At 62.0% G+C, this 97,200-nt stretch carries 79 protein-coding genes, 1 tRNA gene and 2 pseudogenes (1 of these 82 running past the window's edge); 31 read left to right on the forward strand and 51 right to left on the reverse strand.

Annotated features, from left to right (window positions below):
• From J7E24_RS05085 to J7E24_RS05110, 6 genes are all read right to left on the reverse strand, one after another.
• Positions 1 to 153 carry the 5' end (the start) of an alpha/beta fold hydrolase gene (locus tag J7E24_RS05085; protein ID WP_215135799.1) on the reverse strand. It extends 786 nt beyond the left edge of the window, so only the first 153 of its 939 coding nucleotides appear in the window; it begins with the start codon at positions 151 to 153; the stop codon falls past the left edge of the window.
• 135 nt (positions 154 to 288) lie between these two features.
• Positions 289 to 618, reverse strand: a complete 330-nt coding sequence (locus J7E24_RS05090; protein WP_215135801.1) for a hypothetical protein — start codon at positions 616 to 618, stop codon at positions 289 to 291.
• Positions 619 to 704: 86 nt separating this feature from the next.
• Entirely contained in the window at positions 705 to 1,256 is a 552-nt protein-coding gene (locus J7E24_RS05095; RefSeq protein ID WP_215135803.1) for a hypothetical protein, read from the reverse strand.
• A 373-nt stretch (positions 1,257 to 1,629) separates the two neighbouring features.
• Positions 1,630 to 2,454 carry an IS3 family transposase gene (locus tag J7E24_RS05100; RefSeq protein ID WP_215135805.1) on the reverse strand — a complete coding sequence of 275 codons (825 nt, stop codon included), beginning with the start codon at positions 2,452 to 2,454 and terminating at the stop codon, positions 1,630 to 1,632.
• A gap of 41 nt (positions 2,455 to 2,495) precedes the next feature.
• Positions 2,496 to 2,798, reverse strand: coding sequence for a transposase (locus tag J7E24_RS05105; RefSeq protein ID WP_215135807.1), 303 nt, complete (start codon positions 2,796 to 2,798; stop codon positions 2,496 to 2,498).
• A 399-nt stretch (positions 2,799 to 3,197) separates the two neighbouring features.
• Entirely contained in the window at positions 3,198 to 6,806 is a 3,609-nt protein-coding gene (locus tag J7E24_RS05110) for a beta strand repeat-containing protein (protein ID WP_215135809.1), read from the reverse strand.
• Positions 6,807 to 7,158: 352 nt separating this feature from the next.
• Between J7E24_RS05110 and J7E24_RS05115 the strand changes: the two genes are divergently transcribed.
• Positions 7,159 to 9,276 carry a TonB-dependent receptor family protein gene (locus tag J7E24_RS05115; protein ID WP_215135811.1) on the forward strand — a complete coding sequence of 706 codons (2,118 nt, stop codon included), beginning with the start codon at positions 7,159 to 7,161 and terminating at the stop codon, positions 9,274 to 9,276.
• A 36-nt stretch (positions 9,277 to 9,312) separates the two neighbouring features.
• Here J7E24_RS05115 and J7E24_RS05120 read toward each other — a convergent pair whose 3' ends face one another.
• From J7E24_RS05120 to J7E24_RS05140, 4 genes and pseudogenes are all read right to left on the reverse strand, one after another.
• A complete protein-coding gene (locus J7E24_RS05120) occupies positions 9,313 to 10,128 on the reverse strand; it encodes a universal stress protein (RefSeq protein WP_215135813.1) in 816 nt (271 codons plus the stop codon).
• 103 nt (positions 10,129 to 10,231) lie between these two features.
• Positions 10,232 to 11,506, reverse strand: a pseudogene (locus J7E24_RS05130) (Gfo/Idh/MocA family protein).
• A 96-nt stretch (positions 11,507 to 11,602) separates the two neighbouring features.
• Complete coding sequence (locus J7E24_RS05135) at positions 11,603 to 11,896, reverse strand: hypothetical protein (RefSeq protein ID WP_215135818.1); 294 nt, start codon at positions 11,894 to 11,896, stop codon at positions 11,603 to 11,605.
• A gap of 41 nt (positions 11,897 to 11,937) precedes the next feature.
• Positions 11,938 to 12,414: a hypothetical protein gene (locus J7E24_RS05140; RefSeq protein ID WP_215135820.1), complete on the reverse strand. Its 477-nt coding sequence runs from the start codon at positions 12,412 to 12,414 to the stop codon at positions 11,938 to 11,940.
• A gap of 150 nt (positions 12,415 to 12,564) precedes the next feature.
• Between J7E24_RS05140 and J7E24_RS05145 the strand changes: the two genes are divergently transcribed.
• Positions 12,565 to 12,849 (forward strand): GNAT family N-acetyltransferase, encoded by a 285-nt coding sequence (locus tag J7E24_RS05145; RefSeq protein ID WP_215135822.1) that lies wholly within the window; start codon positions 12,565 to 12,567, stop codon positions 12,847 to 12,849.
• Between the two features lie 93 nt (positions 12,850 to 12,942).
• On the opposite strand, the gene J7E24_RS05150 is transcribed toward J7E24_RS05145, so the two are convergent.
• From J7E24_RS05150 to J7E24_RS05160, 3 genes are all read right to left on the reverse strand, one after another.
• A complete protein-coding gene (locus J7E24_RS05150; RefSeq protein WP_215135824.1) occupies positions 12,943 to 15,273 on the reverse strand; it encodes an endonuclease in 2,331 nt (776 codons plus the stop codon).
• Positions 15,274 to 15,450: 177 nt separating this feature from the next.
• A complete protein-coding gene (locus J7E24_RS05155) occupies positions 15,451 to 15,942 on the reverse strand; it encodes a fasciclin domain-containing protein (protein ID WP_251047037.1) in 492 nt (163 codons plus the stop codon).
• A gap of 378 nt (positions 15,943 to 16,320) precedes the next feature.
• Positions 16,321 to 16,392 (reverse strand) — tRNA-Arg (locus J7E24_RS05160).
• A 151-nt stretch (positions 16,393 to 16,543) separates the two neighbouring features.
• Here J7E24_RS05160 and J7E24_RS05165 point away from each other — a divergent pair.
• Positions 16,544 to 17,026 carry an Ohr family peroxiredoxin gene (locus J7E24_RS05165; protein ID WP_215135826.1) on the forward strand — a complete coding sequence of 161 codons (483 nt, stop codon included), beginning with the start codon at positions 16,544 to 16,546 and terminating at the stop codon, positions 17,024 to 17,026.
• Between the two features lie 106 nt (positions 17,027 to 17,132).
• Here J7E24_RS05165 and sucC read toward each other — a convergent pair whose 3' ends face one another.
• Complete coding sequence (sucC, locus tag J7E24_RS05170; protein ID WP_215135828.1) at positions 17,133 to 18,326, reverse strand: ADP-forming succinate--CoA ligase subunit beta; 1,194 nt, start codon at positions 18,324 to 18,326, stop codon at positions 17,133 to 17,135.
• Positions 18,327 to 18,609: 283 nt separating this feature from the next.
• A complete protein-coding gene (locus tag J7E24_RS05175) occupies positions 18,610 to 19,746 on the reverse strand; it encodes a glycoside hydrolase family 113 (RefSeq protein ID WP_215135830.1) in 1,137 nt (378 codons plus the stop codon).
• Positions 19,747 to 19,860: 114 nt separating this feature from the next.
• Here J7E24_RS05175 and J7E24_RS05180 point away from each other — a divergent pair, with 114 nt between their 5' ends.
• Positions 19,861 to 20,523 carry an ABC transporter ATP-binding protein gene (locus J7E24_RS05180; RefSeq protein ID WP_092740471.1) on the forward strand — a complete coding sequence of 221 codons (663 nt, stop codon included), beginning with the start codon at positions 19,861 to 19,863 and terminating at the stop codon, positions 20,521 to 20,523.
• Positions 20,524 to 20,828: 305 nt separating this feature from the next.
• Positions 20,829 to 21,620: a hypothetical protein gene (locus tag J7E24_RS05185; RefSeq protein ID WP_215135832.1), complete on the forward strand. Its 792-nt coding sequence runs from the start codon at positions 20,829 to 20,831 to the stop codon at positions 21,618 to 21,620.
• Between the two features lie 69 nt (positions 21,621 to 21,689).
• Here the strand turns inward: J7E24_RS05185 and J7E24_RS05190 are convergent, their stop codons facing one another.
• The 7 genes from J7E24_RS05190 to J7E24_RS05220 form a co-directional block, all read right to left on the reverse strand.
• A complete protein-coding gene (locus J7E24_RS05190; RefSeq protein WP_215135834.1) occupies positions 21,690 to 22,841 on the reverse strand; it encodes an FAD-dependent monooxygenase in 1,152 nt (383 codons plus the stop codon).
• Positions 22,842 to 23,003: 162 nt separating this feature from the next.
• On the reverse strand, positions 23,004 to 24,959 hold the full coding sequence (gene dnaK, locus J7E24_RS05195; protein ID WP_215135836.1) for a molecular chaperone DnaK: 1,956 nt from the start codon (positions 24,957 to 24,959) through the stop codon (positions 23,004 to 23,006).
• A 319-nt stretch (positions 24,960 to 25,278) separates the two neighbouring features.
• A complete protein-coding gene (locus J7E24_RS05200; protein WP_215135838.1) occupies positions 25,279 to 26,190 on the reverse strand; it encodes an alpha/beta hydrolase in 912 nt (303 codons plus the stop codon).
• A 32-nt stretch (positions 26,191 to 26,222) separates the two neighbouring features.
• On the reverse strand, positions 26,223 to 27,176 hold the full coding sequence (locus J7E24_RS05205; protein WP_215135840.1) for a pseudouridine synthase: 954 nt from the start codon (positions 27,174 to 27,176) through the stop codon (positions 26,223 to 26,225).
• A 69-nt stretch (positions 27,177 to 27,245) separates the two neighbouring features.
• On the reverse strand, positions 27,246 to 27,641 hold the full coding sequence (locus tag J7E24_RS05210; protein ID WP_215135842.1) for a hypothetical protein: 396 nt from the start codon (positions 27,639 to 27,641) through the stop codon (positions 27,246 to 27,248).
• A 149-nt stretch (positions 27,642 to 27,790) separates the two neighbouring features.
• The gene (locus J7E24_RS05215) at positions 27,791 to 29,839 is read right to left on the reverse strand and encodes a VWA domain-containing protein (protein ID WP_251047026.1); all 2,049 of its coding nucleotides are present in this window, start codon (positions 29,837 to 29,839) and stop codon (positions 27,791 to 27,793) included.
• Between the two features lie 227 nt (positions 29,840 to 30,066).
• Complete coding sequence (locus J7E24_RS05220) at positions 30,067 to 31,269, reverse strand: acetate/propionate family kinase (RefSeq protein WP_215135844.1); 1,203 nt, start codon at positions 31,267 to 31,269, stop codon at positions 30,067 to 30,069.
• Between the two features lie 211 nt (positions 31,270 to 31,480).
• On the opposite strand from J7E24_RS05220, the gene J7E24_RS05225 reads away from it, so the two are divergent.
• Together J7E24_RS05225 and J7E24_RS05230 are read left to right on the forward strand one after the other, a co-directional pair.
• Entirely contained in the window at positions 31,481 to 31,960 is a 480-nt protein-coding gene (locus J7E24_RS05225) for a GlcG/HbpS family heme-binding protein (RefSeq protein WP_215135846.1), read from the forward strand.
• An 89-nt stretch (positions 31,961 to 32,049) separates the two neighbouring features.
• On the forward strand, positions 32,050 to 32,502 hold the full coding sequence (locus J7E24_RS05230; protein WP_215135848.1) for a DUF4265 domain-containing protein: 453 nt from the start codon (positions 32,050 to 32,052) through the stop codon (positions 32,500 to 32,502).
• Between the two features lie 171 nt (positions 32,503 to 32,673).
• Here the strand turns inward: J7E24_RS05230 and J7E24_RS05235 are convergent, their stop codons facing one another.
• Positions 32,674 to 34,395, reverse strand: a complete 1,722-nt coding sequence (locus tag J7E24_RS05235) for a DEAD/DEAH box helicase (protein WP_215135850.1) — start codon at positions 34,393 to 34,395, stop codon at positions 32,674 to 32,676.
• Positions 34,396 to 34,572: 177 nt separating this feature from the next.
• A complete protein-coding gene (locus tag J7E24_RS05240) occupies positions 34,573 to 35,592 on the reverse strand; it encodes a Gfo/Idh/MocA family oxidoreductase (protein ID WP_215135852.1) in 1,020 nt (339 codons plus the stop codon).
• Between the two features lie 194 nt (positions 35,593 to 35,786).
• Between J7E24_RS05240 and J7E24_RS05245 the strand changes: the two genes are divergently transcribed.
• The 5 genes from J7E24_RS05245 to J7E24_RS05265 all read left to right on the forward strand — a co-directional run bounded on the left by J7E24_RS05245 (position 35,787) and on the right by J7E24_RS05265 (position 39,915).
• A complete protein-coding gene (locus tag J7E24_RS05245; RefSeq protein ID WP_215135854.1) occupies positions 35,787 to 36,527 on the forward strand; it encodes a class I SAM-dependent methyltransferase in 741 nt (246 codons plus the stop codon).
• A gap of 47 nt (positions 36,528 to 36,574) precedes the next feature.
• Positions 36,575 to 36,910: a hypothetical protein gene (locus J7E24_RS05250; protein ID WP_215135856.1), complete on the forward strand. Its 336-nt coding sequence runs from the start codon at positions 36,575 to 36,577 to the stop codon at positions 36,908 to 36,910.
• Positions 36,910 to 37,599, forward strand: a complete 690-nt coding sequence (locus tag J7E24_RS05255) for an ATP-binding cassette domain-containing protein (RefSeq protein WP_215135857.1) — start codon at positions 36,910 to 36,912, stop codon at positions 37,597 to 37,599. The genes J7E24_RS05250 and J7E24_RS05255 overlap by 1 nt, the downstream gene beginning before the upstream one ends.
• A 208-nt stretch (positions 37,600 to 37,807) precedes the next feature.
• Complete coding sequence (locus tag J7E24_RS05260) at positions 37,808 to 38,926, forward strand: CaiB/BaiF CoA transferase family protein (protein ID WP_251047027.1); 1,119 nt, start codon at positions 37,808 to 37,810, stop codon at positions 38,924 to 38,926.
• Positions 38,927 to 39,057: 131 nt separating this feature from the next.
• Complete coding sequence (locus J7E24_RS05265; protein WP_215135859.1) at positions 39,058 to 39,915, forward strand: hypothetical protein; 858 nt, start codon at positions 39,058 to 39,060, stop codon at positions 39,913 to 39,915.
• 40 nt (positions 39,916 to 39,955) lie between these two features.
• On the opposite strand, the gene trpS is transcribed toward J7E24_RS05265, so the two are convergent.
• The 8 genes from trpS to J7E24_RS05305 form a co-directional block, all read right to left on the reverse strand.
• Positions 39,956 to 40,933, reverse strand: coding sequence for a tryptophan--tRNA ligase (gene trpS, locus J7E24_RS05270; RefSeq protein ID WP_215135861.1), 978 nt, complete (start codon positions 40,931 to 40,933; stop codon positions 39,956 to 39,958).
• Positions 40,934 to 41,088: 155 nt separating this feature from the next.
• Positions 41,089 to 41,736: a hypothetical protein gene (locus tag J7E24_RS05275; RefSeq protein WP_215135863.1), complete on the reverse strand. Its 648-nt coding sequence runs from the start codon at positions 41,734 to 41,736 to the stop codon at positions 41,089 to 41,091.
• An 11-nt stretch (positions 41,737 to 41,747) separates the two neighbouring features.
• Positions 41,748 to 42,500 (reverse strand): queuosine precursor transporter, encoded by a 753-nt coding sequence (locus tag J7E24_RS05280; RefSeq protein WP_215135865.1) that lies wholly within the window; start codon positions 42,498 to 42,500, stop codon positions 41,748 to 41,750.
• 155 nt (positions 42,501 to 42,655) lie between these two features.
• Positions 42,656 to 43,573: a ribonuclease Z gene (locus tag J7E24_RS05285; protein ID WP_215135867.1), complete on the reverse strand. Its 918-nt coding sequence runs from the start codon at positions 43,571 to 43,573 to the stop codon at positions 42,656 to 42,658.
• A gap of 111 nt (positions 43,574 to 43,684) precedes the next feature.
• Positions 43,685 to 44,059, reverse strand: a complete 375-nt coding sequence (locus tag J7E24_RS05290) for an STAS domain-containing protein (RefSeq protein ID WP_019947928.1) — start codon at positions 44,057 to 44,059, stop codon at positions 43,685 to 43,687.
• Between the two features lie 104 nt (positions 44,060 to 44,163).
• Complete coding sequence (locus tag J7E24_RS05295) at positions 44,164 to 45,000, reverse strand: DUF4198 domain-containing protein (RefSeq protein ID WP_215135869.1); 837 nt, start codon at positions 44,998 to 45,000, stop codon at positions 44,164 to 44,166.
• 106 nt (positions 45,001 to 45,106) lie between these two features.
• Positions 45,107 to 46,966, reverse strand: coding sequence for a glycosyltransferase (locus J7E24_RS05300; protein ID WP_215135871.1), 1,860 nt, complete (start codon positions 46,964 to 46,966; stop codon positions 45,107 to 45,109).
• A 190-nt stretch (positions 46,967 to 47,156) separates the two neighbouring features.
• Positions 47,157 to 49,007 carry an alpha-amylase family glycosyl hydrolase gene (locus J7E24_RS05305; RefSeq protein ID WP_251047028.1) on the reverse strand — a complete coding sequence of 617 codons (1,851 nt, stop codon included), beginning with the start codon at positions 49,005 to 49,007 and terminating at the stop codon, positions 47,157 to 47,159.
• 173 nt (positions 49,008 to 49,180) lie between these two features.
• Between J7E24_RS05305 and J7E24_RS05310 the strand changes: the two genes are divergently transcribed.
• The gene (locus tag J7E24_RS05310) at positions 49,181 to 49,570 is read left to right on the forward strand and encodes a DUF6960 family protein (RefSeq protein WP_215135873.1); all 390 of its coding nucleotides are present in this window, start codon (positions 49,181 to 49,183) and stop codon (positions 49,568 to 49,570) included.
• A gap of 158 nt (positions 49,571 to 49,728) precedes the next feature.
• Here the strand turns inward: J7E24_RS05310 and J7E24_RS05315 are convergent, their stop codons facing one another.
• Positions 49,729 to 51,078, reverse strand: a complete 1,350-nt coding sequence (locus J7E24_RS05315; protein ID WP_215135874.1) for a YfcC family protein — start codon at positions 51,076 to 51,078, stop codon at positions 49,729 to 49,731.
• Positions 51,079 to 51,273: 195 nt separating this feature from the next.
• Between J7E24_RS05315 and J7E24_RS05320 the strand changes: the two genes are divergently transcribed.
• The 3 genes from J7E24_RS05320 (at position 51,274) to J7E24_RS05330 (ending at position 55,826) form a co-directional block, all read left to right on the forward strand.
• Positions 51,274 to 51,519 carry a hypothetical protein gene (locus tag J7E24_RS05320; protein WP_215135876.1) on the forward strand — a complete coding sequence of 82 codons (246 nt, stop codon included), beginning with the start codon at positions 51,274 to 51,276 and terminating at the stop codon, positions 51,517 to 51,519.
• Between the two features lie 177 nt (positions 51,520 to 51,696).
• Positions 51,697 to 53,235 (forward strand): glycosyltransferase family 39 protein, encoded by a 1,539-nt coding sequence (locus J7E24_RS05325; protein ID WP_215135878.1) that lies wholly within the window; start codon positions 51,697 to 51,699, stop codon positions 53,233 to 53,235.
• 137 nt (positions 53,236 to 53,372) lie between these two features.
• Positions 53,373 to 55,826, forward strand: a complete 2,454-nt coding sequence (locus tag J7E24_RS05330; protein ID WP_215135880.1) for a S9 family peptidase — start codon at positions 53,373 to 53,375, stop codon at positions 55,824 to 55,826.
• Positions 55,827 to 56,027: 201 nt separating this feature from the next.
• Here J7E24_RS05330 and J7E24_RS05335 read toward each other — a convergent pair whose 3' ends face one another.
• The 4 genes from J7E24_RS05335 to J7E24_RS05350 form a co-directional block, all read right to left on the reverse strand.
• On the reverse strand, positions 56,028 to 58,481 hold the full coding sequence (locus J7E24_RS05335; protein ID WP_215135882.1) for a TonB-dependent receptor: 2,454 nt from the start codon (positions 58,479 to 58,481) through the stop codon (positions 56,028 to 56,030).
• Position 58,482: 1 nt separating this feature from the next.
• Entirely contained in the window at positions 58,483 to 59,448 is a 966-nt protein-coding gene (locus J7E24_RS05340; protein WP_262898859.1) for a DUF4249 domain-containing protein, read from the reverse strand.
• A gap of 234 nt (positions 59,449 to 59,682) precedes the next feature.
• The gene (locus J7E24_RS05345) at positions 59,683 to 61,350 is read right to left on the reverse strand and encodes a M28 family peptidase (protein ID WP_215135886.1); all 1,668 of its coding nucleotides are present in this window, start codon (positions 61,348 to 61,350) and stop codon (positions 59,683 to 59,685) included.
• Between the two features lie 54 nt (positions 61,351 to 61,404).
• Positions 61,405 to 61,854 (reverse strand): GNAT family N-acetyltransferase, encoded by a 450-nt coding sequence (locus J7E24_RS05350; RefSeq protein WP_215135888.1) that lies wholly within the window; start codon positions 61,852 to 61,854, stop codon positions 61,405 to 61,407.
• Positions 61,855 to 62,071: 217 nt separating this feature from the next.
• Between J7E24_RS05350 and J7E24_RS05355 the strand changes: the two genes are divergently transcribed.
• The 4 genes from J7E24_RS05355 to J7E24_RS05370 all read left to right on the forward strand — a co-directional run bounded on the left by J7E24_RS05355 (position 62,072) and on the right by J7E24_RS05370 (position 67,383).
• Positions 62,072 to 64,267, forward strand: coding sequence for a TonB-dependent receptor (locus tag J7E24_RS05355; RefSeq protein WP_215135890.1), 2,196 nt, complete (start codon positions 62,072 to 62,074; stop codon positions 64,265 to 64,267).
• Between the two features lie 309 nt (positions 64,268 to 64,576).
• Positions 64,577 to 65,275: a hypothetical protein gene (locus J7E24_RS05360; protein ID WP_215135892.1), complete on the forward strand. Its 699-nt coding sequence runs from the start codon at positions 64,577 to 64,579 to the stop codon at positions 65,273 to 65,275.
• A 110-nt stretch (positions 65,276 to 65,385) separates the two neighbouring features.
• Positions 65,386 to 66,507 (forward strand): sensor histidine kinase, encoded by a 1,122-nt coding sequence (locus J7E24_RS17855; RefSeq protein WP_215135894.1) that lies wholly within the window; start codon positions 65,386 to 65,388, stop codon positions 66,505 to 66,507.
• Positions 66,508 to 66,594: 87 nt separating this feature from the next.
• On the forward strand, positions 66,595 to 67,383 hold the full coding sequence (locus tag J7E24_RS05370; protein WP_251047030.1) for a LytR/AlgR family response regulator transcription factor: 789 nt from the start codon (positions 66,595 to 66,597) through the stop codon (positions 67,381 to 67,383).
• An 81-nt stretch (positions 67,384 to 67,464) separates the two neighbouring features.
• Here J7E24_RS05370 and J7E24_RS05375 read toward each other — a convergent pair whose 3' ends face one another.
• A complete protein-coding gene (locus J7E24_RS05375; RefSeq protein WP_215135896.1) occupies positions 67,465 to 71,775 on the reverse strand; it encodes an IPT/TIG domain-containing protein in 4,311 nt (1,436 codons plus the stop codon).
• Between the two features lie 564 nt (positions 71,776 to 72,339).
• On the opposite strand from J7E24_RS05375, the gene J7E24_RS05380 reads away from it, so the two are divergent.
• Positions 72,340 to 73,041: a hypothetical protein gene (locus J7E24_RS05380; RefSeq protein WP_215135898.1), complete on the forward strand. Its 702-nt coding sequence runs from the start codon at positions 72,340 to 72,342 to the stop codon at positions 73,039 to 73,041.
• Positions 73,042 to 73,123: 82 nt separating this feature from the next.
• Here the strand turns inward: J7E24_RS05380 and J7E24_RS05385 are convergent, their stop codons facing one another.
• Positions 73,124 to 74,266 (reverse strand): AMP-binding protein, encoded by a 1,143-nt coding sequence (locus J7E24_RS05385; RefSeq protein WP_215135899.1) that lies wholly within the window; start codon positions 74,264 to 74,266, stop codon positions 73,124 to 73,126.
• A gap of 217 nt (positions 74,267 to 74,483) precedes the next feature.
• Here J7E24_RS05385 and J7E24_RS05390 point away from each other — a divergent pair, with 217 nt between their 5' ends.
• Positions 74,484 to 74,699: a hypothetical protein gene (locus J7E24_RS05390; protein ID WP_215135901.1), complete on the forward strand. Its 216-nt coding sequence runs from the start codon at positions 74,484 to 74,486 to the stop codon at positions 74,697 to 74,699.
• 12 nt (positions 74,700 to 74,711) lie between these two features.
• On the opposite strand, the gene J7E24_RS05395 is transcribed toward J7E24_RS05390, so the two are convergent.
• From J7E24_RS05395 to J7E24_RS05420, 6 genes are all read right to left on the reverse strand, one after another.
• A complete protein-coding gene (locus J7E24_RS05395) occupies positions 74,712 to 75,161 on the reverse strand; it encodes a DUF305 domain-containing protein (RefSeq protein ID WP_215135903.1) in 450 nt (149 codons plus the stop codon).
• Between the two features lie 184 nt (positions 75,162 to 75,345).
• Positions 75,346 to 75,720 carry a DUF6370 family protein gene (locus J7E24_RS05400; protein WP_215135905.1) on the reverse strand — a complete coding sequence of 125 codons (375 nt, stop codon included), beginning with the start codon at positions 75,718 to 75,720 and terminating at the stop codon, positions 75,346 to 75,348.
• 81 nt (positions 75,721 to 75,801) lie between these two features.
• Positions 75,802 to 76,626 carry a 1,4-dihydroxy-2-naphthoyl-CoA synthase gene (gene menB / locus J7E24_RS05405; protein ID WP_215135907.1) on the reverse strand — a complete coding sequence of 275 codons (825 nt, stop codon included), beginning with the start codon at positions 76,624 to 76,626 and terminating at the stop codon, positions 75,802 to 75,804.
• 42 nt (positions 76,627 to 76,668) lie between these two features.
• Positions 76,669 to 78,537 carry a 2-succinyl-5-enolpyruvyl-6-hydroxy-3-cyclohexene-1-carboxylic-acid synthase gene (gene menD, locus J7E24_RS05410; RefSeq protein WP_215135909.1) on the reverse strand — a complete coding sequence of 623 codons (1,869 nt, stop codon included), beginning with the start codon at positions 78,535 to 78,537 and terminating at the stop codon, positions 76,669 to 76,671.
• A 156-nt stretch (positions 78,538 to 78,693) separates the two neighbouring features.
• Positions 78,694 to 79,908 (reverse strand): chorismate-binding protein, encoded by a 1,215-nt coding sequence (locus J7E24_RS05415; protein ID WP_215135911.1) that lies wholly within the window; start codon positions 79,906 to 79,908, stop codon positions 78,694 to 78,696.
• 112 nt (positions 79,909 to 80,020) lie between these two features.
• On the reverse strand, positions 80,021 to 80,434 hold the full coding sequence (locus J7E24_RS05420; protein ID WP_215135913.1) for a hotdog fold thioesterase: 414 nt from the start codon (positions 80,432 to 80,434) through the stop codon (positions 80,021 to 80,023).
• 149 nt (positions 80,435 to 80,583) lie between these two features.
• Between J7E24_RS05420 and J7E24_RS05425 the strand changes: the two genes are divergently transcribed.
• The 4 genes from J7E24_RS05425 to J7E24_RS05440 all read left to right on the forward strand — a co-directional run bounded on the left by J7E24_RS05425 (position 80,584) and on the right by J7E24_RS05440 (position 85,358).
• Positions 80,584 to 81,207: a histidine phosphatase family protein gene (locus J7E24_RS05425; protein ID WP_215135915.1), complete on the forward strand. Its 624-nt coding sequence runs from the start codon at positions 80,584 to 80,586 to the stop codon at positions 81,205 to 81,207.
• Between the two features lie 627 nt (positions 81,208 to 81,834).
• Positions 81,835 to 83,619, forward strand: a complete 1,785-nt coding sequence (locus J7E24_RS05430; RefSeq protein ID WP_215135917.1) for a pyruvate dehydrogenase complex dihydrolipoamide acetyltransferase — start codon at positions 81,835 to 81,837, stop codon at positions 83,617 to 83,619.
• A gap of 120 nt (positions 83,620 to 83,739) precedes the next feature.
• The gene (gene hslV / locus J7E24_RS05435; protein ID WP_215135919.1) at positions 83,740 to 84,276 is read left to right on the forward strand and encodes an ATP-dependent protease subunit HslV; all 537 of its coding nucleotides are present in this window, start codon (positions 83,740 to 83,742) and stop codon (positions 84,274 to 84,276) included.
• Between the two features lie 110 nt (positions 84,277 to 84,386).
• Entirely contained in the window at positions 84,387 to 85,358 is a 972-nt protein-coding gene (locus J7E24_RS05440; protein ID WP_215135920.1) for a deoxyhypusine synthase family protein, read from the forward strand.
• Between the two features lie 200 nt (positions 85,359 to 85,558).
• Here the strand turns inward: J7E24_RS05440 and J7E24_RS05445 are convergent, their stop codons facing one another.
• From J7E24_RS05445 to J7E24_RS05455, 3 genes are all read right to left on the reverse strand, one after another.
• Positions 85,559 to 86,110 (reverse strand): helix-turn-helix domain-containing protein, encoded by a 552-nt coding sequence (locus tag J7E24_RS05445; RefSeq protein WP_215135922.1) that lies wholly within the window; start codon positions 86,108 to 86,110, stop codon positions 85,559 to 85,561.
• A 250-nt stretch (positions 86,111 to 86,360) separates the two neighbouring features.
• Positions 86,361 to 86,762, reverse strand: a complete 402-nt coding sequence (locus J7E24_RS05450; RefSeq protein ID WP_215135925.1) for a hypothetical protein — start codon at positions 86,760 to 86,762, stop codon at positions 86,361 to 86,363.
• Positions 86,763 to 86,790: 28 nt separating this feature from the next.
• Positions 86,791 to 88,101, reverse strand: a complete 1,311-nt coding sequence (locus tag J7E24_RS05455; protein WP_215135927.1) for a cystathionine gamma-synthase family protein — start codon at positions 88,099 to 88,101, stop codon at positions 86,791 to 86,793.
• A gap of 136 nt (positions 88,102 to 88,237) precedes the next feature.
• Here J7E24_RS05455 and J7E24_RS05460 point away from each other — a divergent pair, with 136 nt between their 5' ends.
• On the forward strand, positions 88,238 to 88,579 hold the full coding sequence (locus tag J7E24_RS05460; RefSeq protein WP_215135929.1) for a hypothetical protein: 342 nt from the start codon (positions 88,238 to 88,240) through the stop codon (positions 88,577 to 88,579).
• 235 nt (positions 88,580 to 88,814) lie between these two features.
• On the opposite strand, the gene J7E24_RS05465 is transcribed toward J7E24_RS05460, so the two are convergent.
• From J7E24_RS05465 to J7E24_RS05475, 3 genes are all read right to left on the reverse strand, one after another.
• Positions 88,815 to 89,840, reverse strand: coding sequence for an N-acetylmuramoyl-L-alanine amidase family protein (locus J7E24_RS05465; protein ID WP_410779718.1), 1,026 nt, complete (start codon positions 89,838 to 89,840; stop codon positions 88,815 to 88,817).
• A gap of 89 nt (positions 89,841 to 89,929) precedes the next feature.
• Positions 89,930 to 90,391, reverse strand: coding sequence for a hypothetical protein (locus J7E24_RS05470; protein WP_215135933.1), 462 nt, complete (start codon positions 90,389 to 90,391; stop codon positions 89,930 to 89,932).
• 102 nt (positions 90,392 to 90,493) lie between these two features.
• Positions 90,494 to 91,093 carry a 2'-5' RNA ligase family protein gene (locus J7E24_RS05475; RefSeq protein WP_215135935.1) on the reverse strand — a complete coding sequence of 200 codons (600 nt, stop codon included), beginning with the start codon at positions 91,091 to 91,093 and terminating at the stop codon, positions 90,494 to 90,496.
• A gap of 323 nt (positions 91,094 to 91,416) precedes the next feature.
• Between J7E24_RS05475 and J7E24_RS05480 the strand changes: the two genes are divergently transcribed.
• From J7E24_RS05480 to J7E24_RS05500, 4 genes and pseudogenes are all read left to right on the forward strand, one after another.
• On the forward strand, positions 91,417 to 93,072 hold the full coding sequence (locus tag J7E24_RS05480; protein WP_215135937.1) for an amidase: 1,656 nt from the start codon (positions 91,417 to 91,419) through the stop codon (positions 93,070 to 93,072).
• A 74-nt stretch (positions 93,073 to 93,146) separates the two neighbouring features.
• The gene (locus J7E24_RS05485) at positions 93,147 to 93,545 is read left to right on the forward strand and encodes a Uma2 family endonuclease (protein ID WP_215135939.1); all 399 of its coding nucleotides are present in this window, start codon (positions 93,147 to 93,149) and stop codon (positions 93,543 to 93,545) included.
• A 417-nt stretch (positions 93,546 to 93,962) separates the two neighbouring features.
• Positions 93,963 to 95,873: an ABC-F family ATP-binding cassette domain-containing protein gene (locus tag J7E24_RS05490; RefSeq protein ID WP_215135941.1), complete on the forward strand. Its 1,911-nt coding sequence runs from the start codon at positions 93,963 to 93,965 to the stop codon at positions 95,871 to 95,873.
• A gap of 440 nt (positions 95,874 to 96,313) precedes the next feature.
• Positions 96,314 to 97,162 (forward strand): annotated as a pseudogene (locus J7E24_RS05500) (Brp/Blh family beta-carotene 15,15'-dioxygenase).
• Positions 97,163 to 97,200 lie beyond the last annotated feature (38 nt).

A 97,200-nucleotide genomic window follows, 5' to 3' on the forward strand; every position in this document is an offset into this window, starting at 1 on the left:
CACTGTAAAGTTGGGGTGCGCGGCCGGGTCATCGGCTATGGTGGCGCTAGTAAGAATGGGAGCCGAACCTGGGGCGGCGGCGGCAGGCAGGGCAGTGGCGGCCAGCAGCAGGACGGCAGCAGCAAAGGGGCGCAGGGTGGTAGGGAATTTCATAAGGCGAAGGGGTAGAGAGTTGGAGTAGATGCTGTAAACCTACTGCGCCCCAAGCGCCTATGAAACCACTTTTCCGCGAACGGTCAATCGGACCGCCGAACGGCTAGACGGGCCAGCCGAATGGCACCGGCGCTTTTACAGCAGCTCGCGCAAATCCTGCCGCAGGTTCTCCACGCCGCGCCGAATTTCCTCCCACACGCCCTTTTCGGAATCAGCCGGAGCCGCCGCTGCATCGGTGGGCGAGGCGGCTGTAGCCTGGCCGAGCTTCTCGAGCAGGCGGGCGCGCTTGGCCTCCAGAGCCTCGGCGTGCTGCTGGTAGGTGGCCGTGGAGCCGGCCACGGTGGCGTGGGCGCGCCGGTGCAGAGTCTGGATTTTGGTGTCGAGCTCATCGAGGGCCCGCTGCAGGTCGGCGGCACTCAGGTGGGCCGGAACGCGGATATGGTCGGGGTCGGGAACGGTAGCCATGGTCAGAGAATAAGGGGTGAAATCGGGACACGACCAGAAGGGCCGGCCTCTACTAAAGAAACGATGGTTCTTCGCCGAAGTTACTTTCAGGCATCACCCCACAACAGCGGTACCCCCAGCTCGCGGGCCAGCGGAGCAGCGGCCGAGGCGTAAAGCAGCCCCAGCAGCTCGGTTGCCGCGGGCGCGTACTCGATGCGGTAGTCCTCGTGCAGCTTGCCAATGGATTTGAGCACCTCGTGGGTGCGGCGCACCAGGTGCTGGAGCAGCGGCTGAGTGGGGCCATGCAGGCGGGCCGTGGCCCCGGGCTGTTCGCGCAGCACGTTGGTCAGCAGCCGCAGCGTTAGCTCGATTTCGCCGTGGGTGTCGCCCGTTATTTTGGCGTGGTAGGCCAGCCGCTGCTGCAGCTGCCGCACAATATGCAGCAGGTCGTTGGGCGTTTGGTGGAAGCCGCGCACCGGGTCATCTACCTGCTGCTGCAGCGCCTCGCGGCGGCTCTCCAGCGCATCGTCGCCCTCCAACAGCCGAAACGCCAGCTGCTCCAGAAGCACAGCATCTTTGGCTACCAGCTTCGCGAGCAGCTGGTCTTTTTCTTTGGCAGGCAGGGCCAGCAGGGCTTTGCGCAGGTCGGGGGAGAGCATATTTATTTGAGCTGTTAGCTTAAAGCTATTAGCCTATTGTTCTTGATAAGACACCGGCCAACTCAACCAGCCCACCAGCCCCGCCCGAGCCGGTAAACAGATACGGCACCTAGTAGCAGCAGGAGCAGCGTGGAATTGCGCCAGCCGGGGGTGAGGAGTGGGGCAAGTTGGTCGTACCAGGGAGAAGGGGGAGCACCCACATAGCCACACATTAGAATAGGGGGAACTTGACTCAATTCGCCATTTACCAGTGTAGGCTTGGGCTTAGACGTAACTGTGTATATCGTAGTTGGCTCGTGGAGAACGTCTACCCAATATACATTAGCATTGATACCATCGAACCTGGGGTGGTCCAGTAAGAACGGACAGTGAGCTAAGATAGGTTGATTTTTAGGTCGTGTTCGAATTGGTGGGGCGAGCGGTAGCCCAGGGCGGAGTGGCGGCGGTCGAGGTTAAAGTAGGTGTCGAGGTAGTGGGCCACTTCGAGACGGGCTTCTTCGAGCGAGGCAAAGGCGGTACCGGGGGGCAGCAGTTCGGTTTTGAGCGTGCTCCAGCCGGCTTCAGCTTGGGCGTTGTCGTAGGGATTGCCCGGCCGGCTGAAGCTGGCAAGGGCTCCGGCTTGGGCGATGCGGGCGCGACAGGCCGCGCTGGTGTACTGGCTGCCGCGGTCGGCGTGGATGATGAGCCCCGGCGCGGGCTGGCGTAGCGTCAGGGCTTGTTCCAGCGCGTGGAGTACCAGTTCGGTCGGCATGTGGGCGCCCAGGTGCCAGCCGACGACCCGCCGGGAGCAGGCATCACGCCACGTGGCCAGGTAGCACCAGCGCCCGCCCACCAAGGGCAGATACGTAATGTCGCCGACCCAGACCTGGTCCGGGGCGGTGGGGGCCGGCTGGCCCAGCAGCCGGTTCTCGGCCACCACGGCCGCCGGGTCAGCCACCGTCGTGCGCGGCCGGTGCGGGCGGGTGCTCAAGGCCCGCAGCCCGTGCCGGCGCAGCCAAGTGCGCAACGCGTAGCGGCCCACGGCATGGCCTTCGGCGTGTAACTCGGCCCGCAGCCGCCGGGTACCGTAGCGTCGGGCGTGGCGCGTAAAGGCCGCTTGCGCCGCCACTTGCCAGGGCGCTGGCGCGGCGGCCGGCCGGTGCCGCCACTGATAATACCCGGCCGGGCTCACGGCCAGCACCTGGCAGAGCAGTTGCACGGGTCACGGCTCGGTGCAGACGGCGATAAAGGCGTAGCGGCTCATGACTGAGGCGGTTGGGAAAAGATGGTCACGACTTTTTTTAAAATATCGCGCTCCATTTCTACGCGTTTTAGCGCCGCACGCAGCTGCTTGATTTCGTCGCGCTCGGCGCTACTAGGCACGGCGGCTTCCAAGGCTTGGCGTTGCCAGCGCCCCAGCAGCGCCGGCGAAATGCCCTGCGCACGCGCCACGTCGCTTTGCCGGGCACCGGCCGCTACTTGGCGCACGCACTCAACCTTGAAGGTCGGCGTGTATTTCTTACGGGTGGCAGGCAAGCCGCCAGGATTCGATTTTTCAGTCATGGGCAGCGAAAGTTAAGACTTCGCGCTGTCCGTTTTAGCTAGACCACCTCAGCTTGTAATCTTCTCGAAGCGGAATTTCCTGAAAAAGTTGACCTAGCCAATTGGGATGAGGTCCGGGAAAATTTACCTCCAGCACAGTCGACCTGTGCATCTCCCGCAACTGCGGCACGGCCACGCAGCCCAGCCACAGCAACCACGCCAGTGCCAGCAGGCCTGGGGGCAGCAGCAGGGGGCGGCGTTGGCGACGGGGTAGGGGCAGCAGGAGCATAGGGCTGGGAGGCAGGAATAGAGGTAAGATACTTATCCGGGTACAAACTCAAACTTGAAGCAACCAAAACGCCCGCCCTTTCCGAGCCGGAAAAGGCGGGCGTTTGAAAGGCGAACCAGTCGCTCTTGCTTTTATTGCTTCACCAGACGCTTGCTGAACTGGCGGCCACCTTCGCCGCGCACGAGCACGATGTAGGTGCCGCTAGGCGCTGTGCGCAGGTCGAGCGTGGGCTGGCTGCCGCCGCGCGCCGTGGTGGCCAGTACCACCCGGCCTACAGCGTCGAGTACCTGCACCTGGTAGCTGCCCTCGGGCAACTGGCGCAGGTCGAGCTCGGTGGTAGCCGTAGTAGGGTTGGGGGCCAGTGCAATGCTGGCGGTGCGGCTGAAGCGGACCGTTTTCACTGCCGAGTAGCTGCTGGTACCATCCAAGTCAACCTGCCGCAAACGGTAGTATACCAGGCCGGTGGCTTTGGCGGCCACGCCCGCATCGGTGCGGGTGTAGCTGGTGGCGCTACTGCTCGTGCCCTGGCCGGCTACCCGCGCAACCGTAGTAAAGCTGCGGCCATCGAAGCTGCGCTCGACCTCGAAGTGGTCGTTGTTGAGTTCGGTAGCGGTGCGCCAGGTCAGGCGGGCGTCGGTGTCGCGCACGGCCTGGGCCTCGAAGGCTACCAGCGTCACGGGCAGCGGCCGGTTATCTACCGGAATCGAGAAGGTAGCCGTGTTGCTGCTGCCGGCCCCGCTCTGGTCGGTGGCGGTGTAGGTGAAAGTAACCGTGCCTACGAAGCCGGCGCTGGGGTCGAAGGTGAGCTTATCGGCATTTGCAAGCAGAATAACCTGGCCGGGAATAACAGCCGTGCCATCAAAGAAAAGCGTACCCGAGTTGCTGCCGGGCAGCGTCCGGATGGTAAACGAAGCCACCGGGGAGGTGCCGCTGGCCGCCGTGGCGCTCATGGGCAAGATGCTGGTGGCCGGCGCCTCGTTGCTGAGGCCGCGGTTCGATACGTTATTGGCCGTCAGGCCCACCGCGCAGGTGCCAAAGTACAGGTCATCGAGGCCGAAGTCGTTGCCGCCGGTGTCCTTGTTCACGTCGCGCACCTCAAACACGGCTGTCGTGCTGCTGCCCGAAAACCATAGGTCGGCAATCTGCTGATAGGCCGTCGTAGTACCCAGCGTCGTGACGTTGGAGGTGGACTTGCCGTTGATAACGAAGCCGAGCTGGGCCGGGCTTTGGGGATTTACGCTGTTGGCCCACGCCGAGAAGCTGTAGTAGGTATTGGGCTGCACGTTGATAGTCTGCTGATAAACTACCGACAGGTTCTGCGAGCCGTTCACAATCATGAAGTTGTCGCCGGCCCCCGTGCGGCCCGTGCCCGCGAAACTGCCGTGGTAGTTCGCAGCATTCGCTCCCACGGCATACAGCGCCTCCGGGTTCAGCTCGGTTGTGATGCCGGAGTTGTCGGCCACGTAACCGTAGGCTGATGTGAAGCCGACGTTGCCCTGCGTGAAGCTCGGATTTACCAGCAGGTTGGTGCCCGTACCGATGCCGCACACCTGGCTGCTGTTGTACACGTTCAGGCGCACAGTCGAGTTGTTCGAGAACTCGGGCGTCTTGCCCGGCGTCCGCACCCGGTACGTAAACTCATCGGGGCCGATATAGCCGGCAGTGGGCGTGTAGGTGTAGCTGCCGTTGGCGTTGAGCGTGAGGGTGCCGTGCGCTACGTCGCTAACCACCTGCACCGTAAAGCCAGTGTTGGCCAGGTTATCGGGGTTGTCATCGTTGAGAATGACGTTACCCGTTTTCGTGCCGTTGGCTGGTACTTCGTTGCTGTCGTCGCTGGTAACGAACAGCTTGACCGCCTGCACCTGTACGTTAAGCGTGAACGTATCGGGGGCGCTGTTGCCACCCTGGGTGGTGCTCGTGCCTACGGTGCTTTTCAGCGAACTGCTGCCCGTAGCAGCGGGAGACGTAAAGCTGAAGGTGTAGGTATTGGTCGCACCGCTGGCCAGCGCCGCTACCGTTCCGAAGTTGATGGTTCGGGTACCGGCGTCATAGGAAGCGCCGGCCGGCAGGGCCGACTGCTGGGTGGCCGTCAGGCTCGCCCCGGCAGGCAGAAGCACCGTTTGCGTTACCTGGCTGGCCGGTTGCGGGCCATTGTTGGTGAACTCAGCCGTAAAGGTGCCCGAGGGCTGGTTTGCGCCCAGCGTGGCCGGCCCGCTAAGCTTGGTCGTCACGTCGGCCACTGGCACCGCCACCGGAATGGTGTAGGTGGCGGGCAGGTTGGAGCGCAGCCCGGCGTTGTTGACGGCATAAAACGTAAACGTGGCGTTACCCGCAAAGCCCGGCTCGGGGTCGAAGCTCAGGTTGGCCGCCTCGGCCGCCGTCAGGCTCTGGCCCACCGCGACGGGCGAAGCCCCGATGCCGGTGTACAGAATGCCGCTGGCCCCGGTGGGCAGGCTGGCAATAAGGTAAGTTGTAATCGTCCCCCCGGCGTTGGGGTCGGTGCCGGCCAGGGCCGCAATTTTTGTGGCCCCACTGGTGCTGGGCATAGCCGGCAGATTGGTCACGTTGGTAGCCGAAGGCGGCAGCGGGCTCTGACCGGCGCACAAGGCGCTGCTTGGAATAACCTGGCGCGCAATGCCTGCGCCGGCCGTACTGCTGTATTCCAGCGTCAGTACGTTGCCCCCATCCCGCTCGCCAAAATACACGAGAATGTTGTGCAGGCCGGCCGAAAGCGTAACTGTTGCCGTTACGGTTACAGAGCCGTGGGCTCCCCCATTGTTGATAAGTACGTTGGGAAATGTCGGGTCCAGTGCTGCCCCGTCAATCCACATGTAGGATGCATCGTCGGAGGTCAAATAGAACGTATAATCACCTGCCACCGGAATAAATACGCTGCCGCGGTGGCGGGTTGAGAAGTTATTAGGGTCGGCGTTGGTGTTTGTAGCCGGTGGTACAATGTTGCCCCACGAGTAAGTCGGAAAATTCAGTTGCGCATCAATGCGGCTGAGACTGGGTGTATTAGTTGAGAAAAAGGACAGATTGCCATTGTTGGCAGTAGTGCCATCGAAATAGCCCGCATAGTAGTTAGCTGCAAGGCCGCTCGAAGCCGGGCCACCACCGTAAGCTGGGCCACAGTTCTGGGGAGGAGCAATGGCAGTCAGCGAGATGTCATCGAGCCCGAAATCGTTGCCCATGTTGCTTGTTACTAGGTCGCGTAAACCCAGGGTGAGTTGGGTGCTGTTACCTGGGTTTACCGTTACCGTATTCAGTTGCCAGTTGCCCCCATCATTGGGATTAGTGAAGCCTGTCCCTATATCAACCCCATTGGCAACCACCTGAATTCGCGCCTTATTGGCTGAAGATGCATTCAGCAGCCAGAAAGAGAACTGGTAGTTCAGGTTAGGTGTCAGGCCGGTTACGGTCTGCTCCCATATTCTGATGGCCGCACCACCCGCCCCATTAGCTCCATTAGCTACCAGATACAAGCCAGTGGTACCGGTCGTATGGTCGGGAAAGTCTCCAAAGTTGTCATTGAGAGTATTGGCCCGAGCCACTATTGTATACCTGCCGGTACCCGAATTGCCGTTCGGATTAGAAACGTAAGTGTAACCTGAGGTAAAGCCAGTGTTACCCGACTGAAAATCAGGATTTGTAATCAGGTTTTGGGCACCAGCCGGGATGCCCGGAAGTACTACCAGCAGCAATAGCAGCCAGTAAAGCGGGGATAAGCGTGTAGTCATGTAGAAAGGTGTAAGCAGGTAAGCAGAAAGATCAGATGGTGCGGTTGATGAAGAAAAAGTCAGTGTATGTAGAGTGCAAAAAATTATTATCTTATTGTTAATCAGTAATTAAGGACTTCAAGCAATGCCGCAAATAAAATATAAAATGACCGATATAGCGAGAAGACACCGCTGTTAATTTATTGTGACGCCCCGACAAGGAGGGTTGCAGGCCTGTAAGCTTGCGTAGCTAAACCACAGCTTGTTATCAGTCAGTCTATTAGCCTGCGGTGAGTTTTTAGCCTTCGATAAGGCCAACTTTCGGCTGGCGGCAGCCGTTGTTGCGTCTGTTGCTGGTCCCGCTACACACCTTATGTCCTACCGTCTCGCCGCGCCACTGTGGCTGCTACCAATTGCTGCTTTCGCCCAAACCACGGCCCCGCCCGATACCGCCCGCACCGTAGCCTTGCCCGAAGCCACTGTAGCCGGCTACGGCCAGCAGCTGCCGCTGCGCCGCACAGCCGCCGCCGTGGCCACCCTCGACCGCGCCGATTTCGAACGTTTCCCTAATAATGCCCTGACGCAGGCTGTGAACACGCTGCCGGGGGTGCGGCTGGAGGAGCGGGCCACCGCCAGCTACCGCCTGAGCGTGCGCGGCAGCACGCTCCGCTCGCCTTTCGGCGTGCGCAATACCAAAGTCTACTACCAGGGGCTGCCCTTCACGGAGGCCAGCGGCAGCACCCCCCTCAACCTGCTCGACCCCGGTTTGCTGGGCGGACTGGAGGTGATTAAAGGCCCGGCCGCCAGCGTATATGGGGCCGGCACCGGCGGGGCCATCCTCCTGACCGGGCGTCGGCCCGCCGCGCCTGGTACGCACGTTTCGGCGGGTTTTACAGCGGGCAGCTACGGGCTGCGGCGCACCACAGCAGCCGTCGAAGCGGCTACGGCTACCGGCTATGTGCGCGCCGCCTACGCCCGCCAGACCCTCGACGGCTACCGCCAGCAAAGTGCTCTGCGCCGCGACGTGCTCACACTCGACGGCGAGTGGCAGCCCACCGAGCGCCAGACCCTGAGCCTGCACGCGCTCTACACCGACATCGACTACCAGCTGCCCGGCGGCCTCACGCGGGCGCAGTTCGAGGCCGACCCGCGCCAGGCCCGGCCCAGCACGGCCACTGCACCCGGCACCGTGGCCCAACGCGCCTCTTACGCCTCCCAAACTGGTTTGCTAGGAGCCAACCACGCGGTTCGCTTTACGGAGCGGCTGCAGCTACGCTCGACCCTGTACCTGAACGGCAGCCGCATCAACACGCCTTTTCTTATTGATTTCGAGCGAAATACGCTGCTGGGCGGGGGCGGGCGTACGGTGCTCAGCTACCGCACCGCCCTGGCCGGCCGTACCTTGCGCCTGCAGGCCGGCACCGAAGTCCAGACGGGTTTTAAGAGCGCCCGCAACTACCAGAACCGCGCCGGCCAGCCCGGCCCGCTACGCTACGACGACGAAATCCGCACGCTTACCGGTTTTGTATTTGCCCAGGCCGATTACGAGTTGCCCGCCGAGCTGCTGCTGACGGTAGGGGCCAGCTACAACCGCCTGCGCTACCGCATCAGCCGCCTTTCCGATGCCGCTACCAACCCCACCGGCTACGCGCTGAGCCGCGACTTCCGGCCCCAGGTGTCGCCCCGGGTGGCGCTGCTGCGCGAATTCGGGCCGGGCCTGTCGGTGTACGGCAGCGTGAGTACGGGCTTCTCGCCACCCACTGAGGAGGAAATCCGGCCCTCCGACGGCTCCATTAACCGGGCCCTGCAGGCCGAGCGCGCCACCAGTTTCGAGCTGGGCGCGCGGGGCCAGCTCTGGCAACAGCGCCTGCGCTACGATGTGGCCTTCTACGACCAGCGCCAGCGCCAGAGCATCACTACCCGCACCACCGACCTGGGCACCCAGCTGTTCCTCAATGCCGGTACCACCCGCCAGCGCGGCGCCGAAGCGGCATTAAGCGGTTTGATTTGGCAGGAAGTTCAAACCGTAAGCGCCGACTTCCGGGATGGCTCGTACAAGCAGGTTCATTTCGAAAACAGCGTGCGGGCCTTCGTGAGCTACGCCTACAACCACTACCGTTTCGGTAGCTACCTACGCGCCGACCAGGATTTCAGCGGCAACCGCCTCACCGGCACTGCACCCCACACACTCACGGCCGGTCTCGATGTGCGTCAACGCTGCGGCTTCTACCTGAGTCCCACCGTCAACCACCAGGCCCGGCTGCCCCTCAACGACGCCAACACTGCCTACGCGGCCGGCTACTGGACCTTTGGCTCGCGGGGCGGCTGGCGCGGCACGCTGGGGCCGCTTACGCTGGATGTGTTTGGCGGCGGCGAAAACCTGAGCAACCGCCGCTACTCGCTGGGCAACGACCTCAACGGGTTTGGCGGCCGCTACTTCCAGCCCGCTGCTGCCCGCAACTGGTACGCCGGCATCCGGGCCAGCTTTTGATAGCGTGTCTTCGGCTGACAGTTCAGAAAGAGAAAATCAGGAAGTAGGCAGTAACAGTATGGGCAGGCGGCTGTGAAGCACTACCTGCGCCGTTACGCTCTGGTTGAACAACTGGCCCCAGAAGCTACGCCGCCGTGCTGGCAGCACCAGCCAATCGGCCTGGGTGTCGGTGGCAGCTCGCAAAATGCCGGCCGGTACATTGGATTCGAGCACCGTGTGCGTTTCGATGGGCAGTTCGAGACCCGCCACCAACTGGCTCCCAGCCAGGATATCGTGCGCGGCTACCGACCTGGTTTCCGCTTCGGATGCCACGTGGCATAGCGTGAGGTGGGGCTGCAGTTCGCGCAGTAGCTCCTGTACCCCGATTGGGGGAGTGGCAAACCCAAACGGCTCCCCATCGAGGGCCACCAACAGCTGCCGGGGCAGAACCGGGTCGTTGGCCGGCAGCGGAATTACCAGCAGTGGCGTATTGGTAGAGCGTAGCAGATGTAGGGCCGTGGTACTCACCAGTTGATCGGGCGTTTGCTGCGTGTCGGGTTTGCCCAGCACCACCAGGGCCGGTGCATGCCTATGCACAGCCGCCGCCAAAGCTTTTGGCAGGCTCTCATCCACCGATTCGGTGATGACGGGCACCGACAGGCCCGCCGTACGCACGGCAAAAGCAGCGGCAATATGCTTCTCGCTTAGATGACGGATGCTGCCAGTGAAAGCTTCCGGATCGAGCAGACTCTCGCGGCGCACATACAGTAGCACCAATGGCGCTTTCAGGAGGGCTGCCAGGGCGGCAGCGTGCCGCAGCGCCAAGTCGGCATCGGGGCTGAAATCAGTCAAAACAAGCAGGGGAGCAGTCATAGAAGCAAGCTGAAAGCAATGAAAAAAATCGGCCACTGCACCTTAGCGAGGCATAGGAGCCACAGCCGCTTGGGGTTGTTGCCCCATAGCTACCACAATTTCGCTACACTTTCACTTTTTTGCCGGTGCGGGCAGCCTCGTAGATGGCATGGACGAGGCGAATGTCGCGCAGTCCCTCTTCGCCGGGCGTTTTGGGCGTTTTGTTTTCGAGCACGCACTCAGCCATATGGTCGAGCTCGGCGGCAAACTGGTTCCCTTCCTTGAGCTGAGGCTTGCGCTGACCGTCTTTGTCGCCGATAAGCATGTTGTGCTCGTAGTAATCGGTGGCGGGGTCGAGCTCCAGCTAGGCCTTGGTGCCATAAACCCGGAAGCGCTTAACCTGCTCGGTGCTATAGGAGCTGGTGCAGGTGGCCAGCGTGCCGCCGGGGAAGCGCAGCGTGAAGTGAATCCGGTCTTCCACTTCCTTGAAGCGCAGGTCCGAGCGGTCGGTCATTTCCATGGCCGTTACCTCGGTGGGCTCCTCGCCGGTGAGGTAGCGGGCAGCATTGAGCGAGTAAATCCCGATGTCCATGAGCGAGCCGCCACCGGCCAGTTTCTGCACCACACGCCAGGTATCGGCCACGTCGCCCGCAGGGTCCACGATGCGGCCGTGGTCGGCCGTAATCTGCATTACTTTGCCCAGCTCGCCGCGGCGGATGCGGGCAATGGCGTCGAGGTTGAAGGGCTCATACTGTGCGCGGTAAGCCACCATGAGCTTCTTGCCGGCTTTTTGGCAGGCGTCAATCATGCGCTGGCACTCGGCCACGGTGGGGGCCATGGGCTTCTCGCTGAGTACGTGCTTGCCGGCCTGAGCGGCCCGCACCGTAAATTCGGCGTGCATAGATGGGGGCAGCACCACGTACACCACGTCCACCTCGGGGTTGTCGCGGATGGTGTCGAAGTTCTCGTAGGTGTAAACGCTCCTCGGGTTCACGCCGTACTCGCGGGCCAGGCGGGCCGCTTTATCGGGCGAGCCACTCACCAGGGCCACAATACGGGCGTGCTTGGTTTCCTTGAAAGCGGGCATCATCAGGTCGACGGCAAATTTGCCCAGACCTACGACGGCAAAACCAATTTTCTTCTTATCGGCATGTTGCATAGCGGTTGATTCGGAGGCTATATGTGGAAACGCAACGGCTGAGCCAGCTACGGCCGCCAGGGCCGTACCGAGTCCGGCCCGGCGTAAGAACTGTCGTCGCGAAGCCGGCAAAGCGGAATGGTTCATAGATGTACGAAAGCGAAGGAAGGGAGCTGGTCTAACGGTCAGGAAAAGCGAGGTGTTACGTTCGCGTACCTGCCTTGTAGTATGCACGCAACATGAACAGAAGGGCGGGAGCATCAAAAAGCCCCCTTACCGTAGGGGTAAGGGGGCTTTTTGGTGCTCGGGATGCCATTGCTGTGTCGAAAGACTCAGGCTAGGGAATAGCCAGTTAGCTTAGCGGTTGTTGTCGTTTATCGGGTTGTTGAAGCCGGTGATACGAAGCTCATCGGTCGTCGATTCGGTATCCGGATCGGGGCCGGTGGTAGCGCCGCTGGGCGTGCCCGACATGGCATCTTCGAGTTGGCTGCTTGTGTCGAGCGTGCCTTCCTCGTCGCGCTTGTAGCCGTATAGCTCCTCGCGGTGCTTGCGCTGTTCCTCCGTCAGGCTGCTGTTGCTGGCGTCGAGGGCGGCGGCCGGGTCCTGGTTTAGCTGCTCATCAGCAGGCGGGTTCTTTTTGTCGTTGCTCATCAGAAAGGTCGGTCAGAAGTGAAGAAAGAGGCACGGCGTACCTAATCGTTGTTAGGCATTTCGTTCTCTTTGCCCGAGCCGGGAATACCACGGCCATTGTCGGCGCGTAAGGCGCTGAACTCATCGGGGTTATCATTGGAGCCCACATTGGGGTTGTTCTTTTCGGCGGCATCAGAGGCCGGCGCCTGGGTGCGGTTGGCGGGCTCGGCGGTAGGCCAGTTGCGGGTGCCGCCACCGTAGCGCGGGTCGTCTTTGGCCCACCCTTCACGCTGCTCATCATACTCAGCATCTTCGGCCCGGTGTACGGCAGCCGGGTCGAGGTTCTGCGGGGCGCTGCCGCGCTGCTCGGCAAATGCTACTGAAGGGGCCGACTCGCCGCCTTTGGTTATGCTTTGCTCCTCGTTAACCGGCTGGCTGGGGCTGTCGGGGTGGCCAAATTCGCCATAGTTAGGGGTATCAGGCTTGGCTTTGGCCGGGTCGCGCGAAGGATCGGTAGGGTTGGTTGGGGTGGTCGACATAAAAAAGGGAAAGAGTAGGGGAGAATAAATGGAAAACGGAAGCGCAGATGGCCGCCGTTGCTATTCATACGTAAACTTTCAGGAAATGGCGGTGCCTTGTTGTGCTTGCGCCGGGGCCGCCTCCTATTCTTTCCTCTTTCTGATTTCTCTATGTCTCTCTCAATTCAGCACCAACCCGAAAACCAGGAATTCACTGTATCTCAGGATGGGCACTCGGCCGAGCTGTCCTACAGTCTGCCCACCGAAGGCGTTATCGATTTCACCCACACGTTTGTGGAGGAAGGGCTACGCGGCCAGGGCATCGGCGACGAGCTGGCCAAAGCCGGCCTGGCCTATGCCCGCGAAAAAAAGCTGAAAGTGCGCACTACCTGTTCCTTCATGGCCGGCTATGTTGCCCAGCATCCCGACTACCAGGACCTAGCCGAGGCAGGTTAGAACCAAGCTGCATCGGCTATTTCGGCCAGCAAAAAGCCCCTGACATCGGCAACGACATCAGGGGCTTTTTGCTGGCCGAAACAGCCGATGCTTTTACCGGCGCACTTCCACGCGGCTGGTGTAGGTTACGCCGTTGGCAGTCACGCGCAACAGATACAGGCCTTCGGCCAGCGGCTGTACATCGAGCGTGGCTACCTCGGCAGCCGACAGCGGCTGGCGGTGGCTGAGTACCTGCTGGCCCAGCATATTGTAGAGGCTGATAGCAGCGGCCTGCCGGCCTTTCAGCTGTGGCAGGCGTAGCTGCAGGCGGCCGGTGGCCGGGTTCGGAAACACCTCCAGGCCCTCACCCAAACGAGCGGCACCCATGTTGGCCGTAATGGTTACGCAGTTGCTGGTGTGGCGCCCAATGTTCTCGTACACATCGGTGCCCACCGACGTCCATTCCGCCCTGGCATCAGCCCAGCGCTGCTGGCCCCGGTTTACGGTAGCCTTGCGCACCAGCGTGGCATCGGTGGTAGAGCCACCGCCAGGCAACAGCCAGCCGCCGGCCGGCTGCTGGCCGATAACGCCGATGATGTCGAGCGTATCGGTGCCATCCATGAGCAACAGCGCATCATCGCCATTGAAGAAGCCAATGTTCGATTCCAGGTCGGTCTGGGCTTTTACAAGGGGCGAGGCGACGCCGGAATTGGCAATAACGTACACGTCGCCGGGCGCAATGCTTCCGGTTAGTTCGGCGGTAGAGGTAGGGGTGGTTTTGCCGTTGGCGAACAGGCTGACCGTAATGCCATCCAGGTCAACGGTCGCATTCGACGGGTTATAGATTTCTATGGCCTTGGTATTGCCAACCTTCGCCTCAATATATTCTGAGAAGAACAGCGTGGTGCAGGGCGCTGCCGGCAGGGCTGCATCGTCGTTCAGGATAGTCAGCTCGTGCGTGCGGATGGTGCCCAGTACCGCACCGCCCGTAGTAGGCGCACCCAGGGCCAGCAGTACAGTTTCGTTGGACTCGGGCAACAGGTCGCCTGCTACGGTGAGGGTTATGGTCTGGGTCTGGTTTGCCTGGCCGGCCGCGAAAGTGAGGCTGGTCGTGTTCAGGGTATAGTCGGCGGGTGTGGCGGCGGTGGTGCCGGCCGCCTGTACCGTTACCGGAATGGTAACGGCGGCCGTGGGGGCCGTGCCGGTCAGCGCTACGTTCACGGTGTAAGTGGTGGTGTTGTCGTTGCCTTCCGTCAGGCTGCCTCTGGCGGCAACAAACTGAATGGTTGGGGCCACACCGTCATCATTGAGAATGGTTAGCTCGTGCTGGGCCGGGCCGCCCACGGCCGCGCCGGTAGCGGGGTTGGTCAGGGCCAGCACCACCGTCTCATCGGCTTCAGGCGTCAGGTCGCCAGTAACAGTTACGGTTACCGGCTGGGTGGTCTGGCCGGCTGTAAAGGTCAGTGTCTGGGGCGAAGTGAAGACAAAATCCTGGCCGCTGGTGGCCGTGGAAGTGGTGGCTGCCAGGCTCAGCTGCACCGTGAGCGGGGCAGTAGGAGCGGGGCTGATGGTAACGTTGGTGGTGTAGGTGCTGGTGCCGCTGTTGCCCTCGGCAATGCTGCCGGTAGCGGTTGCAAACGCAAAGGTTGGCAGCACCTGGAAGCCCCAGGCGCGGGCCACGAGGTCGGGGTAGGCAATGTAGGGGTTGAAGTTGCCCTGGCTTTTGGCGGTACGGCGGTTCCGCTCCCGCTCGCGGGCATCTACCGGGTCGGCCATATGCCACTGGTACAGCGTGTTCAGGTCGGCGGCGGCCGTAATTACGTCCTTGCCCGGGTCGAACTGCTGGCCCTGGTGCATGGTGTAGAAGTAGAAGATAGCCCGCGCCAGGTTGCCCTTATGGTCTTCGCGCGGCTCAAACTGCGAGTTGGTATCCTCGCTGAACTCGTCGATGTTGGCGGTCGGCACGGTTGTCTGGCTGCTGGCACCGCGCATCCACTTGGTGGTCTGGTTGTCCGGAATTTCCGCAAACGGATCAGAGCCGCGGTCGGAGTTCCACTGGATGAACGTCGGGAATAGGTGGTGAATGTCGGAACGCATGCGTACGCGCTCATTAAACCACGACTGCGGAACAGTATGCTCGCAGTTTATTTGTTGCACCACGCCGGTGCTGGTGGCGGTTGAGTCGAGCCGTACACTCTCGGTGTAGCCCGAGTACACGCATACTACGCGGCCATCCTGGTTGTCGATGTAGTTGTACATCTTGCCGCGGGCCGTGCTGTAGTCGAGCTCCACGCGCTTGCCGTCGTACCAGTTCTGGCGCAGCCAGTCCTTCAGGCTTTGGCCCTGCAGGCTGGTCGGCGGGGCTGCCGGCAGCGTCTGGGCCGAGGCTGTTCCGAAGCCTACGCATAGCGAGGCCGTTAACATCCAGGCGAAAAAGTGTTTCATCAAGCAATAGAAAGGGTGAAAGCTAAGTGGTAAAGATCGGCAAAGATTTCTAGCCTGCAAACGGACGGTAGCGCTGGCACTTTCTAAATGGTCTACACCTTTTTTCGGAGCCCAAAAAAAGCGCCCAACCCTGTATAGGGCTGGGCGCTTTAGCAAATTTCAGGGGTCTATGAGGCCTTATTTAGCAGGCATCAGAACCGTATCGATAACGTGCGTAACGCCGTTTTTCGATACCGCGTCGGCTACCGTTACAGTGGCTTTGCCGCCTTTGGCATCGTGCAGCATCACCATGTTACCGGTGCGGTGTACCATCAGGGTTTCGCCCTGCACGGTGGTCAAGGTCTGGCCATCCTTCAGGTCGGCGGCCAATAGGCGGCCGGGTACTACGTGGTAGGTAAGGATGGTGGTGAGGGTAGCCTTGTTTTCGGGCATTACCAGCGTGTTCACGGTGCCAGCCGGCAGCTTATCGAAAGCGGCGTTGGTGGGTGCAAATACAGTGAATGGGCCGTCGCTCTTCAGCGTATTCACCAGGTCGGCGGCTTTCACTGCCGCTACCAACGTGGTGTGGTCGGAAGAGTTGACGGCGTTGTCTACGATGTCCTTATCGGCCGTCATCATGGCTCCACCCACCATCACTCCGGCCGATTTGCTCATGTTCATGTCGGCCATATCGGCTCCTTCGCGGGGCTTGGTGGTGGCTTTCATCTTGCCGCCACGAGGCGTTTTGCCCTTTACTTTGGTTTTACCGTCGTCGGCTACTTTGGTTTTGGTCATCATGCCGTCTTCGGTCGTGACCTTGGTTTTTTCGTCGTCCGATTTCTTGGTCATCTTACCCTGGGCCAAGGCCGAGCCGGCGCTGAGGGTAAAAGAGAGGGCCAGCGCGGAAAGCATGTACTTGTTCATGGGGTAGTAGTTTAGTAAACAACGAAGCTAGGCGTACCGTTGAGGCAAACGCCCGCCTTGTACGCCGCAGGTGGGGTAAAGGATGCGCCGGGTACCAAACCAACACAAAAAAAGCCCTCTGCAGCTAAGCAAAGGGCTTTGGTGTGGTCGCGCTAGGAATCGAACCTAGATCTAGAGCTTCGGAGGCTCCCATACTATCCGTTGTACTACGCAACCTGCGTTGGGAGCCGCAAAACTAGAGAGAAAAAGCGCCTTTGCCAAACCTGTTTCCGCTTTTTCTGCGAAATCCTGTACCCCTGCTAGGTAACCTTCCGGCCGGCTAGGCAGTTAATTAGCCAAACCTCTTTCTCACCAGCTATTCCTTTTTATGGCAAGCACCGAAAAAAAGACTCTCTATACCGCCGACGCTACGGCTGTGGGCGGCCGTAGCGGCCATGTCCGTTCCGCTACCGGCATCATCGACCTCGAAATGTCGGTTCCTGAAGGCTTAGGCGGCAAAAAAAATGCGACTAACCCCGAAGAACTGTTCGCTGCCGGCTACTCCTCCTGCTTCCAGCAGGCACTGCTCGTTATTGCCCAGCGCGCCGGCGACAAACTCGACCCCAGCACCGAAGTGAAATGCTCCGTCTCGCTTTTCCAGGAAGGCGAAGCCTATGGTCTTTCGGCCGTGCTCGACGTAGACCTGAAAGCATTTGATGAGCAGAAAAGCATTGATATGGTGCGGCAGGCCCATACTATCTGTCCCTACTCGGTGGGCACCCGCGGCAATATGGAAGTGGAGTTGCGTGTAAAAGGCAAAGCCATTTCTCTGAAGGCCGAAGACAACGCCGGTGTGGCAAAGGATAATTAGGAATTTTTAATTCTGAATTTTGAATTGAAAAAGGCCGTTGAACGACTCTCAATAGGGGCGTTCAACGGCCTTTTTCAATTCAAAATTCAGAATTAAAAATTCCTAATTACTTAGCCAGTACTTCCTTTACACGCTCGGCGGCGTCTTTCAGCAGTACGGCCGAGTACACCTTCAGGCCGCTTTCGTCGATGATGCGGGCGCCCTCTTCGGCGTTGGTGCCCTGCAGGCGCACGATGATAGGCACCCGGATGTCGCCGATGTTCTTGTAGGCTTCCACCACACCGTTGGCAACCCGGTCGCAACGCACAATGCCACCGAAAATGTTGATCAGGATGGCCTGTACATTCGGGTCTTTCAGGATGATGCGGAAACCGGCTTCTACGGTTTCGGCCGAGGCCCCTCCGCCTACATCGAGGAAGTTGGCCGGCTCACCGCCGCTCAGCTTGATAATGTCCATGGTGGCCATAGCCAAACCGGCACCGTTCACCATGCAGCCCACGTTGCCGTCGAGTTTTACATAGTTCAGGTTCGAAGCCGAGGCTTCTACTTCCAAGGGGTCTTCCTCGTTGGTGTCGCGCAGGCCCACAAAGTCCTTATGGCGGTAGAGGGCGTTTTCGTCGAGGGTTACCTTGGCGTCAACGGCCAGAATCTTGTTGTCCGACGTCTTCAACACGGGGTTGATTTCGAACATAGCCGAGTCGGTTTCGTCGTAGGCCTTGTAGAGGGCCGTCACGAACTTGGTCATCTCCTTGAACGCCTCGCCCGACAGGCCGAGGTTGAAGGCAATTTTGCGGGCCTGGAAGCCCTGCAGACCTACGCGCGGGTCAACATGCTCGCGGTGGATTTTCTCGGGATGCGCCTCGGCTACTTCCTCGATGTCTACGCCGCCTTCAGTGGTATAGATGATAACGTTCTGGCCGGTGGCGCGGTCGAGCAGTACGCTCATGTAGAACTCCTGGGTTTCCGACTCGCCGGGGTAGTACACGTCCTGGGCGACCAGCACCTTGTGCACCTTACGACCTTCGGCGCCGGTTTGCTTGGTTACCAGCTGCATGCCGATGATCTGGCCGGCAATTTCTTTTACCTGCTCCAGGTTTTTGGCGAGTTTCACCCCACCACCTTTGCCGCGGCCGCCGGCATGGATCTGGGCCTTGATAACGTACCAGCTGGTGCCGGTGTCGGCAGTGAGCTTTTCGGCAGCAGCAACGGCCTCTTCAGCCGTGTCGGCCACGATGCCTTCCTGCACGCGCACGCCGTAGCGCTTCAAAATGTCTTTGCCCTGATACTCGTGAATGTTCATAGAGGTCAGTTATGGGGGTGGTTTCTAACCGCGAAAGTAGGCAGAATTGAGTTGGGAGTTGGTGGGGCAGGACGAATAGTTGGGTAATAAACTGCTGGCGTGAGCAGGTTACAGGGTTAAGAAGTGATGAGGTGACGAGGTAAAAAGAACGTCATTCAGAGCGCAGCGAAGAATCTCGCTCGCAACGTAGTTGAACGACACACATAGAACATCAACATGCAAGATTCTTCGCTGCGCTCTGAATGACGTTCTTTTTACCTCGTCACTTCGTCGCCTGATTTCCTCACACGCCCTTCAAAAACCACTGGCTCATCACTCGCTCGGCAGACTTGTGCTGGGGCGTAAAGTCGGCGTGGCGGCGGGCAGGGCCGTCGGGCTGCAGGCCGGGGTACCACTTCCAGATAAAAATGCCCTTAAACCAGGTCTTGGTCCAGAATGTCTCGAACAGGGCAGCATAGCAGGCCGCCTGGGTGGCCTCGTCGGTGGGTGCGAGTACGTCCAGCTTCTGGGGCCATTCCCAGGGCTTTGCAGCCGCGTCGGCGGTGGTTTTGTAGCCGGCTTCCGTAAACACAACGGGCTTGTTGTACTGCTTTTGCACGGCGGCAATGCGGCGCAGCGGCTCCTTCCAGCCGGCCAGCAGGCGGGCTTTCTTGGGGCTGGGTTCGGTGCTGAGCGGGAAGTAGGCCTGCACACCGATAAAGTCCAGCGCATCCCAGAACTTCACCTGCTCGAACTCGCCGCTCCAGTTGGCGGCGTACGTGAGCGGGCCACGGTACACCTGCCGGATTTGCCCGATAAGTGCCCGCCACTCAGCCTCGTGGCCCACGGTACGCTCCAGCTCGGTGCCAATGCACAGCGCGTCCAAGTGGCCCGCTTCGGCCAGCCGGGCATAGTGCAGGATAAAGGCCGAGTAGCTGCTGAACCAGGCCTGCCAATCGGCTTCGGAGGTCATGTTGATGTCGCCGGGCCAGCTGCCGCTGGGGCCGCGCAGCCACAGGTGGGGCTTGAGCAGCGTACGGATGCCACGCTGCCGTGCCCGTTGGGCCGTGAGCAAGATGCCCGCGTCGCTTTCGCCCCAGTAGCGGCGGCTGCCCGCGCCGGTGCGCAGCTGCACGGTCGGTTCGGCCGCGCCTGCCATCCAGCCAAAAGGCATCTGGGCAATCCAGGTCACGCCCGCCTTGCTTAGGGGTTCCAGGTCGAGGGTAGAAACCGAGTCGGTGCCCACCCAGCTTACGCCCCGCATCCGGCCATCGGGCGGCGGCGGGCCAGGGGGCCGGGTGGTTGCCGATGCGCGGAGCTCAAGCTGGGCCGGCACGGCGCGGGGCCAACTCCACCAGCCAGCCGCCAGCACCAGCAGCCCGGCGGCTACCAATAGCAGCGCGCTCAGCCAGCGCCGAAAAGAAAAAGAGGGGAGGGGCATAAGCAGCATAGCAACCGGGAAGATACGCCGGCCCCGCCCCCGATGCCACCGCTACGCCCGACATTGCGTAGATTTGTTTCGTACTCCTATCTGGCCCCGTTCTCCCGATTCATTTTGCTGCAAGCCATCAACGTCCGCAAGAGCTACAATACGCTCGAAGTGCTCAAGGGCATCGACCTGACGATCGAGAAATCGGAAATCGTGTCCATTGTGGGCTCATCGGGAGCCGGCAAAAGCACGCTGCTGCACATTTTGGGCACGCTCGACAACCCCGATTCGGGCGAAGTGCTGTTTGATGGCGAGTCGGTCAGCTCGCTGGGTCGCTCCGATCTGGCCCGGTTTCGCAACCGCCACATCGGCTTCATCTTCCAGTTTCATAACCTGCTGCCCGAGTTCACGGCCCTCGAAAACGTGTGCCTGCCGGCCTACCTGGCGGGCCGCTCCGAAAAAGAAACCCGGGTGCGGGCCCGCGAATTGCTCGGCATGCTGAACCTGGAGCGCCGCGCCGACCACAAGCCCTCCGAGATGAGCGGCGGCGAGCAGCAGCGCACGGCCGTGGCCCGCGCCCTCATCAACTCGCCCGAAATCATCTTCGCCGATGAGCCCTCGGGCAACCTCGACTCGCAGAACGCCCAAGAGCTGCACCAGATTTTCTTCCTGCTGCGCAAAGAACTGGGCCAGACCTTCGTTATCGTCACGCACAACGACCAGCTGGCCGAAATGGCCGACCGCACCATCACGATGAAGGACGGATACATCTGGGAAGGAGACAACTAAGCGGCCCATAGCCAGCCCAAGAATAGTATGAAGACGCCGGCCAGCCGCTGGCGTTTTTTTGTGCCCTGGCGCCAGTATTCGGGTAGGTTATGCAAGTGCTGTCGGCCGCCTATCGTAGTTTACAGTGCGGTGACTAAGCTAAAAAGGGTAGTGACTAATGATATTGGAAAAATTGTTTATAAGTGTCTGTTAATCAGTAATAAAAATTGTATAAAATTTAACGAATTTTTGCACTAATTGCGTGGGGTGTCGGTTATATACCCGAACCCAAGTATGTCACTACAGGAACCTAACGGAAAAGCACCATGAGCCAAGCAGTTAAAGCCCCCAAAGAGTCTGTTCGCAAGCCCAAAGTTGAAAGCTACGACCTGTCGCACTCCGACGAGACGCTGCACCTGGCGACCGATCTGGCTAAGTTTATCAAGGAAAATAAGCTCACGACCAACGTGCAGGGCAAAGAGTTCGTGAACGTGGAAGGCTGGCAGTACGCCGGCTCGCGCCTGGGTATTGTGCCCGTGGTCGAGCACGTCATCAACGTCAGCAATGAGCAGGAAATAAAGTACCAGGCCAAGGTTATTCTCTTCGACCTGAAGAGTGGCCAAACGGTGGGCGCAGGCTTCGCCGTGTGTTCCAGCAAGGAGCAGGGCAAGAAGTTCTACCAGGAGTTTGCCATCATGAGCATGGCCCAAACGCGCGCCATTGGTAAGGCCTACCGTAATATTCTGGCCTGGATTATCCGCGCTGCCGGCTACGAGCCTACCCCGGCCGAGGAGATGGACTACGCCGGCAACACGCCTACCGTGGCCGAGACGCCCGCTCCGGCTCCGCAGGCTGCCCCGGCTGCGCCCGTGGCCATGAAGGCGGTACCCGCTGAGTCGGTTGCTGCTGCTGCGCCATCGGCTCCTGCTTATGCCTCGGCCTCGCAGAAGGAGGAAATTATCCGTCTGCTCAACCATCCGGTAGTTACCCGCGCCGAGAAGACCAAGATGTTGCTCAACATCAACCGTCTCGACGAGGAGCGCGCTACCCAGGCTATTGCCAAGCTCAAGAAAGCCATTGACGACCGTGAAAACGGTCAGACGGCCGCCGCCGCTTAATCCTCAGGCTGCAACCCAAAGCCCGGTTCCTGCAAAGGAGCCGGGCTTTTTTGTGTGGCGGCTAGGCCATTACAATTCCTCGTACAGCCACGCCATCTGGCTACGGCTCACGGCGGCCGGCAGCAGGCGCATTAGGGTATTACGCAAGCCAGCCAGAAGCGGGTTTTCCAGCTGCCCCACACGGCCCAGCTGCCACGAGGTGCGCACGATGCGGGCGGTGCGGGCTTGGCGCTGCTGCTCGAAGGCCCGGAAGGCGATGGGCAGGTTGTTGGGGGAGGCGCTCAGGCAGCGAGCCAGCACGGCGGCGTCCTCGATGGCCATGCCCGCACCCTGGCCCAGGTTGGGCGTGGTAGCGTGGGCCGCGTCGCCGAGCAGCAGCACCCGGCCACGGGCGAAGTGCGCCAGCGGTGGCAGGTCGAGAATGTCGTTCCAGAGCAGTTCGTTATCGTGGGTGAGGGCCAGCAGCGCGGGCACCGGCGCATGGAAACCGGCGAATTCGCGCTGCAGGTCGGCCACCCGGTAATCTTGGAACCTGGGGTTGCGCGGCTCGGCGCTGTTGAGGCAGGCAAACCAGTACACCCGGCCGCCGCCCACCGGCACGTAGCCAAACCGCCGCCCCGCCCGGCCCCAGGTCTCGCCCGATTCGCCGACTGGCAGCTTCAGCACGCTTGCCTCAACCACGCCGCGCCAGCAGGTGTAGCCGGCGTAGCGCGGGTGCGCCGCCGGCCACAGCTGCCGGCGCACTCGCGAGTTCAGCCCGTCGGCCCCCAGCAGAGCATCGGCGTGGGCCACGGTGCCGGTAGATAAATGCGCCGTTACGCCTGCTTGGGTCTGCTCGAACCGTTCGAAGGGGTTACCCAGCTGCACGGTGTCCGGCGGAAGGCCCGTTAGCAGCGCCCGTTGCAGGTCGGCCCGATGGATGCCTACGTTTTCGAAGCCCAGCTTTTGCGTGAATTCGGTGGTGTCGGCGGCTTGCAGCACGCGGCCCTGCTGGTCGAGCAGACGCAGCTGACGCACCGGTGCGCCAACTGCGGCCACGGCATCGTGCAGGCCCAGCTCGTGGAGGGCGCGCATAGCATTAGCGCCCAGCACTACGCCCGCGCCCACTGCCCGCAGCTCGGGGGCGGCCTCGTGCACCCGTACGGTGTGGCCCAGGTTCAGCAGGGCGTGTGCCGTAGCTAAGCCCCCGATACCGGCCCCGATAATGATGAAATGAGCCATACGCTACCATAAAACAGTGAAACGCTACGCCGCTCTGCGCTACTTTCCTATGTAGCGGCGAAGCGTGTAACCCGCGCAAAAAAAGGCCCGGAACAAGCTGCTCCGGGCCTTTCAAAAATACCAATTAGCAGCGCAATCAATTCAGAAAGCGCGAATCTACGCTTACTTTTTGCCTTCTACTTCTTCGTAATCCACGTCGGTTACGTTGTCGGAGTTGGCACCCTGCTGGCCGTTGCCACCGGGCTGGCCGTCGGCACCCCCGAAGGGGTTACCACCGTCGCCGCCGCCGGGCTGGCCGCCTTCGGGGCCGCCCTGGGCGTACATCTCCTGCGAGGCAGCCTGCCAGGCCGTGTTGATGGCGGCCATGGCCGTATCAATGGCGCCGAGGTCTTTGCTCTCGTGGGCCTTCTTGAGGTCGGCGAGGGCATCTTCGACGGCCGTTTTGTTGCCGGCGCTCAGCTTGTCGCCGTACTCGGTCATCTGCTTTTCCGTCTGGAAAATCATGGAGTCGGCCTGGTTGACCTTCTCGATTTTCTCGCGCTCGGCCTTGTCGGCTTCGGCGTTCGACTGCGCTTCCTGGCGCATCCGCTCGATGTCGGCGTCGGAAAGGCCCGACGAGGCTTCGATACGGATTTTCTGCTCCTTGCCCGTGCCTTTGTCCTTGGCCGTTACGTGCAAAATGCCGTTTGCATCAATGTCGAAGGTTACTTCGATCTGCGGAACGCCGCGCGGCGAAGGCGGAATAGAATCGAGGTGAAACTTGCCAATGGTGCGGTTCTGCGAAGCCAGCGGCCGCTCGCCCTGCAATACGTGGATTTCCACGCTTGGCTGGTTGTCGGAAGCCGTCGAGAACGTCTCCGATTTCTTGGTCGGGATGGTGGTGTTGCTCTCGATGAGCTTGGTCATTACGCCGCCCATGGTCTCGATGCCGAGGCTGAGTGGGGTTACGTCGAGCAGCAATACATCCTTCACTTCGCCGGTGAGTACGCCGCCCTGAATGGCCGCGCCAATGGCTACCACTTCGTCGGGGTTTACACCTTTGCTGGGCTTTTTGCCGAAGAACTTCTCCACTTCCTCCTGGATGCGGGGCATGCGGGTCGAACCACCTACCAGTATCACATCATCGATGTCGGAAGTGCTCAGGCCAGCATCCTGCAGGGCCTTTTTCACAGGCTCCATGCTGCGCTTGAACAGGCTGTCGGCCAACTGCTCGAACTTAGAGCGGCTCAGCTTTACTACCAAGTGCTTGGGGCCCGAAGCCGTAGCCGTGATGTAGGGCAGGTTGATTTCGGTTTCCGAAGACGAAGACAGCTCCACTTTGGCCTTCTCGGCAGCTTCCTTGAGGCGCTGCAGGGCCATAGCATCTTTGCGCAGGTCGAGACCCTCGTTTTCCGAGGCGAACTGGTCGGCCAGGAAGTTGATGATTACCTGGTCGAAGTCGTCGCCGCCGAGGTGGGTGTCGCCGTTGGTGCTGAGCACCTCAAACACGCCATTGTCAAGCTCCAGAATCGAGATATCAAACGTACCACCGCCGAGGTCGTACACGGCTACTTTGTGGTTCGAGTGGTCTTTGTCGAGGCCGTAAGCCAAAGCAGCGGCGGTGGGCTCGTTGATGATGCGCTTCACATCGAGACCGGCAATGGCACCGGCTTCCTTAGTGGCCTGGCGCTGGGCGTCGTTGAAGTAGGCAGGAACCGTAATAACGGCTTCGGTTACGGTGGTGCCCAGGTACTCCTCAGCGGTCTGCTTCATCTTCTGAAGCACCATAGCCGAGATTTCCTGGGGCGTGTAGTTCCGGTCGCCAATTTTCACGGTGGCCGTGTTGTTGGTGCCGCTGGTTACATCGTAAGGCACGTTCTTGGCCTCTTCGGAAACCTCCGAAAAGTTGCGGCCCATGAAGCGCTTGATGCTCTGGATAGTGTTGTTGGGGTTGGTAATGGCCTGGCGCTTGGCGGGGTCGCCCACCTTACGCTCGCCCTTACCGTTGTCGAGAAACGCGACAATCGAAGGGGTAGTACGGCGGCCTTCGCTGTTCGGAATTACCACCGGCTCGTTGCCTTCCATTACGGCTACGCACGAGTTGGTGGTGCCGAGGTCAATACCGATTATTTTGCCCATGATGTTAGTTGTATGTAGAAAGTAGGTTGTCAGTTGAAAAAGGGCCGAAACCCTCGTACAGCCCTATTTACAAGAGACGTACCAGCCCACGAAATGCGTGTTTCGAATGACAGATTGTCATTTTCTAGGGCTGCATGGCTGCTTTTCGTGTCGGACTGACTTTCTACGGGAATACGCAGGGCAGAACTTCTGCCAGCCGGGCAGGTGAGCTAGGCCTGATGAGTTGCTGAACGGGCAGTAGCGCGAAGCTCCAGCTTCGCGTAGTGTTGAACAGAAACACTCTCGAGTCAGCAACGACCCGTGAAGCTGGAGCTTGGCGCTATTGCCCGCTCAGAAACCCCGCCACCGTGCGCTGCCACAGCGCTTCGTGCCGCCACCAATACGGCTCGTGGCCGGAGCCAACAAAATCCTGGCGTTGCTTAGGACCGGCAAGGTTGGTGAAAATGGCGTCGGTTTCGGGGGGGGTAACGCGCGGGTCAGCAGTGCCCCACATGAGTAGGGTAGGAGTTGCTACGCGGGCGGCATAGGCGGTGGCGTTGAGGCCGAATGCGTTGAAACCGTTAGCCGCGCCGCCCCAGAACACCAGCAGATTGGCCATCGGAAACGCGGGGATGCGCATGGAGCGGAAACGGCTCTGGGCAGTGGCCAGCATCGAGCCGTAAGGGCATTCGAGCAGGTTGGCCGTGGGCCTCACGTCCAACTCCGCCTCCGCCCGCAGCGTGGCTACCGCGCCCATCGAGTTGGCATAGATAAACACCGGTCCTGGCCGCCGCTGCAGCCAGCGTACCACAGCCGCCACATCGGCCGCCTCGCGGTAGCCCACTGTGCAGCGGTAGCCCGCCGAGTTGCCGTTGCCCGCAAAATCGGTGAGCAGCACGTTGTAGCCGAGTCGGCGAAAGTAGCCGGCTTCGTGCAGCAACTGGCTTTTGGAGCTGGTATAGCCATGAAACAGCGCCACCGTGCCCCGCGCCCGTGGCACCGCGCCGTACCAGCTTTCCAGCCGCCCATTGGGGCCGGGTAGCCGCACGGTGGCGTACGGGAACGTGGGCACGGTGTGGTTGCGCGGTTTGGGCGTGCGTACGCCGGTGGCTAGCACCCACAGCTTGCCGGCCAGCGTCAGCTGCTCGGGGCTACCGGCTTTTTGGCCGTCTGCGGCAACAAAGTGGGTGAAGCGCCAGGCGTGAAAAAAGGCCACCGCGTTCAGCAGCGCAAAGCCCAGCGCTACGGCCAACAGCCCCCGTCGCACCAGCCGCCGCCACGGCATTAGCCGCGCCGCTTGGGCCCGCCGCCCGCTGTACCGGGCTTGCTGCCGGGTTTGCCGCCGGTTGGTTTCGTGCCGAAGGTTTTGCCGTTGCCCCCTCCGCCGCCAGGTCTGGCGCCGGCCGGCCGGCTACCAGCCGATTTCCCCCCGGCGGGTTTACTGCCCGCTGATTTTCCTGGCGCATCGGCCCTGTTGCCGGCGGGTTTCGGGCGGACTGACTTGGGCCCGCCGACGGGCCGGTTTGGTTTGCTGCCGGCTGCCTTAGTGCCGGGAGCCATGAAGCCGCCGCGGTTTCCGCCGGTTTTTTTGCCGCCGGGCGGAATGCCGCCAGGCCAGTATTCCGAGCTTTTAGGCGTTTTAAAGGTGCCGGCCGCGGCTGTCTGGGCCGCCATGTCTTCGGTGAGCAGGCGCACTTCGGTATTGGTCAGCTCGCGCCACTGGCCGGGCTGCAGCTCGCCCAGGTCCATATCGGCAATGGCGGCGCGCACGAGGCGGAGGGTGGGGTAGCCCACGGCGGCCGTCATTTTGCGCACCTGCCGGTTCATGCCCTGCGAAATGCGGATTTGCAGCCAGCTGGTCGGAATGTTGGCCCGGAAACGGACCGGCTTGCTCCGTTCCCACAGCTCGGGCGCCTGGGGCAGCAGCTCCACTTCGGCGGCCGAGGTATAGCCGGTTTTCAGGTCCACGCCGCGGCGCAGGTTTTCGAGGGCTTCGGGCGTGGGTTCGCCTTCTACCTGCACCCAATAGGTTTTGGGCACCTTGAAGCGCGGCTCCGACAGCCGGTGCTGCAGCTGCTTGTCGTCGGTGAGCAATACCAGCCCCTCCGAGTCGTAATCGAGCCGCCCGACGGGGTAGATGCCGGGTATCTCCACAAAATCCTTGAGCGTCTGCCGGCCGGTTTCGTCGGTGAACTGGGTCAGGACTTCGTAGGGCTTGTTGAGCAGGATGTAGCGCATGGGGGAGGTGAAGTAGGAGCTTTTCTGTCATCCTTCGCAAGCGCAGGATGAGGTTGTGCAAAGGTACGGCTACTGGGCCAGTCGCCGCTTCCGTACGCTTTCGGCAATCAGCAGGCGCACCTCGCCGTTGGGGCGCACCACGTACTCGCCACTGTCGCGAATCAGGATGCCATCGGGCGTCTGGTCGCGGTAGTCGTGGTACACCAGAATGCCAATGCGGGCTGTGTCGGTGGGCGTGGGAGCGGGCGGCGCAGGCAGGCCGTTAATCCGGGCCATCTGGGCCAGGTACAGCAGCGAGTCGCGGCGGGTGTAGGGTTGCAGCCGGAACTTGCCCGGCGCGTAGTTGCGGGCCGTCGAAACCCGGTTGCGCAGGAAATCCTGCACGGCCAGCTCGGCCTTTTTATCGGTTGATTTCGCGCAGCCAGTGAGCAGCAGAACGGTAGCGAACAGGGGCAGGTATTTCATAGAATGATTTTGTAGGGGCGGGGCTTGTACCCGCCCGCCGTTAAAGCGTTGTTGTGGCATGATGTAGGAGCGGGGCCGTTGAAATAATTCAGGTGGGGGCGTTCAACGGCGGGCGGGGACAAGCCCCGCCCCTACATTGTGCAACTGCCTCACACGCCGCCGGAGTATTTACGGGTGGCCCATTCGGCCGTAACCAGGGCCAGCAGCAGGAAAAACAGCCATTTCAGGTTGATGAGGTCTTTCAGGTCTTCCTGCTCGTAGATGACGGGCTTGTAACCGGCCTTCTCGATGTCCTGGGCTAGCTGGTCGATTTGAGCGGGGAAATAGAGGCGCTGGCCACTGCGGCGGGCCAGCTGGGCCAGCAGGTTGTGGTCGGCGCGGCTTTGCAGGGCTTCGAGCTGCTGCTCCTGCACCAGCACTTCGCCGGCATCCTGCTGGGCCTGGCCGCCGAGGGTGGCGCGGGCCTGGTAGCGGTAGAGGCCCGCCGGCAACTCGCCCAGATGCACGGGCGCACCGTCCGGGGTGGGGGCAAAGCTGAAGGTGCGGACCTGCTGCTGCTCGTCGGTGAGCGTAAGCGTGACGGGCTCACCGTAGGTTCGCTCGAAGATAGCGTTGTAGGTTTCTACCCCGAAGGTTACGTCATCGGAGGTGTTGAACGCATCCTGGGTCGGGTACACGTCGAGGCGCTTGCGGTTGGCGTTCTGGGTGAGCAGCTGCAGGGTTCGTAGCACCAGCCGGTCGTAGGCTTCGGGCTTGTCGTCGTGCTCCACGGCTTCCTGCAGGCGCCATTGCCAGCTTCCTTCGGTGAGCAGCGTGGCCTGCCGCCGGGCAGGCGTACCGCCAAAAACCAGCAGCGGTTTCTGAGTAGCCACGCGGCCCACCCGCTGCCACAGTGCGGCCTCGGCCCCGCCGCTGAGCCGGGCCTCGCCGAAGGGCACCGGTGCGGGCGGGTAGTCGGCAAACCGCTTCAGCGCGTCCTCCTCGAAAGAAAACCGGTTGAAAGCCGGGTTGGGTACGGGCGTTACGTCGTCGGTTTGGGCGCCGCGGGGCTGCACCGTCAGGCCGGTGCCCAGGCGGTTGTAGGCCCCAAAATCAGACTGCGCCCCCAGCACGTACAGGGCCGGGGCGCGCCGGGCGGCCACCTGGGCCAGTACCTCGGCGCCCACGCCCGAGCGGGCCGGCAGCTGGTGCAGAATGGCCACGTCGAAATCCTGGTTTTTGAGCGGACTGATACCGGGCAGGTAGGTAATCAGGTCGAAGTTGTCGTTTTGCTGGATGGCGGCGCGCAGGGCCTTGAGGTCGGGGTGGGGGGCGGCGCCGGCCAGCAGCACCCGCAATTTGCCCTTCACCACATCGAGGTAAGCAAATTTGGTGTTGTTGAGCAGCGTGAACTCGCCCGGCAGCGGCACGGCCCGCACCTCGTAGCGCCGCTTTCCGGTGCCGGTGGCCGTGAGCGTAAATATGGTTTTAACTCGTCGCTGTCCGGCCGGCAGAGCCACGCGCCTGGTTTGCAGCACCCGGCCTTTTTCCAGCAGCTGCACGGTGGCCGTAGTGCCGGCCGGGTAGCCGTCGTAGGCCAGCTCGGCTTCAATCGGAAACTGGTTTCCGCTGAAAGCCAATCGGTTGTAGGTCAGAGCGGGCAGGCTTACATCTTTTTTCGGGATGGTGTCGCCTACGCCTAGGGTATAGAGCGGGAAGCGGTAATCGGCGAATTCGGGGGCCTGGCCCTGGTTTACGAGGCCATCGGAAAGCAGCACTACGCCCGCCAAATTACGGCCCTGAAATGTTTCGCCGATACCGGCCAGCAGCCCGTCGAGGTTGGTGGCCGGGGCCCCAAACTGCACCGAGTCGGGCCGGGTGGCGCCAGTGGCCGCGAGCGTGCGCGTTTCTACCGTAAAGCCCTTCTGGCGCAGTGTTTCGGCCAGCCGCGTAAGGCCCGTGGTGGCCTGCTGCAGCACGGCCGGCGGCGTAAACAGCGCCACCGACTTCGAGTCGTCGAGGGCCAGCACCAGGGTCGGCTTCTCGGTGGTAGTGGTGGTGGATTTGAGGAAGGGGGAGAGCAGCAGAAAGCACAGGAAGCTCACCACCACGAAGCGTACGGCCGCCAGCGCGTAGTTGACGGGCCGGCTCCAGGGTGCTTTGGCCGAGTAAAGCAGGGCCGCGTAGCCCACGCCCACCAGCAGGCACAATCCAATCAACCAGGGAGAAGCAGATAACAGCAAGAGCCGACGTAATCAGTGGAAAGCCAATAACCCCCGGTGCGGGCGCAGAGTTGCGCGAAGGTACGATTGAGTGGTTAGTGAGTGGCAGTTGGTAATGAAAGGTCATTCAGAGCGCAGCGAAGAATCTCGCCTGTAGTTGATGCAACAGTATTCCAGCGTTAGCACGCGAGATTCTTCGCTGCGCTCTGAATGACCTTTCTCCACTAACCACTAACCAACGCCGCGCACTGCCGGGCAATTTCCAGTTCCTCGTTGGTGGGGATAACCAGCACCGGTACGCGGGCGCCGGGGGCCGAGAGGTCGCGCAGGCCGGGGGAGCGGCGCTGGTTCTGCTCCTCATCGAGCTGAATGCCCAGGAAATCCAGGTTCTGGCAGGCCAGGCCCCGCACGCGGGCGTCGTTTTCGCCCACTCCGCCCGTAAATACCACCGCTTCGGCCCCGTTGAGGGCGGCCAGGAAGGAGCCGAGGTACTTTTTGATGCGGTAAGCATACAGGTCGTAGGCCAGCCGGGCGCGGTCGTCGCCGGCTTCGAGCTGCCGGGTAACGTCGCGCATATCGGTGTGGCCGGTGAGGCCGAGCATGCCGCTTTCTTTGTTGAGCAGGGTCTTCACGGCGTCGAGCGAGTAGCCCAGTTGCTCAACCAGATAAAAAATAACGGCCTGGTCGGTGTCGCCGGCGCGGGTGCCCATCACCAGCCCGTTCATCGGCCCGAAACCCATGCTGGTATCCACCGAGCGGCCGGCTACGGTGGCCGTCATGCTACAGCCGTTGCCCAGGTGCACCGTAATAATGCGGGCTTCGGGCTTGTTCAAGTAGCGGCGGGCCTCGTCGCACACAAACTTGTGGCTGGTGCCGTGGAAGCCGTAGGCCCGCAGGCCGTGCTCGGTGTACAGGCGCTCGGGCAGGGCGAAGCGGTAGGCCTGGGGCGGCAGCGTGCTGTGGAAAGCCGTGTCGAACACCGCCACCTGGCGGGCCTGCGGGAACAGCTGTTCGGCCACCTCCATGCCCAGCAAATTGGCCGGGTTGTGCAGCGGAGCCAGTGCAAATAGCTCCCGGATTTTGGCCTTCACGGCCGTCGTCACCAGCGTAGGGGCCATGAACTGCTCGCCCCCATGCACCGCCCGGTGCCCCACCACGGCCACCTCCTCGGGACTTTGGATGACGCCCAGTTCCGGGTCCGTCAGCAACGCTAGCGCCAGTTGCAGGCCGGCGCGGTGGTCGGCAATGGGCTCGGTGCGGGTTAGGGTACGTTCCTGGCCGTCGGGGCCGATGGCGGTATGGGTAAGCTGGCCCTCGGTCTGACCGATGCGCTCGATGAGGCCCCGGCACCGCGGCTGCTCCTGGGGCCAGGCAAAAAGCTGGTACTTAAGTGAGCTGCTGCCGGAGTTGATAACGAAGATGTACATTATTTGAGCTGTTAGCCTTCAGCTGATAGCTGTTAGCTTTCTGGGTGGTGAGTGAGGTATAAGCCTTGCGTGGCGCACGTGACGTGAGGCGCACGCAAGGCGCAAAGTAAGCCAATAGCGCCCGTCTGCAACCCGGCTGCTGCTGCAACTACTGCCCGGCCACCGCGTACCCCGTAGCCTGCCCCGGCCCCGCACCGGCCGCCGCCCGCACATGAAACGCCTGCTGCTCCTGCTCCCCCTGCTACTTTCCGCCACCATGACCTCTGCCCAGCTCCGACTCCCCACCGAACCCGTCCTCACGGCCGAGGCAGCCCTGGCCATGGTGCAGGCCGCCCGCGCCGAAGCCCAGAAGGCCGGCCACGCCGTTTCCATCACCGTAGTCGACCGCTCGGGCCAGACGCTGGCCGTGCTGCGTGACCACCAGGCCGGCGTACACACGCTCCGGGCCAGCTACAAAAAGGCCTACACCGCCGCCTCCCAAAAGCGGGAAACGGCCGTCATTGCCCGCGGCATCAAAGACGGCAGCATCCCCGAAGACATCCGCTACCTCGACGAAAACGTGCTGATGATGGATGGCGGCGTGCCCATCGTCGTGAGCGGCATCGTCGTGGGCGGCATCGGCGTCGGCGGGGCCCACGGCAACGAGGACGCCCGGATTGCCAAGGCGGGGTTAAGGGTGCTGGGGGAGTAGGGATGGTTGTGAGGATGCTGAACTTCGATAACTTGAAAGGTCCGTTGAAACATAAATCTATTTTTTTACGCTAAAGTGCAGCTTTGTAGATGAATTGTCCTGAAAGAATAGAATTGATTTTAACATACAAACATGATTCAGGGGGTGCAGAAATATTTACAGAAAAAGTAGATGCTGTAAAAATAGGAGATTATTATAAGTTAGTGCATATTCCAGCTTTCGCTCCCAATATTGCTTATGGGGACATTGTAAAAGTTGAGCTTGAAGATGGAGAGTTTCACTTCGATGAGCTGATTGAAGAGTCAGGTTACAGTGTAACCCGGGTTGTCGTTTGGAAGCCAGAATGCAAAAGCAGGGTGACAGCCACGTTAGATGAATTTGGGTGTGGTGTGAATACACATATAAGAGACAACTACGTGGTTGTAAGTATCCCGCCGGAAGTGCTTTACTCACCCATACGAGCTTTCTTACTCGCAGAAGAATTGTTAGGCAATATAGATTTTGGAGATTGTTTGAGCGGAATACATGCAACTCAGATATAAGTCAGCTCTTTTACTAGTTGTGATTTTTATGAGCTTTTTAGTGGTGAAAAAAATATTTTAGTTGATATTTTGAAAGATTGTAAAATCCTGATAAATTAATCACCCCTAAACCAAAGCCGCCGCCACTTCTCACGAAGCAGCGGCGGCTTTTCTAATGGCCTCACTTAAACCCTACTCCCCGCTGGTACCAGCTGGTCCTTCAGCGGCGGCCGGGGTGTCGCCTTCGGGACGGGGGCCGCGGTTGTTGCGGTTGCGGCCGCCGCGCTTGCGGCGGCGCTTTTCGGCTTCACCAGCTCCGCCTTCAGCTCCTTCGATGTGGGCGCCGGGGGCGTCGGCGGGTAGGGGCAGGCGCGGGGCCTGGCGCTGGCGGGTGGGGGCGGCGTTCTGGGGTTCGCCTTCGCCGGTAGGCGTCACCTCGCCTTCGGGGCGGGGCAGGCGCGGGGCGCGGCGGGGGCGGTCGTCGCGCTCCGGGCGGTCGTCGCGGGGCGGGCGCTGGTAGGGCTGGGCGGGTGCCTGGCCGGCATCGAGGGCCGCTAACGCCGCCTGGGCGCGGGCGATACGGGCCTGCTGGTCGGCGTCGGGCTTGTCGCCGCGCCGGTCGGGGCGGTTGCCGCCCGAACGGCCGCCACCGTCGCGGCCGCCGCCACCTGACTGAGCGCCGCCGCCGGAGCGACTACCGCCGCTGCGGGCGCCGCGCTCGGGACGGCCGCCGATTTTGCCGCGCAGGCCGCTGAAACGTTTGGGGTCGAACTCGGGCGCTTCGCCCAGGCCCAGGCCCTCGGTGATGCTTTGCTTCTCGACTTCGCGCTCAATGAGCTGCTCAATTTTGAGCACCCGGTCCTGGTCCTGGTCGGCAATGAAGGTAATGGCCGTGCCTTTGGTGGCGGCGCGGGCCGTGCGCCCGATGCGGTGTACGTAGTCCTCGGCGGCGCGCGGAATATCGTAGTTCACCACGTGGCTCAACGAGTCGATGTCGATGCCGCGGCTGAGCACGTCGGTGGCCACCAGAATCGGGAACTGCTTGTTCTTGAACTCGCGCATAATCTGCTCGCGCTCTTCCTGGGTGCGGTCGGAGCTGATGCCCTGGGCCACGTAGCCCAGCTTGTTGATGGCCCGCACGATGCCACTGACGGCCGCTTTCTGGCTCGTGAACAGCACCATGCTATGCACCTCCTGGGTTTTGAGCAGGTGTTCGAGCAGGTAGATTTTCTGGCGGTCGAAGGCCATATAGAACTGCTGGTCGATGCCGGCGGCGGGCTTGCTTACGGCCAGCCGGATTTCCTCGGGCTCCTGCAGCAGCTGCTTCGAGAAGTCGCGGATTTTAGTGGGCATGGTGGCCGAGAACAGCAGCGTCTGGCGCACCTTGGGCAGCTGCCGCACGATGTTGAGGATGTCATCGGAAAAGCCCATGTCCATCATCTTGTCGGCCTCGTCGAGCACCAGGTATTTCAGGTCCTCAAACTTCACATAGCCCATTTGCATGTGGGCAATCAGGCGGCCGGGCGTGGCCACAATAATGTCGGCCCCCGAGGTGAGGGCGCGCTTCTGCTGCTCCCAGCCCTCGCTTTTGCCGCCGCCGTAAATGGCAATCGAGCTGGCTTCCACGAAGTAGCCGAAGCCCGTTACCTGCTCGTCAATCTGGGTGGCCAGCTCGCGGGTAGGCACCAGCACCAGCGTGGATGTGGTGCCGTGTTTGGCGTGCGAAATCTTGTCGAGCAGCGGCAGCAGGTAGGCGGCGGTTTTGCCGGTGCCTGTCTGGGCGCAGGCAATCAGGTCTTTGCCGTCGAGGATTTTGGGGATGGCCTGCTCCTGGATGGGGGTGGCCTGCTGGTAGTTCATGGCGTCGATGCCGGCCAGCAAATCGTCGTGGAGGTTGAATTCGGAAAACGTCAAGGTTCAGCTTGAAATAGAGGATGAATAAAGGCTGACCTGTCGTTTCCCGGCCAGCAAACCGCTTGTGTACTCTGCCAACAAAGATACGGCAGGAAAGATGGACTGAAATATTCCCCCTTCCAGCTTCCGGCCCGCTAAAAGCTGCGGCCGCTGCCGTAGTAGCCCGGCGCTTCGGCCCTACAGGGAGTCGTGCGTCAGAACCTCCAGCTGCCAGCGGAGCTGCTCGGGGCCTACCGGGAAGGGTTGGCCATGGCGGATGGTCTGGTACACGGCCTCGAACAAGCCAAGGTAGTTGCCAGTCGGGGCCGCTAGCCGTTCGGTACTGAACTGGCCCGGCTCGGTGGCCAGCGTGAGTATGCCTTCGGCCCCGGCGGGCTCGTGGCCATAGCTGGCGGCAATAAGGGGGAGGCCGGCTACCAACTGGCTTTCCTGCACGTCGGCACGGTTTTTTTGGAACGAGCCGGCGGTGCCGTGCAACACGTAAGCCGGGCCTGGCGCGGCCGTCAGCAGTGAGCCGGCCACGAATACGTGCAGGCCCCTGGGGTACTCCAGGTGGGCGTGGAAGTAGTCATCGACCTGCGAGCCGGGACGGTGGCTGGCGCGGCTGAGGCGGTGGCGCAGGGGCCGGCCGAACAGGCACAGGGCCTGATCGAGTACGTGGGGACCGAGGTCGAAGCTGAGGCCGCTGCCGGGGGCGGTGGAGTCTTCTTTGAACTGCTTGGGGTTGAGGGCCAGCTTGTACCTGTCGAAGCGGAAATGCACCTCTGTGAGCCGGCCCAGCCGGCCGCTTTCCACTACTTGGCGCACCAGCTGAAAGTCGGAATCCCAGCGGCGGTTCTGGTAGGCCAGCAGGTGTCGTTGCTGCTGCCGGGCCAGCGTCAGCAGTTCGTCCAGTTCGGCCACGGTGGTGGCCACCGGCTTTTCGATGAGCACGTGCTTACCTGCCAACAAGGCCTGCCGGGCCAGCGCGAAGTGCGTGTCGTTGGGCGTGTTCACCACCACCAACTCCAGCGCCTCATCGGCCAGCAGTTCGGCCACCGTATCGTAGCTGATAATATCCGGGTACGTTTCGGCGGCGGTTTTGCGGCTGCGCTCCACCACGGCTTGCAGCGTAAAGTGGGGGCTGGCCTGCAGAAAGGGCGCGTGGAATACGCGGCCCGACATACCGTAGGCCAGCAAGCCGGTTGAAATGGGCATATTCTAGTTGTTCGTTGTCAGTTGTCAGTAAAGAACGTCATTCAGCGCAAAGCGAAGAATCTCGCCTGCTGACGTATTAACGGTTCGTTCAACAATTCCGAGTGAGATTCTTCGCTTCGCCCTGAATGACGTTCTTTACTGACAACTGACAACTGACAACTGACAACTGACAACCAGCAACAAACAACCAGCCCATGCTCGACCGTTTTTCCACTCAGGCTAAACTCTATGCCCGTTTCCGGATCAGCTACCCGCCGGAGCTGTATGCATGGCTGCTGCCGCAGGTGCCGGGCCGCGCCCATGCCTGGGACTGCGCCACCGGCAACGGGCAGGTGGCGGCCGTGCTGGCCGGGCACTTCGGGCAGATAGCGGCCACCGACATCAGCGCCGCCCAGCTGGCCGAGGCCCCGGCGCTGCCCAACGTGGCGTATCAGATCAGTCCGGCCGAAAACACGCCCTTTGCAGCCACGAGCTTCGATTTGGTAACCGTGGCCCAGGCACTGCACTGGCTGGAGCCCGCCGCTTTCCACCAGGAGGCGCGGCGGGTGCTACGGCCCGGTGGCGTGCTGGCCGAATGGGGCTACAAATTCTGCCATTCCGACAGCCCGGCGCTCAACGAGGCCCTCAATAGGTTTCACAACGAAACCGCGGGCCCCTACTGGGACACCAACCGCCAGCACATCAAGGAGGAATACGCCCGCATTCCGTTTCCGTTTGCCGACGTGCAGCACGCACGTTTCGAGGTGCGGCGGCAGTGGCGGGTGGCCGATATGCTGGGCTACCTGCGCTCCTGGTCGGCCACGGCCAACTACGCCCGCCAGCACCACGGCGCCGATTTAGTAGCTTCGGTAGCCGACGAACTGACGGCCCTGTGGGGGCCGGACGAGCAGACCATTACGTTTCCGGTATTCGGGCGGCTGGGCCACAAAGACTAAACCGCACCGGAGCGCGTTACGCCCTCGTTTCCGGTAGTGTTTGCCCTATGCTGTTTTCTGTTTATCCGCGTGTGCTGGCCCTATTTTACCGCAGCGTTCTGCCGCTCACGGGGCTGCTGTCGGCTATTATTGCGGGGGCCGATGGGGTTAGCGCCGGCCTGCTGGGCACGCCGTGGCCACCGCCGCTGAGCGCGGGGCTGGTGCTGCTGAAGCTGAGTACGTTTCCGCTGGCGGCCTACCTGCTTGGGCGGATGCGGCCCTATCAATACGGCTTCTACCGCAACCTGCATTTGGCCCCGTGGCAGCTCTGGGCCTTCGTGGCGGTGCTGGATACCGGGCTGTTTGGCGGCCTGATAGTGCTGCTCCACTTACTGTTCGCCTGATGCCAACGCCTGATTTTGCGCCTTCTGCCGGCCCGCCCCATGTGCTCGAAGCCGACGGCATCCAGCTTCGGTTTGGTAACCGCGTGCTGCTGTCGGATGTGTATTTGCGGGTGGATACGGGCCAGATCGTGGGCCTGCTGGGGCGCAACGGCTGCGGCAAGTCCACGCTGCTGCAAACCGTGTTCGGGGCCCGGTCGGTGGCCGATGCCTCGGTGCGCCTGAACGGGCGGCGGGTGGTGCCGGCCTACCGCCGGCCGGGCCTGCTCAACTACCTGCCCCAGGCGCCGCTGTTGCCGCCCGGGCTCACGGTGGCCGCCGCCGCCCGGCTGCTCGGGGTAGATGCCACCGCCGCCCTGCACGACTTCCCGGAGCTCCTGACGCAGCTAAACCAGCCGGCCGGAAGCCTGTCGGGCGGCACCGCGCGGCTCGTGGAGGTGCTGCTGTTACTGCACGCCGACACTCACTTCACGCTCCTCGACGAACCCTTTACCGGCGTAATGCCCGTGCACACCGAAGCTCTGGCCGACACAATGCGCCGCGTAAAGTCGCGTAAGGGGCTGCTGCTCACCGACCACCGCTACGAGGAAGTGCTGGCCCTCTGCGACGCCGTATACCTGCTGCACGACGGCCGCCTGGAACTGCTGGGCGACACGGAAACCGGCTTGCGCGACCGGGGATATTTGCGGTAGGAAGTGAACGAGAGGTGGAAAGTGAAGAGGCCTGATAAAAATGAACGTCATTCTGAGCAAAGCGAAGAATCTCGCGTGCTGGCATTAGGATGCTAAAAGGGCAGTTACTTTGGCACGCGAGATTCTTCGCGCTGCTCAGAATGACAGTGCTTTCTCATTCAGAATCCCGTACCGTTTCTCACTTCTCACTTCTCACTTCTCACTTCTGATGACAGAACTTCCCCTCTATGGATTGCGCGTGCTGGAACTGGCTTCCGTGCTGGCCGGGCCGCAGGTGGGCCAGTTTCTGGCCGAGCTGGGGGCCGAGGTACTGAAAATCGAAGCCCCGGCCGGCGACGTAACCCGCTCCTGGCGCACGGCCGCCGAAAGACCCGACGCGCCGGTTTCGGCCTATTTCAGCGCCGCCAACTGGGGTAAAACCAGCCGCGTGCTCGACCTGACTACCGCTGCCGGCCAGGCCGAACTGCACGCCCTGGCCGCCACCGCCGACATCGTGCTGGCCTCCTACAAGCCCGGCGACGCCGATAAGCTCGGCGCCGATTACGCCACGCTTTCGGTCCTGAATCCGCGGCTGCTGTACGGCGCCATCACCGGCTACGGCCCCGCCCACTCCCGGGCCGGCTACGACGCCGTGCTTCAGGCCGAAACGGGCTTTATGCACTTGAATGCTGCCGGCCCCGGCCAGCCACCCCAGAAAATGCCGGTGGCCCTTATCGACCTGCTCACGGCCCATCAGCTCAAGGAAGCCCTGCTGCTGGCGCTGTACCGGCGCGAGCGAACCGGCCGCGGCGCCCTGCTCGAAGTGTCGCTGCACGACAGCGCCCTGGCCTCGCTGGCCAACCAGGCCGCCACCTGGCTGGTAACTGGCCACGAGCCGCAGCCGCTGGGCTCGGGCCACCCCAGCATCGTGCCCTATGGCACCGTGTACCGGGCCGCCGACGGCACGCAGTTGCTGCTGGCCGTGGGCTCCGACGGGCAGTTCCGCCAGCTTTGCGCCGTGCTGGCCCGGCCGGCCTGGGCCGCCGACAGCCGCTTCAGCCGAAACCCCAACCGCGTGGCCCACCGTCACGATTTGGAGCAGCTGCTGGCCCAACGCATAGCCGAGGTAAGCGGCACGGAGCTGCTCACGGAGCTGGAAAAGCGCGCCGTGCCAGCCGGGGCCGTGCGTACGGTGGGGGAGGCGCTTAACCAATCTGCGGCCCGCTCTATGCTGCTGCCGCCCACAGCCGGTTTCCCGCACCCAGGCCTGCGTACAGTGGCTTTTCGGAGCAGCGCCTGGCCCGTAACGGATGCGCTGCCAAGGCCACCCATTTTAGGCAGCAGGTAAATCATAGGCCACCGTTTTGTGAACGGAATGGCCGGTTGGCTGTACCAAGAAGCGTGGATTTCCCGTAAGTAGAGCATCTCTACCTGATTTTCATCCGCGCTTTCAGTCGCGCCTCCACTTTTCTCTGTTGCATGGACGACGAAATTTCCCGCCCCGCCAAGCTCACCCGTTCCCCGGGCCCCCCACCCACCAGCGCCCGCAAGCCCATCCGTACAACGGCCGATGCCAGCTTGGCCGGCGCACCCAACACCAACGGCAATGAGCCCCAGGCCCCCGGCGACCCGGCTGCCGCCCCCGCCGACCGTCTCAACCAGATTTTTGAGGGGCTGCGGCAAAAATCCTCGGCCAAGCAGGCCATCTACCGTCAGACGCAATCAACCTTTGAGCTGCTGCGGCATGCCTCGCAGCTGCTGGTAGAGGAGCTCAGCAGCAAGGTGGCGGCCGTCGATGCGTCGGTGATGATCGAGTACCGGCCGGTTAATGAGATGGAGTTTCATATCCGCTTCAGCGGCGATTTGCTGGTGTTTGTGCTGCACTCCAACATCGTTACTTTTCCCGACGACTACGGCCCCATGCCCACTAAATACGTGGAGGAGGACTTCCGGCGACGGTTTTTTGGCCATATCATGGCCTACAACTTTATGGCCGACAGCATCAAGTACCAGCGCCTCAACGACCCCGGTTACCTGGTAGGCCGCCTGCTCATCAACATCGACCAGCATTATTACCTCGAAGGGGTGCAGCAGCTCGAACTACCCGACAACGACATGTCGGACAATAGGGTGACCGAAGACGCACTGCGCCTGTTCGTGGAAAGCGCCATGATTGCGGCCGTCAACAACGACCTCATTGCTCCGCCCATGACCGATATCCAGAAAATCACCGTCAAGCAGAAGCTGGAAAACCAGCAGGTGAGCCGGGGCAGCAAAGTCGGCTTCAGCTTCAGCAACCAGCAAAAACCCCATAACATCGACGGGCTGCAGTACTGATTCCGCTGGCAGGCGACCAGGGCAACAGGCCGCTTGTTGGCTACCGCGCCGAATAGCCCACTTTCTCGCGCACTTTGTTTAGCACGACCGAGCCGTAAGCCTGGGCTTTACGCGCCCCTTCAGCCAGTTTTTTATCTACTTCGGGCAGGTTCTGGCTGTAGAAGGTAAACTGCTCGCGCTCCTGAGCGAAGCGGGTGCGGATGGCCTCAAATAGCGCCTGTTTGGCATGGCCGTAGCCGTAACCGCCGTTGAGGTAGTTCTGGCGCATTTCGGCTACTTGGTCGGCGCTGGCTACCAACGAGAACAGCTTGAAGGTGGTGTCGGTGTCGGGGTTTTTGGGTGCTTCGAGCGGGGTGCTGTCCGAAACAATGGTTTTGATGGTTTTGAGCAGCGTTTTGTCATCCACGAAAATGTCAATGGTGTTGCCATAGCTCTTGCTCATCTTCTGGCCATCTACGCCGGGCACCAGCATCACCTGCTCATCTACGCGCGGGCGGGGCAGCACCAGGGTTTCGCCGTAGCGGTTGTTGAAGGCCTGGGCCATGTCGCGGGCAATTTCGAGGTGCTGCACCTGGTCTTTGCCCACCGGCACGATGTCGGCATCGTAGAGCAGGATGTCGGCGGCCATGAGCACGGGGTAGGTGAATAGGCCCGCATTCACGTCGCTCAGCCGGTCGCTTTTGTCCTTGAAGCTGTGCGCGTTGGCCAGCATCGGGTAAGGCGTGAAGCAGCTTAGGTACCAGGTCAGCTCCGTTACCTGCGGCACATCCGACTGCCGGTAGAACAGGTTTTTATCGGTATCAAAACCGCAGGCCAGCCAGGCGGCGGCCACGGCGTAGGTGTTCTGGCGCAACAATGCCGCGTCGCGCACCGTAGTCAGCGAGTGCAGGTCGGCAATGAAGTACAGCGAGTCGTTGGCCGGGTTTTTCGACAGCTCAACGGCAGGCAGAATGGCGCCGAGCAGGTTGCCTAGGTGCGGGCGGCCGGTGCTCTGGATGCCGGTAAGGATGCGGGACATAGGGTTTTAAGCTAGTAGCCAGCAGCTGTTAGCTGTTAGCTTGATGTTGTACGTAAGTATGGTTGCAGAATATGGTGCCTGCACCGTCCATTATTCGAGTTGCCCAGCAGTTGGTTCGGGCGTCAATGGGCGGTGGCGGCCGGGTAGGTCTACCTTTAGTCCAAATCTATTGGCTTTGCGAGAGGGCCATCGAAGGGTTGCCCAGTGTTGATAGCCTTAACAAAGAAAGCGAGGTTGTCGATGGATACTTTCTTATCAGCCAATAGTTGTTGCAAGTCCGGGCGGGTGGTAACATAGGGAGCCAGCGCTTCGCGAAACTTTTTACCCGCGCCCAAGTGCTTGCCTATGCCCGAAGAAGCATCGTAAGGAATGGTCAGCGGCCGCTCCTCTACTCCGGTTCGGGCAAGCAATAGAGTAGGAATGTAGCCCCCGTCATAGCGCATCAGGCAAAAGGTACCGCTGTCGAGGAGCTGCACGAAAACGGGTCTTTTTATTTCCAGGTAGCCAAACGTGTTTTTGATGCTAAAATCCTGGAGAGCAATGAACCGCTGTTTGGCCGTGCGTACGTAGTACACCTCTTCGGGCTTCCATTTACTGACCTCACCCCGCTCGTCTTTGGCAACCAACTGACTTGCGAAAACCTTAAGCCTGGCCGGGTACTGCTTGATTCGGTTGTCCGTGAGAATGTAATATCCTAGGTCACCAGGGCCAATAACAACCGTATTATCATCTATTTGTGCCCGCGCTTCTGTTATCAATCCACTGATTAGAAGAATGGAAGCCAGTAAAAAAATACGCATCATACTAAAGGAATTTACACACTCACATCGGCCTCCGCCTGCTCCTGAAGTACCTCAGCTTCCTGCTTTCCCAAATACCTATCAATAAGGTAGCGGGCGAGATAAAGCAGAGGAGTGAGCAGGATGGCCGCCGCGAATTTATACCAGTAATTGGTGTTGGCCACTTCCAGCACTTGGTTTAGGCTCCAGTTGCCGAACACATAGAAGGCCACGAACAGCACGACCACCGAATCGACGAGCTGCGAAATGAGCGTAGAGCCGGTGGCCCGCAGCCAGATGTAGCGCCCACCGGCCACGCGCCGGAACCACTGGAACACGCTGGCATCGAGCACCTGCCCGATAATAAAGGCCACCAGCGAGCCGATGATAATGCCCAGGCCCTGCCGGAAAATGCTGTGGTAGGCGAAGTCGATGTTGAACGGCCGGCCCTGCGCGTCGGTGCTGTTTACATCGAGCCAGAACTGGGCCGGCGGCAGTTCGGTAGTAGCCAGAATAACGAGGAAGGCGTACAGAATCAGCCCCACGGTGAGGAAGCTCACGCGCAGCACGCCTTCGCGCCCGAAGTACTCGTTGATGATGTCGGTGGTGATGAACACGACGGGCCAGATGATGACGCCCGCCGTGAGGTTGCCGGGCAGCCCTATCAGCTTATCCACCGAAAAAATCTTCACCCCGATAATCTCAGCCAGCAGCGCATTCACGATAAAAATACCGCTGAGCACTAGGTAAAGCTGCTGTTTTTTGTGGGCGAAAGTTTTGGCGGGCATAAGGAGAGTATGGGAGAGAGGAAGACCAGGAAACGGAGAAAACACCTGTCATGCTGAGCGGAGCGAAGGACCTTCCTACGTTTACACGTATCGTTGTTACGTGGTAAAGTCCTTCGCTCCGCTCAGCATGACAGGTGTTTTCCGCCTCGTCATCTTCACTCCGCCACCGAAAACATGCTGCCCTCTGTGGCCAGGCTGGTCCAGGGAAACTGGGTGCGGGCCTCGGCCAGCAGTGGCTCCAGGTCGCGGTAGCGGCTGCTGAAATGGCCGATAAGCAGCCGCTGGACGTCGGCGCGGCGGGCCAGCAGCCCGGCCTGGCGGGCGGTGCTGTGGTGGGTAACGGCCGCCCGCTCGCGCATATCGTCCAGAAAGGTGGCCTCGTGGTAAAGCAAATCCACACCCTGTACCAGCCCGGCCAGGGTTTCGGTGTAGAGCGTGTCGGAGCAGAACGCGTAGCTGCGGGCGCGCTTAGGCTCGGTGGTAACGGCCGCATTAAGGGCCAACACTTGGCCCGCTTCGTCGCGCACGTCTTCGCCCAGCGTGAGGGCCGTGAGCTGGGCGGGGGTGAGGCCGGTGGGCAGTTGGTCGGCCAGTAGCCGGCGGCGCTTGGGTTTCTCGCGGAACAGGTAGCCGCAGCACGGGATGCGGTGGCGCATGGGCAGCGTGTGCACCGTCAGGTTTTTATCCTCGAAAATAAGCTGGTGCGCGGTGGTGTCGACGGCCGTGAATTCGAGCGGAAAGTTGAGGTGAGTGTGCGAGTGCCGGAACTGGGTGGTGAGAATTTCGTCGAGGCCGGCTGGGCCGAACAGATGCAGCGGCTCGGTGCGGCCGGTCAGGTTCATGGTACCCAACAGCCCAAACAACCCAAAAAAATGGTCGCCGTGCAGGTGGCTGATGAAAATGTTGTGCAGCCGCTGGGGCCGCAGCTTGTACTCGAGCAGCCGCCGCTGAGTGCCCTCGCCGCAGTCGATGAGGTAAGGCGTACCGTTTACGCTCAGTACCTGGGCCGTATGATGACGGTCTAGAAACGGGGTGGCCGAGGCGCTGCCAAGGATTTTCAGCTCAAACTCCATAGGGTGAATGAGGCTACAAGCTATAAGCTGCAAGCTGCAAGCGTTGGTTCTGAGAACGAGTCAGCAGAACGAAGGCTTGCAGCTTGCAGCTTATAGCTTGTAGCCGAAAAATTACTCCTTGCTGGTGAGGTCGCGCTCAATGGCATGCAGGAAGATGCGGTCGATACCTTCTTCTACGGTGGGCAGAATGTGCAGTACCGATTCGAGCTTGCTGATGGTGATGAGCTTCATTACATGGTCCTGCAGGCCGGTCATTACCAATAGGCCGCCGGTCGAGTTGCAGAGGCGGTTGGCAATCAGGATAGAGCTCAGGCCCGACGAATCGGTGTACTTTACGTTGCTCAGGTCCAGAATCAGGTTGTTGATGCCCTCGGCATTAAGCTTGACAAACTCCGACTTCAAATCGGGCGCGACAGTGGTGTCGAGCTTTTTCTCGTCAATCGTGATGATAGTGTAGGTTTCTTTTTTATCGATGGAGTACTTCATACCGCAGGTCGGTTCGGTTATTGGGGAGTAATTGCGAAGGTAGCAAAAAAAGCCGTTGGGTGTAAATCCGGAGTGAGTGCCGAAAAAGCTGGCTTTCGGATTTACTACCGGGTTTTTCCTGGTAGCCCGAAGGTCAACGTGCTCCACGTACTCTGCCAGTCGGCCCCGGTAGCGGCCAACGCGCTTTCCATGCGCACGGTGCTGACCAGGTACTGGCCTGGGCCGGACAAATGTAACAACACCCGACCGTTTTGGTTGCTGCGAAGTTTCTGCAGTAGTGCCCGGGGCTGGGCGCCGCGCCGCCACAGCAGCACCAACTGGCCCGGCACCGGCTGGCCGGCCCGTAGCACGCGCACGGTTAATGCGCCCTCGGGCCCCAAGGTATAGGGGTTTTGCTCGGGCACCAGCTCCAGCGGCAGGCCCACAGGCCGGGCCCAGGCGCGGGCCGTATCAGTGGGGGAGGGTGGGCCGGCCTGCACCAGGGTTTTGGCGCAGCGGCGGTAGGCCTCGCGGCCGGGCGCAGCGGTCTGGCCGCGCTGCTCGCGCAGGGCCAGCACATTATCGAGGCCTTCTTCCCGCAGGTAGGCCGTAAACTTATCGGCTTCCAGGGTGATGGTGGCGTTGTTGGTGGACAGGGCCACGAGGTGGGTGCCGGGCTCCGTGAACGTCACGGTGCTTTGGATGGAATCATCGGGGGCCGCGGCGGCCGGCCGTAAATCGGCGGGCGGCATAGCAGGCGCATAGTGGCGCAGCAGTTCGAGACGACCGTAGCGGCCGGCCCAGGCTTCGCCCGTAAAATTTTCGCCCGTCAGCCGCCGCAGGTGCACGCTGGTGCCCGGGGCCACCACAAACCGAGTCGGCTCCAGCCAAAACTCGTGGGCCAGCGTGGCGGTTGTGGCCGCCAGCAGCAGTAGCAGCGAGGCAGGAAGTAGGCACTTCATAGGGCTTAGCAGGAGAATAAGGGGCCGAAAAATTTCCGCGCCAGCGCGCTACACTGCGACTATGGCCGTCGTAATTTACTCACTACTTACCACTTACCACTCACCACTAAAAGCCGCCGCGCTCCAAGGCCAGCTGGTAGGCGTGGTCGTAGTACACGCGCAGGTTTTTCCAGTCGAACATTTCGGCCGAGCTTTCTACGTTGTTGCGCTGCATGATTCGCTCGCGGCGGTTGAGCTGCACGAACTCCCAGAGCATATCGGTTAGTTCTTCGGCAGCTTCGTCGAAGCTTTTTTCCTGGCGGTGCACCACAAAAATACCCTGCTCGTTGTGGGTGGGCACGTTCTGCAGCACGTAGTCGCCGAAACCCGAGAGGTCGGAGGTGATGGCCGGCACGCCACGGGCCACGCATTCCAGGGGCGTGTAGCCCCAAGGCTCGTAGTAGCTCGGGAATACGCCCAGGTGGCAGCCGCGCACGAATTGCCCGTACTCCATGCCAAACAGGGGCGAGGTAGGCGACACGAAATCGGGATGATACACGATTTTCACCCGGTCGTGCTGGTTGTTGACGAGGTTGGCGCGGCGCAGGAAGTTGAGAATGTCGTCGTTCTGGTCGTCGACGAGGTTGTGGGTGATGACGGGGGGCAGGGCGCTGGTTTTCCAGCTTTGCAGCGTGCGGCGGTAGCGCAGACGCCAGTAGTCGTCTACCATCGTGCTCAGGTCGGGCAGGCGGTTGTCGTCGGAGGCAGCAGCGGCGGCATAAAACAGCCGCTCGCCCACCTGCCGCTCAATAGCCTCGCAGGTTTCGCGCACTTCCTCCAGCACGGCTCGGTTTTGCAGCACTTGCGGGTTGATGCTGGTGAAGGGCCGCTTGGTGATAAAGAACATCACCACCTGGCCTTCCAAGCCGCTTTGCTGCAACCGGTAGTTGAGGCGGGCCAGGGCCTCCAGCGTCAGGTCGAAGCCCTTGTTGTGGTACTCGTAGCGTCCGCTCGTGAACAGGTACAGCGTCTTGTCGAGGTCGAAGGAATAGCTCTGGAAGAAGTGGGCCATCACGAACTCGTGAATTTTGGCCTTGTACTGCTGGTGCAGGTTCTGGAACTCGTGCAGGGCCACAAACCGCTCGATGTTGAGGCCGTTGGGCAGCACGGCATCCGGAATCCGGTCGAGCAGGTAAATACACTCGCGCACCGTCAGCTCGCTTACTGTGGTAAACACGTGCGCTCCGTGGGCGGCGGCGCGCTCCATCGTCACGGCCGCCTCAATGTTGAAGCGCCGGGCCTCCGCCAGCCAGTCCACCTGCATCAGGTGGTCGTAGAAGTTGGGGTCGTTCATGGCCAGGTAGCGGCCCAGTAGCGTGGCGTGGGTGGTAAACACCAGGTGCACCGGCACCTGCTCGCGGCGTAGCGCCGGAATGGCCACGCCCGTCATCCACTCGTGGAAGTGGGCAATCAGCCGTTGGGGCGGCACGGTTTCGGCGGCCAGCAGCTGCAGAAACACCTTGGCCATTTCGCCAAAAGCCGCTACCTGATGCAGCAAGTCATCGGCGGCAGGCATGGGTAGGCCGTGGTGCTCCCAGAGGTCGGCTTTAATGGCATCGAGCCGCGGGTATGCCTGAAAAGGGTCGATGAGCACTACGCGGGGGCGGCCCGTTACGAGCCAGGTGCCCAGCTGCACGCTGTAGCCCAGCGCCCGCATGGCCGCCACGGCCCGGCTAAACGGGTCGTCGGAAAACGCCAGCCTCTCGTCGTCGGGTTCGAACTCGCCCTGGGCCTGCTGCGGAAAGTAGGGCCCCAGCAGGCAGTACTGCCCGCCCCACACCTGCCGCGTGGCCGGCACTTTGCTGCGGATAACGGTGTAAATACCGCCCACCTGGTTGCATACTTCCCAGGCCACCTCCACCAGCAAGGTGTCGGCAACATTGGCAGTAACAGAGGCAGCGGCGGGAACAGACGACGAAGTGGGCATAGACGGCAAAGGGTGGGTTTGGAGCTACAAGCTACAAGTCGGGAGTTAAAAACTCCTGCCCGAACGGCGTAAAAGCGCACTATTTTGCGCCTCGTCGTTGCCAACATTGACTATTTCGCCTGCTTTTTCAACAGTAAGGCGCCGGATAGTGGGCCTTTACGCAGTTTGGGCTAACTCGCATAGCGCAACGCTACGCCGGTTCCTGCGACAGTATCAGAACCGAGTAGGGGGCCAGGCCGAAGGTGCCGTGGAAAGGCTGGTCGTCGTAGATGCCGGCTTCTGCCTCACAATCCACGCTTTCGAAGTTGCCGAACTCGTGGTCGTAGCCTTCCCAATCGGAATTGAAGCGTACATGCCAGCGGCCCGCGCGGGGCAGGCCAATGCGGTAGTCGGTGTGGCTCTGGTCGGCGAAGTTGCACAGCACTACCGTAGTGTCGCCCGGCCCACCCTGGTCGCGGCGGATGAAGGCCAGCACTTTCTGTTCGTCGTTGAGGTGGTGCACTTCGGCGTGCTGCCCCAGCAGGCCGCGGGTGCGCCCCGCCAAGTTGCGGCGCAACGCAATTAGGTCGCGGTAAAGGTGTACCAGGCCGGCATGTTCTTCGGCGCGGGCCCAGTCGAGGGGCTGGTCATCAGAAAACGAGCCGTCGGCCAGCATCGTCTGGCCCTGAAAAATCATTGGAATACCGGGCACCGTGAGCACCAGCGCCGCGCCCAGGGTCGAGCGTTTTTTCGGGAACCAGGAGGCTGCCTCGCCAGGCATAATTTCTTCGGGCACCCGGGCTTTGCCGTTGGCTACTTCGTCGTGGCTTTCGGTGTACACCACCCGTTGGAACGAGTCGCCATTGTAGCGGTGCTCCACTGCCTCGGCCACTGCCGTCATGCTGCGGTCGGCGTCGTCAGGCGTGGTCAGAGCGTCGCGGATGGGGTACACGAAGCGGGCGTCCCACTGGCTCGAAAAGCCCTGGCCATCCTGTTCGGGGGTGCGGGTAATGTATTCATCGCCCAGCAAATCCTCGGCAATCATGATTTTCCAGGGCATCTTCGCCCGCACCTCCTCGTTTATCCAGCGCATCAGGCTCCAGCCGTCGGGCAGGTCGTGGGCCGGGTCGGTGGTGCCGTTTACGTTGCGGATGTGGGCAATAGCGTCGCAGCGCAGCCCGTCGAGTCGGTAGTCTTCGAGCCACATGAGCACATTGTCGCGGATGTAGCGGCGCACGGCTTCGCGGCCGTAATCGGGGCGGTTGTGGCCCCAGGGGGTTTCGGCGCGCCAGTCGTTGTAGAAGTAGATGCCGCCGCCGTCGTTTTCCTGCCAGCCATCAAACTGCCACAAATCCAGGTCGCCGGGTCCGAAATGGTTGTACACCACGTCTAGAATTACGGCAATACCGCGGCGGTGGGCTTGCTTGATGAACTCCTGAAAACCGGCCGGCCCGCCGTAGTCGCCATCAATAGCAAACGGGTGGGCGGGGTTGTAGCCCCAGCTTAGCTTGCCCGGAAAGGCCGCGGCAGGCATAATTTCCACGGCATTAATGCCCAGCTCGCGCAGGTGGTCGAGTTTTTCCACGGCATCGTAAAAGGTGCCGGGCCGCGCGGGGTCGGGGGTGTAAAAGGTGCCGATGTGCAACTCATAAATTACCAGCTCGTTCCAGGCCGGCATCTGAAAAGCGTCATCCTCCCAGTCGAAATGAGGGTCGACTACCACTGAGTTGCCGGCCGAGTGGGTTACCTGGCGGGCGTAGGGGTCGTTTTTGGTTAGCTCGCCGTGGGGCGTAAGCAGGTGGAACTTGTATTCGGTGCCGGGGCCAAGGTCGGCGAAATCGGCCGCCCAGTGGCCATCGGCTTCAGTAATGAGCGGGTGGGTGGTGGCGTTCCAGTCGTTGAAGGGGCCTACCAGCGCAACGGCCGTGGCTGCCGGGGCCCACACCCGGAACGTGGTGCCGCCAGCGTGGGGCCGGGCGCCCATGCGGCCTGCTACAGCCGATGCGGCCGGAGTAGGTGGGGCCGGAGTGGAAAGAGAGTTGGTAGGAGCAGTTACTGGCATAAAAACAGTGAAAAAGCCGCCACCGGAAAGCGGGGCAGCTGGGCCTTCTTTACTGCTGCGGTTGTGGAAAGTTGCTGGCCGGCCCGGCCAGGCATGTAGCTTTGCCGGAAACCCGCGTGCCCCGGCACGGGTTATACGGGCCCTTTACATCTTCAATTTCAATTCCCGACGCTGTGCCCCGACCCAAACCCGTGGTGTTTGGCCTCTACGGCTGGACGCCCGAATACGGCTACTCCTACATTCACCCCGCCAACCGCCGCTCCTTCGAGTGGCTGGAGCCGCTGGGCAAAGTGTTCGAGAAAATCGACGAAACCGACGACTGGATTATCCTGCGCTACGACGAGCAGCAGTTCTATGTCAGCGCCGAGCTGTTCAAGGAGCTTTACCAGAAACCGGCCTTCAGCTTCGGCGACCAGGTGAAAACCAGTGCCCCGCCCGCCCACCAGGGCCTCATTTCTGATGTGTATTTCGATGAGCGCGCCGATACGTTCCAGTTTCAGCTGGTGGAAAAGAAGCGCAAAGTGCAACGCGTGTTTGAGGCGGAAGAGTTGGTGGGGGAGTAGGTAGTCAAAGTGCGGAGGGCGGTGTAGGGGCGGGGCTTGTCCCCGCCCGCCATGCGCGCAATTGCAACGGCAATCGTTCAACGGCGGGCGGGGACAAGTCCCGCCCTACATCGTGCCGACATCCTTACGCCGTACTGTACTTTGTTTCGAACTGAATCCTAAATACCCACCGCAATACCGATTACCACGGCTACCGCGCCTAAGGCCAGCAGCAGCAGGTAGAGCGGGAAGGCAAACTTCCACCACTCATCGAACCGCACCCCGCAGGCGGCCACAATGGCCACCAGCGCGCCGTTGGTGGGCGTTATCAGCTCGCAGAGGCCGGCCCCATACTGGTAGGCCAGCACGGTAACCTGGCGCGAGAGGCCGATGAGGTCGGAGAGGGGCACGAGCAGCGGCATCGTCAGCACGGCCTGGCCGCTGACGGAGGGTACCGGCAGGTGCAGGGCGGTGTGGACGCCCATCATGCCCAGGGCGGCCACCCAGGCGGGTAGCCCGGCCAGCGGCGCCGAGAGGCCGTTGACGATGGTGTCGACTATCTGGCCCTGCTCCAGCACCACGAAAATGGCGCGGGCAAAACCAATCAGCAGTGCCGAAAAGGCAATGTCGCGGAAGCCGGCAATGAAGCCCTCGGCGGTGCCGGTGAGGCCCAGGCCACCGACCAATCCGGCCACCACGCCCATCGTGAAGAACAGGGCCGCCATCTGCTCGAAGTCCCAGCCCAGCTTGAGCACGCCGTAGGCGAAGAACGCGAAGCCGCCCAGCAGCAGGAACAGCACCAGCCCGTGGTTGCGGCCCGCCACCAGCGTGCCGTTGGGGTCGGCCTGCTCGCTGGTTTCGGGCGTTATGCGGTGGCGCTGGGCGTAGCGCACGGTGCCGCCAATCCAGATAACCAAGGCCAGCAGCAGAAACACCAGCCGGAAGCCGCCGCCCGACAGCAGCGGCAGCTGCGCCAGCTTCTGGGCAATACCCACCTGAAACGGGTTGAGCGGACTGAACGCCGCGCCCACCGCCGCCGAGCCGATGCTCACGGCCGCGGCCGTAATCACCGGGTAGCCGATGCGGCGCATGAGAATCAGGAGCACTGGCACCAGCGGCACGATTTCCTCCTGCATATTCTCCAGCGCGCCCATCGTGGCAAACAGCACCGAGATGATGGGAATGACCACCGCCTCGCGCCCCCGAAACTTCTCCAGCAGCCAATCCACGCCCCGGCGCAATGCCCCCGTCAGGTCGACCACGGTGAAGGCCCCGCCGGCCAGGAACACCAGGAAAATCACGGCGGCCGCATCTATCAGGCCTTTCGGAACTGCCACCAGGGCCTGCAGGGGGCTGACGGGTGTGGCCGGCACGCGGTGGTAGGAGCCGGGCACCACTACGTCGCGGCCGGTGGCGGCATCGGGCAGGCGCTCGAACACGCCGGCCGGCAACACATAGCTCAGCGCGCAGGCCAGCAGAATAAAACCCACCAACAATACCAGCGGGTGCGGAAAGCGAATCGTTTTCATGCCGCGAAGGTAAGTAGCGGTGAGGAGGTGAATGAAGGGAGGACGTAAGAAAAACGCCTGTCATCCTGAGCGGAGCGAAGGACCTTCTTCCAGCGGCGCTTTCTATGCAACGATAAGTGCTACCATAAGAAGGTTCTTCGCTCCGCTCAGGATGACAGGCGTTTCACCCCCAACCTCCCGTATCTTTGCCCCGCCATGAAATACGCCGAGTTTAAAGCGCTGAACATGTTTCGCCAGCAGGAGTACCTGGCCGGGCACGGTCGGCTATTGGCCGAGCGGCGCGAAGACAGCTTCCGGCTGCAGCTGTTTGCGGTGGCCGATTTCTACGCCGAGCAATGGTGCGAGTACGACAACGAGCACCTGCTTTTCATTCACCCGTTCCGCCACCCGGCCGGCCTGCGCGACTACCTGCCCGCCATCCGGCTGCCGCTTGATTTGTAGTAAAACCAACTTGCGCAGGGCGGTGTAGGGGCGGGGCTCGTCCCCGCCCGCCGTATGTGCCATTTCCACGATTCCGCTCAACGCTAATCGTTTAACGGCGGGCGGGGACAAGCCCCGCCCCTACACCGCCCTGCGCAAGTTGAGTTAGATAGTATCTGGAGTGCGCTATATTAGGCTATGAAAAGCCCCCGCCTGCTGCCGGTGCTACTGGCCCTGCTCCGGTTTGCTACTGGTTATGGGCTGGCCAGCCGCGCCTACCAACTGCACCGCGACGAGTACCTCTACCTCGACTATGGCCGGCACCTGGCCTGGGGCTACCTCGAAGTGCCGCCCCTCACGGCCCTGCAAAGCTGGGGTACGCTGGCGCTGGGCGGCGGCTGGTTCTGGGTGAAATTCTGGCCTTTGCTTTGGGGCAGCCTCACTATTTACCTGGTGGGGCGGGCCGTGCAGCGGCTGGGCGGTGGGCCCTGGGCGGTGGCGCTGGCCGGCCTGAGCTACCTGCTGGGGGCCTACGCCCGCCTCAACTTCCTGTTCCAGCCCAACTCGTTCGAAGTGCTGGCCTTCACGGCCGTTGGCTACTGCCTGCTGGGCTACGCGCAGCAGCCGGCCCCGCGCTGGCTCTACGGCATCGGGGCCATGCTGGGGCTGGCGCTGCTGAACAAGTATTCGGCCCTGTTCTACATAGTCGCGCTGGTGGTTGCCTTGCTGCTCACGCCATTGCGGCGGGTGCTGGCTACCCGGCATTTCTGGCTGGCGGCGGGGCTGGCGCTGCTGCTGTGGCTGCCCAACCTGGCCTGGCAAATCGGGCACGGGCTGCCGGTGCTGCACCACATGGCGCTGCTGCGTGAAACCCAGCTGGTGCACGTGTCGGCGGCCGGGTTCTGGCAAAGCCAGCTGCTGATGAACGTGCTGAGCTTGTGGGTGTGGGTGCCCGGGCTGCTGGCGCTGCTGTTCAGTCAGTGGCTACGGCCTTACCGCGTACTGGGTCTGATTTACGTGGCCGGCCTGCTGCAACTCACGCTGCTGCACGGCAAAGATTACTATGCCCTGGGCTACTACCCGCTGCTGCTGGCCGCCGGGGCCGCTTGGTGGCAGCAGTGGCTAAGCGGCCGGCCACGGCTGGGCCGCGTGCTGCGACCTGCGCTGCTGGTGCTGCCCCTGGTTCTCAGCATCCGGCTGCTGCCGCTGCTATTCACCATCGAGCCGCCTGCCGCTATGCTGACCCAGCAGGCGCGCTACGAGCAGCTGGGGGCCCTGCGCTGGGAAGACGGCCAGAACCACCCATTGCCCCAGGATTACGCCGATATGCAGGGCTGGCGCGAGCTGGCCGATGACGTGTGGCTGGCCTACCAGCGCCTGCCCCCGGACGCGCAAGGGCATACCTTCATCAAGTGCGACAACTACGGCCAGGCCGGGGCCATCAATTACTACAACCGCCACCGCGCGCTGCCTCCGGCCAACAGCTTCAATGGCTCCTACCTGTTCTGGTTTCCCCCGCGCCCGCCTCGCCTGCGCTACCTGCTGCTGATAGAAGATGACGAGCCGGCCGGACTAGCCGGCCACTGCGAGTCGGTTCGGGAGCTACGCCTCCGGCCCACTCCGCTGGCCCGCGAGCAAAAGCGCCACCTCTACCTCGTTACGGCCCCCGATACAGCGCTGGTCGGCCGCATCTATGCCGAGCGCCGGGCCTCCCTGGCCGAGTGGGGGCAATTTTGAGAAGGATTCCTGCGTCTTTGCCTCTGTTCTGGCGTCAATGCCAACGAAACCGGGATACGTGCCCCGTACCACAGAACTGGTTGGCTTTCCGCGTACTTTAACCGAACTTCACCACTTCCCACTCCAACGTATTCACCATGAAGAAACTGCTGTTTGGGCTCCTGCTGCTCGGCTCCCACGCGGGGCTGGCCCAGGATGCCGCCACTTACCAGACGCCCCCCAAGGCCCTGGCCGATCTGGTAACCGTGGCGCCCACTCCGGGCGTGAGCGTGGATTCCAAGGGCCTGTACATGGTGATACTGGAGCGGGCCGCCAACCCCACCATTGCCGAGCTCTCGCAGCCCGAGTTGCGGCTGGCGGGCGTGCGGCTCAACCCCGCCACCAACGGCCCCAGCCGGGCCCAGTACCTCACCGGCCTCAAGCTGAAAAAGCTGCCCAATGGCACCGAGACGGCCGTAACCGGTCTGCCAGCCGAGGCCCAGCTCAGCTACCTGCAATGGTCGCCCGATGAAACCAAAATCGCCTTCACCAACACCACCGACAGCGGCATCGAGCTGTACGTGGCCGACGTGGCTACGGGCGCGGCCCGGCGTGTGGGCAGCGTGGCCCTGAACGCCGTGCTGGGCACGCCTTACAACTGGCTGCCCGACGGCCAGGGCTTTATTGTGCGCGCTATTCCGACCGGCCGTGGGGCGGCGCCGGCCCCCGGCCGGGTACCCAGCGGGCCCACCGTGCAGCAGAACCTGGGCCGCTCGGGCCAGGCCCCTACCTATCAGGATCTGCTCAAAAACCCGTCCGATGAAAAGCAGTTCAACTACTACGCCACGGCCCAGGTAATACGGCTGGGGCTCGATGGCCAGACCAAAGCCATTGGCCAGCCCGGCATCATCACCGGGGCCCAGGCCTCGCCCGACGGGCGCTTCGTGCTGACGGAAACCGTGCACGCGCCGTTTTCCTACCTCGTGCCGGTGTACCGCTTCCCGCTGCGCACCGAGGTGTTCGGCATGGATGGTACGCTGGTGAAAATGCTGGCCGACACGCCCGCCCAGGAAAACGTACCCTACAGCCCTGACGGTGCCCCCACCGGCCCCCGCGACTACGCCTGGCGCACCGACGTGCCGGCCACCGTGTACTACACCGAAGCCCAGGACAAAGGCGACCCCAAGCAGAAAGCCGACATCCGCGACAAGGTGTTTGCCCTCGATGCGCCGTTTGCGGGCTCGCCCAAGGAAATTTACGCCGCTCAGTACCGTTTTCGGGGTTTCGAGTGGGGCGATGAAAACGTGGCCCTGGCCTCGGAGCGGTGGTGGCAGTCGCGCAAGAGCCTGACCAAAGTGGTGAACCCGCGCACCGGCCAGACCCGCACGCTGTTCGACCGCTCGTACGAGGACCGCTACTCCGACCCCGGCCAGCCCGACACCCGCCGCAACCAGTACGGCCGCGACGTGCTCAACCTGCTGCCTAACGGCGAGCTGCTGATGATTAACGGCACGGGTGCCTCCAGCACCGGCGACCGGCCCTTCGTAAGCGTACTCAACCTGAGCACCGGCCAGAGCAAAGAGCTGTGGCGCTCCCAGGCCCCGCGCTTCGAGCGGCCCGTGGCCGTGCTCGATGCTAAAAAGCGTGTGGTGCTCACCACCCAGGAGCAGCCCAACGAAAACCCGAACTACTACATCCGCAGCCTGACCAAGCGCAGCGCCCCCCAGCGCGTTACCAACTTCCCGCACCCTTATCCGCAGCTCAAAGGCATCCAGAAAGAGCAAATCCGCTACAAGCGCGCCGATGGCGTGGAGCTGACGGCCATGCTGTACCTGCCGGCCGGCTACAAGAAATCCGACGGTCCGCTGCCTACTTTTTTGTGGGCTTATCCGGCCGAATTCAAGAGTGCCGCCGCTGCCGGCCAGGTGAATGGCTCGCCCTACCAGTTCAACCGCATCAGCTACTGGGGCGCGGCCGCTTTTGCCACCATGGGCTACGCCGTGCTCGACAACGCCAGCATCCCGATTGTGGGTGAGGGCAGCAAGGAGCCGAACGATACCTACGTGCAGCAGCTCGTGTCGAGTGCCCAGGCCGCCATTGAGGAGGGCGTGCGCCGCGGCGTGGTCGATGCCAACCGCGTAGGCGTGGGCGGCCACTCCTATGGGGCCTTTATGACGGCCAACCTGCTCTCGTACAGCAAGCTGTTTCGGGCTGGCATTGCCCGGAGCGGGGCCTACAACCGCACGCTCACACCCTTCGGTTTCCAGAACGAGCAGCGAACCTACTGGCAGGCCCCGGAAGTGTACAGCACCATGTCGCCCTTCCAGAATGCCGATAAGATGAAGACCCCGCTGCTGCTCGTGCACGGTGAGGCCGACAACAACACCGGAACCTTCCCCATGCAGTCGGAGCGCTACTACACGGCCCTCAAAAGCTTCGGGGCCAGCACCCGGCTGGTGCTGCTGCCCTACGAAAGCCACGGCTACACGGCCAAAGAGTCGCTGCTGCACATGCTGTGGGAGATGAACAGCTGGCTGGATAAGTTCGTGAAGAACGCCCCCGCCGCCGGCACCGAGAAGTCGGTCGGCCAGGTTGGAGCCGAATCGAAATAGCGCCGCGCAACCCGCAACCCATATCAAAACGGCCTCGCCCACAGTGTGGGTGAGGTCGTTTGGCGTGAGAGTGGTTTGGGACTTCCCGCCTCAGTGGCGGCGTATGGCAAGCGTCTTCTGGTACTGAGGCAAGACAACTGGCTGCGGGATAAATAGTTGTTATGCTGCGGATGGGTATGGGTATGGTAGTGCTGAAGCTGTTTAGAAGCGGCGTTCGTAGCTGATGGCCGGTAGGATGGGGAATAGGCTCAACTGATACAACTGTTTTTGTCCCTTGCTGTAATAGCTTTCGTTTGCGCCCGCGCTGTAATAGATGTAGTACGGATTGTGGCGGCTGTATGCGTTGTAGGCCCCTATCCGCCACACCCGCTCCCCGTACCGGACCGCTTTCGTAAAGGTTGCGCCCAGATCCAGGCGATGATACGCCCGCATTCGGTAGCTGTTTTTGCTTCCATATACTTCCGCCTCGGGGTAGAGGTAGCGGTCTGAGGCGTCTCCGGAAAGGCGGCCGTAGCTCTGGTCGATGATATTGTAGTTTCCCTGTGCCAGCGTGAGGGCATTACCCGTGCCGTACGTCCAGGTCGTAGACAGTGTGATGTGGGGGCGTAACGCGTAGATGAGCACCACCGACCCATCGTGGCGACGGTCGTACTTGTAAGGGTACCACTGCCCTTGATTGAGCTGTTGGAACTGCCGCTCATTACGGGCAAGCGTGTAGCCCACCCAGCCCGTGAGACGGCCGGTTTTGCGCTGCACCAGCACCTCCAAGCCCCGCACCCGGCCCTGGCCGCCGGTTACTACCTTGTCTTCCCAGTTCTGGGAGCTGTTGTAGAAAGTGGCTCCTTCCCGGAACTCAATAAGCTGGCGCAACGACTTTTGAAAGGCTTCAATACTGATTTCCAGCCCCCAGGCGGGCAGTGTGCGGGCCACGCCTACCGCCAGCTGCTGCGCCCGTTGTGGGGCCACGCGCCGGGTAGCGGGCACCCAGAGGTCGGTGGGGAGCCCGGCCCCGTTGTTGGAAAGCAGGTGCAGGTACTGCTGCATGCTGGCGTAGGAAGCCTTGAGGGCCGTGTGCTCGCCAATAAGGTAGGTAGCCAGCAACCGGGGCTGCACGCCGCCAAACGATTGGCCCTGCACCCAATACCAGACGGCCCGCAGGCCCAGGTTGGCGGATAGCCGTGCCGTCAGCCGAATTTCATCCTCACCGTAAAAAGCTACCTCCCGCGCTCCTACGCGCCGCGCCCCAAAAGTGGTATCTGTTGCGGCTGCGCTGCTACGGCTGGTAAAGAAGTTGCTGCCCGGTGTGAAGGCGTGCTGGATGGCGGTGGCTCCGAACCGCACGTGATGAGCCGGCTGTGGGTAATACGCAAAATCGGCTTTAACCAGCAGATTCTGAACGCCGGAAGTGAAGCTGGCCCGGCTGTTCTCGCTCAGCGGGCCGGCCGCCGAGCGGTCTTCCAACCGGAAGGTTTGCCCGTTTTCGTAGTGAAAGCGCGTGGCCGCCAGCGTGGCGTTACCAAACAACCGCGGCGTGAGTTGGCGGTTCCAGCGTAGCGAGGCCAGGGCGTTGCCGTAGCGTAAGTTACTGCCATTCTGATAGCGCAACTCTCCCTGCGGGCCGGCAATGGTCTGGGGTTTCTGCGTTACAAACAGTCGGTCGCCACCCAGGTAGACGGCCGCGAAGAGCTGGTCGCGGGGCGTAAGCTGGTGGCTGACTTTGGCGCTGGCATCATAAAAGGAGTAGCCCACAACGCTGGTGCCGCCGGAGGAACGGGCGCTGGCCAGCCGGGAAAACAAGTCCAGGTTGCCGCGCCGGGCCGAAACGAGGAAGGTGGTTTTGTCATTCTTCAATGGGCCTTCCAGCGAAATATGCGTGGCCAGTACACCCACGCCCGCAGTGCCGCTAAGCTTCTGCTTGTTGCCTTCCTTCAGGCGCACGTCGAGCACCGCGGAAAGCCGGCCGCCGTAGCGCGCCGGGAAGCCGCCTTTCAGTAGGCGCACGTCGCTGATGGCATTGGCATCGAAAACGGAGAGGAAACCGCCGACGTGGCTGACGTAGTAAATGGGCACATCGTCGAGCAGCGTCAGGTTCTGATCGGGGGAGCCGCCGCGCACATACAGCGCCCCGCTGCCCTCACGGCCGGCCTGCACGCCGGGCATCAGCTGGAAGGCCCGCAGCACATCGGATTCGCCCAGCAGCGCCGGCAGCTGCCGCAGTTGCGCCATCGGAATCTGGAGGGTGCTCATTTCCACCCGTCGCTCCAGCGGCGCATCCGCCGCCCCGCTCACCCGCACCTCGCCTAGCTCATTGCTCGTGGCCAAGGCAAAGCTGCATGCCACCGTCTGCCGGCCGGCTAAAACGGTGGTCGTGCGTTGGTAGCCCAGGTAGCTGGCCGTCAGGCGCACCGAATCCCGGGCCGGTAAGGTGAGCGAGTAAAAACCCGCGGCGTTAGTGGTCGTGCCGACTTGGCCCCCGGCGATGTACACAGCGGCTCCCAGTAGCTTTTCGCCCGTACTGGCATCTTGCACCGTTCCGCTGAATGTAACGCGGGTTTCAAGGCGTTGGCCTTTGGCCGTTACGGCACCCGCCAGTAGCAGCAAGCAAATCAAGAAGCCGGACGACATGGAATAGATAATGCGGTTGATTAGCTGCATATCAGCGGGCGGGTAGTTGCTTGATTTCCTGGGCATGGCTCACAACCACTCCGTAACCTTGCGTTACATTGGAGTACATCCGGGTCGGGTCGCCGAGAAACAGTAGTTGGTTGAGCCCGCCGCCCAGCCCCTTGGTACCTTGGTTGTAGAAGTGTCGGGTCCAGCTTTTGCGGTACTGATAATAGGCCCGGCTGACAGACCGAAGCACCACGTACACCTCGCCCGATACCCGTGGGGGCACCGGCTGCCCATTGATGATGCCTCCTCCAATTCGACCGAATGGTGAGAAAGAGGCGCGCAGCTCGAACGGCTGCCCATTAAACAGCTTATCGGAAAAGACCAATGAGGCCGGTTCGAATTCCGCATCGCCCTCGGCGGCCAGCGCAGCATTTCCCCGCGTATCCAACAAGAAATTCTGGCTCTGGAGCGGCGGCTGGCCTGGCCTCCGGCTCTGTGATTGGAAGGCTGTGATTTCGTAGAAATTGGCAACCTGGCCGGGGTCATCAAAAAGCAAAACGATGGTGCCCAGCAGCTCGTTGTTACGATCGGTGCCGGTAGGGTAGGAGTGCCACGCCTCCCGGATAGGCACGGCGGCCGGCATCGTGTCTGTGGCGCTGGCGGTTGGGTAGCCATCAACCTCGGCCCGCAGCGTGTAGGGCCGCCCGCTGACGGGTTTGCTGGCACTGGCATACAGCCCCCGGCCCTGGTTGCGCAGCAACTCCGCCCCACCGCCGGGGGCGAGCAGGTAGACGTTGGCCGTAGACAGGAGTCGCGAAGACGAATCGACTATGCTGGCAACCCGACTTACCTGTACCCGAAACACACTGTCGGGCGTGAGAATGGAATTCACTACCAGCACTTTCGGCGGGGTAGGCAAATCAACGCTGATTGGGTCGATGCAGCTGGCTAAAACAAGGGATACACCAGCTAAAGCCGATAGGTGAAACGGTCTGAACACGGTCAGCATAATAGCGGGTAAGAATTGCCCAGCCAAACGACGGATTAACTGTAATCGTATATGTACCCGCCGCCGGTTTCAGCCCCAAAGGGCCGGCATATCGGGAGCAACCCAACAGTCACCCACAAGCAAAGCCCCATCGGAGCGACACCAACAGTTCAACAACTGGTGTCGCCCCAATGGGGCCCTAACTTTTATTCTCTTGGTGTTACTGATACGCCGTCCCGACGGGGTTGGCAACTGCTACCGCTGCCCCCCGAACTGCCGGCCGAAGAAGTCGCCGGGGTTCCAGCGGGGGCGCTCGGGGTTCTGGGCCACCAGGTAGCCGACCAGGAAGTTGAGCTGTACGTAGGTGCGGCCGGCTTCAAAATCAAACGTACCGCTCATATCGTCCTGGGGTTTGTGGTAGGTGAGGGCGCGCCATTGCTTTACCTGCTCGCTGAGGTTGTTGCGGCCGTCGGGCGTGCGGTTGCCGTACTTGAGGTGCAGCGCCGGGATGCCCTGGGCCACGAAACTGTACTGGTCGGAGCGGATAAAGCGGTTCTGCTCGGGCTCGGGGTCGTCTTCAATAGTCAGCTTGAGGTAGGCCGCTGCCTGCGCTACCGGCCCGGCCAGCGTGGAGTGCTGGGCCCCCAGCGGCACCACCGACAGCAGCGGCGCAATCAGCGTCGGCATATCGGTGTTCACGTTGGCTACGAGGCTGGCAGCGGGCACGGTGGGGCGGGCCGCGAAGTAGGCCGAGCCCAGCAGGCCCAGCTCTTCGCCGGTTTGCAGTACCAGCAGAATGCTACGGGCCGGCTTCTGCTTGAGGCGCGAATAGATGCCGGCAATTTCAAGCACCGAGGCCACCCCCGTCGCGTTGTCGTGGGCGCCGTTGTAGATGGAGTCGCCGCGCACCGGCGCGCCCACGCCCAGGTGGTCGAGGTGAGCCGAATGCACCACGTATTCGTCGCGCAGCTTAGCATCAGAGCCCGTGATTTTGCCCACCACGTTGTAGGAGTCGAAATCCTGGTAAGCCGACTCCCAGCGGGCCGAAAGCGTGCCGGGCAGCGCCAACGGCGCGGGCTGACTGGCGCGCAGCCGCGGCATAATCTGGGCCGTATCAGAGGCAGCAGCGCGCAGCAGGGTTTGTAGTCCGGCGGCCGAGAGCGTGCCGGTAAAGGCCACCCCGGCGGGCCCGCTCACGAAGCCGCGGGCGGCGGCCACTTTGCCATCGGCCCCCAGCACGCTGGTGCTCGAAGCCAGCCGGGCCGGGTTGCCCGAAGCGGGCCGCAGTGTGGCAAACAGCACGCCCACCGCGCCGTGGGCCGCCGCCGTGCGTACGAGCTGGGTCTGGTCCTGGCTGGCGGCGGCCACGGTGCTCGGGAAAGCGGGTGGGGCGCCGCGCAGTACTACTACCACTTTGCCGCGGGCATCGAGCCCCTGGTAGTCATCGTAGTTTTCGGCGGGGGCCGAGATGCCGTAGCCCGCAAACACCAAGCCGGTGGCGGGCAGTTGCGCCACGGGCTGCTCGGGGTGGGGCAGCAGGCTGATGGCATCGAGCGGCAGCCCGGGCGCGTTGCCGGCGGGCTGGTAGCTGGCGCTGGCCCCCGGCTGCACCGTGGCCCGGCGCAGGCGCACCCGCTGCGTGAAGGCGCCATTTTCGCCGGCCGGTTCCACGCCCCGCGCTTTCAGTTGGGCTACCACATACTCGACAGCCAGCTGGTAGCCGGGCGTGCCGGGCTTGCGGCCCAGCAGCCGGTCGTCGGCCAGGTAGGCTGCGTGGGCCCGCATGGCGTCGGGCCGCACCTGGGCCAGGGCACGGCGCACCGGCTTGGGCAGGCTTAGCGCGGCAGGAGAGGAAGGTTGGGCGGCGGCCCCCAGAACGGGCAACAGCAGGGTAGGCAGCAGGAGCAGGGCGGGGAATTTCATCAGGCGAACATACGCCGAAAAGTTCTTGCTGACTCCGCAAAGGCCAGTTCAGACCTACGCCCGCACCATGTGGATATGCGGAATATCGTCCTCCAGATACCCTGCGCCCACTTGCCGGAAACCGAAGCTCTCGTAGAACTCCTGCAAATACAACTGGGCCCCAATCTGGATGGGTTGCGGGCCGAATAACTGCCCGACGCCTGCAATGGACTCGTGCAGCAGCTCGCGGCCCAGCCCGGTGCGGCGGTAGCGGGGGCTGCTCACCACCCGCCCGATGCTGGCCTCGGGGAAGGCCACGCCGGGCCCGAATAGCCGGGCGTAGGCCGCCAACTCGTCGTTGGGCGCGTGGCCCAGCAGGTGCCAGGCCGTTTGGTCGAGCCCGTCGATGTCCTGAAACGGGCAGGTTTGCTCGACCACGAACACTTCGGAGCGCAGCTGCAGCAGCGCGTACAGCTCAGTGGTGGTCAGGTCGGCGAAGGGTTTGAGAGTCCAGGTAAGGGGCATGGGGCAAAGGTAGTAGCCGGGGGCGGTTGTCAGTGCAGAACGAGATTCTTCGACCCTGGCTCCATGCGCCACATGCTCTGAATGACGTTCCACACTGACAAACGGCAACTATCCACCGAACCCGACGCTTCATCCGCTTCATCCGACGCTTCGGTAACGGCGAGTTTCAGCGGCCCCGGCGGCGGCGCACTTTTGGGCATCCCTTCACTGCCCCGCCATGAAACGCCTCCTGCTGCTTCCGTTGCTACTACTGACCTTCTCCAGCTTCGCCCAAACCACCCTGCGCGGTACCGTGCGCGACGCCGGCGGCCAGGCATTGCCGGGCGTAAACGTATTCGTGCGCGGCACTTTCGATGGGGCCAGCACCGACTTGCTGGGCCGGTTTCGGTTTGAAACCACGGCCCCGGCGGGCGCCTACGTGGTGCAGGCCAGTCTGCTGGGCTTCATTACCAGCGAAAAAACGCTGACCCTGCCTGCCCCAGCTGCGCCGCTGAGTTTCGTGCTGAAAGGCGAGCCGCACGCGCTGGGTTCGGTGGTAATTACGGCCGGGGCCTTCGAGGCCAGCGACGAGCACCGCAGCGCCGCCCTCAACACCCGCGACATTCAGACCACGGCCGGAGCACTGGCCGATGTGGCGGCGGCTTTCAACACGCTGCCGGGCACCACGCGGGTAGGAGAGGACGGCCTGCTGTTCGTGCGGGGCGGAGCGGCTTCGGAAACCAAGGTGTACCTCGATGGCCTGCTGGTGCAGAATCCGTTTAATGCTACCGTGGCCGCGGTGCCGGCCCGGGGGCGGTTTTCGCCCAGCCTGTTTAAGGGTACGGTGTTCAGCACGGGCGGCTACTCGGCGCTGTACGGGCAGGCGCTGTCGGGGGTGTTGCTGCTAAATTCGACCGACCTCGCGCCCGAAACCCAGACCGGGCTGTCGGCTACCTCCGTGTTTCTGGGGGCCTCGCGCACCAAGCGTTGGGAGCGGACTTCGCTGGCCCTGAGCGCCGACTACACCAACCTGACGCCCTACGCCAAACTGCTTCCCCAGAACGTGCGCTGGGACCAGGCCCCGCGCGGGCTGGCCTCGTCGGCGAGCCTGCAGCACCGCACCGGCCAGGCCGGCATGCTGAAAGTGTATGGCACGCTCACGGGCCAGCAGCTGCAGATTGGGCAGCCCAGCCCCGAGCCGGCCGGCACGCAAACCGTGGGGCTGCGCGGAGCCAACGCCTACCTCAACGCCACGTTTCGGGGGCCGTTGCGCCGGGGCTGGAGCCTGCAGAGCGGCCTGGCCCTGAGCCGCGACGACCAGCGCCTGCGCCCCGACTCGGTGCGGCTGCGCACGCTGGAGCAGGCGCTGCTGGGCCGGCTGGTACTCATCAACGACTCGGTGCATGCCCGCTTCAACCTGAAAATAGGGGCCGAAGGGCTGGTGCAGCAGGTGAGCCAGACGGTGCAGCCCAACGCCGCCAGCCCGCTTACCTACCGGCCGGAATTTGGCGAGCAGCGCCTGGCGGGCTTCGTGGAAAGCGACTTTCAGCTGAGCGACCGGCTGGCGGGCCGGGTAGGGGGCCGCACCGAGTATTCGGGGCTGCTGGGCGCCTGGAACGCCGCGCCCCGGCTGGCCCTGGCCTACCAGACCACCGCCAGCAGCTCGCTCTCGGCCGCTTATGGCCACTTCTACCAAACGCCCGACAACGGCCTGCTGCTGGTGGCCGCGCCCCGGCTACGCTTCGAGCGGGCCCGGCACGCGGTGCTTACCTACCAGTACACCCACAACGGCCGGCTGCTGCAACTCGAAGGCTACCACAAAACCTACGGCCGGCTCGTGCGCTTCGACGACCGGCAACCTCGCAACCCCCAGGCCTACGACAACGGCGGCGCCGGCTACGCCCGCGGCCTCGACTTGCTCTGGCGCGACCGGAAGAGCCTGAAAAACCTGGAGTACTACGTCAGCTACGGCTTCCTGGACACCAAGCGGCAGTTTCGGCAGGACCCGGTGCTGGCCGTGCCCACCTTCGCGGCCCGCCACAACGTGTCGGTGGTGACGAAGTACTGGCTGCCCGCGCTGCATACGCTGGTTGGGGCCACCTACAGCTACGGCAGCCCCCGCCGCTACCACGACCTCAACCAGCCCGAAGCCGGCTACAACCAGGGCCGCCTGCCCGCCTTCCAGGAGCTGAGCCTGAACGCCAGCTACCTCACCAAGCTGTTCGGGCAGTTTACCATCGTGCATCTGGCCCTCAACAACGTGCTGGGCCAGCCCAACGTGTTTGGCTACCGCTACGCCCAGCGCCCCGATGCCGCCACCGGCCAGCACAACCGCGTGGCCATTACGCCCACCGCCCCGCGCATGGTGTTTCTGGGCGTGTTTGTCAGCATCAACAAGCAAAACCCCGCCAGCGTGAACGAGCGGCCGGAATGAGTTGCTAGTTGTCAGTTGCTAGTTGTCAGGAAACCGGGTCATGCTGAGCGGAGCCGAAGCAGCTCTACCGCAGCGGTAATCCTGTCGAATACAACGAAGCAATAGAGACGCTTCGACTCCGCTCAGCATGACCCGGTTTCCTGACAACTAGCAACTGACAACTAGCAACTGACAACTGAATCCCACGCTTCATCCGGCTTATCCGACGCTTCGGTAACGGAAAGTTTTGGCGGCGGCGGCTGGGCGCCACCTTTGAAACAGCAAAACCAGCCAGTGCTTACCTCTCAACCTCTTACGCCCTTATTACCCATGAAAAAGCCTCTGCTCACCCTCGCCCTCGTTGCCGCTTCCCTGGCCTCTTTCGCTCAGAAACCCGTCCCTGCTGCTCCTGCGCTGGCCGCCGCGCCGGCCGATGCCTACACCACCCTGATGACGGCCGCCGTTGCGGAGCTGATGAGCACCGGCGACCCGGCCGCCCTTAAAGCCAGCGCCGCCAAAATGGAGCGCGCCGCCGCCGTAAAACCCCAGGACTGGCTACCGCGCTACTACCAGGCCTACGCCCTGCTCATCCACACGTTCCAGAGCAAGGAAGACGGCGACGCGAAAGACCAAACCCTCGACCAGGCCGAGGCGGCCCTGGCCCAGGCCCGCAAGCTGGCCGGAGCCGACGAATCGGAGCTACTGGTGCTACAGGCGTACATCCATCAGGCGCGGCTGAGCATTTCGCCCATGCTGCGCTCCATGAAGTATTCGGGCCTGGTGAACGAAGCCGTTGAAAAGGCCATCCAACTCAATCCTGCCAATCCCCGGGCGTATCTGGTGCAGGGCAACAACCTGTACTACACGCCCGCCATGTTCGGGGGCGGGGCCGAGGTGGCCAAACCTGTTTTCCTGAAGGCTAAAGCGCACTACGCGACGTTTAAACCGGCCTCCCGGCTGGCACCCAACTGGGGCGAGCGGCAGGTGAACGGCCGGCTGAAAGCCTACGAAACGGCCGCCGTGAAATAGGCCGGCGGGCAGGAGTAGGGGCTTTCGGGCTGCTGCCGCCACCGCTGCCGCCGCGCTGGTTTCCCCCGCTTTCGATACCTTCCACCCCATATACCGTCAAGGTTCTACCTGTGAAAGCCGACTCTATTTCCGCCTACACTGCTTCGGCTACCTCACCACCAACTACGGCGGCCGAACGCAACGACCTTTCGCGGTATTACCCGCACCGTAATTTGTGGAAGGGCCTGGGGCTGATGACGCTTATTGCGTTTGGGCTGGCGCTGCTGTTCAACGCAGGCAGGCACCCGATCTGGAGCGAGAAGTTTCTGGTGACCTTTGCCTACAACTTCTTTTACACCACCGGACTGTGGCTGGCTAACGGCTACCCCTCGGAATGGCTCAACCGCCGCGTCGACTGGACCCGGCAGCCCATCAAGCGGTTTCTGCTCACGATTGGCCTTTCGATAGTGCTGTCGTTGCTGGTTATTATAGTCGTCGATGGCAGTTTCCGGGTCTTCTACCACCACCGCCCGCTTAGCTCGCTTACCTGGCAAACGTTTGTCGTTCCGCTGCTGATTACGGTGGTCGTGTCGTTGTTTATGCACAGTCGGGCGTTTCTGATGGGCTGGCGCGAAACGGCTATCCGGGCCGAGCGGCTGCAAACCGAAAACGCCCGCGCCCAGGCCGATTCGCTGCGCCGCCAGCTCGACCCGCACTTTCTGTTCAACTCCCTCAACGCCCTCACCTCGCTCGTGGAGGACGAGCACGACCCGGCCCGCGCCTCCCGCTTCATCCGCCAGCTCAGCCAGGTGTATCGCTACGTGCTCGACCACCAAAACCAGGAGTTGGTGCCGCTAACCGAGGAGCTGGCCTTTGCCGAAAGCTACCTGTTTTTGCAGCGCACGCGCTTGGGCGAAGGCGTGCAGGTAGCAATGCACCTGCCCCCGGCCGCCGAGCTGCAGGCGCTGCTGGTGCCCCCGCTGGCGCTGCAGCTGCTCCTCGAAAATGCCCTCAAGCACAACGCCACGTCCCGCCACAACCCACTACGCCTCGTTATCGAGTTCGATGCGGAAGCCCGCCAGCTCGTAGTGCGCAACTCGCGCCTGCCCCGCCTGGTGGCCGAGGCCGAATCGACGGGACTGGGCCTGTCCAACCTGCAGGCCCGCTATGCCTTCCTCACGCCCAAACCTGTGCTCATCACCCAATCGGAAACCGAGTTTGTCGTAACGCTGCCGGTGCTGGAGCTGCGGTGAGTTGGAAACGGCTGTAGTGCGAAGCTACGGCCGTGCAGATTGCACTATCACCGTTCGATTTTTCAACTTTCAACCCGTACTTCTCACTTGACTCCTCTCCGCGCCCTTATTATTGAAGACGAGCCGCTGGCCGCCACGCGCCTGGCCGGACTGCTGCAAAAACAGCCGATGCCGGTAGTAGTGGTGGGCATGGCCGAATCGGTGGCCGAAGCTGAGGCGCTGCTCCGCAACCCCGGCACCCCGCCCGACGTGCTGCTGCTCGATATCCATTTGGCCGACGGGCTGAGCTTCGAGCTGTTCGAGCGGTTGGAAATCCGCTGCCCGGTCATCTTCACCACGGCCTACGACAAGTACGCGCTGCGGGCTTTCAAAGTGAACAGCATCGACTACCTGCTCAAGCCCATTGCCCCGGAAGAGTTGACGGCCGCCCTGCAAAAGCTGGTGCAGCGCCGCGAGGCAGCCCCGGCCCCGGCGTTTGATGCGGCCCTGCTGGCCCAGGTACTGGCGCAGGCCCGGCAGCCGGTCCGCGAGTACAAGTCGCGCTTCGTGGTGCGGGTGGGTGAGCACCTGAAAGCCGTGCCGGTCGAGGACATTGCTTACTTCGCCAGCCTCGAAAAAGCCACGCTGCTGCACACCCACGAAGGCCGCCGCCTGGTAGTCGATTACACCCTGGAGCAGCTGGAGGCCCTGCTCGACCCGCGCGAGTTCTTTCGCCTTAACCGCGCCTACTTGGCCCGCGCCACCGCCATCCGCGACATCATCCACTACACCAACTCACGCCTGCAAACTATTCTGCAGCCCGCCCCACCCGACAACGACACGGTGCTGGTAAGCCGCGAGAAAGTCAGCACCTTCAAGGAGTGGCTGGATAGGTAACTCACCGGGTAGTTGATGTTCAACTACCCGGTGAGTTGCACCAGTTGGGTAACGGGTTGAGTTAAGCCGAACTGAAGCCGGTTAGTAGAGCATCAGGCGCTTCGTTACATTGCCCCTGGCCGTTTGCACAACCAGCAGGTACAACCCGTTGGCACCAGCCGCGAAGTGCAATATCTGGCTTGTAGCAGGATTGCGGCTCAGATCAATTTCCTGCACCAGGCCACCCAGCGCGTTGTAAACTCGCACGCGCTCCACAGCAAAGTCAGCCCGAAGCCAGTCCAGCGTAACCATGCCGCGAGCCGGATTGGGGTACACCGCAATAGACTCCTGCGCCGAGAGCGGCAGCAGCCTGAAAGCCGTAGCCGACTCCGCGGCCCCACCCGTGCCGCGCATAGTGATGGGCCCGGCTACGGCCCCGGCCGGCACCCGCACCGTTGCCTGAGTGGCTGAAGAGGTCAGCACCGTTGCCCGAATACCGTCTACGTACACGGTATCGGCCAAGCCGTCCACCAGAAAATCGGTGCCCGTAAGCGTCAGTACCTCGCCTACGCTGGCTTGTGCAGGCGAGAAAGAGGTGATGCCCGGGGCGGGCAGGAAAGTAAATGCCTGTTCCGATACCGCAGTGCCGCCCGGCGTCTGCACCCGCAACGGTCCAGTCTGGCTGCCGGTCGGGATTTTGATTTGCAGGCTTTCTGCGGTGGCTTGCACCACAGTAGCTGTAGCGCCCGCACCCACCAAAACCGTGTTGCGCTCGGCTGGGGCGAAGCGGCTGCCGGTTATGCTAACCAAAGTGCCCGCCTTCCCGCGGGCCGGACTAAAGCCCGCCAGCGTGGGTGGATACCATACGGTGAAGGCCCGTGTGCTTTCTACGGCTCCGCCCCGCGTGCCTATTCTAACAAACCCGGAAGTGGCGTTGGCGGGCACCCTTACGGTTAGCTGCGTTGGGGTAGCTTGTTCTACCAAAGCCGGCGTGTTATTAAACCACACGGTATCCTGCCCAGCCAGCGCCCCGAACTCGGTGCCGGTCAATGTTATGCGGCTGCCGGGTATGCCTTCGTCGGGTGCTACGGCCGTTAGCGTTGGGGGCTGATAAATGGTGAAAACCTGCGTTGTGCGGCCGGCGCCGTCGGCCGTTGCCACCTGCACCGTGCCGCTGGTAGCGGCCGGGGGCACCCGCACGGTGAGCGTGGTGGCCGTGGCGCTGAGCACCGGCGTGGCCACTCCATTGAACCGGACGATGTTGCCGGCCGTGCCCGCATCAAACCGCAGCCCCCGCAACGTAACCAGCGTTCCGGCGCGGCCCTCGGCCGGGGTTAGCTGGCTAATGAACGGAGAGGCCAGCACCGCCGGAAACGATACGGCCACGGCGGGCTCTACCTCCAGGGGCATATCGTAAATGCGGTTCGTGGTGCGGTTGGTGCGAATGGCGGGGTTGTAATCGAAAAAGATATCGGCCTCGTTCTCAATGAGGGCGCGAGCCGGCAAGTCGGCCCTGGGCCGGATGCTGAAGCTGACGAAACCATTGCTGCCCGCCTCGTCGCGGGAGCTGGGCGGCAGGTTGATGTTGTTGAAAGCGAAGGTGAGCACCGGCCGGCCCCGGCCGCTGACCGTTAGCTGGTAGGGGCCAGATGCGGCCGTTACGCGCAGGGTTTGCAGGTCGAGGTCGGCGGCCAGCGTGTCCACCACCACTACCCGGTAGGCATCGTCGTTGCCGGTGTTCTGAAACCGAACGGTGAAGCGCAGCGGCACACCGGTGGGGGTATAGTGCTGGGCCGTACTACCGGTCGGCAATACCAGCTTATCGTTGGGGTCGAAGGAGTCCAGAATGGGCTGGCAATCCTGGGCCGTTTCGGGACCCGGCACGTTGGGGGGGGAGGCCAGCATATCGGGGTTGGGCTGGCCATTGAGGCTTAGGCTGCGCACTTCCACGGTGCTGCTGGCCGTGCGTTGGGTGGGGTGGTTGGCGGGCTGATCGGCTTCCAGGCGTACTACCGGCCGGGTGGCCGGCACGCGCAACACCAAACTATCACCGGCCGCCAGCAGGTAGCGGTGCGTAAGGGCCAGCTGGCTGTTTTGGTAGAGGCGCAGGCCCAGGCTGTCGGCGGTGGTCGTGGCCGATGTGTTGCGCAGCACAAACCGCACCTGATTATCTGCTTCCAAGCGGCCCTGTACTGTTACGGCCGCGCCGTTCCAGCCGGGCACGGGGTAGGTGTTGAGTGGCGTAATCCAGGCCTTGGTGCACACCGTCAGGCCCCGCAGGTCGGGGTTGTCGCACACCACCGAATCCTGGATAACGATGCGGCCACCACTGTTAGCGGCCAGCGTGCCCACCTCGAACACGTACTGGCCCGCGGCATCGCGGGTGTGCGGAAAATCGGCGGAGAGAAAAACAACTTCTGGGGGCAATACCACGGTTACCCGCGCATCGGGGGCGGGCGCGAAGCCGATGTTGGCGTACTCGACGGTGGTGATGTTGCGGAAGCAGCGCCGCCGCCGGTTCGAGCCCACATGCATGGTTAGGTAAGGAGCCGTACCAACCAAGTTGCCAAAATCGGGACCGGTTCCGGTCAGGCCGTAGGTGGGCAGCGCAACCGTGTCGGCCGAGGTGCAGAGGGGCACAATGATCCGGCCGGTTTCGTTGGTCGGTAGCAGCTGGCTCACAGTGTATTTTCCGGTGTCTACTACAATGGCGTAGCGGCCATTCGCATCGGTGAGGCCGTAGTAGTTGCCGGGCTGAGCCGCCACAACAATGTTGGCTAGCGTCGGCTCCGTTTCTCCGAGCGTGCAGCTGTTGTCCCGGTCTTGGTAAACGGTACCCGTAATCAGATTTTGGGGTGCTATCTGATCATTGGTGTAAAAGCGAATCAGGTCGCCTTCAGAGGTAACCAGCCGGCCGCCTCGCGGGTCGATAGCCACCATGCCTTTACGCACGTTGGCCAACGTGGTAATGGAACTGCCATCGGCCGCGAAGAATTGCACCCCTGCTTTAAGCGAAGTGTTCACATAGATATTGCCTACGCGGTCGACGGCCATGTGTACGTCGCTAACCGAAACGCTCTGGTTCATAGAAGTACGCGGCCCGAACTCGCGCACCAGCTTGCCATCGGGGGTGAAGCGCTGCACCCGCGAGCCCCCGTTGTCGGTGGCGTACACGTGGCCCTGCGCGTCGAGGGCAACTGCCTGCGGCAGCCACAGCTGACCCTCGCCGGTACCCCAGGTGCCAATCGGCGGCAAAACCTGGCCCTGAGGACCAAGGCGCCGCACGCAGCCCGCGTAATAATCGGTGATATACAGATTGCCCGCCCCATCGGCGGCCATAGCAGCCCTGTGATAGTCGGACCCAAGCTCAAATCCGAGCGAAGTAAACTCAGCGAGCAGCCGGCCATTCAGATCCCGTTTCTGCACTTGGACACCCGTTGAAGAGGAACCACGACTGAACAGGTATAGGTTGCCCAGCGGGTCGATAGTCAGCACCTCGACGTAAGGCATTTTTGCACCGCTATTGGGCAAAGGCCCCAGCAGCTCACCGTTGGGCGCGTACCGGAGGATGTTGCCCACCCGCGGGTTGTAGCAGTAATAGTAGCCGGACGCATCGAGCACACCCGCAGTGAGCGTAGTGAGGTTGCCCCAGGTATCAAGCAACTGCCCGGTGGCGTTGTACTTGCGTAGCTTGCTGTTGCCCCCATGGTCGCGGTCGGTGGCGTACAGGTTGCCGGCCGCGTCGCAGGCCAGTAGCGTCCGGGTGCCGTAGAAACTGCCCACCGTGCCCATTGCCGCTCCGGCAGCCGAAAACTTCCGGATATTCCAGCCTTGGGAGCTGCTGGCGTACAGGTTGCCGGCCGCGTCGACGGCCAGTGCGGTGGGCTCGTCGTACGAAACGGTTGCCGCATCCAGCAGAAAAGATTGCAGCAACTGACCCTGCGGGGTGAGTTTGGTAACCACAAAGTCCATCCCGTACACGTACACCATGCCCTGGGAATCCAAGGTTATATCGAGGGGCTTTTTTAGCAGGCTGGTAGTGGCGCTGCCGTAAGTGAACAGCAGCTGTCCGTTTTGGTCGAACTTTTGGATACGGTTGTTGTAGGTGTCGGCCACGTACAGGTTGCCCGCCGGATCTACGGCTAGGCCGTTCAGCCGCGTATATGCCGCCGGAGCCGCGCCCACCAAATTAAACTGGCGCACCAGTTGTCCGGCCGGGTCGAACTGGTCTACGCTGCTCTTTTGGTAGTCGAGCACGTATAGGTTGCCCGCTGCATCCACGCCCAACCCCGAAGCTTCGCCAACGTGCCCGGGGCCCACTTTAATCTGTCGCACCACCTCTCCGCCAGGAGTGAGCTTGGTGATGCCGATATCATCCAGCAGATACATGAACCCGGCTCTGTCAACGGCCAAATCTGCCGGGAATTCCACCGGGGTGCCGGCCGTTCTAGTTAGCTGGAAAGTTGGCGCCTGTCCGAAACTGCCTGGAATAGTCGCCCATAAAAATAGGCTGATCAGTAGAATTCTTAGCATATATAGCAATAGAAGTTAAACCAAATAGTGCAATGTTGTTATTGAGTCACGCAACGCGAAGAAATCTTTTCTGACACTCCATTAGTGCCAATCAAGTAAACAAAGCTAAGCCCCTGTCTTGGTATTTTTATACTGCCTCCAATCTTTTAAAGCGCTAGATCCGGTTCCGCTTTAGCGGCTGCCAATATGTGGCAGCTTAGCCATCTGGCCATTGCATCACTAGGTCCGCCTTTAGCCAGCTCACAGCCCTCTCTTGCTGGGGCCAGCTATAAATTGACCGGCAGCTTGCTGTTGAAATAGAGTATCAACGCTGCAAAACAGGCAGCTGGGCGAGGAACTGGTGATTGAGGTGGAAAAACCAGCCGGGGGTGGAGCAGCAACCGGCCGGGGCAAGCCGAAGCCCAGCTGCCAACCAGCGCGCCACCCACGCCGTACCTTTACGCTGTGAGAGCCCGTTCCTATTTTGCTGTGTTCCTGCTGCTGGCCGGGGCGCTGGCTGCCCGCCCCACCCGGGCCGATAGCCCCCCCGATTCGTCCTTCGTGCGCGAACGGCATCGGCGACCAGTGTTCCAGATCGACCAGCGGTTTTCCATCATCAACGGGAAAGTGGCCGGTATCAACGGGTTACGCGGCGGCATCGAGTGGCGCGGGCGCTGGCGGGCGGGCCTGGGTTTCTACCGCCTCTCGGGAGGGCTGCGCACGCGCCAGGCGCTGCCCGAGGGCCTACCGCCGGGCACCCGCGACGAAATCCGCTTCCGCTACGTGGCCGGCTACGGCGAATATGTGTTCATTGGCAACCGGCGCTGGGAGCTGAGCGCGCCGCTGCAAATTGGGGCCGGATTCTACTACACCCGTTTCTTTCTGCCCAATGGCAATACCGAACGCAGCGCGCGGCGGGTAATTTATTTGGTCGAGCCTTCGGTGGCGGCCCACTACCGTATTTTTCGCTGGGTAGGAATCGGGGCCGGCACTGGCTACCGGCAGGTTTTTGCCTCCGGACAGCAGCCCAAAGACCAGATCAGCGGTTACATTTTCTTTGCCCGCGCCAAGCTGTTTCTGGGCGATTTGTACAAGGTAGTACGCGGCCACGAACGGCTCCTCGACCGGGATTGGGTAGTGAGGGAAAACTTCAGAACGGAGAAGTGATATAAAGATCTATCATGCGGGGTGCCCTGGCTGTATGCGCCTCTTGATCAGTATGATGCGCCTTTTGTCTCACGCCTGGTTTTCACTTTTTTCCAAGCGTTGCATTGCGGTCGAGTTTGCCGGAGGGAGTGGTCTGGAATTCGGGAACGAAGACCAGCTGCCGGGGCGCCTCGTAACGGCTCAGGCGCTGGCCGAGCAACTGCTGTAGCTGCTGTTGGCCGGCTTCGGGCAGCGGCTCGCCCTCTATAAAGGCCGTTACCTGCAGGCCCAGGCGCGCATCGGGCAGCCCGGCCACGAAGGCGCGGCGGTTCAGGCCCAGCTCCATCAGCGCCAGTTCCAGCGCCCGCTCCACCTTCTCGGCCGGCACCTTCACGCCGCCGCTGTTGATAACGAAGTCGGCCCGGCCCAGCCACTCGAAGCTGCGGGCGTCGGGGGCCAGGCGGATGAGGTCGTTGGTGGTGATGAGCTCATCGTTGGTGACGTCGGCGCGCACCGTGAGGCAGCCGCGCGCATCCTGGCCCACCGCAATGCCGGGCAGCACCTGGTAGGCGGGGCCGGCCTGCGGACCATTGAGGCGGCGCAGGGCAATGTGGGAGGCCGTTTCCGTCATGCCGTAAGTCAGGTACACCGGCACCGTCAGCTCCCCGATTTCGTGCGCCAGACCGGCATCCACCGGCGCGCCGCCCACCAGAATGGCGCGCATTTGGTTGAGGCGCGGGGCTCCGCCAGCCGCCAGCACCGCCCGCAGCTGCAGCGGCACGAAGGAGGCAAAATCGAACGTGACCTCGGGCGCTACCAGCGCCAGCGGGTTGGCCTGGGGCTCCACAATGGTTAGGTGCATGCGCCGCTCCAGGCCGCGCACCAGCATCATCAGCCCGCCCACGTACTCGCAGTTCAGGCACACCAGCAGCCGCTCGCCGGGGCCCAGGTCGAAGTAGTCGCCGGTGCGGCGGGCCGAGGCTTCGAGCTGCCGGCGCCGGAAGTGCACCGGCTGCGGTGGCCCTGTCGAGCCCGAGGTGGTAAGGGTGAATTCCTGCGCCCCGTTCAGCCACTCGCGCACGAACCCGAGCACCCGCGCCTCGTAGCCGTTCAATTCGGCCGGGGCCAGGGCGGGATATTGCTGGATATCGGCGTAGCGAAACGCACGACCGTTGAGCAGCAGCGAATCGGGAAGTCGGTTGGCAGCGGCGGTGGCGGGCGGAGTTGGAGAAGCAGGAGCGTTCATAGAGTAAAAAGCCGGATATGGCCGGTAACAAACAGTGTAAAATAGGCTATCGAAGGCCGGAAACGGTGCTGTTCAGAGGGCAGTGAACGGTACAACAAAGGTGGCATTTCGGGGCCAGGGCGGTGGCCTAGAGCCCCGGCATTGTTGAGTAAGACAACATCAGGCAGGAAAAGTAACCCGCTTTTTGTATATTAAACTTCCACCAAACCTTACTGCCATGTCTGTTTCCACGGTCAATAGTCCGTATGTGGTGGCTAAAACGTTTGTGTTCCGGCGCTACGTTACGGCCCGCCATCACCTCGCCAGCCTGCGTCTGACGGCCGGAACCATCCGCGCGGCCCGCCAGCGCCGTCGGCAGGAACGCCATGAGGCGTGGGTGCGTACCTTTTACAGCTGGTGCGAAGCCTTCCGCGGGCTGGGTTTCATGTTTTAAAACCAGCGCTTACTACTCCAGCCGCCGGATCATTGCCTTCATCTGTTTGATTTCGCGCTCCTGTGCTCTGATGATGTCGTCGGCCAGCTGCCGCGCCTCCGGGTCGCTGATGGCGGCGCGCTTGCTGACCATGATGGCAATGGAATGATGTGGAATCATGGCCTTCATCCAGCGCGTATCGTTCACGAACGTCTGCGACCGGACCATGAGCAGCGCAGCAACAAACACCGAAATGCTGCCTGTAATAATGAGCGCGTTGCGGCGCTTGTCGGGGTACATTTTTGGCATGAACAGCAGCATGATGAGCGCCATGGCCGCAATCATCAAAACAGTCATGTACAAGCGCGTCAGGCTGAAGTATACGTGGTCGAACGCATAGGTATTGAGGTACATGACCACGTACATCACAACGAACGACACGGCGAGCATCAGGAAAAAGCGGGGATAGTGGTTTTGCTCCATAAGTCAAAAAGTCAGGTGCAACTACACTGGCCTGTACGTCTTATATCGGCCTATGGCGACGCCAGCCCCGTATTCCGTTCTTTTTTAGTCCGTATTCTGCACGTTTCCGGTTTCCGGAAACCAACAGCGCCACCGGATGAGGGTGGCGCTGGAAGAAATGTTTATAGGAAGATACTCCGGGCTGCTACCGGCCCTTGGCTGCGTCCGGCATGAGCCGAAAATAGGTGGCCACGAACCGCCCGTTCACTACCTCGCCCTGCACCTGAGCCTGCCTTATTTTCTGGCAGAAACCATCCTCGGCGTGCGCGTCGCCGTGCCCGTCGATGTGGGTGCCATCCACGAAGTACGCCTGGCCGTTGAGGCGCACGGCTAGGTCGCAGCTTTGGCCCGGCAGGCCCAGCCGGCACTGTCCGCAGGAGGCATCCAGCACCTGCACCGGCTGTAGCGGGTCGGGGCTGGCCGCGGCAACGGCCGGCTTGGTTACGGCTTGGGCCAGTGCCGGAACCGTTGGGGCCACGCCAAGCAGTAGCGGCAACAGCAGAAACAGGCGGTTTTTCATCGGGGCTGAGCGAAATGTTCAAGATAAGCAACCAGAGAGGCGCCACGCCGGGCAAAGCCGGGCATGACGCCGCCTAATAGGTTACGGAAACTTGGGGTACTTGTCGAAGTCGGGCTGGCGCTTCTCCACGAAGGCATTGCGGCCTTCTTTGGCTTCCTCGCTCAGGTAGTAGAGCAGCGTAGCGTTGCCGGCCAGCTCCTGAATACCGGCCTGTCCGTCCAGCTCGGCGTTGAAGCTCGATTTGAGCATGCGCAGCGAAAGTGGGCTTTTCTGCAGAATCTTCTGGCACCAGGCCACGGTAGTTTCTTCCAGCTTGTCGAGCGGCACCACTTTGTTCACCAGGCCCATATCGAGAGCTTCCTGAGCGTCGTATTGGTCGCAGAGGAACCAGATTTCGCGGGCCTTTTTCTGGCCCACCACGCGCGCCAAGTACGAAGCGCCAAATCCGCCGTCGAACGAGCCAACCTTGGGGCCGGTCTGGCCGAAACGGGCGTTTTCGGCGGCAATGGTCAGGTCGCAGACGACATGCAGCACGTGGCCGCCGCCAATGGCCCAGCCGGCCACCATGGCAATTACGGGCTTGGGCAACGAGCGAATCAGCTTCTGCAGATCGAGCACGTTGAGGCGGGGCACGGCGTCCTCGCCCACGTAGCCGCCGTGGCCGCGCACGCTCTGGTCGCCGCCCGAGCAGAAGGCCTTACCGCCCTCCCCGCTAAACACCACCACGCCAATGTCGGTCCGGTCGCGGCAGATGTGCATGGCCTCAATCATTTCCTGCACCGTGAGCGGGGTGAAGGCGTTGTGTACCTCGGGCCGGTTGATGCTGATTTTGGCGATGCCCCCGTGCTGGGTGAACAGGATTTCCTTGAACTCCTTGATGGGGGTCCAGTCAATTTTTTCTGACATATAAGAGAGGTTTTGCCTTCGCTGATGAGCGCGGAAGCGGTTCTACAATGAGGTGCGGACGAAGGTACGGTACTGCTCAAAAAACGCGGCGTTGGTTTTCGAGTCGGTGAAAACTTCGAGCAGGGCCGCGCCGCCTTCCGCTGCAAAGAAAACCGGCAAGGCGGCATCTAGTTCAGCAAAAGTTGAAACCGGGAAGTAGCGCAGCCCGAAATCGTGCGCCGTATTGGCGGCCGTCAGCGTCTGGCGCGTTTCGAAGAACTCCTCCAGCTCGGGCTGCTGGCGTGGCCCATCAATGATGCGGAAAATGCCGCCCGCGTGGTTGTTGAGCAGGATAACGCGCAGGTTGGGCGTGGGGTAGTTGTGCCAGAACGCGTTGCGGTCGTAGAAAAACGCCACGTCGCCGGTGAGCAGCACCACCGACCGGCCCGGCTGGGCCAAGGCCGCGCCCACGGCCGTGCTCGTGCAGCCATCGATACCGCTGGTGCCGCGGTTGGCAAATACCTCGGCTCCGCGCCCAGCCGGCAACCCTAAAATGTTGGCGTAGCGCACGGCCATGCTATTGGCCAGGTGCAGTGCCGCGCCATCGGGCAGCTGCTGCAGCGCCCGGAAGATGCTGGTGAACTCGTTGAACGGCTGGTCGGGGCGCTGTATAAAACCCGTCAGCAAGCCGGTAGCCCAGTTTTCGGCGGCCAGCCAGGGCCGCAGGTAAGTGGTTTTAGCGCTGTCTGTTTCAGTCGGCGCGGGCCAGCTCAGGCGGGGCCGCGGCGCCACGCGGGTGGCATCGGCGGGCAGCACGTTGCGGCTTGGCCCGGTTGGCCCGGCAGGAAAGGCCGCATCATCCTGCAGTCTGTCAGCATCTTCACGCTTAGCGCTAAGCTCGGCAAAGAAGTCGGCCGGCTCCATGCGGATAACCTGGGTGAGCGACTGGAACGTGTCGGCCACCGGGCCGGCCGCCTGGATGTGCCAGTGTTGGGCCGGGCGGTGCTGGCGCAGAAACAGCTTGAGGGCCTTGGAAATAAGCGACTGGCCGAAGGTGATGAGCAGCTCGGGCCGCAGCGCCTCCTTCAGGCCCGGCTCGGGCACCGCCAGAAACACATCCTGCCGGCTCACAAAACGCGGGTGCTGGTTGTGGCCGGTAGCGGCGGGCTGGTGCAGGTTGGCAATCAGGTCGCCCACTACCGGCACCTGCCAAGCGGTGGCAAACTGGCGTAGCGCCAGCCGCAACGGCGCCTCGGCCGGGTGCTGGCCGCTCACCACCAGCACGCGGCCGGTATCGCGCAGGGTTTCGCGCAACTCCTGGAGCGCGGCGGCGGGCAGCTGGGGGCGGCCGGGCAGCTCGCGCGTCACCTTCACCGGCCCAAACGCCAACTCCTCGCCGGGCTTGGGGTAGAAGGGCTCCCGCAGCGGAATATTCACCTGCACCGGCCCGGCCGGAAACTGCTCGGCCAGGTTGATGGCCTCGCTCACGAGGCGCGCCGCGTGCCACTCGGCGTCGGGGTGGCTGGTGTCAGCGGGGAAAGTGAACGAGCCCTTGGCGTGGCGGCCGTACAGGTCGGTCTGGCGGATGGTCTGGCCGTCGAGCTGGTCAATCCACTCCGGGGGGCGGTCGGCGGTGAATACCACCAGCGGAATCTGCTGGAAAAATGCCTCCGCCACGGCCGGCGCGTAGTTGAGGCCCGCCGTGCCCGAGGTGCAGACCAACGCCACCGCCCGCCGCTGGGCCTGGGCCAGCCCAAGGCCGATAAAGGCGGCGGCCCGCTCATCGGGCACCGTGCGCACCGTAATGGCCGGGTGGCGCGCAAAGGCAATGGTCAGCGGCGCGCACCGGCTGCCCGGCGAAAGCACCACATCGGTAATGCCCAGCTGCGCGCAGATTTCGGGGATATTATGAACGGCTTGCAGGGTGGACATAGAGAACGGACTTGATTAGGTAAGGATAGAAAAGAACCGTCATGCTAAGGCTACGAAGCATCTCGCGTGCAGTAGTAATTCTTTCGCTTGGAAGCTTGGCAACATCAGCAAGCGAGATGCTTCGTGACCTTAGCATGACAGTTCAATAAGTGCTGGTTAACCCAGAACCGCCCCAATGGTCCGGAGTTTTAGCTCGGTTTCCTGCCACTCTTTGGCGGGGTCGGAGTCGGGGGTGAGGCCGGTGCCGGCATAGAGCACGGCCTGGTTGGGGCGAAGCTGCAGGCAGCGCAGGTTTACGTAGAGGCGGGCCGCGCCGGGTTCGGGCAGGTTTACGGGGCCCAGGAAACCGGCGTAGTAGGCCCGGTCGTAGCCCTCGTGCTGCTTGATAAAGTCGAGGGCGGCCTGCCGGGGCATACCGCTCACGGCCGAAGTGGGGTGCAGCAGCCGCAGCATGTCGGTGCCCAGCGTGGCGAAGGGCACGTTGCGCAAATCCACCGCAAAATCGGTGCGCAGGTGCAGCACGTCGCCTGCGGCCACGGTGCGCGGTCCGGTTTCGTGGTACTCGCGCAGCCGCACTTGCTTGAAACAGTTCACGATGTAGCGCGCCACCAGCGCCTGCTCCTCAATTTCCTTCTGCCGCCAGATGGCCTCGCTCGGGGCGTGGCCGGGCAGCAGCGGCTGGGTGCCGGCCAGCGCCATGGTGCGGAAAACCTGGTCTTCGCCCACTTCGGCCAGCACCTCGGGCGTGGCCCCCAGCCAGGTGCCCGCGCCTGGCGCACTCACCAACGACACAAAGGCCGTAGGGTAGCGCGTCTGCAGCTCCTCAAAGGCGGCCAGCGCATCGAAGCCCGCCGGCAACGCCCGGTGCACTGCCCGGCTCGATACCACTTTCTGCACCGTGCCAGCCTGCATGGCCTCTATTCCGGCCCGTACCAGTGCCTCGTACTCGGGCCGGGTGGCGGGCCGCGGCGCGTGCCGGGGCCGCACGTGCCAGGCCAGCGAATCAGGGTCGAGTAGTGCGGCAAACTGCTGACGCAGCTGGGGTAGCCGGCTGACGGCCATCGCGCTCAAGCGCACTTCATCGGGCCGGGCCAGGTCGAAATACACATCGGCCGGCAGAAACAGCGGCGGGTTGTGGTCGGAATCCTGGAAGGGGAAAAACGCGAAACCGGCCGGGGCACTGGCCTCCAGCGCCGGCGGCAAGCCCACGTAGGCCGCTTCTACCCGCAGGCTCAGGCACAGGCGGGCGGCAGTTTCGCCGGGCAGCCGCCACAGCGCCACTGGCCGGCCGCTGCTTAAAGCCAGCGCCACCAGCCGCCGCAGCCGCTGAGCCGGCGGCAAATCAGGGTTCCAGGCAACAGGTTGCAGCATATTAGTAGTGAGTACGGGGTATTGAGTAGTGAGATTTTTGTAAGGAGGTAAGCGCTGATGAGAACTAAGAAGCCACGTTCAATCTCACTACTCAATACCCCATACTCACCTACTAGATATCAATAACTGCCATCGTAATGCGGCTGATGCAAACCAGGGCACCGGTTTCTTCGTGGGTGATGCGGATTTCCCAGACCTGCGTGCGGCGGCCTACATGCAGGGCCGTAGCCCGGCCGATAACGTGGCCGTCGCGCACGCCTTTGATGTGGTTGGCGTTGATTTCGAGGCCCACGCAGGCCTGTTTGGTGGGGTCGGGTAGGCGGGTGTGGGCGCCAATGCTGCCCAGCGTTTCGGCCAGCGCCACCGAAGCGCCGCCGTGCAGCAGGCCCATGGGCTGGTGGGTGCGGCCATCAACGGGCATGCGGCCTTCGAGGTAGTCGGCCGTGAGGGCTGTGAGCTCGATGCCCAGTGCATTGGCTAGGGTAGGGCGGGTGCTAGCCCAGTGCTTGAGTTGGTCGAGAGTCATGAGCAGAGGAAAGAAATGCGGAGAGGCTGGTTGAACGAACCTGGACGGCTGCCGGCCGGCAACAAAAACGCCCAAAAACTTGCAGCTTGCGGCCGGAAGCTTGTAGCTTTAGAAGTGCTTCAAGCGTAAACCGCAAAACTAGGGGGAAAGTGAGCGTCAAAAAAATATACCTGATCCGCCACGGACAAACCGACTTCAACGTGCGCGGCATCGTGCAGGGCAGCGGCGTCGATTCGTCGCTCAACGAGGCCGGACGGCGGCAGGCGGCGCGCTTTTTCGCCGCCTACAGCCATGTGCCCTTCGACAAGGTATATACCTCGCTGCTGCGCCGCACCCACGAGTCGGTGGCCGGTTTCCTGGATTTGGGCCTGCCCCACGAGGCCCACGGCGGCCTGAACGAAATCGGCTGGGGCACCCGCGAGGGCACCCGCATCACACCCGAGGAAGACGAGGAATACCACGGCGTGCTTCAGAGCTGGCGGGCGGGCAACACGGCCACCGCCCTCGAAGGCGGCGAGAGTCCCGACGAAGTAGCCGCCCGGCAGCGCCCGTTTATTGAGCTGCTCACCAGCCGGCCCCGCGAGCAGACGGTGCTGGTATGCATGCACGGCCGGGCCATGCGCGTGCTGCTGTGCCAACTGCTGCACTATCCGCTCAGCCAGATGGAAAACTTCGACCACCACAACCTGGGCCTCTACGAGCTGGAGTATACCGGCTCGCTGTTCACGGTACGCAACTTTCTGGACGTACGCCACTTGCACGACAGTCCATGAAAACGGCCTGGGCAGCTATAGTTGGGCTACTGTTGAGTGCCGCAACTGCTTCTGCTACGGCCACCACAGCCCGACTGCTGTGTACCCGAACCGGTAGTGAACCGGATACTACCCGCCGAATTATCTGTTATTTTCCAGCGAACTGCTACCGGCTAGTAGAGTCCAATCTCGCGCCACCGACTCTTCGACACCCGGCGTTGGCCGGCCGGGTTTTCGTAGGCTTAGTGGTCGATTCGTTGCTCCGGAAGCGTGATTTTACCATTGCCTGCGCCCGACTGACTTGGCGAGAAACGGGTGAAAAGTACGCGTCCGATTGCCAGCAACTGACTGCGGCCCAACAGCAGGAGCTGCTGGCGCTGGTGGTTCCCTTGCTGAAGTCCTTGCATTTTGTGCCCGCCCGCGCCGACCGTCGGGGCTGCGGGCAGGAACGTTGGACGATGCCGGTAACTTTCCGCTGACCGTGGGGTACGCCTTTACAGGATACGCACTTGTCAGCTGGGCAGTAAAACCACGGCTGGCGAAAATTCGCCCTTTTCCTGGTCAACCATGGCAAACCGGTTTCGTTTGCTCCCCCGAAAATTCGGGCTAATTTTGACCCTATTCAATCCAACGACGACGACGACGCAGATGGCCGAACTCATAAAAATGCCCAAGATGAGCGACACGATGACCGAAGGGGTTATTGCGGCGTGGCTCAAAAAAGTAGGCGATAAAGTAAAATCCGGCGACGTGCTGGCCGAGGTGGAAACCGACAAGGCCACCATGGAGCTTGAAAACTACGAGGATGGCACGCTGCTCTACGTCGGCCCCAAGGAAGGTGAGGCGGTAGTAGTAAATGGCCTGCTGGCCGTAGTAGGTAAAGAAGGCGAGGACATTACGGCCCTGCTGAAAGACGCCCAGGCCGAAACCACCAAACTCGCCGCCGGCGAAACCGAAGACGCTCCGGCCGTTGAGGCCCCAGCTTCGGCCGCTGCCTCTGAGGCTCCTAAGGCTGCTGCGCCGGCTCCGGCTGCTCCTGATCCTGCCAAGGCGGAGGCTCCCAAAGCTGCTACGGCCCCGGCCGGCAATGGCAAGAAGGCTACCGTTATCCGGATGCCCAAAATGAGCGACACCATGACCGAGGGCACTATTGCCGGCTGGCTGAAAAAGGTGGGCGATAAGGTGAAATCGGGCGATATTCTGGCCGAGGTGGAAACCGACAAGGCCACTATGGAGCTCGACAACTACGAAGACGGTACGCTGCTCTATATCGGCCCCAAGGAAGGCGAGGCCGTGCCCGTTGACGGCGTATTAGCCATCATCGGCGAGGAAGGAGCCGACGTGCAGGCCCTGCTCGGCGGCCAGTCGGGCGGCACGCCCGACGCGGGCGCTGCTCCGGCAGCCGATACCGCTGCTGAGGCCGCTGCCCCTGCTTCCGCCTCTACCTCGGCTCCGGCCCCAGCGGCCGCCGAAGCTGCGCCAGCCGCTACCGGAGGCCGCATCTTCGCCTCGCCGCTGGCTAAAAGCATTGCCAAGGACAAAGGCATCGACCTGCATACCATTAAAGGCTCAGGCGAAAACGGCCGCATTGTATCCCGCGACCTGGAAGACGTAGCCGCTTCGGCTGCACCCGCCCAGTCCGCCACGCCGGCTGCTGCCCCGGCTGCTCAGCCCGCTGCTGCTCCGGCTCCAGTGGCTGCCCAGCCGGCTCCGGCCGCTTCGCCTGCTGCTCCAGCCGCCCAGCCCGCCGATGGCACCTACACCGATACACCGGTGTCGCAGATGCGCAAGGTCATTGCCCGCCGTCTCTCCGAAAGCCTGTTTACGGCCCCGCATTTCTATCTGACGATGGAAATTCTGATGGACCGGGCCATGGAAGTGCGCACCCAGCTCAACGGCCTCTCGCCCGTTAAGCTCAGCTTCAACGATTTGGTTATCAAGGCTGCCGCGGTAGCTCTCAAGCAGCATCCGGCCGTGAATTCCTCGTGGCTGGGCGACAAAATCCGCCAGAACCATGTGGTGAACATTGGGGTAGCCGTGGCCGTGGATGAAGGCCTGCTGGTGCCGGTGGTGCGCAACGCCGACGGCAAAGGCATGTCGCAGATTGCCACCGAGGTGAAGGAACTGGCCGGCAAGGCCAAGAGCAAGAAGCTGCAGCCCGCCGAGTGGGAGGGCAGCACCTTCACCATCTCCAACCTGGGCATGTTCGGCATCGACGAGTTTACCGCCATTATCAACCCGCCCGATGCCTGCATCCTGGCCGTGGGCGGCATCAAGCAGACCGCCGTGGTGAAAGATGGTGAACTGGCCGTGGGCAACGTGATGAAAGTAACGCTCAGCTGCGACCACCGCGTAGTAGACGGCGCTACCGGCGCGGCCTTCCTGCAGACGCTCAAGAGCCTGCTCGAAGACCCGCTGCGGATGCTCATTTAATCTTTAGTTGTTAGATACTGGTTGTCAGTTGTCAGTCCGATTCCGGAATGGCAACTGACTTCCGTTTTTACTGACAACTGACAACTGACAACTGACAACTATCAACCGACAACTACCGATATGAAAATCCGCTCTACAACCGTTCTGGGCATCCGCCACAACGGCGAAGTGGCCCTCGGGGCCGACGGCCAGGCCACCATGGACAAGCACGTAGCCAAAAGCAACGTGCGTAAAGTGCGTAAGCTGCACGACGGCAAAGTGGTTACCGGCTTTGCCGGCTCCACGGCCGATGCCTTTATGCTGCTCGACAAGTTCGAGGAGAAGCTTTCGGGCTATAACGGCCAGCTACGCCGGGCCGCCATCGAGCTGGCCAAGGAGTGGCGCAAAGACCAGTACCTGCGCAAACTCGAAGCCATGATGGTGGTTTGCGACAAGGACGAGCTGCTCATCATCGCCGGCACCGGCGACGTGCTGGAACCCGACAATGACGTGGCCGCCATCGGCTCGGGCTCGATGTACGCGCAGGCCGCCGCCTTGGCCCTCAAGAAGCACGCCCCCCACCTCACGGCCCGCCAGATGGTGGAGGAAGCTCTGCACATTGCCGCCGACATCTGCATCTACACCAACCACAACCTCATGATTGAGCAGCCGGCGTAGCTTTGGCTGTTAGCTGACAGCTATTAGCTGTTAGCTTCCGTAGAGAAGCAGCAGATATATCCATTCAAAAAGCTATCAGCTAACAGCTGACAGCTAAAAGCTTAAAAAATATGCAAATCACCAACTTCCTCAAGCATCACTACCGCCACTTCAACGCCGCCGCCCTGATTGACGCGGCCGAGGGCTACAACAAGCACCTGGCCGACGGCGGCAAAATGATGATTACGCTGGCCGGCGCCATGAGCACGGCCGAAATGGGCATTCAACTGGCCGAACTGATCCGGCAGGATAAAGTGCAGATTATCAGCTGCACCGGAGCCAACCTCGAAGAAGACATCTTCAACCTGGTGGCCCACGATTTCTACGAGCGGGTGCCCAACTACCGCGACCTGACGCCCGCCGACGAGCAGGCCCTGCTGGAGCGCCACATGAACCGCGTAACCGACACCTGCATCCCCGAAGAGGAGGCCATGCGCCGCCTCGAGCACTCGGTGCTCAAGTTCTGGGAGAAGGCCGACAAGGCCGGCGAGCAGTATTTCCCCCACGAGTTCTTCTACCAGATTCTCAAGTCGGGCGAGCTGGAGCAGTACTACCAGATTGACCCCAAGGACTCCTGGATGCTGGCCGCGGCCGAGAAAAACCTGCCCATCATCTGCCCCGGCTGGGAAGACTCCACGCTGGGCAACATCTTCGCCGGCCACGTTATTTCGGGCGACATCCAGAACGTGCACACCGTGCGCACGGGCATCGAGTACATGATTTACCTGGCCGGCTGGTACACTGAGCAGGCCACCGACGAAAGCCCAGTCGGCTTCTTCCAGATTGGCGGCGGCATTGCCGGCGACTTCCCCATCTGCGTAGTGCCCATGCTGCACCAGGACCTGGGCCGCACCTCGGTGCCGCTGTGGGGCTACTTCTGCCAGATTTCGGACTCGACCACCAGCTACGGCAGCTACTCGGGCGCCGTGCCCAACGAGAAAATCACCTGGGGCAAGCTGGGCCAGGACACGCCCAAGTTCATCATCGAGAGTGACGCTACTATTGTAGCGCCGCTGGTATTTGCGATGGTGCTAGGGCAGTAACGCGAACTTTGTAGTTCGCGCCCCCGCGCCATTGGGGTCGTTCTGACACGCGAACTACAAAGTTCGCGTTACTCACCGGTCACCGCAATCAAGTCAAAAAAGGCCCGCCGCTGAACTTCAGCGGCGGGCCTTTTTTGGTAGTTTTAAGTAGCAGATAGCTAGAATAAAGTGCTTTGATTCTGGGCAACGGCAAATGAAAATCATGGTGTCGCTGACGCCTCCACAATTTCGGCCAGCAACTCGGCTTCGCGTTGCAGGCCGGCAAGGCGGGCTTCGAGCAGCAGCCGGGCCGTGGCCCCGCAATGCTCGCGCAGCTGGCGGCGGGCTTCCAGCTCGAAAATAGTGAGCCAGGCCGCTTCATCCTCCGCATCATCAACTAGGCCAGGGTAGGCCCGCAGGGCCGGCGTCGCCGCTAGCCGGGCCACGTACGGAGCCGCCCGCTGCTGCAATTTTACCAGTTGCAGCTCCAGGCCCTGAATCTTCGCCTGGCACTGGCGCAGCCGGTAGCCCAGCTCCGCCAAGTCAGGGGGCGGCTCGGGCAGGGCGGGCGGGGTCGGAAAGCTACCGCCTGTGCCATCGTACACCAAGCCCTGGACGGCCAGCGTCAGGCGCAACTCTTGTACCCCGGTTGTGGCAGTGGGCGCCTGGTAGCCCCGTTCAGCCAGCGCCAGACTCGACCGGGGCACGCCCAGCCAGTCGGCCATCCTATCCTGCGAAAGCCCGAAGCGGGTACGAAGCGCGTGCGTGTCCATAAGTGAGAAGATACGTTGATATTGCGTTCAAACAATTTCGGGGCAAACAATTTCAAATTGTTTGCCCCGAAATTGTTTGAACGCCTAAACCGAAGGCAGTAGGGGGAAACCAGCTCCCCAATGATGCAAGCGTAAGCTGTTCGGTGAGACTAGTACGCCGACGAAGCTGCCGGATTCAGCCAGCTGTACTAAACAGGCCCGTCGCTGACGTGCAGTAGCGGGCCTGTTTGTGTGCTAATCAAAGTTTGATTTACGCAGGAATATGAATCGTGAAGCCGAAATCATAGGTGCGTCGCGAGTCTCCCATCTTCGTCAAAAGAGCATCTGCTTCAACGGCAATGCTTTTCCACAATGGATTTGAAACAATTTCATCCCAGGTCCAAAGCACATCGGGAATAGCATCAACTTCGTGTTTGAACGCCAGCAAATCCCCTCTCAATGTTTCGCTAACCTTGCCAGTAGCAAAAACGCTATCAAAAGCCGGATAACGGAATGCGTAGTCAAAATCAGATGCCCGCTCAAATTCGGGGTCAAATACTGGCCCCGCCAAGCTATAAAGGTAAGCGGGCGACGCGGCGAAAAGCACCAGTGAGTTGTATAGGCAGGAGTAGTAGTAGGCTGCTTCACGCTGCTCTTCTTTCGTGAGTTGCATAGCCGAAACTGTTACAGGATTACCGAAGCTACGCCATTTCCGCCACTTCAACCTCCTTCGGCATCTCCACGGCTTCAAAGGCCTGACCCAAATCCAGCATTAAATCCTGGGGGTCTTCTACGCCGATGCTCAGGCGAATCATTTGGGGGGTGATGCCCATTTCGTGCTGGTCTTCGAGGGTGATGTCGGAGTGGGTCATGGTGCCGGGGTGCTCGGCCAGGCTTTCGGTGCCGCCCAGGCTTACGGCCAGCTTGATAAGCTTGAGGGCGTTCAGGAACCGGAAAGCTTCGGCCTCGCCGCCCTTGATGTCGAACGAAATCATGGAGCCCGGCGAGAGGCACTGGCGGCGGTAGATGTCCTGCTGGGCGGGGTTGCCTTCGAGGTGGGTGAGGTAGTGCGTGCGCTCGACCAGCGGGTGCTCGCGCAGCCAGTCGGCAATAACCTGGGCCGATTGGGCGGCGCGCTCCATGCGCAGCTTCAGCGTTTCGAGGCTGCGCATCAGCATCCAGCCGGTGTTGGGGTCGCACATGGTGCCCATGAACGTGCGCATGGCCTTGATTTCCTTCATCAAAGCGTGGCTGCTGAGCGCAGCGCCGGCAATGAGGTCGGAGTGGCCGCCCAGAAACTTGGTGGCCGAGTAAAGCACCACGTCGGCGCCGTGCTTGAGCGGGTGCTGGAATACGGGCCCCAGGAAGGTGTTGTCGACCACGAAGCGCACGGGCTTGTCGGGCGTGCTGTACTGGCGGGCCAGGGCGGCGCAGGCGTCCAGGTCGATGAGGTGGTTGGTGGGGTTGGCGGGCGTTTCGACATACACCATGGCCAGGCAGCCGGGGGCAATGGCGGCGGCCTGGGCCTGCATTTCTTCGGGGCTGGCGCTGGGCCGGAAGCCCACGGCCTCGATGCCGAACTTGCGCAGCACGTTTTTCAGGAAGAAGTCGGAGCCGCCGTACACGGGCTCGGAGTGCAGCACTACGTCGCCGGGCTGCAATAGCGCCAGCAGCGTGGTACTGATGGCGGCCATGCCCGAGGCGAAGGTGGCGGCTTCCTCGGCCTCGTCCCAGAGCGTGAGGCGGTTTTCGAGGATTTCGAGGCTGGGGTTGTTGAGGCGCGAATAGATGAGGCCCATTTCCTCCTCGGGGCCCTGCTGGCGCAAGCCGTAGGCCAGCTCGAAGAAGGCCTTGCCCTCCTCGGCGTTCTTGAACACGAACGTGGACGTCTGGAAAATGGGCGGTTTGATGGCCCCTTCGCTCCAAGCCGGCGTGTAGCCGTAGCTCATCATCAGGCTCTCGGGGTTCAGGCGCTGCCCGTTGATGTGGGCGTGGTCGGCGGGGTTGGTCATGGGGTGGGATTTGGTGGATGGGTGGGAAATGGGGGTAGCCCAAAGGTACCGATTCTGCCAACCTTCCCTAAATCTGTCGTCCTTTCCGGGCCCAACCGCGTACCTTGGCCTACCACCGACCTTTCCCCGCCGCGCCATGTCCCTCGATACCTACACCTTCCTGCAGCACACCACCGACGCCGAAAAGACGACCGTGTACACCCGCGGCGAAGACGAGGACGGCGACGAAATCCTGATTCCGCACCCGGCCCTGCTCATTGCCCAAACCGCGCACCAGAAGCTCTACATCACCCTCGAAGCCCGCCGCCGCTACCTCACCCACACCCAAATCCCCGGCGAAGACGAACCCGAAATCGACTTCCTGCGCGACTACGAAGAAGTGGAAGCCCTGCTCGAAGATGCCGGCCTCGACGGCATTCACGACGGCGAGCAAGGCATCCTCTACCACAACCTGCTGTTCCTGCTGATGAACCCGTGAGGGGTGGTGAGGAGGTGATGGGGTGAGGAGGTGATGGGGTGTCATTGCGAGCGGAGCGAAGCAATCCGACCGTACAAAACGACAAGCCCCGACAAGCAATAAGCCCCTGACTAACTGCAAGGCAACGGGGGCTTAGTATTACCTCAGGGTTTTGCGCGCTACCCAAACGCATTGCTTCGCTCCGCTCGCAATGACACCCCATCACCTCCTCACCTCCTCATCTCCTCACCCAGACTCACCGCCCTTTATAATCTGCCCGCAGGCCTTCGTAAATCCAGTTGGCGAGGGCCTGGCGGTTGTCAGGGAGCAGGAAGCGGGGCTGGTCGCGGGCGTTGTGGATGTTGCCCAGCTCCATGAAAACGGCCGGCGCGTGGCTGGTGCGCACTTCGTAGAGCGAGCTGCGGGGCAGCACGTTGCCCGAGTAGGGGCGGTTGGGCTGGGCGCGGGCGTAGCGGCTGGTGAACACCCGGTGGATGTTGGTAGCCGTGCGCAGGCCCGCTTTGCTGCTGGCGTGGTGATAGAAAAACACGTCGATTTTCTGACCCTGGCTGCGGCTATCCACGTGCAGCGACAGCAGCCGCTGGTAGGCGCCTTTGTGGCGGGCGTACAGCTGGTTGGCCTGCACCATGCGCTGGCGCAGGCGGGCCAGCTGGTTGAGCGGAATGCGCTGGCGCGGATAAGTCAGCTCGTCGCGGTCAATTTTGAGAAACTGCTCGTCGCGGATGCCGTCGTTGGGGTCCTGCACCAGCATGTACACGGTGGCGCCGTGCTCCATCAGCACCCGGGCCAGGCGCAGCGTTACGTCGTAGGCGTATTCGTCTTCAGCCAGCAGATGCTTGCCGTACTTGCCCACCGCGCCGGGGTCGGGGCCGCCGTGCCCGGGCGAGAGGTAGAACACGGCCCCGCGCATGGTGCGGTCGAGCACCCGCACGCGGCTGTATTTGGGGCCGAAGATGGGCGCGTGCAGCACCGAAGCCGAGCTGCCGGCCTGGGACGCCGGCGCAGCCGCAGGAGTCGCCGATTTACCGCGGGCCGGCAGGCGGTAGCTGCGACCCGCCACCAAGCCATTGCCGGCCGTCAGGCGGCCCCGGTTCAGGCTTAAAAACTGTAGGAAGTGCCGCGACTCGGACAGACCATTACGGCGGAGCAGGGCGTGGGCTCCCTCGCCGGGCCGGGCCACGGCCGTGGGGCCGCGCTGGCTGAAAACGGGGACGGCGAAAAGACAGAACAGGCAGAAAAAAGCAACGAAACGCAAAAGCACTAATCTAACAGACGAAACCAAACGCTGCGCGGCCGCAAAAACCGGGCAGCAAACGGGCAGCGGGTAAAACGGGCAAAACCGTGCTGCCGCTAGAAGCGGAACAAAGGCCGCTCGGGGTTCCAGATGCCCCACGGAATCATAAGCAGCACGATAACCAGCGCCACCGAAAACCAGATGAAAGCTTTCTTGTGCTTGAGCACCGGATCGGCGGCTTTCTTCGACACGATGCGGCCCACCTGCGCAATAATCACGGCCAGGATCATGCCCACCAAGTGTTCCATGGCGAAGAAACGGCTTGTGGCGTCCTTCATCACGGCGCCGCCGGCCGTTTCGAAGGCCTTGGCACCCACCGGGCTCACGAAGTACAGAATTAGGCCCAGCAGCAGCTGCAGGTGCATCGAGCCCACAAACGACGCGCCCATGCCGTTGTCGGCACCCGTGAAGGGGCTACGGTTCTGCCAGCCCGAGAAAGCCCGAAAAATGGCAATCAGACCAAAAACGAGTACAAGCCAGCGGCTCCAGGAATGAATGAGTAGCAGGGTAGGGTACATAGAACAGGGAATTGGTGAATGGCAAAGGTCGGGGCTGGCGGGCAGTTTTGCACGCCGGCAGCTAAGCGCCGGCCCGGCGGGTAAAAACTGGGCGTTTGGCAATTAGTTGCAGCCCGGCAGTGGCTGGTTTTCGGTGCCCAGCAACACCGGGGCTGTTGGCTGCTCATGCCCTCCGAAGCCGAATATTTTTTCGGGGGTAAATTTTTCGCCTTCCTGGCGCAGGATGGCCAGGTTGGTGATATGAAGCTTTAAATCGAAGGTCTGCTGGTTGAGGTACTGCATCACCGGGCCCAGCAGCTCGGGCGTGGTGTCGTGCAGGGCCAGCGAAATATGCGGCAGCCAGCAGTCGTGGCCGCTAAACCTGTCGGTGCGCAGGCACAGCGGTGCGGTGGCCTGCCGCACGCGGTGGTGGAGCTGGTTGAGGGCATCGGAGCGCAGTACCGGAATATAAATGACGGGATTGGGCCCCGGAAAAATGCCCAGTCCGGTAGTGTGGGCCTCGAACGGGCGGGTGTTGCGGGCCACCTCGTGCAGCACCTGCCGCAAAGCCGCGCCCTTGCGCACGCCCGCCAGCTGGTAGGTAATATGCGGGTCGGGCGTGGCCTGTACATCATCAAGGCCAAACTCGGTTTCCAGGCTACGGATGATGGAATTGATGCGGTCGGCGTTCTGCGGATTGAGCAGCGAGGTTATAGCGAGCATCGGCGAAGGGGCTGAAAACACGGTCAAAATAGGAGCAGACGGCTAATAGGTAAAATATGAAGCTACTTAAAAAATGAGGGAACGTCATCTTCAATGGGTGTTCGCTTGTCGAAGCATAGCCTTCCCTGCGCCTTTCAAATAGGGTGAATAAGTACAAAGCAAACCACTTACTACGCCGCATGGAGCGGGGAGGCCGTGGAGGCCACTTCGGTTCTGGCAGCGGGTGGCAGCGGGCGGTAGCAGCGAAGATACTCGTCGCGAAATTACAGCCGGGTTTCAAGCCGCGCCGGCCTTATATTGATGCCCTAAACCCACTCGCTTCTATGAACCGTCGAATCTTTCTGCGCCAGGGCTCCCTCACCGGCCTGAGCCTGTCCGTTCTTTCGCTGGCCGCCTGCTCCGCGCCCACCGACAAAGCCCCCGCCACCTCCGGGGCCGATGAAGTTGCCTCCGGTGCCGCATCCGTCGCTCCCGAAGCCGCCGACTTTGCGCTGCTCGAACTTACGCTGGCCGAGCTGCAGGACAAGATGACCCGGGGCGAAATGACCTCGCGCGCCATTACCGAGCTGTATCTGGGCCGCATCCAGGCCCTCAACCGCCAGGGCCCGAAGCTGAACGCGGTGCTGCTCACCAACCCCGAGGCCCTCGACCTGGCCGCCGCCCTCGACCAGGAGCGGAAGCAGGGCAAAATCCGGGGGCCGCTGCACGGCATCCCCATTCTGCTCAAAGACAACATCGACACCGCCGACCAGCAGCCCACCACTGCCGGCTCGCTGGCTCTGGCCGGCCACAAGGCGAAGCAGGACGCCTTTATCGTGCAGAAGCTGCGGGCGGCCGGGGCCGTAGTGCTGGGCAAAACCAACCTCAGCGAGTGGGCCAATTTCCGCTCGACGCGCTCCACCAGCGGCTGGAGCAGCGTGGGGGGCCAGACCAAGAATCCCTACATCCTCGACCGCACGCCCAGCGGCTCGTCGGCCGGTTCGGGCGCGGCCGCGGCGGCCAACTTCTGCGCCGCCGCCATCGGCACCGAAACCGACGGCTCGATTGTGTCGCCGGCTTCGTGCAGCGGGCTGGTGGGCGTGAAACCCACGGTGGGCCTCTGGAGCCGCGCCGGCATCATCCCCATCTCGGCCACCCAGGACACGGCCGGCCCCATGACCCGCACCGTGCACGACGCGGCCCTGCTGCTGGGCCCGCTCGCCGGCCCCGACCCACGCGACCCGGCCACCCAGGCCGGCACCGGCAAAGCCGCCCCCGACTATACCACCTTCCTCAAGCCCGATGCCCTGAAAGGCCAGCGCCTGGGCGTGGAGAAAGGCCACCTGAAGGGCTCCTCTGAAGCCGTGCCGCTGCTGCTGGCGGCCCTGGAAGTGCTAAAGGCCCAGGGCGCCACCATCGTGGAGGTGGAAGTGGAGAAGCTCACCGACCCGCTCGGACAGGCTGAGTACGACGTGCTGCTTTACGAGTTCAAAGACGGCGTGAACCAGTACCTGGCCACGGCCGGCGCACCGGTGAAAACGCTGGCCGACGTCATCAAATTCAACACTGAAAATAAGGACAAGGCCATGCCTTTCTTCCAGCAGGAAATCCTGGAAGCCTCCCAAAAGCTCGGCGACCTGAAAACCCCCGCCTACCAAACGGCCCTGAAAAAGTCGCAGGGTGGGGCCCGTGCCGCCCTCGACGGCGTGCTGCAGAAGAACCGACTGGCTGCCATCGTGGCCATCACCAACGCCCCCGCCCGTTGCATCGACCTGATAAACGGCGACTCGGGCGGTGGACCAGGCTTCTCGTCGCCAGCCGCTATGGCGGGCTACCCGCACGTTACGGTGCCTATGGGCCAGGCCCACGGCCTGCCGGTAGGTCTGTCGTTTGTGGGCGCGCCCTGGCAGGAAGGGCCCCTGCTGGGTCTGGCCTACGCCTACGAGCAAGCCTCGAAGAAGCGCGCGGCTCCCGAATTCAAGGGGCCGTTCGTGGGGTAGGGGCCGCTAGCACGGTGTAGAGACGCATCCTTGCGTCTCAGCGTTGCTGACGTTGCTTATGCTATTCGGCGTAGTTGTATCGTTCAACGCTGAGACGCAAGGATGCGTCTCTACACCGTGCTGGTTCGTTTAAGAACAGCGCATTCGTTGCTGGCGGCTGCCTCGGCGCGCCCGACTGGATTATCGAAATCGTGAGCCCCGGCAACGTGGCCCGCGACACCCGCGACACCCGCGACACCCGCGACACCCGCGACACCCGCGACACCCGCGACAAGCTCGAACTCTACCAGGAAACCGGCGTGCGCGAATACTGGATTGTGCTACCCGAACAGCAGAACGTGCTGGTGTACCTACTCGACGACGCTACGGCCCGCTACGAGCTGCGCGGCGAATTCCATACGCCCGGCCCTATTCCGGTGGCCACACTGCCGGAGTTGCAGTTGGAGTGGGCAGAGGTGTTTGAGGGGGTGTAGTTATGACAGCTAACCTCATGTTCCTCCACTGTTATCGCCATGAATATCTGGTTTCTGCGTTGGTTTTTTCTAGTTGTTTTGTGCTTTCACCCTCTCATAGTCAGCGCTTACAATGAGAGTGAAGGCATTGCTGTACTTGAATCAATAAGGTTATTTCTCTTCAAAACCGCTGTTGTAATCTTGATTATAATGGGGTTGGTATTCTGGAAAGGCAATCTTAGAGCATCCAGAAGTTCGCCCAAGCAACGGCGAAGCGCCATTATCGGCGCAGTGCTTATATGTATTTTTATTTTTGGATTAATAGGCCTGATAACGCTTGTTCTATAAGACACAGGTTACAGATAGTAGCATTGGCGCTATGCAAACCCGTACCTTTGCGGCTTCATAGCTTCCCCGCATAGCCCGCATAGATAGTAGATGATTTCCATTTCCGACCTCGATTTCCATTTCGGCTCGCGTACGCTCTACGACAAGGCCAGCCTGCACATCAAGCCCAAGGATAAAATCGGGCTGATTGGTCTCAATGGCAAGGGCAAATCCACGCTGCTGCGCATTCTGGTGGGCGAGTACAAGCCCGACGGTGGCTCCATCTCGATGAGCAAGGACGTGAGCCTGGGCTTTCTGAACCAGGATTTGCTGAGCTACGACTCGCACGAATCCATCCTGCTGGTGGCCATGCAGGCCTTCGGTGAGGCGCTGGATATCCAAAAGAAGATTGATGAAATCCTGCTGGAGTTCGAAACCAACTACTCCGACGAGCTGGTAGAGAAGCTGGCCGATGCGCAGGAGCGGTTCGAGTCGCTGGGCGGCTACACCATGCAGGCTCGCACCGAGGAGATTCTGGAGGGCCTGGGCTTCACCACTGAGGAGCTGCAACGGCCCTTGAAGCTGTTTTCGGGCGGCTGGCGGATGCGGGTGATGCTGGCCAAAATCCTGCTCCAGCAACCCTCGCTGCTGCTGCTCGACGAACCCACCAACCACCTCGACCTGCCCAGTATTAAGTGGATTGAGAACTACCTGGCCGGCTACGAGGGCGCGGTGATTATTGTCAGCCACGACCGCGAATTCCTCGACCGCACCACCAACACCACCGTGGAGGTAGCCGGCGGCAAGCTGGTGCCCTACGCCGGCAACTACAGCTACTACCTCGAAGAAAAGGAGGAGCGCAACGCCATTCAGAAGGGCGCTTTCGAGAACCAGCAGGCCCAGATAAAGCAGGCCGAGCGGTTTATTGAGCGTTTCAAGGCCAAGGCCAGCAAGGCCAAGCAGGCCCAGAGCCGCGTGAAAGCCCTCGACAAGCTGGAGCGCGTGGAGGACGTGGCCTCGGCCGATGCCAAGGTGAACATGAAGTTCAACTTTACGGTGAACCCCGGCCGCCACATTCTGCGCATGGAGCACGTGAGCAAGAAATACGGCGAGAAAATCATTTTCCGCGACACCACCGTGCACATCGAGCGGGGCGACAAAATCGCGCTTATCGGGGCCAACGGCAAGGGCAAGTCCACGCTTATGCGGCTGGTGGCGGGCCAGGAGGCGCCCACCAATGGCAACCACCAGCTGGGCCACAACGTCATCATGTCGTTCTACGCCCAGCACCAGCTCGAAAGCCTGCGCATCGAGAACGAGATTCTGCAGGAGATGATTGAGGCCGGCTCGAAGCGCAACGAAATGGAGCTGCGCTCGGTGCTGGGCTCGTTCCTGTTCTCGGGCGAGGAGGTGTACAAAAAAATCAAGGTGCTGAGCGGCGGCGAGAAAAGCCGGGTGGCGCTGGCCAAAACCCTGATTTCGGAGGCCAACTTCCTGCTGCTCGACGAACCGACCAACCACCTCGACATGCAGTCGGTCAACATCCTGATTCAGGCGCTGGAGCAGTACGAGGGCACCTACATTGTCATCAGCCACGACCGGTTCTTCGTGGAGAACGTGGCCAACAAAATCTGGTTTATCGAGGACTACCAGCTCAAGGAGTACCCCGGCACCTACGCCGAGTACGAGCAGTGGCAGGAAGACCGGGAGCGAGACGCCAAGAAGGCCGGCCTGCCGTCGCCTTCGGCCAATAAGCCCCTACCCAAAGAGGAGCCTAAAGCCGACCTTTCGCCCGCTAAAACTCCGTCGCCCGACCAGAAGAAAGCCCTGAAAGAACTGGCTGAAGTAGAAAAGAAAATCGACGAGCGCGAAAAGGAATTGGCCGAGTACGAAAAGCAGCTAGCCGACCCCAAAATCTACGACAACGCCGCCCAGCTAAAGGACGCCACCCTCAAATTCGAGCAGGTGAAAAAGGAGCTAGCCCAGCTGAACGACCGGTGGGAAATGCTGGCCGAAGTGTAGCCGCGACAACGCTCAGAAACTACCGGCCCCGCCCGACGCTACGTGCTTCGGGCGGGGCTTTTGCGTAGAGCATTAAATTATTTCCGCCCTTTGGGCGCCTGTTTCCACGGCAAACCATCAGTAGGTTGTCCGCCTGCTGTAAGTAGGAGCTTGATTGAGGGCGCGCTTCCGAAGGCCTGTACAGGTCTGGCCATCAGCTACTCTCGGCCTTCACCAATACGATGCAGGCAGGGGCAGGAGCAGCTTTTTTAGATCTTCTCCACCCCCTTCCTAATCCCAGGCGCGTATTAGGTGCTAGTATGCCTGTACCAACTTCTCTTACGGCCACAACTGGCTTCGCCCGGCGCTACTCCTACGCGGCAGTGCTAGGGGCCGTAGTCGTGGGCCTGCTCGCCCCAGAGGCCGCCCCTTGGCTGCTGGCCCCGGTGCTGTTGGGCGGTATGGTGGTGCTGGGTGTGGCCCACGGTGCCTGCGACCAGTTTGTGGTGCCGGCCACCCACCCAGTGCTGGCGCGCAGCCGGGGCCGGTATTGGGCGGGCTTTCTGGCGGGCTATCTGGGGCTGGCGGCTGCCGTGGGCCTCTTGTGGTGGTGGCAGCCGGTGGCGGCGGTGGTCCTGTTTTTCGGGCTTACGGCCTAGCACTGGGGCTCGGGCGATGCCCCAACCAAGGCCCGCCACCGCAGCCAGTGGCTGGCCCATAGCCTGCTGCGGGGCACGCTGCTGTTTGCCGTGCCCCTCTGGCACTGGCCCACCGAAACCCTGGATATTGTGCGGGGGCTGCTGGCGCTGGCCGGGGCGGCCAATCTGCCTGCCGCGCCCGGCCTCTTGAGCGTGGGCTTGCTGCCAGCGGTGTTGGTGGGGCTGCTGCTGCTGTGGCTGAGCTATTACTGGCAGCAGCAGGGGCAGCTAGCCCGCACCGATGCCTTGGAAACTGGCTTGCTGATTGTATTGCTGGTGGTGCTACCGCCGGTGCTGTCGGCGGGCGTGTACTTCGTTTTCTGGCACAGCCTGCACCATGTGCTGCGCATGAACCAGCTGATGGACCGTAACCTAACTACCCCGCGACGCAGCCTGTGGGCCGAACTGCGCTTCTTCTTGCGCCGCTCAGCGCCGTTGCTACTCATCAGCCTGACGGGGCTGGTAGTGGTGTTTGGCCTGGCCTGGACCCGGACCGCCAGCGGCCCGGTGCTGGTGAGCCTGGCGCTGCTTGCTGCTTCCGTGGTCACGCTCCCGCACGCCCTGCTCGTTACGCTGGGCATGGATGCGGCGCAGTGGAAGCCCCGACACTAGGTCCGGGTTGGCTGCCTTAGGAACTGTTCTCAATTAAG

This window comes from Hymenobacter sp. ISL-91, assembly GCF_018613725.1.
Lineage (GTDB): Bacteria > Bacteroidota > Bacteroidia > Cytophagales > Hymenobacteraceae > Hymenobacter.

Bases quoted from the DNA above. Each gene is read 5' to 3' on its own strand.
- J7E24_RS05480 (WP_215135937.1), top strand. From the start codon at position 91,417: ATGAACCGTCGAATCTTTCTGCGCCAGGGCTCCCTCACCGGCCTGAGC.
- J7E24_RS05315 (WP_215135874.1), bottom strand. From the start codon at position 51,078: ATGAAAACGATTCGCTTTCCGCACCCGCTGGTATTGTTGGTGGGTTTT.
- J7E24_RS05295 (WP_215135869.1), bottom strand. From the start codon at position 45,000: ATGAAGTGCCTACTTCCTGCCTCGCTGCTACTGCTGCTGGCGGCCACA.
- J7E24_RS05400 (WP_215135905.1), bottom strand. From the start codon at position 75,720: ATGAAAAACCGCCTGTTTCTGCTGTTGCCGCTACTGCTTGGCGTGGCC.
- J7E24_RS05280 (WP_215135865.1), bottom strand. From the start codon at position 42,500: ATGCCCGCCAAAACTTTCGCCCACAAAAAACAGCAGCTTTACCTAGTG.
- J7E24_RS05185 (WP_215135832.1), top strand. From the start codon at position 20,829: ATGAGCCAAGCAGTTAAAGCCCCCAAAGAGTCTGTTCGCAAGCCCAAA.
- J7E24_RS05355 (WP_215135890.1), top strand. From the start codon at position 62,072: ATGAAACGCCTCCTGCTGCTTCCGTTGCTACTACTGACCTTCTCCAGC.
- J7E24_RS05090 (WP_215135801.1), bottom strand. From the start codon at position 618: ATGGCTACCGTTCCCGACCCCGACCATATCCGCGTTCCGGCCCACCTG.
- J7E24_RS05105 (WP_215135807.1), bottom strand. From the start codon at position 2,798: ATGACTGAAAAATCGAATCCTGGCGGCTTGCCTGCCACCCGTAAGAAA.
- J7E24_RS05430 (WP_215135917.1), top strand. From the start codon at position 81,835: ATGGCCGAACTCATAAAAATGCCCAAGATGAGCGACACGATGACCGAA.
- J7E24_RS05290 (WP_019947928.1), bottom strand. From the start codon at position 44,059: ATGAAGTACTCCATCGATAAAAAAGAAACCTACACTATCATCACGATT.
- J7E24_RS05135 (WP_215135818.1), bottom strand. From the start codon at position 11,896: ATGAGCAACGACAAAAAGAACCCGCCTGCTGATGAGCAGCTAAACCAG.
- J7E24_RS05385 (WP_215135899.1), bottom strand. From the start codon at position 74,266: ATGAACGCTCCTGCTTCTCCAACTCCGCCCGCCACCGCCGCTGCCAAC.
- J7E24_RS05350 (WP_215135888.1), bottom strand. From the start codon at position 61,854: ATGCCCCTTACCTGGACTCTCAAACCCTTCGCCGACCTGACCACCACT.
- J7E24_RS05255 (WP_215135857.1), top strand. From the start codon at position 36,910: ATGCCAACGCCTGATTTTGCGCCTTCTGCCGGCCCGCCCCATGTGCTC.
- J7E24_RS05395 (WP_215135903.1), bottom strand. From the start codon at position 75,161: ATGGAGCAAAACCACTATCCCCGCTTTTTCCTGATGCTCGCCGTGTCG.
- J7E24_RS05335 (WP_215135882.1), bottom strand. From the start codon at position 58,481: ATGCAGCTAATCAACCGCATTATCTATTCCATGTCGTCCGGCTTCTTG.
- J7E24_RS05230 (WP_215135848.1), top strand. From the start codon at position 32,050: ATGAATTGTCCTGAAAGAATAGAATTGATTTTAACATACAAACATGAT.
- J7E24_RS05300 (WP_215135871.1), bottom strand. From the start codon at position 46,966: ATGCCCACTTCGTCGTCTGTTCCCGCCGCTGCCTCTGTTACTGCCAAT.
- J7E24_RS05320 (WP_215135876.1), top strand. From the start codon at position 51,274: ATGAAATACGCCGAGTTTAAAGCGCTGAACATGTTTCGCCAGCAGGAG.
- J7E24_RS05265 (WP_215135859.1), top strand. From the start codon at position 39,058: ATGGACGACGAAATTTCCCGCCCCGCCAAGCTCACCCGTTCCCCGGGC.
- J7E24_RS05245 (WP_215135854.1), top strand. From the start codon at position 35,787: ATGCTCGACCGTTTTTCCACTCAGGCTAAACTCTATGCCCGTTTCCGG.
- J7E24_RS05330 (WP_215135880.1), top strand. From the start codon at position 53,373: ATGAAGAAACTGCTGTTTGGGCTCCTGCTGCTCGGCTCCCACGCGGGG.
- J7E24_RS05155 (WP_251047037.1), bottom strand. From the start codon at position 15,942: ATGGCCGACATGAACATGAGCAAATCGGCCGGAGTGATGGTGGGTGGA.
- J7E24_RS05275 (WP_215135863.1), bottom strand. From the start codon at position 41,736: ATGATGCGTATTTTTTTACTGGCTTCCATTCTTCTAATCAGTGGATTG.
- J7E24_RS05190 (WP_215135834.1), bottom strand. From the start codon at position 22,841: ATGGCTCATTTCATCATTATCGGGGCCGGTATCGGGGGCTTAGCTACG.
- J7E24_RS05145 (WP_215135822.1), top strand. From the start codon at position 12,565: ATGTCTCTCTCAATTCAGCACCAACCCGAAAACCAGGAATTCACTGTA.
- J7E24_RS05250 (WP_215135856.1), top strand. From the start codon at position 36,575: ATGCTGTTTTCTGTTTATCCGCGTGTGCTGGCCCTATTTTACCGCAGC.
- J7E24_RS05450 (WP_215135925.1), bottom strand. From the start codon at position 86,762: ATGCAACTCACGAAAGAAGAGCAGCGTGAAGCAGCCTACTACTACTCC.
- J7E24_RS05205 (WP_215135840.1), bottom strand. From the start codon at position 27,176: ATGCGCTACATCCTGCTCAACAAGCCCTACGAAGTCCTGACCCAGTTC.
- J7E24_RS05115 (WP_215135811.1), top strand. From the start codon at position 7,159: ATGTCCTACCGTCTCGCCGCGCCACTGTGGCTGCTACCAATTGCTGCT.
- J7E24_RS05445 (WP_215135922.1), bottom strand. From the start codon at position 86,110: ATGGACACGCACGCGCTTCGTACCCGCTTCGGGCTTTCGCAGGATAGG.
- J7E24_RS05415 (WP_215135911.1), bottom strand. From the start codon at position 79,908: ATGCTGCAACCTGTTGCCTGGAACCCTGATTTGCCGCCGGCTCAGCGG.
- J7E24_RS05475 (WP_215135935.1), bottom strand. From the start codon at position 91,093: ATGCTCGCTATAACCTCGCTGCTCAATCCGCAGAACGCCGACCGCATC.
- J7E24_RS05240 (WP_215135852.1), bottom strand. From the start codon at position 35,592: ATGCCCATTTCAACCGGCTTGCTGGCCTACGGTATGTCGGGCCGCGTA.
- hslV (WP_215135919.1), top strand. From the start codon at position 83,740: ATGAAAATCCGCTCTACAACCGTTCTGGGCATCCGCCACAACGGCGAA.
- dnaK (WP_215135836.1), bottom strand. From the start codon at position 24,959: ATGGGCAAAATAATCGGTATTGACCTCGGCACCACCAACTCGTGCGTA.
- J7E24_RS05110 (WP_215135809.1), bottom strand. From the start codon at position 6,806: ATGACTACACGCTTATCCCCGCTTTACTGGCTGCTATTGCTGCTGGTA.
- J7E24_RS05305 (WP_251047028.1), bottom strand. From the start codon at position 49,007: ATGCCAGTAACTGCTCCTACCAACTCTCTTTCCACTCCGGCCCCACCT.
- J7E24_RS05340 (WP_262898859.1), bottom strand. From the start codon at position 59,448: ATGCTGACCGTGTTCAGACCGTTTCACCTATCGGCTTTAGCTGGTGTA.
- J7E24_RS05165 (WP_215135826.1), top strand. From the start codon at position 16,544: ATGGCAAGCACCGAAAAAAAGACTCTCTATACCGCCGACGCTACGGCT.
- J7E24_RS05490 (WP_215135941.1), top strand. From the start codon at position 93,963: ATGATTTCCATTTCCGACCTCGATTTCCATTTCGGCTCGCGTACGCTC.
- J7E24_RS05095 (WP_215135803.1), bottom strand. From the start codon at position 1,256: ATGCTCTCCCCCGACCTGCGCAAAGCCCTGCTGGCCCTGCCTGCCAAA.
- J7E24_RS05360 (WP_215135892.1), top strand. From the start codon at position 64,577: ATGAAAAAGCCTCTGCTCACCCTCGCCCTCGTTGCCGCTTCCCTGGCC.
- J7E24_RS05440 (WP_215135920.1), top strand. From the start codon at position 84,387: ATGCAAATCACCAACTTCCTCAAGCATCACTACCGCCACTTCAACGCC.
- J7E24_RS05455 (WP_215135927.1), bottom strand. From the start codon at position 88,101: ATGACCAACCCCGCCGACCACGCCCACATCAACGGGCAGCGCCTGAAC.
- J7E24_RS05345 (WP_215135886.1), bottom strand. From the start codon at position 61,350: ATGAAATTCCCCGCCCTGCTCCTGCTGCCTACCCTGCTGTTGCCCGTT.
- J7E24_RS05210 (WP_215135842.1), bottom strand. From the start codon at position 27,641: ATGAAATACCTGCCCCTGTTCGCTACCGTTCTGCTGCTCACTGGCTGC.
- sucC (WP_215135828.1), bottom strand. From the start codon at position 18,326: ATGAACATTCACGAGTATCAGGGCAAAGACATTTTGAAGCGCTACGGC.
- menB (WP_215135907.1), bottom strand. From the start codon at position 76,626: ATGTCAGAAAAAATTGACTGGACCCCCATCAAGGAGTTCAAGGAAATC.
- J7E24_RS05120 (WP_215135813.1), bottom strand. From the start codon at position 10,128: ATGACTGCTCCCCTGCTTGTTTTGACTGATTTCAGCCCCGATGCCGAC.
- J7E24_RS05225 (WP_215135846.1), top strand. From the start codon at position 31,481: ATGAAACGCCTGCTGCTCCTGCTCCCCCTGCTACTTTCCGCCACCATG.
- menD (WP_215135909.1), bottom strand. From the start codon at position 78,537: ATGTCCACCCTGCAAGCCGTTCATAATATCCCCGAAATCTGCGCGCAG.
- J7E24_RS05260 (WP_251047027.1), top strand. From the start codon at position 37,808: ATGACAGAACTTCCCCTCTATGGATTGCGCGTGCTGGAACTGGCTTCC.
- J7E24_RS05220 (WP_215135844.1), bottom strand. From the start codon at position 31,269: ATGTACATCTTCGTTATCAACTCCGGCAGCAGCTCACTTAAGTACCAG.
- J7E24_RS05420 (WP_215135913.1), bottom strand. From the start codon at position 80,434: ATGACTCTCGACCAACTCAAGCACTGGGCTAGCACCCGCCCTACCCTA.
- J7E24_RS05150 (WP_215135824.1), bottom strand. From the start codon at position 15,273: ATGAAACACTTTTTCGCCTGGATGTTAACGGCCTCGCTATGCGTAGGC.
- J7E24_RS05140 (WP_215135820.1), bottom strand. From the start codon at position 12,414: ATGTCGACCACCCCAACCAACCCTACCGATCCTTCGCGCGACCCGGCC.
- J7E24_RS05285 (WP_215135867.1), bottom strand. From the start codon at position 43,573: ATGGAGTTTGAGCTGAAAATCCTTGGCAGCGCCTCGGCCACCCCGTTT.
- J7E24_RS05175 (WP_215135830.1), bottom strand. From the start codon at position 19,746: ATGCCCCTCCCCTCTTTTTCTTTTCGGCGCTGGCTGAGCGCGCTGCTA.
- trpS (WP_215135861.1), bottom strand. From the start codon at position 40,933: ATGTCCCGCATCCTTACCGGCATCCAGAGCACCGGCCGCCCGCACCTA.
- J7E24_RS05390 (WP_215135901.1), top strand. From the start codon at position 74,484: ATGTCTGTTTCCACGGTCAATAGTCCGTATGTGGTGGCTAAAACGTTT.
- J7E24_RS05325 (WP_215135878.1), top strand. From the start codon at position 51,697: ATGAAAAGCCCCCGCCTGCTGCCGGTGCTACTGGCCCTGCTCCGGTTT.
- J7E24_RS05460 (WP_215135929.1), top strand. From the start codon at position 88,238: ATGTCCCTCGATACCTACACCTTCCTGCAGCACACCACCGACGCCGAA.
- J7E24_RS05470 (WP_215135933.1), bottom strand. From the start codon at position 90,391: ATGTACCCTACCCTGCTACTCATTCATTCCTGGAGCCGCTGGCTTGTA.